This is a genomic window from Candidatus Poribacteria bacterium (assembly GCA_026706025.1).
Classification (GTDB): domain Bacteria; phylum Poribacteria; class WGA-4E; order WGA-4E; family WGA-3G; genus WGA-3G.
Map to the genome: position 1 here is coordinate 1 of JAPOZO010000072.1, position 115,343 is coordinate 115,343.

Annotated in this window: 105 protein-coding genes (1 of these 105 running past the window's edge); 55 read left to right on the forward strand and 50 right to left on the reverse strand. The window is 46.6% G+C overall.

Annotation, left to right across the window (positions count from 1 at the left end; all coding sequences use genetic code 11):
* From OXH00_17945 to OXH00_17960, 4 genes are all read left to right on the forward strand, one after another.
* The coding region (locus tag OXH00_17945) for a hypothetical protein (protein ID MCY3742900.1) at positions 1-2,082 on the forward strand (2,082 nt) is incomplete at its 5' end.
* Between the two features lie 102 nt (positions 2,083-2,184).
* Positions 2,185-2,433 carry a hypothetical protein gene (locus OXH00_17950; GenBank protein MCY3742901.1) on the forward strand — a complete coding sequence of 83 codons (249 nt, stop codon included), beginning with the start codon at positions 2,185-2,187 and terminating at the stop codon, positions 2,431-2,433.
* Between the two features lie 85 nt (positions 2,434-2,518).
* A complete protein-coding gene (locus OXH00_17955) occupies positions 2,519-2,752 on the forward strand; it encodes a hypothetical protein (protein MCY3742902.1) in 234 nt (77 codons plus the stop codon).
* Positions 2,736-3,137 (forward strand): type II toxin-antitoxin system VapC family toxin, encoded by a 402-nt coding sequence (locus OXH00_17960; protein ID MCY3742903.1) that lies wholly within the window; start codon positions 2,736-2,738, stop codon positions 3,135-3,137. The genes OXH00_17955 and OXH00_17960 overlap by 17 nt, the downstream gene beginning before the upstream one ends.
* Positions 3,138-3,140: 3 nt before the next feature.
* On the opposite strand, the gene OXH00_17965 is transcribed toward OXH00_17960, so the two are convergent.
* The 8 genes from OXH00_17965 to OXH00_18000 form a co-directional block, all read right to left on the reverse strand.
* Positions 3,141-4,499, reverse strand: a complete 1,359-nt coding sequence (locus OXH00_17965; GenBank protein MCY3742904.1) for a dihydrolipoamide acetyltransferase family protein — start codon at positions 4,497-4,499, stop codon at positions 3,141-3,143.
* A gap of 149 nt (positions 4,500-4,648) precedes the next feature.
* Positions 4,649-4,945: a hypothetical protein gene (locus tag OXH00_17970; GenBank protein MCY3742905.1), complete on the reverse strand. Its 297-nt coding sequence runs from the start codon at positions 4,943-4,945 to the stop codon at positions 4,649-4,651.
* A 50-nt stretch (positions 4,946-4,995) separates the two neighbouring features.
* Positions 4,996-6,036, reverse strand: coding sequence for a Gfo/Idh/MocA family oxidoreductase (locus tag OXH00_17975; protein MCY3742906.1), 1,041 nt, complete (start codon positions 6,034-6,036; stop codon positions 4,996-4,998).
* 58 nt (positions 6,037-6,094) lie between these two features.
* Positions 6,095-6,616, reverse strand: coding sequence for a gamma carbonic anhydrase family protein (locus OXH00_17980; GenBank protein MCY3742907.1), 522 nt, complete (start codon positions 6,614-6,616; stop codon positions 6,095-6,097).
* Positions 6,617-6,706: 90 nt separating this feature from the next.
* Positions 6,707-8,344: a hypothetical protein gene (locus OXH00_17985; GenBank protein ID MCY3742908.1), complete on the reverse strand. Its 1,638-nt coding sequence runs from the start codon at positions 8,342-8,344 to the stop codon at positions 6,707-6,709.
* Between the two features lie 80 nt (positions 8,345-8,424).
* Entirely contained in the window at positions 8,425-9,177 is a 753-nt protein-coding gene (locus OXH00_17990) for an ABC transporter ATP-binding protein (GenBank protein MCY3742909.1), read from the reverse strand.
* Positions 9,174-9,842 carry a PspA/IM30 family protein gene (locus tag OXH00_17995; GenBank protein ID MCY3742910.1) on the reverse strand — a complete coding sequence of 223 codons (669 nt, stop codon included), beginning with the start codon at positions 9,840-9,842 and terminating at the stop codon, positions 9,174-9,176. Before OXH00_17995 ends, OXH00_17990 begins: the two co-directional genes overlap by 4 nt.
* Before the next feature lie 174 nt (positions 9,843-10,016).
* A complete protein-coding gene (locus tag OXH00_18000; GenBank protein MCY3742911.1) occupies positions 10,017-10,898 on the reverse strand; it encodes a site-specific DNA-methyltransferase in 882 nt (293 codons plus the stop codon).
* A 255-nt stretch (positions 10,899-11,153) separates the two neighbouring features.
* On the opposite strand from OXH00_18000, the gene OXH00_18005 reads away from it, so the two are divergent.
* The 6 genes from OXH00_18005 to lpxI all read left to right on the forward strand — a co-directional run bounded on the left by OXH00_18005 (position 11,154) and on the right by lpxI (position 17,962).
* On the forward strand, positions 11,154-12,935 hold the full coding sequence (locus OXH00_18005) for an AarF/ABC1/UbiB kinase family protein (protein MCY3742912.1): 1,782 nt from the start codon (positions 11,154-11,156) through the stop codon (positions 12,933-12,935).
* Positions 12,936-12,939: 4 nt separating this feature from the next.
* Positions 12,940-13,458 carry a Holliday junction resolvase RuvX gene (gene ruvX / locus OXH00_18010; GenBank protein MCY3742913.1) on the forward strand — a complete coding sequence of 173 codons (519 nt, stop codon included), beginning with the start codon at positions 12,940-12,942 and terminating at the stop codon, positions 13,456-13,458.
* A gap of 61 nt (positions 13,459-13,519) precedes the next feature.
* The gene (gene mltG, locus OXH00_18015; GenBank protein MCY3742914.1) at positions 13,520-14,545 is read left to right on the forward strand and encodes an endolytic transglycosylase MltG; all 1,026 of its coding nucleotides are present in this window, start codon (positions 13,520-13,522) and stop codon (positions 14,543-14,545) included.
* 129 nt (positions 14,546-14,674) lie between these two features.
* Entirely contained in the window at positions 14,675-15,961 is a 1,287-nt protein-coding gene (lpxC, locus tag OXH00_18020; protein MCY3742915.1) for a UDP-3-O-acyl-N-acetylglucosamine deacetylase, read from the forward strand.
* Positions 15,962-16,016: 55 nt separating this feature from the next.
* Positions 16,017-16,841 (forward strand): acyl-ACP--UDP-N-acetylglucosamine O-acyltransferase, encoded by an 825-nt coding sequence (gene lpxA, locus OXH00_18025; GenBank protein MCY3742916.1) that lies wholly within the window; start codon positions 16,017-16,019, stop codon positions 16,839-16,841.
* A 317-nt stretch (positions 16,842-17,158) separates the two neighbouring features.
* Complete coding sequence (gene lpxI / locus OXH00_18030) at positions 17,159-17,962, forward strand: UDP-2,3-diacylglucosamine diphosphatase LpxI (protein MCY3742917.1); 804 nt, start codon at positions 17,159-17,161, stop codon at positions 17,960-17,962.
* 189 nt (positions 17,963-18,151) lie between these two features.
* Here lpxI and OXH00_18035 read toward each other — a convergent pair whose 3' ends face one another.
* A complete protein-coding gene (locus OXH00_18035) occupies positions 18,152-18,382 on the reverse strand; it encodes a SelT/SelW/SelH family (seleno)protein (protein MCY3742918.1) in 231 nt (76 codons plus the stop codon).
* Positions 18,383-18,638: 256 nt separating this feature from the next.
* Between OXH00_18035 and OXH00_18040 the strand changes: the two genes are divergently transcribed.
* Together OXH00_18040 and OXH00_18045 are read left to right on the forward strand one after the other, a co-directional pair.
* Positions 18,639-19,442 (forward strand): energy transducer TonB, encoded by an 804-nt coding sequence (locus OXH00_18040; protein MCY3742919.1) that lies wholly within the window; start codon positions 18,639-18,641, stop codon positions 19,440-19,442.
* A gap of 338 nt (positions 19,443-19,780) precedes the next feature.
* Entirely contained in the window at positions 19,781-20,533 is a 753-nt protein-coding gene (locus OXH00_18045; GenBank protein ID MCY3742920.1) for an SDR family NAD(P)-dependent oxidoreductase, read from the forward strand.
* 474 nt (positions 20,534-21,007) lie between these two features.
* Here the strand turns inward: OXH00_18045 and OXH00_18050 are convergent, their stop codons facing one another.
* From OXH00_18050 to OXH00_18150, 21 genes are all read right to left on the reverse strand, one after another.
* Entirely contained in the window at positions 21,008-21,724 is a 717-nt protein-coding gene (locus OXH00_18050) for a sugar transferase (protein MCY3742921.1), read from the reverse strand.
* Positions 21,725-21,824: 100 nt separating this feature from the next.
* Positions 21,825-22,943, reverse strand: a complete 1,119-nt coding sequence (locus tag OXH00_18055) for a glycosyltransferase (protein ID MCY3742922.1) — start codon at positions 22,941-22,943, stop codon at positions 21,825-21,827.
* A gap of 219 nt (positions 22,944-23,162) precedes the next feature.
* On the reverse strand, positions 23,163-24,839 hold the full coding sequence (locus OXH00_18060; protein ID MCY3742923.1) for a hypothetical protein: 1,677 nt from the start codon (positions 24,837-24,839) through the stop codon (positions 23,163-23,165).
* A 26-nt stretch (positions 24,840-24,865) separates the two neighbouring features.
* The gene (locus OXH00_18065) at positions 24,866-25,327 is read right to left on the reverse strand and encodes a hypothetical protein (GenBank protein MCY3742924.1); all 462 of its coding nucleotides are present in this window, start codon (positions 25,325-25,327) and stop codon (positions 24,866-24,868) included.
* A gap of 149 nt (positions 25,328-25,476) precedes the next feature.
* The gene (locus tag OXH00_18070; protein ID MCY3742925.1) at positions 25,477-26,478 is read right to left on the reverse strand and encodes a sulfotransferase; all 1,002 of its coding nucleotides are present in this window, start codon (positions 26,476-26,478) and stop codon (positions 25,477-25,479) included.
* A 117-nt stretch (positions 26,479-26,595) separates the two neighbouring features.
* Positions 26,596-27,591 carry a sulfotransferase gene (locus OXH00_18075; protein ID MCY3742926.1) on the reverse strand — a complete coding sequence of 332 codons (996 nt, stop codon included), beginning with the start codon at positions 27,589-27,591 and terminating at the stop codon, positions 26,596-26,598.
* Positions 27,592-27,670: 79 nt separating this feature from the next.
* The gene (locus OXH00_18080) at positions 27,671-29,416 is read right to left on the reverse strand and encodes a hypothetical protein (protein ID MCY3742927.1); all 1,746 of its coding nucleotides are present in this window, start codon (positions 29,414-29,416) and stop codon (positions 27,671-27,673) included.
* Positions 29,413-30,792 (reverse strand): hypothetical protein, encoded by a 1,380-nt coding sequence (locus tag OXH00_18085; GenBank protein ID MCY3742928.1) that lies wholly within the window; start codon positions 30,790-30,792, stop codon positions 29,413-29,415. Before OXH00_18085 ends, OXH00_18080 begins: the two co-directional genes overlap by 4 nt.
* Positions 30,793-31,025: 233 nt before the next feature.
* On the reverse strand, positions 31,026-31,952 hold the full coding sequence (locus tag OXH00_18090) for a sulfotransferase domain-containing protein (GenBank protein MCY3742929.1): 927 nt from the start codon (positions 31,950-31,952) through the stop codon (positions 31,026-31,028).
* On the reverse strand, positions 31,925-32,866 hold the full coding sequence (locus OXH00_18095; GenBank protein ID MCY3742930.1) for a sulfotransferase: 942 nt from the start codon (positions 32,864-32,866) through the stop codon (positions 31,925-31,927). The genes OXH00_18090 and OXH00_18095 overlap by 28 nt, the downstream gene beginning before the upstream one ends.
* Before the next feature lie 143 nt (positions 32,867-33,009).
* The gene (locus OXH00_18100) at positions 33,010-34,323 is read right to left on the reverse strand and encodes an MATE family efflux transporter (protein MCY3742931.1); all 1,314 of its coding nucleotides are present in this window, start codon (positions 34,321-34,323) and stop codon (positions 33,010-33,012) included.
* A 29-nt stretch (positions 34,324-34,352) separates the two neighbouring features.
* Complete coding sequence (locus OXH00_18105; GenBank protein MCY3742932.1) at positions 34,353-35,348, reverse strand: NAD-dependent epimerase/dehydratase family protein; 996 nt, start codon at positions 35,346-35,348, stop codon at positions 34,353-34,355.
* A 162-nt stretch (positions 35,349-35,510) separates the two neighbouring features.
* Positions 35,511-38,126 carry an FG-GAP-like repeat-containing protein gene (locus OXH00_18110; protein ID MCY3742933.1) on the reverse strand — a complete coding sequence of 872 codons (2,616 nt, stop codon included), beginning with the start codon at positions 38,124-38,126 and terminating at the stop codon, positions 35,511-35,513.
* A gap of 221 nt (positions 38,127-38,347) precedes the next feature.
* Complete coding sequence (locus tag OXH00_18115) at positions 38,348-40,804, reverse strand: leucine-rich repeat domain-containing protein (protein MCY3742934.1); 2,457 nt, start codon at positions 40,802-40,804, stop codon at positions 38,348-38,350.
* A gap of 213 nt (positions 40,805-41,017) precedes the next feature.
* The gene (locus OXH00_18120; GenBank protein MCY3742935.1) at positions 41,018-41,689 is read right to left on the reverse strand and encodes a lamin tail domain-containing protein; all 672 of its coding nucleotides are present in this window, start codon (positions 41,687-41,689) and stop codon (positions 41,018-41,020) included.
* A gap of 262 nt (positions 41,690-41,951) precedes the next feature.
* Positions 41,952-43,154 (reverse strand): glycosyltransferase family 4 protein, encoded by a 1,203-nt coding sequence (locus OXH00_18125; protein ID MCY3742936.1) that lies wholly within the window; start codon positions 43,152-43,154, stop codon positions 41,952-41,954.
* Positions 43,155-43,319: 165 nt separating this feature from the next.
* The gene (locus tag OXH00_18130) at positions 43,320-44,072 is read right to left on the reverse strand and encodes an NAD(P)-dependent oxidoreductase (GenBank protein MCY3742937.1); all 753 of its coding nucleotides are present in this window, start codon (positions 44,070-44,072) and stop codon (positions 43,320-43,322) included.
* A gap of 258 nt (positions 44,073-44,330) precedes the next feature.
* Positions 44,331-45,215, reverse strand: a complete 885-nt coding sequence (locus tag OXH00_18135; GenBank protein MCY3742938.1) for a polysaccharide deacetylase family protein — start codon at positions 45,213-45,215, stop codon at positions 44,331-44,333.
* Between the two features lie 71 nt (positions 45,216-45,286).
* Entirely contained in the window at positions 45,287-46,204 is a 918-nt protein-coding gene (locus OXH00_18140) for a hypothetical protein (GenBank protein ID MCY3742939.1), read from the reverse strand.
* A gap of 63 nt (positions 46,205-46,267) precedes the next feature.
* Positions 46,268-48,829, reverse strand: coding sequence for a polynucleotide kinase-phosphatase (locus tag OXH00_18145; GenBank protein ID MCY3742940.1), 2,562 nt, complete (start codon positions 48,827-48,829; stop codon positions 46,268-46,270).
* Between the two features lie 48 nt (positions 48,830-48,877).
* Positions 48,878-50,293 carry a 3' terminal RNA ribose 2'-O-methyltransferase Hen1 gene (locus OXH00_18150; GenBank protein ID MCY3742941.1) on the reverse strand — a complete coding sequence of 472 codons (1,416 nt, stop codon included), beginning with the start codon at positions 50,291-50,293 and terminating at the stop codon, positions 48,878-48,880.
* A 453-nt stretch (positions 50,294-50,746) separates the two neighbouring features.
* On the opposite strand from OXH00_18150, the gene OXH00_18155 reads away from it, so the two are divergent.
* The 10 genes from OXH00_18155 (at position 50,747) to OXH00_18200 (ending at position 61,565) form a co-directional block, all read left to right on the forward strand.
* Positions 50,747-52,222, forward strand: coding sequence for a hypothetical protein (locus OXH00_18155; GenBank protein ID MCY3742942.1), 1,476 nt, complete (start codon positions 50,747-50,749; stop codon positions 52,220-52,222).
* Positions 52,223-52,363: 141 nt separating this feature from the next.
* Positions 52,364-53,278 (forward strand): sugar phosphate isomerase/epimerase, encoded by a 915-nt coding sequence (locus OXH00_18160; protein ID MCY3742943.1) that lies wholly within the window; start codon positions 52,364-52,366, stop codon positions 53,276-53,278.
* A gap of 3 nt (positions 53,279-53,281) precedes the next feature.
* Positions 53,282-54,451 carry an 8-amino-7-oxononanoate synthase gene (gene bioF, locus OXH00_18165; GenBank protein ID MCY3742944.1) on the forward strand — a complete coding sequence of 390 codons (1,170 nt, stop codon included), beginning with the start codon at positions 53,282-53,284 and terminating at the stop codon, positions 54,449-54,451.
* Positions 54,452-54,615: 164 nt separating this feature from the next.
* Positions 54,616-55,029, forward strand: coding sequence for a cupin domain-containing protein (locus tag OXH00_18170; GenBank protein ID MCY3742945.1), 414 nt, complete (start codon positions 54,616-54,618; stop codon positions 55,027-55,029).
* 21 nt (positions 55,030-55,050) lie between these two features.
* Positions 55,051-56,289 (forward strand): ArgE/DapE family deacylase, encoded by a 1,239-nt coding sequence (locus OXH00_18175; GenBank protein MCY3742946.1) that lies wholly within the window; start codon positions 55,051-55,053, stop codon positions 56,287-56,289.
* 76 nt (positions 56,290-56,365) lie between these two features.
* Complete coding sequence (locus OXH00_18180) at positions 56,366-58,462, forward strand: WD40 repeat domain-containing protein (protein ID MCY3742947.1); 2,097 nt, start codon at positions 56,366-56,368, stop codon at positions 58,460-58,462.
* 146 nt (positions 58,463-58,608) lie between these two features.
* Positions 58,609-59,760: an AAA family ATPase gene (locus OXH00_18185; GenBank protein ID MCY3742948.1), complete on the forward strand. Its 1,152-nt coding sequence runs from the start codon at positions 58,609-58,611 to the stop codon at positions 59,758-59,760.
* Positions 59,757-60,368 (forward strand): hypothetical protein, encoded by a 612-nt coding sequence (locus OXH00_18190; protein ID MCY3742949.1) that lies wholly within the window; start codon positions 59,757-59,759, stop codon positions 60,366-60,368. Before OXH00_18185 ends, OXH00_18190 begins: the two co-directional genes overlap by 4 nt.
* A complete protein-coding gene (locus OXH00_18195; GenBank protein ID MCY3742950.1) occupies positions 60,365-60,670 on the forward strand; it encodes an RNHCP domain-containing protein in 306 nt (101 codons plus the stop codon). The genes OXH00_18190 and OXH00_18195 overlap by 4 nt, the downstream gene beginning before the upstream one ends.
* Complete coding sequence (locus OXH00_18200) at positions 60,663-61,565, forward strand: OmpA family protein (protein MCY3742951.1); 903 nt, start codon at positions 60,663-60,665, stop codon at positions 61,563-61,565. The genes OXH00_18195 and OXH00_18200 overlap by 8 nt, the downstream gene beginning before the upstream one ends.
* Positions 61,566-61,575: 10 nt before the next feature.
* On the opposite strand, the gene OXH00_18205 is transcribed toward OXH00_18200, so the two are convergent.
* Together OXH00_18205 and rpiA are read right to left on the reverse strand one after the other, a co-directional pair.
* Positions 61,576-62,418 (reverse strand): YjbH domain-containing protein, encoded by an 843-nt coding sequence (locus tag OXH00_18205; GenBank protein ID MCY3742952.1) that lies wholly within the window; start codon positions 62,416-62,418, stop codon positions 61,576-61,578.
* Between the two features lie 5 nt (positions 62,419-62,423).
* The gene (gene rpiA, locus OXH00_18210) at positions 62,424-63,113 is read right to left on the reverse strand and encodes a ribose-5-phosphate isomerase RpiA (GenBank protein ID MCY3742953.1); all 690 of its coding nucleotides are present in this window, start codon (positions 63,111-63,113) and stop codon (positions 62,424-62,426) included.
* Between the two features lie 286 nt (positions 63,114-63,399).
* Between rpiA and OXH00_18215 the strand changes: the two genes are divergently transcribed.
* The 16 genes from OXH00_18215 to OXH00_18290 all read left to right on the forward strand — a co-directional run bounded on the left by OXH00_18215 (position 63,400) and on the right by OXH00_18290 (position 78,692).
* Positions 63,400-64,386 carry a succinylglutamate desuccinylase/aspartoacylase family protein gene (locus OXH00_18215; protein ID MCY3742954.1) on the forward strand — a complete coding sequence of 329 codons (987 nt, stop codon included), beginning with the start codon at positions 63,400-63,402 and terminating at the stop codon, positions 64,384-64,386.
* 23 nt (positions 64,387-64,409) lie between these two features.
* A complete protein-coding gene (locus OXH00_18220) occupies positions 64,410-65,717 on the forward strand; it encodes an aminopeptidase P N-terminal domain-containing protein (protein ID MCY3742955.1) in 1,308 nt (435 codons plus the stop codon).
* Between the two features lie 101 nt (positions 65,718-65,818).
* Positions 65,819-66,100: a nucleotidyltransferase domain-containing protein gene (locus OXH00_18225; protein ID MCY3742956.1), complete on the forward strand. Its 282-nt coding sequence runs from the start codon at positions 65,819-65,821 to the stop codon at positions 66,098-66,100.
* Between the two features lie 147 nt (positions 66,101-66,247).
* Positions 66,248-66,814: a HEAT repeat domain-containing protein gene (locus OXH00_18230; GenBank protein MCY3742957.1), complete on the forward strand. Its 567-nt coding sequence runs from the start codon at positions 66,248-66,250 to the stop codon at positions 66,812-66,814.
* 22 nt (positions 66,815-66,836) lie between these two features.
* Positions 66,837-67,304 (forward strand): class I SAM-dependent methyltransferase, encoded by a 468-nt coding sequence (locus tag OXH00_18235; GenBank protein ID MCY3742958.1) that lies wholly within the window; start codon positions 66,837-66,839, stop codon positions 67,302-67,304.
* A 147-nt stretch (positions 67,305-67,451) separates the two neighbouring features.
* Positions 67,452-68,027 carry a sigma-70 family RNA polymerase sigma factor gene (locus OXH00_18240; GenBank protein MCY3742959.1) on the forward strand — a complete coding sequence of 192 codons (576 nt, stop codon included), beginning with the start codon at positions 67,452-67,454 and terminating at the stop codon, positions 68,025-68,027.
* Positions 68,024-68,743: a zf-HC2 domain-containing protein gene (locus OXH00_18245; GenBank protein MCY3742960.1), complete on the forward strand. Its 720-nt coding sequence runs from the start codon at positions 68,024-68,026 to the stop codon at positions 68,741-68,743. Before OXH00_18240 ends, OXH00_18245 begins: the two co-directional genes overlap by 4 nt.
* A 478-nt stretch (positions 68,744-69,221) precedes the next feature.
* Positions 69,222-70,262, forward strand: coding sequence for an ABC transporter ATP-binding protein (locus OXH00_18250; GenBank protein MCY3742961.1), 1,041 nt, complete (start codon positions 69,222-69,224; stop codon positions 70,260-70,262).
* A 10-nt stretch (positions 70,263-70,272) separates the two neighbouring features.
* Positions 70,273-71,370 (forward strand): dipeptide ABC transporter ATP-binding protein, encoded by a 1,098-nt coding sequence (locus OXH00_18255; protein MCY3742962.1) that lies wholly within the window; start codon positions 70,273-70,275, stop codon positions 71,368-71,370.
* Entirely contained in the window at positions 71,370-72,317 is a 948-nt protein-coding gene (locus tag OXH00_18260; GenBank protein ID MCY3742963.1) for a hypothetical protein, read from the forward strand. The genes OXH00_18255 and OXH00_18260 overlap by 1 nt, the downstream gene beginning before the upstream one ends.
* A 1-nt stretch (position 72,318) precedes the next feature.
* Complete coding sequence (locus OXH00_18265; protein MCY3742964.1) at positions 72,319-74,274, forward strand: ABC transporter substrate-binding protein; 1,956 nt, start codon at positions 72,319-72,321, stop codon at positions 74,272-74,274.
* Positions 74,275-74,417: 143 nt separating this feature from the next.
* Positions 74,418-75,404, forward strand: a complete 987-nt coding sequence (locus OXH00_18270; GenBank protein ID MCY3742965.1) for an ABC transporter permease — start codon at positions 74,418-74,420, stop codon at positions 75,402-75,404.
* 218 nt (positions 75,405-75,622) lie between these two features.
* Positions 75,623-76,717: an ABC transporter permease gene (locus OXH00_18275; protein MCY3742966.1), complete on the forward strand. Its 1,095-nt coding sequence runs from the start codon at positions 75,623-75,625 to the stop codon at positions 76,715-76,717.
* A 142-nt stretch (positions 76,718-76,859) separates the two neighbouring features.
* Positions 76,860-77,687: an SDR family NAD(P)-dependent oxidoreductase gene (locus OXH00_18280; protein MCY3742967.1), complete on the forward strand. Its 828-nt coding sequence runs from the start codon at positions 76,860-76,862 to the stop codon at positions 77,685-77,687.
* A gap of 116 nt (positions 77,688-77,803) precedes the next feature.
* Positions 77,804-78,169, forward strand: coding sequence for an STAS-like domain-containing protein (locus tag OXH00_18285; protein ID MCY3742968.1), 366 nt, complete (start codon positions 77,804-77,806; stop codon positions 78,167-78,169).
* Positions 78,162-78,692, forward strand: coding sequence for a PIN domain-containing protein (locus OXH00_18290; GenBank protein MCY3742969.1), 531 nt, complete (start codon positions 78,162-78,164; stop codon positions 78,690-78,692). The genes OXH00_18285 and OXH00_18290 overlap by 8 nt, the downstream gene beginning before the upstream one ends.
* Positions 78,693-78,772: 80 nt before the next feature.
* On the opposite strand, the gene OXH00_18295 is transcribed toward OXH00_18290, so the two are convergent.
* From OXH00_18295 to OXH00_18310, 4 genes are all read right to left on the reverse strand, one after another.
* Positions 78,773-79,693 carry an acetamidase/formamidase family protein gene (locus OXH00_18295; protein ID MCY3742970.1) on the reverse strand — a complete coding sequence of 307 codons (921 nt, stop codon included), beginning with the start codon at positions 79,691-79,693 and terminating at the stop codon, positions 78,773-78,775.
* A gap of 329 nt (positions 79,694-80,022) precedes the next feature.
* Positions 80,023-80,547: a hypothetical protein gene (locus OXH00_18300; protein MCY3742971.1), complete on the reverse strand. Its 525-nt coding sequence runs from the start codon at positions 80,545-80,547 to the stop codon at positions 80,023-80,025.
* Positions 80,548-80,659: 112 nt separating this feature from the next.
* Positions 80,660-81,097 carry a hypothetical protein gene (locus OXH00_18305; protein MCY3742972.1) on the reverse strand — a complete coding sequence of 146 codons (438 nt, stop codon included), beginning with the start codon at positions 81,095-81,097 and terminating at the stop codon, positions 80,660-80,662.
* 441 nt (positions 81,098-81,538) lie between these two features.
* Positions 81,539-83,581 (reverse strand): leucine-rich repeat protein, encoded by a 2,043-nt coding sequence (locus tag OXH00_18310; GenBank protein MCY3742973.1) that lies wholly within the window; start codon positions 83,579-83,581, stop codon positions 81,539-81,541.
* A gap of 562 nt (positions 83,582-84,143) precedes the next feature.
* Here OXH00_18310 and OXH00_18315 point away from each other — a divergent pair.
* Complete coding sequence (locus tag OXH00_18315) at positions 84,144-87,521, forward strand: hypothetical protein (GenBank protein MCY3742974.1); 3,378 nt, start codon at positions 84,144-84,146, stop codon at positions 87,519-87,521.
* 305 nt (positions 87,522-87,826) lie between these two features.
* Entirely contained in the window at positions 87,827-89,251 is a 1,425-nt protein-coding gene (locus OXH00_18320) for a trypsin-like peptidase domain-containing protein (GenBank protein MCY3742975.1), read from the forward strand.
* 8 nt (positions 89,252-89,259) lie between these two features.
* Here the strand turns inward: OXH00_18320 and OXH00_18325 are convergent, their stop codons facing one another.
* A complete protein-coding gene (locus OXH00_18325; GenBank protein ID MCY3742976.1) occupies positions 89,260-90,075 on the reverse strand; it encodes a hypothetical protein in 816 nt (271 codons plus the stop codon).
* A 232-nt stretch (positions 90,076-90,307) separates the two neighbouring features.
* Here OXH00_18325 and rsmI point away from each other — a divergent pair, with 232 nt between their 5' ends.
* The 15 genes from rsmI (at position 90,308) to OXH00_18400 (ending at position 102,418) form a co-directional block, all read left to right on the forward strand.
* Entirely contained in the window at positions 90,308-91,036 is a 729-nt protein-coding gene (rsmI, locus tag OXH00_18330; GenBank protein ID MCY3742977.1) for a 16S rRNA (cytidine(1402)-2'-O)-methyltransferase, read from the forward strand.
* A gap of 36 nt (positions 91,037-91,072) precedes the next feature.
* Positions 91,073-92,011, forward strand: a complete 939-nt coding sequence (locus OXH00_18335) for a 3-hydroxyacyl-CoA dehydrogenase family protein (protein MCY3742978.1) — start codon at positions 91,073-91,075, stop codon at positions 92,009-92,011.
* Positions 92,012-92,122: 111 nt separating this feature from the next.
* Entirely contained in the window at positions 92,123-92,758 is a 636-nt protein-coding gene (locus OXH00_18340) for a TVP38/TMEM64 family protein (protein MCY3742979.1), read from the forward strand.
* A gap of 56 nt (positions 92,759-92,814) precedes the next feature.
* Positions 92,815-93,585: a L,D-transpeptidase family protein gene (locus OXH00_18345; protein ID MCY3742980.1), complete on the forward strand. Its 771-nt coding sequence runs from the start codon at positions 92,815-92,817 to the stop codon at positions 93,583-93,585.
* A 13-nt stretch (positions 93,586-93,598) separates the two neighbouring features.
* Positions 93,599-94,573 (forward strand): Gfo/Idh/MocA family oxidoreductase, encoded by a 975-nt coding sequence (locus OXH00_18350; protein ID MCY3742981.1) that lies wholly within the window; start codon positions 93,599-93,601, stop codon positions 94,571-94,573.
* Positions 94,574-94,824: 251 nt separating this feature from the next.
* On the forward strand, positions 94,825-95,694 hold the full coding sequence (locus OXH00_18355) for an EamA family transporter (protein MCY3742982.1): 870 nt from the start codon (positions 94,825-94,827) through the stop codon (positions 95,692-95,694).
* An 85-nt stretch (positions 95,695-95,779) separates the two neighbouring features.
* Positions 95,780-96,262, forward strand: coding sequence for a hypothetical protein (locus tag OXH00_18360; GenBank protein MCY3742983.1), 483 nt, complete (start codon positions 95,780-95,782; stop codon positions 96,260-96,262).
* Positions 96,263-96,296: 34 nt separating this feature from the next.
* The gene (locus OXH00_18365) at positions 96,297-97,667 is read left to right on the forward strand and encodes a radical SAM protein (GenBank protein ID MCY3742984.1); all 1,371 of its coding nucleotides are present in this window, start codon (positions 96,297-96,299) and stop codon (positions 97,665-97,667) included.
* A gap of 57 nt (positions 97,668-97,724) precedes the next feature.
* Positions 97,725-98,450 carry a phytanoyl-CoA dioxygenase family protein gene (locus tag OXH00_18370; GenBank protein MCY3742985.1) on the forward strand — a complete coding sequence of 242 codons (726 nt, stop codon included), beginning with the start codon at positions 97,725-97,727 and terminating at the stop codon, positions 98,448-98,450.
* Positions 98,451-98,503: 53 nt separating this feature from the next.
* Positions 98,504-99,223 (forward strand): phytanoyl-CoA dioxygenase family protein, encoded by a 720-nt coding sequence (locus OXH00_18375; protein MCY3742986.1) that lies wholly within the window; start codon positions 98,504-98,506, stop codon positions 99,221-99,223.
* A 31-nt stretch (positions 99,224-99,254) separates the two neighbouring features.
* Positions 99,255-99,641, forward strand: a complete 387-nt coding sequence (locus OXH00_18380) for a hypothetical protein (GenBank protein MCY3742987.1) — start codon at positions 99,255-99,257, stop codon at positions 99,639-99,641.
* Between the two features lie 170 nt (positions 99,642-99,811).
* Positions 99,812-100,225: a PCP reductase family protein gene (locus OXH00_18385; GenBank protein MCY3742988.1), complete on the forward strand. Its 414-nt coding sequence runs from the start codon at positions 99,812-99,814 to the stop codon at positions 100,223-100,225.
* Positions 100,226-100,424: 199 nt separating this feature from the next.
* A complete protein-coding gene (locus tag OXH00_18390) occupies positions 100,425-100,814 on the forward strand; it encodes a hypothetical protein (GenBank protein MCY3742989.1) in 390 nt (129 codons plus the stop codon).
* 82 nt (positions 100,815-100,896) lie between these two features.
* Complete coding sequence (locus OXH00_18395; protein MCY3742990.1) at positions 100,897-101,331, forward strand: HEAT repeat domain-containing protein; 435 nt, start codon at positions 100,897-100,899, stop codon at positions 101,329-101,331.
* A gap of 22 nt (positions 101,332-101,353) precedes the next feature.
* Positions 101,354-102,418: a Gfo/Idh/MocA family oxidoreductase gene (locus OXH00_18400; GenBank protein ID MCY3742991.1), complete on the forward strand. Its 1,065-nt coding sequence runs from the start codon at positions 101,354-101,356 to the stop codon at positions 102,416-102,418.
* Here the strand turns inward: OXH00_18400 and OXH00_18405 are convergent, their stop codons facing one another.
* The 13 genes from OXH00_18405 to OXH00_18465 all read right to left on the reverse strand — a co-directional run.
* Positions 102,419-104,677, reverse strand: coding sequence for a hypothetical protein (locus OXH00_18405; GenBank protein MCY3742992.1), 2,259 nt, complete (start codon positions 104,675-104,677; stop codon positions 102,419-102,421). It lies immediately after the preceding gene.
* An 82-nt stretch (positions 104,678-104,759) separates the two neighbouring features.
* Positions 104,760-105,215, reverse strand: coding sequence for a M67 family metallopeptidase (locus OXH00_18410; GenBank protein ID MCY3742993.1), 456 nt, complete (start codon positions 105,213-105,215; stop codon positions 104,760-104,762).
* A gap of 216 nt (positions 105,216-105,431) precedes the next feature.
* Positions 105,432-105,719, reverse strand: a complete 288-nt coding sequence (locus tag OXH00_18415; protein ID MCY3742994.1) for a MoaD/ThiS family protein — start codon at positions 105,717-105,719, stop codon at positions 105,432-105,434.
* Positions 105,720-105,750: 31 nt separating this feature from the next.
* Positions 105,751-106,143: a hypothetical protein gene (locus OXH00_18420; protein ID MCY3742995.1), complete on the reverse strand. Its 393-nt coding sequence runs from the start codon at positions 106,141-106,143 to the stop codon at positions 105,751-105,753.
* Positions 106,144-106,285: 142 nt separating this feature from the next.
* On the reverse strand, positions 106,286-106,933 hold the full coding sequence (locus OXH00_18425) for a class I SAM-dependent methyltransferase (protein ID MCY3742996.1): 648 nt from the start codon (positions 106,931-106,933) through the stop codon (positions 106,286-106,288).
* A gap of 393 nt (positions 106,934-107,326) precedes the next feature.
* Positions 107,327-108,091 (reverse strand): phosphoadenylyl-sulfate reductase, encoded by a 765-nt coding sequence (locus OXH00_18430; GenBank protein ID MCY3742997.1) that lies wholly within the window; start codon positions 108,089-108,091, stop codon positions 107,327-107,329.
* 30 nt (positions 108,092-108,121) lie between these two features.
* Positions 108,122-109,072, reverse strand: a complete 951-nt coding sequence (gene cysK / locus OXH00_18435; GenBank protein MCY3742998.1) for a cysteine synthase A — start codon at positions 109,070-109,072, stop codon at positions 108,122-108,124.
* A gap of 193 nt (positions 109,073-109,265) precedes the next feature.
* The gene (locus tag OXH00_18440) at positions 109,266-109,502 is read right to left on the reverse strand and encodes a hypothetical protein (GenBank protein MCY3742999.1); all 237 of its coding nucleotides are present in this window, start codon (positions 109,500-109,502) and stop codon (positions 109,266-109,268) included.
* Positions 109,503-109,874 (reverse strand): type II toxin-antitoxin system RelE/ParE family toxin, encoded by a 372-nt coding sequence (locus tag OXH00_18445; GenBank protein MCY3743000.1) that lies wholly within the window; start codon positions 109,872-109,874, stop codon positions 109,503-109,505.
* Between the two features lie 503 nt (positions 109,875-110,377).
* A complete protein-coding gene (locus OXH00_18450; GenBank protein ID MCY3743001.1) occupies positions 110,378-112,957 on the reverse strand; it encodes a hypothetical protein in 2,580 nt (859 codons plus the stop codon).
* A gap of 56 nt (positions 112,958-113,013) precedes the next feature.
* The gene (locus OXH00_18455; protein MCY3743002.1) at positions 113,014-114,066 is read right to left on the reverse strand and encodes a hypothetical protein; all 1,053 of its coding nucleotides are present in this window, start codon (positions 114,064-114,066) and stop codon (positions 113,014-113,016) included.
* A gap of 3 nt (positions 114,067-114,069) precedes the next feature.
* Entirely contained in the window at positions 114,070-115,155 is a 1,086-nt protein-coding gene (locus OXH00_18460) for a hypothetical protein (protein MCY3743003.1), read from the reverse strand.
* A 4-nt stretch (positions 115,156-115,159) separates the two neighbouring features.
* Positions 115,160-115,343, reverse strand: the 3' end of a protein-coding gene (locus OXH00_18465; protein ID MCY3743004.1) for a hypothetical protein. 1,130 nt of this gene lie beyond the right edge of the window; only the last 184 of its 1,314 coding nucleotides appear in the window; its start codon lies beyond the right edge, outside the window; the stop codon is at positions 115,160-115,162.

Consider the following 115,343-nt stretch of genomic DNA (forward strand, 5'->3'; position numbering starts at 1 on the left):
GCCTATCGTCCCTTAATGGCGTTTATGGGACACACCGTCGAAAATCTGAAAGAGGAAGGCACAAACGATGAAGTTTCTGATATCCAGAAAGTTCTCAATTACCTTGCAGCACTAAGTGAGGCAGAACGCCAAAAATTCAGAACCATTTTTGGTGGTGCCATTATTGGTCACTTGGTCGTCGCACGTAATCTAGACAATAATAGCGAGTTACTTCTCTCTTATGGAGATGGCGAAAAGTGGGGAATGATCAATATTGGGGATGCTGCGAGTTTTTACAATAGTATTGAAAACGACAGCATTGAAACGCGCGTTGAGGCAATTGAAAACCCAAAACTCCATTTTGAAAATCTTGATAACGAAACCAGTCCGATAAATGTCCTGATTGGGAGCCGCAAGTTTGCGGAAGGGTGGAATTCTTACCGTCTCTCCGTAATTGATCTGATTAATTTGGGACGTTCCAAAGGAAACCTGATTATACAGATTTTTGGACGTGGTGTTCGGTTACAAGGGAAGGGTGGAGATGGAAAACGTCGATATATTGAGAAGGATCCAGACTTCCCCTACCCACTTCCGCATAAAAAAGATAAAGAAAGTGATATTCGACGATTAGAAACGCTAACCGTTTTCAGCTTACAGCGAAGCTATCTTGAACATTTTCTTAAGGAAGTTCGCGCTGGTGGTATCCCAATTTACCACACCTTTAAGATTGGAGTAAATCCAACCTTTTTTAAGGTAGATAACGGTACAACTATTCATTTTAATGAATATAACAGCAAATTGCCCATCTTTAAGCAAGCTGGTAGCAGCGATAACTCAATCAAGCGCGTGGTATTCAGCAGTGATAAATCAATTAATTATACCTATTTTGAAGATAACACTGAAAAACATGGGATTATCAACAATTGGCAAGCACTGATGTTGGATTACCGAACAGACAAAGAGAAGGAAGAACCGAATATCCACGAAGATTTGCAGAAATATAACAAGGAATATTCTTGTTATTTGAATCGAGCTAGGCTCGCTACCATCATCCGTCGCGAGGCGGCGAAAAATCATCTGCAAATCTACCATGAGAGCAATAGCGAACCCGCTATCTCAGATTTTCTGGCACTTGTTGGGGGAATTCGTTACCGGAAAGCGGATAAAGATAAAATAACGTGGGCAGATCAACTCAATCGCCAAGTTGTCATTGAAGTCATTCGTAAACTACGAAACCGCATCAATGCCCATATCAATAGCGCTAACTATGTTTATGAACCATTGAATCAGGATGATTTTATCTATGAATATACGGTAACGAAGGGATTTAAAGATCGCGATGAATACGACGAGTTTCTTGCTAAAATCAGTGAGGCAGAGAAGAAACGTGACAGATCAAAAGCAAGACGCATAGATCCAGAAATACAGATCCAGAAAGAGTTAAACCTATTTTTAGATACACATCATCGGCATATTTATATACCGCTTTTGTTAGACCCAAAGGAAAGCAGCGGCGATAAATTAAATGATGTCAAAGTCTCACCAGACCGGTTGAATGCGGGTGAACGAAAATTTGTTGAGGACATAACAAATTACATCAAGCAATTCTACAGGAAGAATAAACGGTATGAATTCTACCTAATGCGAAATGTAGGGAAAATTGGGATTTATTTAGAAAGTGACGACGGGAGTTATTATCCCGATTTTGTGTTGTGGATAGTGGATAAGGAGCAAACGGTAACCCACATCCTTTTCATAGATCCGAAAGGACAGCGCGGTATTATTGATGACGAGACACTTAGCTATCAAAATCATCCAAAGGTTAAACTGGCTCGAAAATCTGAGGATAAAACGCTTATCACTCTCGAAAAAAAATTAGAGGCTAAACAGGATCGGACATTCCATCTTAATTCATTTCTGCTGCTACGCGATAGTTCCAAATTAGGAAACAGACAATCCGATGAGTGGATTGAAAAGAATATGTTGGCATATAACATTCTTCGATTGAACTGGCACGAAAAAACAGAAAGCGGTTCTATCAGTCCTTTCAGAGATCGAAAATCATATTTAGATTTGATGTTTGAGAAAGTGGGAATTGGGTAGTTTTAACGTTGAAAATCGCCATTTTCTCGTTGTATAATAGTAGGGGTTGGGTTACCCAACCTCTATTATGTTTCTGGATTTACGCAAAAAGGAGGCAACACGATGGAAAACCCAACAACTATCCAAGAGATTGTACAGCGATTAGACAAACTCACCCCCTGGCAACAGAAACAGATTTTGAATTCCGTCCTCTCTTTTTTAGGCGAACCGATAAGAGGTACACCGGGAAAGGAATTGCTTAAATTTGTAGGTACAATCTCGAAGGAAGACTTGGAAATTATGAAGCAGACGATTGAGGAAGGCTGCGGAATGGCATCCTTATCGCAAGGACAGCATATCAAAAAGCGTTGATTTCTCATACGACCTGTGATAAAATCTTTTTAAGAGATCAGTAGGTACAAAAACGCCATCCCTTAATCAAAAAGGAGGCAACACAATGGAAAACCCAACGACTATTCAAGAGATTGTGCAGCGATTGGAAAACCTTTCACCAGGACAACAGAGACAGGTTTTAGATTTTACGTTAGAGTTGTCCGGTGAATCTCCAAAAGGTATACCCCTTCAGGAACTGCTCGAATTTGCAGCAGGTCTATTCCCCCCTGAGGACTTGGAAGAAATAAAACAAGCGATTGAGGAGGACTGTGGACAGGTCGATGAATCAGAATGGTAAATATCTGTTGGACACCAACATTCTTATTGCTATGTTGGCCGATGATATGATAATCCACACTCCAGACGAAATGCAAAATGCTCCTAAAGTGTCTTTGCCTTCGCCAGCAATTGGTGAGCTCTACTACGGTGCCCGGAAATCAAATAGACCTATAGAAAATCTCACAAAAGTCAACCGGCTTACGCAGCGATTTCCACTCATCTCTTGTGATTTGGAAACAGCACAGTGGTACGGAATCATCAAAGAACGGCTGCGAAGGAAAGGTAGACCCATCCCGAATAATGATATTTGGATTGCAGCAATTGCTTTGCAATATGATTTGATTCTCGTCACACGAGACGCACACTTTGATGAAGTCGAATCTCTACAGACAGAACGTTGGTAGATCCTACACCAACAACAAATACGGGTCTTGAATATAACCGGAAACCGTTTGCAGGAACTGCGCTGCAGGCGCGCCGTCTATAACCCGGTGATCGAACGTCAGACTTAGTGCCAGCATACTCCGAACAACAATCTCATCTTCATGAACAACCGGCTTCTTCAGAATCCGTCCCACCCCAAGAATCGCACTCTCCGGCGGATTGATGATCGGTGTGAACGCATCAATCCCAAAGTTTCCGAGATTCGTAATCGTAAAAGTCCCGCCTTGAAGTTCTCCGGGTGTCAACTGATTACCCCGTGCCCGTTCAGCGAAATCTTTTACTTGCGTTGAAAGCTCCGATAACCGCGCTTTGTCAGCATCTCGGACGACCGGGACTACCAACCCATCCTCCAGTGCGACTGCCACCCCAATGTTAATTTCTGATAATAGGTGTATCCCTTCATCCGTGAGTGTTGCATTGAGTCGTGGATGTTCCCGCAAAGCATTTGCCACAACCTTTACAAGCAAATCGGTGTAGGTAATACTTACCTCCCTTGCCTGTAGTTTATCGTTGAGCATCCCGCGTAATTCAACAAATGCCGTTGCATCGGCTTCGGTATGAAGCGTGACGCTGGCATTCGTCTGAACACTCAAGGTCATCCGTTCTGCGATAATTCCACGGATGCCGTCCATAGCGATGACTTCTGCTGCCTGTTGAAGTGCCGGAGCCTCTGCAGCAGAGATTTCTGGTGCTGTGCTTGCAGCTTGTAACACATCGTCCCGAACGATTCTGCCATCGGGGCCGGAACCCGCAATTGAACTGAGATCAACACCATGCTCCTTCGCTAATCGCCGTGCAAGCGGAGATGCTTTTAGGCGCGCCGTTTCGGTTGGCATCGGTCCCCTTAAGTCGATATACCGCTGAACATCGCCCTCAAGGATCCGTCCGCCAGGGCCAGAGGCAGTGACTTCGGTCAAGTTGATAGCGAGTTTCTCAGCGAGTTGGCGTGCTGCTGGGGAGGCTTTTGGTGCAACAGTGGTCGGTGATGGTGTTGGCTTCGGCTGTACGGGTTGTGCCGGCTCTTCTGGTTCCGGTTCTTGCTGTGCCACCGCGGTATCTGCCGCGACGCGTGGGACTTCCTCACCGGGTGCCCCGATAACAGCGAGCAGCGCGTTGACGGGAACATTGGTGCCTTCTTCAGCAAGGATATGGGCAATAACACCATCGGTAGGCGATTCCTGTTCATGGACAACCTTATCAGTCTCAATCTCCAATAAAGGTTGCCCCTCCGTGACAGTATCGCCCTCCTTAACAAGCCATTTCCCGATTTTCCCCTTGGTCATCGTCTGATCCATCTGAAGCATCTTCAATTCAACTGCCATATTTTTAAGTTTCCTTGCGGTTAAGTTTCGTTGTTTGGTGAATTAACGGTTTTCGCTATTGAGTCGCCCTCCATTCCATTACGGGCTTGGTTTTGGACTAAGAGGAAACCACTTTCGGACATCGAACAGGAGAGGCTGTCCCTCCCGACTCATGACTGTGCCTCAATCAATTCAATTAAGAGTTCAACATTCGCATCCTTTTCCAAGACGAGTGCGAATTTGTGGTATTCGTCACCTTTGAAAATCGCTTGAACAAAAGGGCTAAAGGCAATCAAAAATTGACTGCCCAAAAAGTTTAGGGGTTTGCAGGTCTCCAGAACGATAATTGCTGGCGCGGTCAGACCGCGCCGCACAATCCACGTTGCTGCCTTCTCAAGCAAAGCGTGCTGTTCCGATTCTGGAATGTCTTCAAGGACGGTTGGTATTTCGCTGTTTGGATTGAGCATAGCTAACACCTACTCAATATGCAACCTTCGCGAGGGCAGACTCATCAATCTTAGTGGTCTAAGTCGCTGAGGTAATCGGCAATCTGCTTCGGCTGTCCATCAAGGGTCGTCTCCATCGCGGCGATGACAAGCACAAAACTTTTGATATTGTCTTCAATCCGCGTATCAGAAGGTTCACCCCCATCAAGCCAATTCAGGAACTCATCAAACAGATGCTGATGTGCGTGATAAGGGATCGCTGGTGCCTCATAGACTTCCGTTTCACCACTGACACGATGGATAGTCATCTGGTTTCCGCCTGCGATTTCGACGGCACCTTCTTCAAATTCGGCGCGATAGTGTTCGGAATTCCAACAATTGATGATGCCTGCGGAGGAACTGTTGCCCTCATAAGAGGTGTGGACCCCGTTATCCATCCGCATCATATAGAAGCCGCTTGAATAATGTTTAAAACTTGACCATTCGGGGTTCCAGCCAAATCCGATCAAAGTATCACAATCGCCGCCAGAAAGAAATCGAAGCATATCCAGATGATGAACAGAACCTTCAAAAAGGAGTCCGAAATCCATATCGTGCCGCCATGCTTTTCCCCACGAGAGGTAGCGACGGTAATCGCACGCGTATCTGCCTACAATATGTTGGAGTCGTCCCAATCTGCCTTCATCACGAATGCGAATCAATTCTTGCTTATTATCGGCATAGCGATAGTTTTGGATAATAGCACACGGTAACCCCGTTTTTTGCGCGGTACGTACCATCGCTTTTGCTGCATCTAAAGTGTCCGCGATCGGTTTTTCGCAGATAACGGGCATCCCGTTTTCCATAGCGGCAATCGCTGCCGGACTGTGAAATTGGGGTGGGGTCGCCACACCGCAAAAATCTGCCTTGACCTCTGCACATGCCTCGTTAAAGTCTGTGAAGAGTTGTGAGGTGCTGAGTCCTAACGCCTCGCCTTGTGCTGCGAGAACGTCTGTATTCACGTCTGCTAATCCAATGATTTCAATCCGATCGCTGAAATTACTGGTGAAGTTGTGGATCCAGCCACCGGCCATACCACTGCCGCCAATCATCAAACATGTTCGTTTTGCCATAATCTTCCTTTTTATTCGTTACCGTAAAATAAAAACCGCTATTACTGATAAAATGTACCTATTGAGATGTCAAAGTAGATTTTTGCATTAATTTGCCACGCAGGATGTAATCGTCCTTACCGTGCCGGACGCGTTCAAGTTCAGCCTCGGTCGCCTCACGTCGAACTTTCGCGGGGACGCCCATTGCGACAGTCCCGGCTGGAATCTCCTGTCCCTCACGGACAAGTGTGCCAGCGGCGACAATTGCACGCTCGCCAATTACCGAACCCGTCAAAAGAATCGCACCCATCCCAATCAGTGCTTCGTTGCCAATCGTACAACTGTGGAGGATGGCACCGTGACCAATCGTAACGTCATCGCCGATAACGCACGGAATCTCTTTATCCATGTGTATTACCGTACCATCTTGAACATTGGTGCGACACCCGATGTGGATCGGTTCTAAATCTCCGCGGAGTACGCTGTTAAACCAGATGCTTGATTCTTCACCAATTGTTACATCACCAATAAGCATCGCCCCTGGAGCGACGAAGGCTGACGGATCCACATTTGGTGTTATACCCTCGTATTCTATCAACATTTTCTCTCTCTTTCCTATGCGTTACAAATAGGCGAGGTTGCTATGGGAAACACCCAAGCAAAAACACCTTGCCAGCAAGTAGTACGGGCCTCATTGCTGTGCGACCAATAACTTGCGAAGGTTCCCGATACCCCACTTATAAGACACCACGAATATGCTCGCGAGGCTGACTATCAAGCCTGCAAATAGTACAATGCTCTTTGTATACCACGCGATCACCGGCGCGATTACAAGTCCAATATTAACAATAAGCACTACGGTGAAAGTAACAACCCGCAGGAGCGGCTTCGGTTGATGTGTGAGTTCCGCCATCCACGGCAGTGTCCCAATCGCCGTATTCAATACACACCCCGCAGGGAGCGTTATAACAGGTGTTAGCAATATCGGCATCCAAACGTCTCTCGGCATTTGGAGTAGATAAATAATAACCAAAGACCAGAATTCAGCATACACCAATGCACAGAGAAGTGTGGTTAGGAATTTGCTTGTAAACACCAAATCCGGTGTGACAGGCGCAGATTTCAGCATCCACCATGTCTTCGCTTCATCCCGCAGCCCATTGCAACTGATGCCAAAGGTAATAAGAATGCTGTAAAGTACGACCTGTACGGTAAGAATCTCAGCAGCGTTTGCATCCGCTCCCTCCCCACGTGCGAATAATACGCCGATATGAATAGCTAAAAAAAGCGTGAGCATGACAGTCGCAATTAGCCGTCCGCTATGCCTGACAAAAATCAGAAAATCTTTTAACATCATAGTTCTGATTTTGCCGCGCCCGATTGCTATGGCAATACCTTTGAGGCGTGATGCTTTAGAATCACCATTGCTCCGTATCGGTTTGCGCTTGGCTTTCAATTGGCGAATATTTTCCCAACCGCGCTGATAAATCAGTTGCGCGACGAGAGTTACCACACCTACAGAAACGAGACATCCACCGATACCGCCCAATGCCCACCTCAAGCGGAGCCCTATTGTGGATTCAGTTGTCCAGGTTAACAGGAATTCCCCAATCCATTCGTGTGGATACCATTTAGCGGCTGCACCTGCTGTCTCCGAGGATACCCAATCCAGCAAAAGTTGTTTCACCGGCACCAAATCCGATGTAGTAAACAGAGTCAACGATAACAGAAACCCCACGCCCACACCGATTGCTGTACCGAGCACCTTGAGTGTAGCAAGGAGCCACCCCGATGAAAAGAAACGGGCAATCAACATGACGCTGATGGTAACATAACTCGCAATTATTACGAGAAGACACAAGCACGTCGGAAATAGTGCCACATAAAAATGCCACGGCAATCCAAATACCAGACCGAATACTACCCACGGCGGTCCCAAAAAACAGAGCATACTCAGGAGGCGAGTCATCGTCAAGTGAACAAATTTATATCCGAAAATTGCCACCGGATGCATCGGCATAGCGTGTAAGAGTGCCGTGTTCGGTGCCTCATACAGGCTTTTCAGGGAACTCTCCATCAACTCCTTGGCAACAACAATCATTCCAAACGCCATGAACCCGTTAATAACGCCCAACAGAAGCGCGGGCTTCGCCTCAGTGGACCGCAAATGGCTGAAAAGGGAGTTACCTAACACCGACAAGGCGACGATGAAGATGAAATAACCGATGCCTTTTAAAACGCCTTTCCGCCATGTCTCTCCACCACGTTTAAGACTATTCCCCCAGCCCTGCCAATCCGCTTTCAGTAAAATTTTAATACTTCTTAACATTTTTATGAGTCTTCAGCCATCAGTTATCGGTCGTCAGTTAAGAGGTTATTTGGTTAATCAAGTGCCTCTTTTACTGACAACTATTCCGCCGTTAGATCAAGAAAAATATCCTCTAATGTTTCTGTCTGCTGATTGACATCGGCGGACTGCGCTCGGAGGTCTCGCTTCTTTTGCTGTAATTCCGAGAGCGTTCCAACAGCAATAAGCCGCCCTTTACTGATAATACCAACCCGGTCGCAGATCCGTTCGGCAATTTCAAGGATATGCGTTGTCATAAAGACGGTACAACCCTGTTCACAGCGTTCGCGCAAAATTTCCCTGACGGTGCGCGCGCTTCTCGGATCCAGACCACTGGTAGGTTCATCAAGAAATAGGATTTTCGGATGATGCACGAGGAGCGAGATCAGCAGAATCTTCTTCTGCATGCCGTAGGAATACCCTTTAATCTGATCATTAGCGGCATCGGCGAGTTCAAGCTGCTCAAGTAGGATTGCCATCTCATTCTCGGCTTGCCGCGGTGGCACCTCATACAAATCGGCAATCATACGGACAAACTGCCTACCCGTTAGTGCCTCATAAAGCTGCGGCGTATCCGGCATCAGTCCGAGAATCGCTTTTGCCTGTAGACTCTGCTCCTGAATATCGTACCCGCCAAGCGTTGCGGTACCGGATGTCGGATGGAGTAAGCCTGTGAGCATATTGATTGTCGTCGTTTTCCCTGCACCATTGGGCCCGAGAAATCCAAAAATCTCACCGGCATCTACCTGCAATGTTAGTGCATCAACGGCACACAACTTGCCGAAATATTTCGTCAACTCCAAGAGGTTAATCATTTTCGATCACTGCCCAAGACATCCTCTTTGAGGTCTGCGATTGCTTGGTCCAGATTGAAGTTGTCTCCCGTCATTTCCGTTTCGGTAGTCGTCTGGCAACTCTTGTCCTCCCACATTTTTGCTTCGGCTTCTGTCGTTTTTAATCTCTGCTCCGCCTGTTTGAAGACTTTGGACACATCGTTCCCAATTTCATCAAACAGTAACTTATAGAGCTTCGCACGCGTATCTGCCTGTTTCTGGCGTTGGCAGAGGGTTTCAGCACGTTTCACTGCGTCTTGGAACTGGTGATAAAATTCATGAAGGGCAGTCTTGAGACGGACAACAACTGCTTCTTGAGCATCAATCTGGCGTTTATAATCGTCTGCAAGGCACTGATATTGTTGTTTATGTTGCCGTGCTTCGCTTGCGCGTCCGTGGTCTTCCTTCTGCAAAGCGGCGTCTGCTCGTTTGCCCCATGTTTCCGCGGTATCAATAGCATCTTGATAGGCGCGTTTGAGTCTCTGCTCCTCTGCGATCGCTGTAGCGATGAGATCTTTTGCCGCAGCGACCCGTTTTTTCATATCAAGGATAACTTTATCAATAAGGGACTCGCTACCGTCTGCTGCTTCCATAAATTGGGTTATCCCCTCTCGAATCTGTTCCGAAATTTCCTTAAGTCCTTTCACTATTCATGCCTCCCTACACCTATCACATTCGTTTTTCGATAAATATCAAGCGACCCCTCTTACGATCAACTACAATCTGGTATCCATACTTATTAGAAACATCTATTTTGAAAAAGGATAGCCAAAAGTAGTTTCTTAACGCGCCGACACGGCATGAGCGACCAACAAATTCGTCTATTCTATTGCATGCGTGCTGAGCGCCTCGTAATCAGCGTTAACGAGTTCAATCCCGTAAGCCTCTAACCTATTCATGATACACCTAATTGCGGGGATATTATTATCAATTAAAATTGAGGATCGATCATGTAGCGCAGCGGCTTCGCCGAATGTACCACTACCAGCAAAAAAGTCTAAAAGCGTGCTATCTGGTGATGAATGTACCTTAACGATGCGATTAAGAACCCCGAGCGGTTTTTGTGTCGGATACCCAGTTTTTTCATTCCCACTGGTACTGACGATGGTATGCCACCAGACATCGGTTGGTGTTTTACCGCGTGCTGCCTTTTCTTTCCCGACCAAACCGGGTGCCATATATGGAATCCTATCCATCTCTTCAAAATTGAAGGTATAGTGCTTAGGATTTTTAGCGTACCATAAGATATTGTCGTGTTTAGGTGACCACCACGATTTTGCGCGCCCTCCGTAATCGTAAGCCCAGATAATCTCATTCATAAATGACGCGCGCCCGAAGATTCCATCAAGCATTACCTTACAGTAATGCACCTCCCTATAATCAATATGTAGAAAAAAACTGCCGTGTGGATGCAGTACCCGATACGCCTCTTCAAAACGAAGACGTAAAAACTGCAAGTAAGCATCTGAACTCTCAAATCTATCGGTATAGCGCGTGGTTTTGCCTTTGCGGGTCCGGTATGCTTTGCCTTGAAACCCGACGCGATCGCCTTGGGTATCCTGTTTGACCTCAATCTCTGTGCGTTGCTGGTGTTTTCCTGTATTAAACGGCGGATCAATATAGATCAAGTTGACCTTTTCATCAGGAATATACTCCTGAAGAATCGCAAGGTTATCGCCATAATAGAGACGATGGTTAATCATTTAATTCCCTGTTTTGGCTATGATAGCGCGTGTGCGATGACCCTTTGCTGAAAAGTAAAAGAGCGATCTATGCAAGTTTCCGCCACCGCTTGCCACCTTTCTTCTATTTTTTATACTCAAATTATAGCATACTTAAGACCAATTTATCAACCCACTATCGGAATTTTTGCCTTCGCGAGATTTTCCTTGACTCCACACAACTTTTCGTGTAAAATTTAAAGTGGAATCGGGAAACCTATAGAGAGACGAAACCTCATGCGCATTCTGAACCTGAACCGTAAACTTAAAAGCGCGAAACGCTTACCTGAGATTGTTAGTGTCTTCGCAAGACACGGCTTTGGACATATTATCTCTCAAATCTTTGAGCGAGGTCGGACGACTCGTTTTAGGTTCAAAAAGGTGCTGGTACCAAAGGTGAGGGACGACGCGCATCCTCAGAAAAAACCGAAATGGTGGCACCTCGGAAGAAAGAAAAAAGGTTCAGATCACAGCCCTTCGGCGACACTGCTATCCGTTCCAGAACGGTTAAGGCTCGCGTTTGAAGAGTTGGGACCCACATTTATTAAATTAGGACAGGTCCTTAGTACACGGGTGGACATCCTCTCTGAACTCGTTGGGCAAGAGGAGGCATTAACATGGATTACCGAATTTCAGAAACTGCAGCAACACGCCCAACCGTTTGATTTCTCAGAGGTTCGCACCACCATCGAAACAGAATTCAAACGACCGCTTGAGGAGGTTTTCGGGACATACGAACAGCATCCGTTTGCGGCGGCTTCAATTGCCCAGGTGCACGCGGCAACATTAAAAACAGGCGAACCGGTAGTTGTTAAAGTCCAACGTCCGCGCGTCGCAACGATTATTCAGACCGACCTCAACCTCTTGATGGAGTTAGCAGAACGGCTTGAGAATCGGGACCCGGAGATGCATCTCTTCAAACCGACTGAACTTGTTCGTGAATTTTCGCGTTCTGTCCGGAAAGAAATCGATTTTACAATCGAAGCGGCAAATACTGATGCTTTCTATTATAGGTTTTCGGAGTCACCGAAAGTGAAGATCCCGAAAGTTTATTGGGAATTCACGAACCGTCGTGTCTTGACGTTGGAACGCATTGACGGTGTACCGATTGACGCGATTGTCCAATTAGACGAGATGGGATTTAACCGCGTGGAACTCGCTGAAGTGCTTGTGGAACTATTCTACACACAAGTACTGAGCGATGGATTTTTCCACGCGGATCCGCATCCGGGGAACGTTTTCGTCTTAGAAGATGGCAAGATCGGCTTAGTAGACTTTGGCATGGTGGGTAGGATAAGCGACGATATGTTACGGCACATCTGCAATTGGCTCAGTGCTGTGTTAACCAAAGATGCAGATGCTGTCGTCAGGAGTTACATTCGGATGGGGATCCTTGGTGATGAGACAGACATAGCGGCATTGAAGTTGGAAATGAACGATTTTTTACAACGTTACTTCAATATGCCGCCGAGTCGGCTCCGCCTCGGTGAACTGATCCACGAAGTCTTTAATGCATCACTACGTCATCAAATTCATACACCGCCAGCATTCTTAATGCTCGGCAAAACGGTAGCGACAATGGAATCGGTTGTGATGAAACTGAACCCAGATTTTGATATTTTGAAATTCAGCCAACCGTATATCACACAATTCATTGTCCAAAATGTTGGAACCAAACGCTGGGAACGGCAGCTCGCGGATTCCGTGGAAGATTTCACGGAACTGGCACGTGATATGCCACTCCAATTACGTCGTATCCTACAAAAATTACAACGCGGCTCTCTCAAATTTGAGTTAGAGCATCTGAGTCTTGAAGCAGTAATTAAGGCATTTGACCGTGTTATCAACCGAATTGCCTTTAGCGTGATCATCGCCTCCCTAATTGTTGGTTCATCAATTATCCTACAAGGTGTGGGGCTTTGGGAATGGAAGTTCTTTCTCGGTATTATGGGTTACTTAACTGCAACGTTCTTCGGATTCGGATTGGTAATCTCTATCTTACGTTCAGGTCGCTTCTAATTCAATGTCCAACAGCCAATTAGCCAACTATAACTATCAACAGGCGATGGAAAACAAAAAGGGAACCGTTATGGCAGTTTTACTCGGATTAGATATTGGCGATATACGCATTGGCGTTGCCCTCAGCGATGAACTCGGTGTTGCAGCACATCCGCTGTGTACGCTGACCCGGAAAAATCGGAAGGTCGATCTGATTGCTATCTCAGACCTTATTTCCATCCACAAGGTAGAACGTGTTATTATCGGATTACCTCTCTCACTCGATGGTTCGATGGGTCCACAAGCGGAAAAAGTTCAGAAGTTTGCGCAACGTTTAGAGGGTGTCATCAACATCCCGATTGAATTTCAGGATGAACGCTTTACAACTGCTGAGGCTGAAGAGATTTTGCGAGAACTTAACAAAGACACAAAAGAACAGAAAGAACTCATTGACGAGGTCGCAGCAGTGATCATTCTCACTGACTATCTGAACCAGGATCGTGAGACTGCATCTACAGCATCCATTAATGATACTAATGCTTGATTTTCCGTCAGAACGTGAAATATTATAACTTGAGTTCTTTCAACAATTACGATTAAAACGCATGGGGTCAAGAAAAAAAAAGCGAATAATTAAGATAAGCATATTGACATTCTGCGGTCTCGGCACGCTCTGTCTCATCTGCGTATCAATTGCGGTATTCCTAATGTCACCTCCCACCTCTTCGGAAGAGATTGTTAACTTTGAGGTGCCCATTGGAAGTAGTTCGCGATCAATTGCAAAGCGACTCCTCGAACAAAAGTTAATTCGGAATGAATATGCGTTTCGTATAATCGTCCGACATAGGGGAACCGGTAGACGTTTACGCGCAGGCACTTATGCGTTGCGACGAAATATGGCGTTGTGGCACATCGTTGATGAATTTGAAAAAGGACAGGTTACGCTCGTTAGTTTGACAGTTCCAGAGGGTTTAACGACATCTGCCATCGCCCAACTTTGGGAAACAACAGGTTTCGGCACAGCTGCGGCATTTCTGGAAGCCACCGAATCGCCTGGTCTGTTGAAACAGTATGGACTCGAAGATAAGACCGTAGAGGGTTACCTTTTCCCGAATACGTACAAATTCGCGAAAGGGACAACGGTTGAAAAGGCTGTTGGGATGATGCTCAACGAATTCCAACAGCGGTGGACCGAAACATTTGATGAAGAGGCACAAAACTTAGGGCTTACACAGCACGAAATCGTGACGCTTGCTTCCGTGATCGAAAAGGAAGCGCAATCTAAATCGGAACGCCCTCGGATCGCGAGTGTCTTCCATAATCGACTTAAACGAAAATGGCGGCTTCAGGCGGATCCAACAGTGCTGTACGCTTTAGGAAATCCAAAACGACTCTTAACGAGAGCAGATTTGAGTGTTGACTCGCCTTATAATACATATAAACATAGGGGGTTACCACCGGGCCCTATTGCCAATCCGGGCATTGATTCACTGAAGGCGGCACTCCGCCCCGAAAAAACAGACTATTTTTATTTCGTGGCAATAGGCGAAGGAAAACACCACTTCTCAAAGACACTTTCAGAACATAACAGGATGATACGAAAAATTCGGCGTGCCTCTCGTGAACGTTAGGCATGCTTTACAATAAACCGAAGGGATAGTTGTCACGGTTAATAGCTATCAGCAATCAGCAGTCAGAAAGAGAAATCTGATGTGCATTAAAAAATTTTAGGATAGCGGATAGCCGATAACGCATAAAAAATGGAAAAGGCAGACTCACAGCAAACAATTCAAAACGAGATAACAATTACAGGAAAAGGGTTAATGTTAGGGAAACCCGTGACATTAACCTTGAAACCGGCACCCGTGGATTCCGGTATCGTCTTTCGGCGTGTAGATATAGTAGACACGCCCGAAGTGAAGGTATGTCAGGAAAACTGGGCAGACATTTTGCCACGATGCACCAGCTTACGCAAGGGTGATACAACAGTTAGTAGCGTCGAACACGTTCTTTCTGCTTTAGGGGGACTCGGTGTTGACAACGCGATAGTGGAACTGGATGCCCCAGAACCGCCGGGTCTTGATGGGAGTGCGGTGCCGTATGTCGAAAATATTCAAACAGTAGGGCTTACCTCGCAAGAGGCACCCCGAAATTTTATTGAGGTCCCAGAACCGTTTTCACTTTCCTCAGGAGATAGACAACTCGTTTTATTGCCTGCTGATGCGTTAGAGGTGACATTCGTTTACGCCCACCCCCAAACGACCCCGCAAATAGCAACATTCAAAATAACGCCAGAATTGTATGCCCGTGATATAGCACCCGCGCGAAGCTTCTGTTTTGAGGATGAAATCGAAGCACTGCAGGCACTCGGCATCGGGAAAGGCGCGAGTTATGATAATGTCCTTGTTATTAACGCAGCAGGTGAACCCAGTACACCACTCCGTTTTGACGATGAGTTCGTCCGACATAAAATCTTAGACCTGATTGGGGATCTTTATCTCGCTGGACACCTCCCAAAGGCACATGTTATCGCTATGCGGACTGGACATACATTCCATGCTGAATTCGTGAAAGCCCTCGCTGAGGCAGGACACCTTCAACAGCGACCCGCTCAAGAACCTATTGAGGTAATGGAAATCTATGAAGTGTTACCGCACCGGCATCCGATGTGTATGGTTGATAGAGTCATTGAATATGAGAGTAAAAAACGGGCAGTTGGCATTAAGAACGTGACCTACAACGAGCCGATTTTTGAGGGACATTTCCCGACGCAGCCTGTGATGCCCGGTGTGCTACAGATTGAAGCACTGGCACAACTCGCAGCATGGCTCGTACTTCGAGACATCGGTAAAGAGGGTGAACTCGGTTACTTTCGTTCAATCAGTAAGGCGACATTCCGGCGTGCTGTCATCCCTGGCGATCAACTTCGACTGGAAATAGAAGTTGCACAATTGCGGAGCAGGCTTGCACGCATTGAAGGTCGTGTTTATGTAGGAGACGAACTTGCCACTGAGGCTGAATTATCAATCGTACTGGCATCTGTCTGAGTTGCGATCCTCCAATATTAACTGGCAAGATTTTCAGGATTAGAGAGGAACATCTATGCTAGAAACTAATATTCATCCTACGGCTATTATCTCTCCAAAAGCGACATTGGAAGAGGGGGTTAAGGTTGGCCCCTATAGCCTTATCAGTGAAGACGTTCATATTGGGCGTGGAACCGTGATAGGTCCGCATGTTCAGATTGAGAAATGGACAACGATTGGTGAAGAATGCGAGATTTTCTTCGGTGCCACCATCGGTAACCAATCTAAAGACTTGAAATACGATGGTTGGCGGAGTTATGTGAAAATCGGTAATCGCAATATTTTACGCGAGTACGTCTCTATCTCCAGGTCAACATTTGAAGAGGGTTCAACTATCGTTGGTGACAACAACCTGCTGATGAATTGGGTTAATCTCGCACATGACACCATCGTCGGTAATAGAACGATCATGGCAAATTTTGTTTCGCTTGCGGGGCATGTTGTGATTGAAGATGATGTTCGATTGGGTGCGCACGCCGCGCTGCACCAATATGTACGTGTCGGCAAGATGGCAATGGCAGGCGGGTTCTCAAAGATTGTACAGGATATTCCACCGTTCATGCTGTCTGCCGGTCAACCGTCGCGCGTGCGGAGCCTCAACCGTATCGGTATTCGAACATCACGGATTAACCCGTTGTCCCAGTTGACCCCCGAAACGCTGGCAGAGTTAAAGAAAGCATTCCGCATCTTGTTCCGCTCCGGTCTACCGCTGAAACATGCCGTCGCCAGAGTCAAAGCAGAACTCGAAGCGACTCCAGAAGTTGAATACCTGCTTGAATTTATTGAAACCTCCAAACGTGGCATCGGATTTAGCCAACCTAATCGTATCCTGAATGGTTAAGTATCGGGTTTCTGATGAAAACATCGGAAACGTAAGCCCGTAATGAAGCAGATCGCTTATGGGGTTTTTGCTGGGGGTATTTGCTTGGGGTCTTTGATAGGGCGTTTCTGCGGATTTCTTCAAGTACGCCGCAAAATGGAGGGGTGTTTTTGCAATGTAATACAAGGAACGGATTTAGTCTAACCCCAGACTAAATCCAGTCTATTCCCAGACTAAATCCGGTATTTCTGCGTATTGCTTGGGGGTTTCTTCAACCTTACACAGAAGCCTGTCAAACCCTCAAATAACATGACTTAACCGCAAGGTAATACAAAAATATGGAAAAATTGGGGATTATTGCAGGGGCAGGTGAGCTGCCGGTGCTATTGGTTCGTGCCGCTGTCGCCCATGATCGGAAGCCTGTTATCATCCAAATTACAAAATCTGATGCACAGCGCTTTGCCGGAATTACACCCGAAATCCACACTTATGGTGTCGGACAAATTCAAAAGATTGCCCGAACACTTCTCAACTCAGGTGTAAAAGAGGTTGTGATCATCGGTAAGGTCGAAAAAAATATCCTGCTTCGCCCATTTCAAATTGATACGACTACGATCAAAATTTTAGTTCAGAACCGACGTGAAAAACCCGCCGCAATTGTCAACGCAGCCCTCAATTACCTTGAATCCGTTGGACTCACGATTCTCCCTCAAGACCGCTACCTTCACGATCTGCTCCCACAACCCGGCGTTTTAACAACACGACAACCTACCGCAAGCCAACAAGCCGATATTGAACTCGGTATCACCACAGCACGTCAAATCGCGAATATGGATATTGGGCAAACTGTTGTCGTTAAAAATCAGATCGTACTTGCTATTGAAGCGATTGAAGGTACAGATGCGACTATTAAAAGGGGCGGCAATTTGGGAAGGAAGGGTGTGGTTGTCGCGAAAGCATCTGCCGAGAATCATGATTTCCGTATCGATGTTCCGACAGTTGGCATGCAAACATTAGCGATGTTGCATCAAGTTAAAGCGGGTGTACTTGCAGTAGAAGCACGCCGAACGTTCGTTATGGATACCGAAACGCTTGTTCAGCAAGCAGATCAATGGAAGATTGCAATCGTCGCGGTGGATTAATTTTTAACCGTGGCGTTTCTGCTCGGTTTTGTCCGCTCCCGAGTAACGGGTGGAGACTCCTGTCCAAAAAGGTGTTTGCATTCTAATTTTATTTTCTTTCTCGGTAGTCTTCGCTGCAAGTTAGGAATTAAAAAAAGAGGCGGAGGCAACACAATAGCAGCCTCCGCCCTTCCAAAGATGAGATTCAAACTATGCCGCGTCTATTGCAGTTGCTACCTGCTCGGTTGTTGGAAACTGTCCAGTTTCTAACTTCGAGTAGAGTAGCGTGCCGTTTAATGAGACTTCAAAAGCCCCACCACTGCCTGGAATTAGATCAACTTTCGCAACTTCTGCACCATACTTTTCTTTTAAGGCATCTGCCAAACTGGCTGCCCGTGGTTTGTAGTTTCAAGAGGTGCAGTATTCAATTCTCACTTCCATGGGGTATTCCTCCTCATTGAAATTTTGCCTGAATCCGACCATTCCATTTTAAAATTTTACCATTAATATTGGGAAATTGCAAGTTTTTTCGCGCGCTTTAAATATTTCGTCATTTCGTCCAAAAGATTGGCACGAATCTTGCTACTATATTTAGTATAGATACTCGTTTTGCCTATAGAAATAGCGTCAAAGTATACGTCCCCGCTGTGTTAGGCACTGATTACCGATGTGAAGTTCGCAAGCAGGTGTTTAAATTATGAACAACGCCATCCAATTTATGAACAAGTCTATAGTTTTATCTATCTGCCTTCACCTGATGGGTGTAGGAATTGCTTCGCTGTCCATTGTTGGAACACCGGACAAGTATGGCGATGCGATCATTGCAGAGTTTGTCTCGTTCCCGAAGGCTCAAAAAACTTTGCACACGCCACGTCGGCTCAAGACCCCAGAACTAATGCAATCAGATATGCTGCGGTCACAGCCTCCGCGTATTGAGTCACCTATAGAGGTTGCTCACATCCGGGAAAATGAACTGCAATTCGTTGTTGATACACTCCCAGTTTCCGCTGTTCACCAAACGGCTCCGGTAGAAGTTGGGATAGAAGATGAGCACCTACTCCAGTACCGTTCACCTCCGCGTCTGGCAGCAGCCAATGTTTCACAACCGACACGCTTTACACCGAAACGGATGCAGCGCCCAGAGTGGACATCCATATCACTTGCTATTGCAAGCACCCAAACTGCAGAACTTCCAATGGTCTCTGTGCTTCCAAACGAACCAACACAAAATGCCAAATTCTTCCGCAAAGTTGATCCGATATATCCTGAATCTGCCCGTCTTTCGCACAAACAAGGTCTCGTTGTCCTCGAAGCAACAATAGGCATAGACGGCGTAGCGAGAGATATCAAAGTTGTCAAAGTCGTTGAAGTTAGCGGCTTAGGGTGTGAAGAAGCGGCAGTTGCGGCACTCAAAGCGTCCCAATTCGTGCCAGCGAAACAGGGCAAAGTCGTTGTCAGCCAACGCCTCCGTATTCCTTATCGTTTCCAGTTTAAAAACTAAACAATTCCACGTATAACATAATTCCGATACTGGTGCTTGCTGTTAGCGTCAACACAAAAAAGGCTTGCGCTATCACGGCATTCCACGTATAATCTTTCCTACCAAACGCATAGGGTTGTCCAGACCCAGAGATTGCTTTTGCCGTTATAGTAAAATCCGAAAATATGTTTACACTTATAGCATAGGAAACTGTTGGTTTCCTGTGCCTCTGTGAAACACACATTCACAAGTTCATATAACGAGGAAAGTGCATAAGTAATTACGGGATCTACTATAAATGAATAGATTGTCGTGATTCGGAACTCTTTTATAGCGGAACAAGGAGGGAAATAAACAATATGGATGTTCAACTGAATAATAAAGTAGCCGTGATTACTGGTGGATCTACGGGGATTGGTGCAGCAACAGCGATTGAATATGCGAAAGCAGGCGCGAAAGTTGTCTTCGGTGATATTAATGAGGAAGATGCTGAAAAAACGCTTAGCACAATCATTGAAAATGGCGGGACTGCGAAGTTCCAACGCACGGATGTCACAGCAGAAACTGAGGTGGCGGATTTGATGGCAACGGCTGATATGGCATTCGGTGGGATTGACACGTTAGTAACTTCAGCAGGTGTCCTGCGCGGACCGAGCGTTCGCATTGATAACTTTGAAGCGGCGACTTTTGACTCAGTTATCGACGTGAACCTCAAAGGTACTTTTTTCGCGCTAAAACACGCTGTGCCGATAATGGGACGAGAGAACGGCGGTGTCATTCTGTGTATTGCATCAGGAGCAGGTGTTCGTGGTGGGAGTTCTTCGGTTGCTTACGCTTCCAGTAAGGGTGGGGTCAATGGACTTGTAATGACGGTAGAAAACCAAGTTGGGGGAATGGGCATTCGCATGCACACTATTTGCCCTGGGGGATTAGCAACACCCCTTAAATTAGGACAAATTGCGGAATCAGCGAAGCGTGATGGGCAAGATCCAGATGCGGCTGTGGCAAATGCCCGCAATTCACTCGGGGACCCAGCTGGTGTCGCTCGAGTACTTACCTTCCTTGCCTCTGATGCCAGTTCCTACACACGTGGACAGATCTTCACAAGGTGATTTTTAACTATCGGGTTTTCGCTCCGATTTTTCCGTTGTCAAAATCGGGTTTTCGATGAACTTGAACAACACCGGTAGAGATTAGGGGTTCTAAGAATTTTCATCAATGGACCCTAAGATGAAAAGATGTAATCGAAGTTCAGCCACAGACTTTTTGAATAACGATAGAAAAAAATAGGGAAAACCGCAGAAAAGAGTGCCCAGACACCTAAATTGACAAAGAAAGGGATAGCAGTGAAGGTTTCAAGGAGGAAATAACTCGGAAAAGCAATGAGGACGGTCGCCCCATAGTTGAGGTACATTGCACCAATAAAATAGCCGGATTCCCGTTCAAACTTTAAATCACAGGTTGGGCAATGGGTAAACATTTTGAAATAGGTTTGAAACAGAGCCCCGTTCTCACACCGCGGGCATTTGAGCCGAAAACCGCGTCGCAGGATCCTACTGAGGACTCCAAGGGTTAACTTCATTGCGTTAGTAGGTGTTACTATCCCAAAAAACCTTGAAGGTGCGGAGGAGTATCTTGAAATCGTTCCAGAAAGATAGATTTTCAATGTACTCAAGATCAACAGAAATGCCATCTCGGATTGTGCCTCGTCGGTGAGGACTGAGCTGCCAGAGTCCGGTCATTCCCGGACGAACGAGGTGGCGTTGATTTTCCCACGGTTCATAATGTTTAGCGAGGAAAGGCATCTCTGGTCGCGGGCCTACGAGGCTCATTTCACCCTTCAGGACATTAAAAAGCTGCGGTAACTCGTCTAAACTCGTTTTACGGAGCCATTTGCCGATCGGTGTAATGCGTTCATCATCCATCGCATCCGGTTTCTCTGAATAGGACGGTGTATCAACATGGAGGCTCCGAAACTTGTGCATGATAAACAGTTCGTTGTTTAATCCAATCCGCTTGTGAGAGAAAAAGACAGAACCGGATGAGGTGAGTTTAATAAGAATGGCAATCAATCCCATCAGCGGGGCAAAAATAATGATAAGGAAAAATGCAGCGATCGCATCAAACAAATGTTTGCCACGCTTTGCGTAGAAAGAGGAGAGTCGTTCCACTAGAGTCCCTATTTTTAGTATTTTTGGCGAAGCTTGCAAGCTAAAACTTGCCGTTAAACTTTCATCGCGATGCTGGTTCGTTTCGTCCGCATCTTTTCCTATCTGGTCGATGCTTCTTGATAGGAATGGCAAGGTTAATTCCTCTGATTGCAGTTTAATCTCAGACGTAGATTTACACGACTATGTGTTGTTTTGACGAAATTCTCAGAGCGTTTATAATTAATAAACGTTGTTAACTCTGCTGGAGTTTCTCAAAAACATCAAGATATTGCTGTGCGATATTTTCCCAGTTGAATCGGTTTCGGATCTGTTCTGTGGCGCGTCGCCGGAAATTTTCAACCTGTTCCGGATGCTGTTCCAACATCTGAATTTTCTCTGTGAGCGAGGCGACGTTTTTGTCAAAGAGTACGCCGTAACGCCCACCGTCCAAAACCTCATCGTTGAAGGGCGTATTCAATGCCAGAATGCAGTTGGAAAACCCTAATGCCTTCAGAATGGAAGGGTTAATACCGCCAAACTGATGCCCATGAATATAGGCAAAACAGTGATGATGAAGTTCTTTAATGTGTTCAGAACTATCAATATGCCCGAGGAATTTGACATTTTCGTTAGCAATATTTTTTAATTTTGTCAAAAATTCGTTTTCGAGTTTGTTACCTTTGTAATCAGCCCCACCTGCTATAGCAAGTTGTTTTTCGCTGTTCGCGGCAACGAACGCCTCCAAAATGAGATCAGCATTGTTATCCGGCACAAGCCTGCTGGCAATGAGATAATAATTCCGGGGTTCAAGCCCATAAGCTTCCAGAACTTCTGGATGCTCCGAAGGCTCAATGTTTGCACCGTAAGCGATATAGGTCGTTTCTGCGCCCAATTCCTCAAGGTAGAGCCGTTTCATTTCAGACGCATCGGTAATGACAAGTGGAAACGCTGCCGTTGCCATCTTTGCCGCCCATTTGAAGTAAACTGCCCCGATGCCTTTCCATTTTGGACGGAGCCATTCCATCCCATCAACATTGATAACAGCGGCTTTACCTGCGATGCGGAAGAACCATCCAAAAGGTCCGTTACCAGCATTCCATGTCAGGATGACATCAGACGGGGTAACAGAGGCGTGTAGGGTTGCGAGCAAACTGTGGCTGAGGGTACTAAACATTTTATGCTCTATGCTGGGTAAGTAAACGAGTTTGATGCCTTTCCATTCTGCAGGTCTCTCTTTGAAAAGTGCTTTCCGACAGTAGACAATGACTTCATGCCCAGCCTCCACCCAGCGCGGGGCGAGTTCCCCCATGATCGTTTCCAATCCACTATAAGTGGCGGGAAGCCCGCGTATGCCCAATACCCGAATTCTCATCCTTTTTTCTTACCTCGTCCCAATACACGTTGCAAATCAAAGGGTCCTGTATATATTATACCCATTTTAGGCGCGAAAGTCCAATTTCTTTTGACGACGGGACACCTCAAAGCAACGTTATACCACCTTTGATGATAAGAAGGATATAAATCTTCACTTTTTATTAAAACATCGTTTTATCGGCTTTGATGACCGAAAGGAGCCAAACCTACGTTATTTTTACCAAGGAATTCGGGAGAGGAATTTGGCTTCGATTTCATTGGCATTTTCGTGTACATCTAAACGATTCCCTAAGTTTCGCCGCCATACACGAGTCCACTCCGCATAGATTGAATAACGTCCAATAACAACCCAGTTAGCCCCGACTGAGAGACGATGCTCACTTTGTGTAATCCCAGATAAAGGGGTCCATACGTCATCTTTTGGCGCGTCAGGCGGATGTTCCTTATCAATATTGCCCGTTCCGTGACGCTCCAATTCATACCCGAAAACCGTTTCAAGTTTATCTGTCCACCGGCGACGTAATTCCAGCCACAAGTTATCAGCATCGGAACCGATCTGATGCCCAATAGGTGTAGTAAAGTGTTTGTAGACGTTCACGGGGTTTACATGTGTATATGCATATTGGTTGATAAAGGCGTACTCAGCATGGAAATCGGTATCTGGGATGCCAAAAGGATCCGTTAGGTATATGCCGCCTAAGATGCCGAACTTGGTATCCCAATGCTTAAAATTAGCGGCAGGATTCCCATCGTCAACCATCAGTTCGCCATAAATTTCAAAATTGTCTATAGGGCGAAGACGCATATCAACACTCATAAGAACGTTGTCCCCACTGCCAGGGACGCGCCCATCTGCCCGCGAAATTGGTTGCTCGTTAATCAAGTAAATATTGACCGGATTCAGATAACCCGGTTCAAAACGATCCCCATAAACGACGACTTCGGAAAGCCCAAAGCCGAATCTATTCCAGAAATACCCCTCTACCCTATGCCCTGAAATATACTTATCATTGATGTCCTCCGCCATATCCTCTAATACGCCGGTAAATGCGGTGAAGGTGACAGGATCGTAGGTGGCTTGCAATTTGATCATGTCCATCGCCAACGGGTTTTTGGAGATTAACAGGCTGTCATGATAGCCAGGTCCCCACTGAAGCGTCTCTTGTCCGAGCTGCAACTCAAGCCACGGCAAGTCGAACTTCATATAACCGTTAATAGCAGTCCGATTTTTGAGGTTGCCTTCCAGTTGTCTAATTTTCGTCTCGTCAGGGAAAAAATCTTCAAAGATTTCACCGTACACGAACCGATGCGCTATATCAGTGGTAAAGGCAAACGTTTCCCCCACCTGTCCATAAAGGTGCGGATAGATAGTGGTAACGAACATGTTGCCTTCAACAGGCTGCTCCCTCGATATATTATCAACAAGGTGTGTAATAGTACGTTGAGAGGCTCTTAGATCGAAGGAGAAACGATAGTCTTCACCTGCCATTGTCATCAGGTGCAATCGCCCGTTAGACTGGCTTTGGATTGTAGCCGTACCACCGTTTGCGGTAGCAATTTTCGGAAACTCGCGAACTTCACGGTAAAACGTTAACAAGGCGTTTAACCGTGCTTGATCAATAGCACTCAATTCGATTTCGCCGTTTTTCTGCTTCCGATGTACTTCGAGCAGATAGGATACCACCTGTTTTCGGGTAAGCGGTAGGGAACCACGCCGTATACCGGGTAAAACTCGCTTATTAAGTAAACGATGCACAAAGCGATAGGTTTCACGATTAAAATCAGAAAGATCTGGGTTAAGGGGAACGTTAATCAGTGAAGAGGCTTCTGTTAGCGCGGAAGCTAATAGCAACATTGCAAGATAGGTAATTAACAGGTTCCGTAAAACTATCATATATTTTGGTCCAACCTAAATGATTCCTATGGAAATACTATAGTCACTTTTTGATCTTTCACAGATTCCCTGAATAGCAGAAGGAGTTCTTCCTCATTCTTTTCAGGGAATTCAAACGATAGACGAAGATATTCAATGATTATCTCGTCAAAGGCTCCGATGTACTGAAAGTAAAACATTTCAAGTGTGCCCGCTTTCAGTTTTTCAACAAAGGTATCTTGGAGGTTTTCAAACCCTTCCAACAACTCAGCATTTTCAAGGTTTTCTTGGCGATATATATCCACCAAACCAACCCAAAGTCCCTTTCTAAAACCAAGTTCTTCTCTAAAGATGTCCTCAGAGACAGTGAATACAGTAGAAAAATCACCTGTTTCTTCACCTTTTTGATGTGCTTCTGCGCGTCTTTCATTGACTTTTTCCATTGCCACTTGTGCTTTTTCTAATGAGCTCTGCGGAGGGGTGATAATTTCCATGATTGGTTGTTCCATCCCTCGGTCACACCCGGTAAGCAAGACAGATGCGCAAAGTATCAACACAATCAATAGCGTCAGTGATCTCATCTTAACTCCTTTTCAAATAAACTGTGAATTTATATAGTTATTCTATTTTGACAGTCCACTCATGTTAAAAAGTGCACCTAACTATCATACCTTAATTTTCCCATTGTGTCATGGAAAATAGGGGCAATTTTCGGATGAACATCAAACGGTTTTCTGGCGGGTACCGGATGCAAGGTCTGCCTTGCATACTCACTGAATTTACCGTCTACTGACAGTTCGCAAAAGTCGCATAATTCCGTGAGGGTCTTGTCTGGGTTTAATGTTAAATCTTCAAAACGAACGAGATGGATACAATCAGACGAGGCTTGCATTAAATGTAACCCCTCTTGCATAGTGAGTATCCATTCCACGGCTGCCCTATCAAGATGTCGCTCAAAATGCTTAATCTCATCGGCACTCTCAGCGAAAAGTGAGTCTGTTTTAACGAGTTGTTCGACTAAGAGTTGCCACTTTCGATCATTTACGCCCCACCAGTCATGTTTTTCGCTATTGACTTCGCCACCGAGCCGCTTCGACCAGTTTGCAATTGAATGGCAGGTATCCCAACCGTTTCGCACGAGAAAGATAAAACGCGCATCGGGAAATAGGGCGCGTACGAAATCTACCCTGAAGATAAGCTCCGGGTATTTATCAACGAGGCGTCTTGAACGAGTTGCTGTCAAATAAGCACCGAACATCTGAGCGGCGCGTTGATGCATTCCGTCCGTTGCGTCATCGGCGGTGAGACGATACTGTGCTTCGTTTCGGCTGTAGTTTCCGATGATGTCTTCATGTGGGTGAATGAGGTGCCATATCGCTTTCGGTTCATTGAGGTAACCGACTTCTTTGTGCATGGAAAACACGATGCCGAGTATTGTGGTGCCGCTGCGTCCGGTACCTAAGATAAAGATCGGTTTTTTAATCGGTCTATATTTTCGGTTATTCGTGGAAACCGTTTTTAAAAGAGAAAAGACAAGTGGATTGATCCAGCGCCCTTTTGTGGTTACAGGGCGACCTTCAAAAAGGGCATAACTAATGAAGCGGGTTAGTGCTTTCATTGGACGCGTTTTGATATAATTCGGATTAATTTGGGCAATCATAGCAAATAGTTTTCAGTTATCAGTTGTCAGTTAAAGAGTGTCCAGTAGCCAGTTAACAGTTAACAGTAAAAGAGAGTTCTGGTAACTGTTAACTAATCCTCTGACGACTGACAAGCCTTACAGCCTTCTTTGTAGGGTTTCACGGATGTTTTTCATCCGGTCCAGATTAAAGAAAAATGCTCCCGCTAATTTCATGGGAAACGTGAGTAGGTGAAGTCCTAAACTCGCGATATTAGGTCTTATTGACACAGGTGTATAGTTATGTTTCCTCATTAGGACCGCAGTTATCGTCTGGTTGAGGTAAATTTCAGCGGAACTGAGTTCACCCTTTTGCCAACTGTGTGCTCGATGCGGATTGATACCGAGTTGCTGAGGTTGATCCTCGGCGACGGAAGAGCCGACTTGCGGCACTCGGAGCATCTCATCGGTGTAAGTAATACCTACAAAATCACAGATGGACTTGACTGTCGTTTCAGGGTGCATGAGAAGTTCCTCAAAGTAGATAGAAATAACCCGGTCATGCTGTAGAAACCGATCCGCTGCGTTAACAGCAGTCCGCCAGATGTGGCTGATGGTTATCGGATGATAGTTCATCCAATCACGAAGCATTTCTTTTATAGGCAGATCACTTCCACCAAGGAATCGGCGTTTCCACTTCCTTTTCTGGGATAGTAGTACGTCGCGCGGGTCTCGAATCATGTTAATAATCCGTGCGTTTGGGTAAAGCTCAAGGATATCCGCAATGTAAAAGACATTACGCGGCGTTTGGTCACAAGGTATAGTTTTATTGTTTTCAGCTGCTTCATGGTAGAGAAAGGTTTCAAAGAGAGATGCCGATGTATCTGGATATGTAGTTAAACGCTCAAGAAACGCTTGTGCCTCGTCTAAGAATCGACGCGAGCTTCCATGTGTACGATACCCCTCGCGTTGAATACAGTGCAACTCGGAAGCAAGTTCCTCTGCGTTTTTCTCATCCAATTCCGATGAAAATGGTGGCGCGCATAATTGACCAAAAAAGTGGAGTTCACCGAGGGTGTAAACAGTTGGGTGTCTCCCCAATATACGTCCCATCATGGTTGTGCCACTGCGACTATTCCCTACAACAAATATCATTTGTATCAGTTTTCAGTTTCCAGTTTCCAGTTAAGAAAGAAGGTTTACTGTTACGCTTGCGTCTTTAACTGGTTACTGGCTACTGGTTACTTCTCCACCTCTTTATCTTCAGGATTCCGAAACTGTTTTTAGGTACAGTGAATTCTGTTGCCTTTCCAGCCCATTCTTGGATACGGACTTCGATTTCACCGGATCCCTCCATCTCGGCATTGCCTCCATTCGTGGCACTAAGCCTCTCATTGGCAACATAACGATAGGTAACGCTGCCTTTATAGTGTTTGCCATCAATGAAAAGTTGTGGTGTGTGCTGTTCGCTTGCGCGATTACTGATGAGAATAACAAGGTGCTCTGCCGCTTTTCCGCCGATCACTTGTGCCTGAATACCGGGCATCTGTTTCCCCTGATATTCCATAGCTCCCATCAGCAGAGATAGGCTTTTGACTGATAGCGTGAACTGTGTGTCGGCGGACGAGAATGCTTCACCGATAAGCTGAAAAGCTGGATAGACAGCACGGCGGATTGTGTCTCCGAAATCCGATTCTGGTTCACCCCCATATTTCCAAAAGGTGCCGGATTTCGGAGGTGTTATCGGCGAAAACACAGGGAATCCTTTGCCGGGACCAGCAATAACATGAAAGTTCGCTTGTGTAATATTAGGCATCGTTAACATTTTTAGAAAAAAGTCGCCGACGTACATTGCATGGAGTTGGGTATTCGCAACACGGTTGGCAGGATTAGCAATGTTCCACTCAGTTATCCACATCTCTTTATCTGGAAACAATTTTTCATAGTACGCAAGTGCCTCCGGGACAGCAAAGTGAATCCACCCCATCAGGTAACCTCGCATCTCCTCGATCTCTTTTTTTCGGACAGCCTTGTACGCGTAGACATGAACAGTGTAGGCATCATAAAAACTGGTATCCTCTGCGAGTCCCTTATCCCATTCCCGTTGCTGTGTTTTTACCAACCAACCCTCTTTGTGGAATCCGATCGGCGTAGCACAAACAGATATTTTTATTTTCGGGTTAACGGCTTTCATCGCTGCGGCATGTTTCTTGGCTTCCGCTATGTAGGCTGCCACGGTAGGATATTTGTTAAGATAGTGCGGTAGATAGTACTCGTTGCCGAGTTCCCAATGTTTAACTTCGTATCCCTTGTCTTTGGCATAATTGACCCACGCAGCACTCTCTTCTGGACTACCTGTCCATAAATTTACAACGACGACAGGCGTTATATTTAGTGTGTTACACAATTGCATAAAATCGTCGAAAAGAATTTTACCGTTCCGCCGTCTTTGGAGTTTGACGTAATTTCCTTTATTGCGTTGATTCAGTCTCGCATTCAGAGTCGATGCCATTTCACTCTCAAAAAAGCCGCCCGGTTCCCAGTGATAGAAATTTCCGACTGTACCGCCGGGAAACCGCAAGGTCTTTGGGGCAAGCACTTTGGTTAATTCAACGAAATCGGGATCAAGATAGCCGTAATCACCACTGATCATGTTTGAGTTGAAGCCGTAAAGCGCGTGGCGAAGTGGCCGTGCGTTGCGTGTATCCACTTCTAAACGTAGTATATCAGGCAACGGCTTTTCCTTTTCACATCCGACACTCAGAAACACCATTATCAAGACCAGTAACCAGTGGCCAGTAGCCAGTAGCCAGTTAAAGAAGTCTGTAAAGTGTGCGAAAGTGTTTTTGCTTGGGTGTTTCCCCAGTAAAGTTGCTAACTTCAAAACTTTAGGCACTTTAGCACACTTCGCAACTTTCTTACTGGAAACTGGAAACTGGAAACTGGAAACTTCTAATAGCATACGGATAAAAAACTTCATAGTGTTATCTTCAAAGGCCTATAGGTTGGCAGTGCCCGATCACTGGCGAACATCAGACCTGCGCAGAGCCAGAAGTAAAAACCGTAGCCCCGGTATTCAAGGGTTCGATTAAAAAAAAGCAGGAATACGGTAACAGCAACGAGGCAGAGCATGATGATTGCGATCCGCTGTGTTACGCGCGAAGCAGGCGGCCCGCGCTCTATAACAGATGATGTACTGATGGATCTCTTGTAAAGGTTGAGCGCGGCGCGAAAGAGTTGGTAAAATATTAAGGCGAAGAAACCGAGACCCAATAGCCCATAGAAACAGAGGATCGCAACCCAATATACATCCTTGAAGCCGCTTTTACTGAGTATTTTCAGAAGGAACGATCGTTTACTCATATTGAGTCCCTCAATCGTAGAATTCTGGTCTGCACCATAGCCCAAGATAGGTTTGTTTACGAGGACTGTTGGGACATTCCCAATTAACGACCCAAGTCGCTGTTTTTGTGCGATACGGACATAGGAACCTGAAAATACACCTGTTACGTTGCCGACGAGTCCGACCCTTGCTTTGCGCGGGTTTATGTATTCAAGGCCAAACGGGTTTACGACTGCCAACAAAAGACCGAAGACTAACACGGTCGCGCATGCTAATTGGAGCGTCTTTTTCCATCCATAATGGAAATAATACCACGCGCCACCAGCAAGTAGCGCGGAGAAAGTAGCAGCGCGCGAATACGAACGCGCAATAAAGAAAAATAGCAGTGCTGCACCGAGTAGATTTAGATACTCCAATTGTCGGACACGAGATAGATAGACAATGAGAACAAGAATCATGAAGATACCGTAAATCACGGTGTCGCCTAAAGTCCCGTAGATACTCCCAATTTCTCTGCCGATCTCAAGCAATCTGTATTCTTTCGTAAACCCAGCGATACCGAGCGTTGACTCACGCGGCAGGAAGAAATCAAACGCTGCAGGCCCCCCTACCCACTGAATGAGACCCGTCGCGAGTTGGAAGATGCCGACACCGAGGATTATGCGTAAAAACGTTGTAATCTTTCCTTCTGACAGGGAAGAGTTTGCGACGAGATAGAAGAGCACAATATATCGTGCAAATGGTCGGATATTATAAATACTGCCCATCAAGGGAGACCTGTTTACCAATATTGAGAGCAGAACAACGGTATAAAACCCGATAATTGGCAAATCAATCGCTGTTTTGACGAAAGGGATACCTTTATGGAGCTTATGAATGACAAGCTTTCCAAAAGCGATATAGATGAGTAATTCTCCGAAGAACCTTAAATAGGAGTAGACAATATCGCTCACCGGTAGAAACTTCAGTACAAACTCTTCAAAAGCAACGTACCCTGTCAAAAAGTAAATCATTATTTTTTAAAATACCTTGCGGATAAGTTTCATTAGTTTTCTGTCTTGATAGTTCTCGCTTTCGAGTTGAAGAAACACCCAAGCAAATAAACCCTCCATTTTGCGGCGTACTTGAAGAAATACCCAAGTAAAAACCCCATAAGCGATCTGCTTCATTACGAGACCTGGTTTCTGATGTGGACCAAAACCCGATTTAGTTCTCACTGCGAAGCAGGACAAATCGGCGCGGAGGTTTAATCCTTAAAACACCAAGAGGAGAGGTCTCTGTTTAATAACTCGGCTAATTGCTCGTTAAAGGGTTGAAAATACGCCATCTGGCGTTCTCGTGTTTCTGGATTGAGCGGCGGAATTGAATTCACGTCCTTCTGGAATTTGTCGTTCCAATCCAGAATCGTTTTTCTTAACTTGTAGGCAGTAGCATCTGGCAGGAGTTTCCGAATCGCTCTTCTCAGCGGATTGTGGGACGCAAGAAACTGCGTAAATAGATAATTAAATCGTTCGGAACGCGGCATAGCGGCTTGGTTATGCCTTTCACCAATGACGGGTTTAAAATCGGTGCGGACACCGATACATGTAAAAAGCTGTTGACAAACAGCCTGCGCGTTTTCCTTCAAATCGTCAGTTAATATGCAGTGTACATTCTTCAAACCGAATTGCGTTATCAAATTTTTGACATGTGGATAATAGATACCGTTGTACTGGTAGGCACACTGTCGCCATTTAAACCAGTCTTCGTTCAGGCGATCTTCCTCAGCAGCCAGTGCCTTTTCATAAGTTTTGATATTCTCCCAACCTCTTCGCCGAGCCCACCAATAGGCGGAATAGGCACGTGCGACAGGTTCCCGCAGCAGGACGACGAGATGTATCTCAGGATTGTGTTTATAAATCCGTTGCATGACTTCCGGGGAATGCATCACCATCACATTTTTAGCGAGGAGTCGTTTATCCGCGACCTCGGCATGGCCATGTTCTCCAGCAAAGTATTTTGCACACGCCCATTGATACCCACGACTGTACTCACGGTCTTGGAGGAAAAAGGTCATCTCCGGCTGTGCGTGCGTGTGGATATCCGGGTGCTGTGCTAAGTAACGAAGGAGAGAGGAGGTCCCAGCTTTCTGTGCACCAACAATCATCAATTGGATTTTTGTAGAGGTTTCCATGGTAAGGGGCTTCCAATCAATTCGGCAAGGGCATCAATATCACGCTGATAATAATCAACTAAGCGATGTTGTGTTTCTTTTGACAACTGAATTTCCTTATCAGGTTGCGTGTTCAAACGGAGATAGATCGGTTCAATTGTCTGTCTGATCATACGCAATGGATTATGAATGATCGGTTTGTCATGAGTCCACCGTCGCAGTCGGAATCGGAAGTCTCTATATTTCCGATGCAATTCGGAATTTCGCATCTTTTCGGTGCGATTTGTTACTTTAAAAGTGTAGTCCGCATAAAAATCGGCATCTATACCGGCGAAGTTGCATAAACTCGCCATGACACTCACGGGTTCCGCTGCGAGCTCCTCATAAAAGAGAATGCGGATGCGCGCTGGACCGAATTGGTTAAAGTAGCGTTTCAAATAGGTAGTATAACATCCCTGCTGGAGTGTTTGCAAATGCTGTGCTTCACCTCGTCCGTTGCGTTTCAAGCCTGTAAATAATAACTCAACATACGCATCAAAACTCACGGTTTGTGGCAATTTGCCAATCTGCTTTGCGAACCGATACCATGAAGTTAACCTTGAAATGGGTTCACGTAGACTGAAGACTAATTTAGCGTATGGCAGAAACTCAGCGATTCTCTCACATGCCTTTTCACAATATAGGTAGTCCGGGGTCGATTCCATCCGTAATTGCGTTTCATCGCAGTTAGGAAACAGAGCAGCATATTCTTCGACATCACCGCTATATCGATATTTTGAGGGGAGCGGATAATCGCTGCTGAGGAAGAATCGAGTCTCCTTATAAGTAGCAGCGCAAATAGCCGGGTGGTCAGTCAGATAGGCGAATAGCGATGTTGTCGCGGCTTTCGTAGTACCACCTACAATAAGATAATTGAAATCTCCAACATTTTTCATAAGAGTTATCGGTTGTCGGTTGTCGGTTGTCGGTTAAGACCTTGTAGCGGGAACTTTTTTGATAAGGACCCCAAGATAACTCTTTAACCGAAAACTGAAAACCGAAAGATTTTTTCGCAGAAAAAATCGCACTGAAAACCATTCTAAAACCAAGAGACCCGCGTTCTCCTAAGGAGGTACGTCAGGTTTCCGACAGCAAGAAGTGCGGTGATTGATATGGACAACGCGACACCGAGAATCCACCACGTTTCGATTAAGCCGTAAGCGATCAAAAAATTAAGAGCAGCCATCGTTACCATATTTGCGAAAACGAGTCGGTAAGCCTTTTGTGCGTAGAGTCCAGCATTTAATACAGGTATCAGACACGAAAACACCATACCAGTACTGAGCCAAAAGAGGAGCTGCCCTATGAGTTCAATTGACGCGTTATCAAAGTCGCCACGCCCATACAACAACCAACTAATTTTTCCGTGGAATATCAGCATGAACAGGGTTACCGGAAACGCGATGATTATAGCGACTCGCGTATTTCGGCTGACAGTTTGTCCTAATTTCTCCTTATCGTTTACCGCGCCGTCGGCTGCCATATCGGGCAAGCCTGTTGTAGCGATACTGATACCGATGAGTGTCTGTAACGCCGAGAAAATTTGAAAGGCAGATTTATAGAGTGTAACAACGCCCTGCCCAAGGTGCGAGACGAGATATATTTCAACTAACAAGCGGTTGGTAACTTGTCGGACTGCGAAACCAAGTGTCGGTAAAGTGACGGTATTTTTCAAGGAACGTAGCGTATCGAGAGAAATACCTGTAACCTCATACCGGTGTCCGATTCGATACGCTCCGATGCATAACCAACCAAAGTATGTGATAAAGCCACCACTATAAGCGAGTGCAACCCAATTTTCAAGGTTTTGTGTGTTCCATAGCAGTAAAAACACAAGTGCTGTAATACCAGCCGGTATTGCGTTTCGGAGTGCCACGGTTTTAAAATGCTGTTGACTGTTCAAGAACGCCCCGAGGACTGTGCTACCACATCCAAATATAATCAGTGGGGCACATAACCGCAATAGTGTCGTCCCTTTTTGAGCATTGATAGTTGACTTCCTTAATAATCCACCTGCTATCCATGGTGCGAGCAGTTCAATTAGAACAAAAACCCCGAAGCCAACACAGATCAAAAAAAACAGGAGGCTATTCGTGAAGCGTCTGTATTCTGTGCGAGTCATCTCCTTTTCGCGTGTAACGAAGAGTGGCACAAGGCTAAATTTAGCACCTTCTCGGACAATCGTATCAACGACCAACACAATCGTCAATGCGGCAGTAAGTTCATCAGCTGTAACGGTAAAACCGAACCGCCTTGGAATCAAGATAGCCCGGACAAGGAGGCTCAACCCCATTCCAGCAAAGGTAATCACCATGACCGAAAAAGTCTTGTGCTGTAGGAGTTTTTTGACCATAGCGGTTTTTGAGTTCCGGCTGGACGCACTTATTTCCAACCTTCGGGCAGATTTTTGCGAATCTCAATGTCACTAAACTGGGTAGCGGGACGTGGCCCAACCGATTTAGCCCACGCTGCCATGCGATGGAGTCCGTCGTCTAATGCGACCTGCGATGCTGTTCCGAAAACCTGCTGGAACCTCTCATGGGAACAATAGGCGTGTTTAACCTCTTCTCTCGCATGCACGTTGATAACACGCACTTCCTTATCCATTGCTGTCATCACTAAATCCGCTAACTCGTTCACCGAGACGTGTTTATCCGAACCGACGTTAAAAATTTGACTCGACGCTCCGGGGACATCTACAGCGCGAGCGATGTGTGGGGCGACATCTGCGATATGTGTGAAAGCACGCGTCTGTTCGCCGTCTCCAAAAATACGGAGCGGTTCATCCTGCATAATGTTGTTCATGAAGATACCGATAACGTTTCGGTACTTATCGCTGATATTCTGGAGTTCACCATAGACGTTGTGCGGACGAAAAATAGTGTAATCCAAGCCGAAAAGCCGTTTGGAGACAGCGAGTTCCTGCTCTACGGCGTACTTGGCAATACCATAAGAATCTTCTGGCATAGGGGTAAGCCCTTCATGCATAGGGAGTTGGTTCTCCCCGTAAACAGCGATAGAAGAAGTAAACACAAATCGTTTGACATTGTGGTTCACTGCGGCATTAATAAGATTTACACTCCCAATAAGGTTATTTTGGTAGTTAAATCGCTTGATGAAGTGGCTGAGTCCCTCTGCTGCATAAGCGGCAAGATGATAGATATAGTCGAATTGGTATTGCTCACAGAGTTTATTTATCAGCGAAACATCAAGGATGCTTCCTTCAACGAAGGTTGCGGTGGGGTTGAGATTTTCTCGGAAACCTCCGCTGAGGTCGTCAAGTGCGACGACATCTGTATCGCCATCGCGAAGAAGTTCATCGACTACGTGTGCGCCCATAAAGCCCGCACCGCCTGTAACTAATGCTTTTTTTTTCATGTTTTTAATTTTAAGCCAAGCGTGAAATGACACCAATGGTAATTTCAGAGTTTGCTTAAGGTCCGCAACTCTCCGTTGTCAGCTTGCTGCTGGCCCTGTACGTTGTTCTCTTTCTCTCACTTCATGATTTATAGCACGGGAAGAAAAAGAGAAAGAAAATCTCTATTTCGTGACTACGAGTCGTTTTGTTTGCGTGAATGTTGGCGTTGTCAATTCATAGAAATAAACGCCGCTCGCGACCTGTTCACCCAATTCGTTTCTACCGTCCCAATACGCTGCCTGATCGCGGCTGAGATAATACCCCGACGCTTGATGTCCAGAGAAAACTGTTCGCACAACCTGTCCTGACGCGTTATAGATACGTATCGTGACTTCAGCATCTCTTGCGAGTTGGTACGGAATCCAGGTTTCAGGATTAAACGGATTCGGATAGTTGGCATAGAGTTTTGTCTCCAAGGGACCATTAACAGGCATCAACAATTGTTTTAAAAAACGTTTTACCAATGCTATTTGTGTAGTGTTCCCTGGAACTTCTTCAATTTTTTGGTAAAAAGAATGGAGGTGGGCGATAGCGGCATCGGACAATGCGGTGATATCATTTGATATAGCAGTGGGCATCGGAGTAGTTTGATGTTTCCGAACCGGTGCTGCAGCGATATTTTGATTCTCTTCAATAACCTTAATAATCGCAACGAGATCCTCGATATTTATCTCTCCATCTTTGTTGGTATCAACTCGCCGGTCTGTAGGTGGTTTTTCGCCGAAATGTACTACGGTAATAAGGAGGTCAAGTATATCCACCTGGCCATCCTGATTGACATCGCCAGTATGAAACATTTGCTTACCCTGTTCAACAACGTGCAATACTTGATTGATGGGGACATCCGTTAATTTCTGTACGATACCACTGGGCCAGTTTATGACTAATTCACTCACCCTTTCATTCTGTGCCAATCCGAAATGGATGCGTTTCTGATCCTGCTGCGCTGTATGGATACCTCCACCATTTTCGCGGAGTTGGGTTTTCCCATCAGGTGTCGTTGCGAATAACCTTGCGCCGATCCCATCCCGATTTGAAACGGTTCCTTCCAGATCAATTTGGAGCCAATTATTGCCAACGCCCATATTTCGGAAAAGTTGATCAGGTCCCCTGCTCAAAGGGTAAGGGCCTCTGCCGTTGGTGACAAAAAAGTCAAGATAACCATCTCTGTCGTAGTCAGCCATCGTCACGCTTTTTCCTCGCCCTTGTGTGCTTCCATTTGCGCCGCCTGCGTCAGCGCGTTGGATAAAATCACCATTTCCTCGGTTTTCATAAAGGTGATTAGGAAGGTTCTCAGCACTTGTTGAACGCACAAGATAGAGATCAATATCCATATCGTTATCAAAGTCACCTGCTGCGACAGAACATCCGTCTTCAAAGGTATTAAAAGTCCCCGCGGCTCCAGAACTCTGGAACATATTTCCGCGGTTAATCACCAGCCGAGACGACGGCTGCGGCTGCAGATCCGTCAATGAAAAGTTAATAGTTTCTAATTCTGATATAGGTTGTGTCGCTTCTACCATGGTTACTGAAGCGGGAAGTTTGTAGATGAGCGTCCATTTTTTTGTATCCGGCTGATACCCCACATAAATCCCATATTTTGGAAATGTAGCGCGAGGCTTCAACCCTATGACCCTCGGATCATCAGGAGAGAGTGTGACTTCAAAAATTGCCGATCGTCGGGTCGGTATTACAGCTTGAAACTCACCGCCATCAAACGCTGTTACCGGGTGTCCATCGGCACCGATTACAACTAAAGGTAACCGCGGTCCCCATTCTGAGTACACTTGAAAAGAGACATCCCCTTCCGTTTTGAAACTAACCCCTTTTTCTGTTGGATTGTTTCGCATGTTTAATTCTAATTTCCAAGGATCTATCTGCGTTGCGTGAGACTGGTAAACCACGCGGGCGACAAAGAAATCGGGGAGCAGATCTCCGTTAAAATCTGCAATTGCAGCATCTTGTACAGGGTAACTAAAAGGAATTTTAAGTATCCCAACTAAATTTTCAAGGAGACTTACAGATGTATCATATATTACGAGCGGATACTTCTGATTACTAATGATGATTTCCATATCTCCATCTGTAGTTATATCAGAATATTGTGCTAACTTACCACTCGGTTGCAGGAACCCAGCAGCGGCGGTGATATTTTCAAAACCATTCATCGTTTGTGCGAACAGAGCAGATGGGGCTAAGTTACCAGTCTTATCCCGCCCAGCATCACCCATGAGAAGAAGATCCAGCCGACCATCACGGTTTAAATCCAACCAGAGAGGGGTCCTACCTCGCAAATATGGATAATCCAAACCGAAGTCGGCAGCACGTTCTACCAATAGACCGTTCTCATTTATATAAAAATGGTTATAGTGGTTCCGGTGTAAATTGCCTGACCCGCCCCCAGCACCGGATAACACAATCATATCTTGGTCACCATCGTTATCAAAATCTGCCCATGCCGAACCGTGTGTATCCGCCTCGGGATTTGCATCCCATACCTCGTCAATAACGTCTGTGAAGGTGCCATCACCATTATTCCGATAAAGGCTTGGTTTGTGGCGGTGATTATTAGCCCACAAATCAAGGTACCCATCACCGTCAAAATCACCCCAAGCATTCCCCCAACTTTCACCAACACGGTTAATACCCACTTGCTGCGACACATCCTCAAATCGAATTTCACTTGATGCTGTGCACAGCGGGCAAAAAATGAGCAGTAACGTTATTAAAATTCTCATTTTTCTCCTTACGGTGTAGTCCGTTAAAAGTTTCCTTATTAGAATTAAAAACGCTGGTATTTAACACCAAACCACTCAGTTCCTACAGTTAAGACTCCTAATCTCGGTTTTTTGATTGGAAATATGTCTATTACTGGATTTACTAAAGAAGCCCAATTGAGAAATTGAGGGAACACGAGAAATGGAAAACCGAAAAGCAATTGGCTTTGCCTGATTTGATACTATTTTTCAATAATCATTTTGCCAGTAGCCACGAAATCATTTGCGGTGAGTGTATAGAAATAGATACCGCTTGCCACAGACTCGCCGAATTCATTCCGGCCATCCCAATATGCTGCGCGAAACTTGTTGTGATATATTCCTACAGGCAACTGCCCCAACTCCAATGTTCTTACAAGTTTTCCATCCGTAGAATGAATTGAAATGCTAACCTCAGCGGGCTTTGCCAACTGATAGGGTATCCATGTCTCCGGGTTGAATGGATTTGGATAGTTTGCCAGTAGTGCTGTCACTTTCGGCGATTCTTCAATAAGAGTGAGAGATGCCAAGATCTGTTCCAAGACTGCAATACCTTTTTGTGTGCCCGGGTCCTGTTTAAGCTGCCTTGCAAGAGCAATCCACTTAGGAAGATTCTCTATAGTGAGACTGGATATCTCGCTTGGATTGTTCCTGAGCATGGGAGCGGCCGCGTCGGTATCTATTTCTGCAGCAACTTCGACTAAATCTTTCACATCAACAACACCATCGCCGTTAACATCTGGATAGACACCCAATCGGGCGGCATCTGCAAAATCAGGATTGTCAAAGTGAACTGCCACTAAGATAAGGTCTATCAGATCCACAGTACCATTCCGGTTCACATCTGCTGTCTTGACAAACGTCTCCATTTGATTACTATCATCATATTCCGTCAGATTCCCTATCAATCCAGCAATTGGAGAGAAATTCGATATCTGGTTGTCCCTAAGATTTAGTATCACTAAGTTTGTTAAATCTTTGAGAGCGGATATATCCGATATCTGGTTGTCATGCAGATCTAATTCTGTCAGTTTTACCATATCTTTGAGTGGTGACACATCCGATATCTGGTTGCCATCAAGATCAAGTATCGTCAGTTCCGTCATACCTTCGAGTGGCGACACATCCGATATCTGGTTGCCATCAAGATCAAGTATCGTCAGTTTTACCATATCTCTGAGTGGCGACACATCCGATATTTCATTGTCGTTAAGATCCAATTCTGTTAGATTTACCATATTTTTCAGTGGCGACACATTGGATATCTGATTGTCTCCAAGATCTAACACTCTCAATAGTCTCAAATTCTTAAGTGCGGATATGTTCGATAACCCGTTGTCATCAAGATCCAGCAATGTTAGTCCCACCATATCTTTGAGTGGCGACACATCTGATATCTGGTTGTGGTCCATATCCAGTTGCCTCAGTCTCGTCAAACCTGCGAGTGGCGACACATCTGATATCTGGTTGTCATCAAGTTGAAGCCCGGAGAGTCTCGTCAAACCTGCGAGTGGCGACACATCCGATATCTGGTTGCCATCAAGTTGAAGTCCTATGAGTCTCGTCAAACCTGCGAGTGGCGACACATCTGATATCTGGTTATCATCAATATCCAGTTGCCTCAGTCTCGTCAAACCTGCGAGTGGCGACACATCTGATATCTGGTTGTCATCAAGTTGAAGCCCGGAGAGTCTCGTCAAACCTGCGAGTGGCGACACATCCGATATCTGGTTGCCATCAAGTTGAAGTCCTATGAGTCTCGTCAAACCTGCGAGTGGCGACACATCTGATATCTGGTTATCATCAATATCCAGTTGCCTCAGTCTCGTCAAACCTGCGAGTGGCGACACATCTGATATCTGGTTGTCGGAAGCATCCAGAAGTGTTAGTCCTACCATATCTTTGATCGGAGAGATATCTGATATCCAGTTGTGGTCAAAATCTAAGTATTCGAGTTTTGTTAAAACTTTGAGTGGCGACAAATCAGATATTCGGTTAGTTTCAATATCCAATCCTGTCAAGTTTATCAAATTACTGAGTGGCGATACATTAAATACACGGTTGTGTTCAAGAGATAAGTAGGTAAGGTTTGTGAGGACACCGAGTGGCGAAACATCAAATACCCGGTTCCCCCATAGAGAAAGGTGTGTAAGGTTTGTCAAATTACTGAGTGGAGAAACATCGGATATTTTAGAGTTTTGGTGAAGATCTAACACTATGAGTTTTGTCAATGTTTTGAGTGGCGACACATCTGATATTTGGTTATGAGCAAGATGCAGCTCTTTCAAGTTGACAGCAAATTCAAGTCCGGTTAGATCTTGAATGTCGGTCCCGAATCTATCATCTGGACATCTCTGTGGTACTGGCAACCATCTTGGGATTCCGGTCGGTTTTAAAAAGTGACACCTGCTGGCTTGAAGCACTTCCAAACTTTCCATATCAGCCCGAGTAATGTCCGCCCCAGTCTCTTTATCAAGTGCCAATTCAAGGGCGGCGCGGAGATTCGGATCCGGAATATGTACAACTTGTGCGATTACCATTTGGTAGGGTGTGAAAAAGAGAGCGCATGCGATGAGAGTTAGGACGACAATATGGGCAATCCCCGCGGTCCAGTTTAAAAGCGGTGTGCGCATTGATACGGTATATGTGAAAAACTCCAAATTTATACTCCTCATCAGCAATCTTAGAAAATCAATTTTATATTTCAGTTGACATACTCCCCCCGCTCCGCGCAGGCGGAAGGATCCCCCTGCGCGGAGCGGATTGTGGTATCAACAAAGGGCACTTGCGATTGCAGGTCTTACACCCTCTACTCCAAAGGATAAACTTTAATATTTAGGTTCACTGAAGCAACTTAGGTGATTATTCGGGTTCTACTTTGCCATATTTGCTGCGCCAGGGGTCGCCTGTACAACTTGGAAATCACCGGTGCCATCTGGCAAGCGTCCGAAGGATGCGTCTGTCTCTTGCTCTCCAAACGTAACGCTATCCAGTACTCGATTGCCATGCGCGTCTGTCCCGACAAGGATGACCGTCTCACCACTTTTAGACAGTTTGAAGTTGGCATGCAGTCCTTCAGTCGCATTTTCGTCATCATGATCTTCATCTAACCACACAATCAAATACCCATTTGCTGTGATCTCGGTATTTTCCGGAAATTCCCACTTGGTAAGATTGTCCTCTTTGTCAGAAAGATACATTCCAGTGAGCAGCACAGCACTATCGGTGAGGTTATACAACTCAAGCCAATCGTCATAATCTCCCTGTGGATCAGCGATAATATTGTCATTGTCTGCCATCAGTTCGTTAATAACGACAGAAGATCCTACCATAGTTGGGTCAGTCATATCTGGCATATCCACCACATCACTGGGTTCTGTCGTGTCAGTGGGTTCTGCTGTGTCAGCGGGTTCTGCTGTGTCAGCGGGTTCTGCGGTATCCGCCTCTGGCATGACCGGGCTTACTATTTGTTGTGCCCGCTCACAAGACATAAAGGCAATGCAACTCATCAAAACAGCAACGAGAAATATTTGAAATTTTAACATAGTTAATGTCCTTTATTTTAAATTGTAAATCAAAAAGTTAATGAAAGGTTTAATCTCTGTTCTATGACCCTAAAGCGACAGGTTTGTGCACTTTAGGATACATTCTTCAGTATACAACCTTGCTAAGAAATTATAGCATATTTGGTCTCAATTTTCAAAAAAAATCATGCTTATCCGCGATTTTTAAACGCGTCCTACAAACAGTTTACCGAATTGAAGCACAGAAGCAGCGTTTAGCAACATCTGATTTAGGAGAGAGTCTCTACAAAAATTGTTGATAGACATTCATAATCTTTTCATAATGAATCTCTGGATTAAACTCGGTTTCCACCTTGCGGCGGCCTGCGCGCCCCATCCCTATAGCTTCGGTTTTATGTTCAAACATCCATAACAAGCGTTCCCGCAGCGCGTCTCGTTCGCCCGCTGGAAAGAGCAATCCATCAACGTCGTCTTCGATGAGTTCAGGGATTCCACCGATATCGGCACCGATCGCTGGTCTGCCGTAGGCATAAGATTCTAAAATAGACATCGGACAGTTCTCATACAACTCGGATGGCAAGATCATACAAATGCTATTCTGAATTAGTTCCCGAAGTTCATCGCCCTGCTTAAAACCGAGAAGATGGATATGCTCACACCCATTCTGTTCAAGCATACGCTGGATTTCAGGCACCGCCTCACCATCTCCGACAATATAGAGGGGTACGTGCTTGAGTGGCAGCGCAGCTTCTATCAACGTAAAAATACCTTTTGCCCGATACAACCGCCCAAAATAGAGAAGATAGTCCCCGATTTTGGAACTCGGCGTGATGTCGGAGACATCAACAAAGTTGTGTATGGTTGATATTTTATTTCCAGGGATACCATACTGTATCATCTTTTCCCGGTTGAAGTGGCATACCGAAATAAAATGGTCAAACTTATCATGTGAACCGAGTATCCGAGAAACATAAGATTCGGTAACGTTCAAAGCAGTGCGTGTGAATGAACCCCTATTGCAGCGTTTCGGTAGCGCGCGCCAGAAGTGTTTACCTTCACAGGCTTCACAAATTTCTTCGTTTGAGATATGACTATGAACTGGGCAGGTCAATTTAAAGTCGTGTAACGTCTGAACGAGTGGGATGCCAACTTCTTTAAGTTCGCCTAAAATTGAGGCAGTTAATTTACCGTAGTAGATATGGAAATGCGCGAGGTCAATCTCTGTGTCCTTTAGCAATCGTCGAATTGATTTAACGGCATCTTGGGAATATAAAAAGCGTAGCAAGTCCGCTATCCGTGGTTGCTCAAAATTTGCACCGTGTGGAAAATAACGTTCCCATTCGGAGGGTTCGTTCTCAGCACTCGCCGTCGTGAAGGGGATGATTCGGTGTCCGTGCTTTTGCAACAATTCGGCAAGCACAAAAAAGTAGCGGTCAGAGCCGCCGCGAATATAGTGGTTTTGGGAGACGTTCAGAATAGTGTGCATTCTGCTACAATTGGCGAGGCTGTTTGGGTTTCCAGCGCGCCCAAGGTATATCTACATTTCGTGTCGCGAAGCGGGTTGTATTTTGTGTCATGCGCTCTGTATTGGTGGCTAAAGCAAAGTAGAAGATTACAACTGGGGTCTGATGTATTGATTTTCATTCTCCACCTAAGTGCCAACAAACTGAGAAAACACATCTCGAATTGGTTTAAAGCCGGGGATCATAAATTCTGAACGTGCTTGCAGTTCAAGGGGTGGGTGGTTTTCCCCTAAAACATCTGCAGCTGTTGTCTCCGTATAGAATTCGCCATCGGTTAACTTTGCGAGTTCTTTCACTTCAACGGCTTTCCCCGTTCCAACATCATAGGTGCCTGTAATATTTGAATCTTCAACATAGTGGACAGCCCGAACAATATCCTCTACGTGGATATAGTCTCGTCGGAATGGATAGAATACATAGCGGAGTGTCCGCCGCATGAGTTTTTCAGGTACAGAATGGTTTTCAGGCGGCCGATTTTCCTCAGCACCGTAGACATTGTAGAGCCTTAAAATGCAATACTTTTCATTGTTGGCTCGGATGTAATCTTCAGCAACTCGCTTGGACCATCCATATAATGATTTCGGGGAGATTGCCGTGCAAGACGATATAAAAATGAGAGAGGCGTTTTCTTGACGCGCCATATCAGCAATTTGTTTTGTCGCTTCGTAATTCCATTTAAAGATATCAGGGTCTTGATAAAGCGAATCGGCTATTGCACCGCAATGAATAATTGTTGCTGCTTGTTCTATTGAATTTCGTATTTCAGAGAACAGTGTCTCCCAACGCTGAAAACATCTGTTTTCATCAAGCGTTTTTGCCGAAGGATATGCTTGATGCAAGTGTCCGCCAATGTAACCTCTGGCACCTGTTAAGAAAACCATCTAAATCACCTCCCAATAACATAGGTATAAGTTTTGCGTAAAATAGCGATGCGGGTGCGATAAACCTTCAGAAACCGTGGAAAAACCCGCAGGCAACATGCCAATATTGTAACACATCCAACAGAAATTGTCAAGCGACAAGTTGTCGCGGGAGCAGGCTACAACACACTGATACTCAGCACATCACACCCTCTGAATGTGTGCATTTTAATCCGAGACAAGCACCCTTAACACTGGTATAACCGTATCGGTCAACCTTTACTTTGAAAATAAAGAACTCACCCATTGATTAAGGCGTTGCGGGATTGTTGTGAGTTGCGCCCGGAAAAGCGCGCGCCGAGCATCATCGGCAATCGGAATAGTCTTCAGTTGATAGGGTGCAGTCTCAAGTGTATTCCAGCCTATAACCGTTGTGCGCGCTGATCGGAATCCACCCGCTTTCACCATCTTAATTTCGCGTTCGGTATAATCACCGTTGGGGTAACTGAAATGAGAACATTCAACCCCCAAAAGTTTTTCTAAATCCACCTTGCTCCCAATAATTTCTTGCCTACACTCCGTTTCGGTGCAATGCGGCAGAATCGGATGGAACTGCGTATGCGGTTGAAAGTCAACGTCCGCCATCATCTCCTTCATTTCCACGATATTCAGTGCCTGCCTGTCTGGATAAACATTTTCAGGTTCAAAGTCAGCCGTCCGTTTCAGGTATGCCAACCGTTCTGCATTCGGCAGCCGCTTGAGTTTTTCTCTTTCCGCTTTAGAGTGTTCATCTATTCTGAACCAAAAATGCCGATGCGTATTGATAATCCGAGTGCAGACAAAGAGCGTCGGACGAATACGATGCTGCTTGAAAAGGGGTAAGAGTTCAATATTACCGGCGTGACCATCGTCGATTGTAATTACAACACTTTTTTCGGGTACTCGTGAGAAATCCTTCTGGTAGATAGCAGAGACCAAGGTATCCAGTGATATGATCGTGTAATGGCGTGAAAGATAAGCGAGATGTTTCGCGAAGACTGTCGGCTTTGTATCGTGATACATGAGGATAGCGACCCGGTTCCGGCAGAGGAATTCCCGAATGAGAATGTGTATGCCTGATAAACAGATGAGGGTTGCCACCATATTTTTTAGAAAATCACGCATCTATTAGATTCTCCTGTAGCACATAGAATCCAACAGCATTAGCCCGCTCTGAAAGTGCGTTTTCAAGCTTATTATTTCCCCAATTCAGCGAGGAGTGTTGAATATGGAAACCCAGCATCAACAATTCGGACATCCGTAAACGGTTCATAATGAACCGTGCCTATCTGCTTATTGATTAACCCTGGATCGCCACCATCTATAATAACAGTCGCTATTTCGGTTGGATCTGAATGTCCCCACCAATTGTTGATGACTACGAGGTCAAACTTTACATTCAAGCGAAGCGCGAAGATATTCGCATTTAGATTGTTATGTTGAATGGTAGACTGGACATTTTCACAGAAAATACCGGTTTCATTCTTAGCAATATTGTTCTTTTCAATACGAGGGAGCGTTTGCCGCCCAATCGTGCTAATTCCGATGCTATTGTCGACAATATCGTTGTACCGGACGCGTGCATCGCTACCATCTAAAGCGATAGCGGTTTCATTGAACCGAAGCGTGCATTCTGCTACCGTCGGTGATGTCGTTTTGACATCCAAGGCGACTGTGGCATATTCTATAACTGTGCCTCTAATAAAACTCTCCAAATCGTGCGTATGGTCGAAGAAGATACCGTTCCAATCACCAGGTGCAGGTCCGATATTGTCAGATGTAAGATACACGAGTTGGGTTACCTGCGCTTGTGCTAAAGGTGCACCAATTTTTAGGATCCCTTTTACAGTGACGAGAGCGTTTCGTCCAAATTTAACAGTGGTACCGGGTGGAATGTTGAGGGTCATACTCCGTGGAATTTCCAACGTCCCATTTACAATGTAAGTCTTCTCAGGTTCCCACGTTTCATCTCCGGTCAGTCGATAGTTTTCAAGTACAACTTCGGAGTTGTTTTCCGGTGTAGTAGGATTGGAAGTTTCTTGCCTTGTACAACTCGGGCATACTGCTAAACCGAGGCAAAAAATTAACAGGTAGTATAGTGATCGCTTTTTCATTTCCAATGAAATTCCTATTTTCTAAGGTTCGTTGTAATCTTCAAAGATTTTCATCAAAAAACTTCAGAGTCTTGGATCGACTGCTTCACTTTCGAGTGCCAGAATCCCGAAAACGCATTCATGAACATGGGACAACGGTTCACTGTGAATGAAACGCTCAAGTGCCTCAACGCCCAACGCAAACTCTCGAAGCGCGAGGGAACGTTTGTGAGAGAGTCCGCGCGATCGGAGACGTTCTAAGTTTTGCGGTAAGGTATATTCCGGTCCATAGATGATCCGCAGGTATTCACGACCTCGGCACTTCACAGCGGGTTGGACTAAGCCTCGCTTGCCTTGAACGATAAAATCCAGAGGCTTGATGACTGTGCCTTCACCGCCTTGCTCGGTGAGTTCTTCCCATCGATGGATCGCTTTAGTTTGGCTTGTGTCGTCAGTTACATCAACCGTCCCGTAGGAAGTTGTGAACAACAGATTCCCTTCAGAATTTTCACAGAGCTTGCGAAGCGTTTCCATGTGCCAGAGATGGTTTTTATCGAAATATACCGTCCCTTCTGTAGCGAGTAAATGGAACGGTGCTAACTTCAGGTCCGCAATAGATTGGACATGCCAACAGTACTGCTGATAAGCCTTGACGTATCCGGTCACTGCTTCTGCGCGTTGACGATAGTCATCTAATATAGGGCTTACGTCAATACCCTGTTCGGCAGCGGTTTCCAAGGCGGTAAGGGCTTCCTCCAAAGCAACACGCGCCGATGCGCCTACCGGGGCATATTGTTGCCGTAACAATTCTTGGGCTTTAACCGACCACGGCATGAGTTCACAGTCGAGACAGATCCAATCTGTGTTTAGGGTCTCCCAATAATCGGCTTTGTCAATTGCCGCCTTCACCCGTTTCAACAGTTCGGTTTCAATTGTAGTATCGTCAAAGAAGCGTCTGCCGGTCCGTGTGTAACAGATGCCAAGCGTGTCGTCCGCGACACCAAATCGTCTTTTTGCGGTTTCAGGATCTCGACAAACGATAACGACAGCACGCGACCCCATGTGTTTTTCTTCCCAGACGACATTGGATACACCCTGTTTGCGATAATAAGTGAACGCTTCCGCTGGATACTCAAGCAAACCGGGGCTGTTAGTTGTTTCGGTCGGAGACATTGTCGGTGGAAGGTAGATAAGCCATTTCGGATCTACAGCGAAACGGCTGATTGTCTCAAGTGCGGTGATCGTATTCTCTTCACGGATTGTCACGTTGTGATGTAACCGCGTGCTGATAATGCGTTTTCCGAGTACATCATCAATGTTTAGGATATCGTCGGACGCGTGTGTTTTGGTAGATCGTTGGCTCTCATCCGCAAGAAATGGCTTCGCCGGTTGATAATACGTTTGGTGTGCCGGGACAGATACGAGTTCTCTTTCAGGGTACTGTAGTGCCGTGAGTTTGCCGCCGAAAACACATCCGGTATCAATGTTGATTGTGCGGTTTACCCATTGCGGTTCTGGGATTGGGGTGTGCCCATAAACAACAGTTGCAGCACCGCGATACTCGTCAGCCCAATTGAGCCGAATCGGTAAGCCAAATTCATCGGTTTCTCCTGTGGTTTCGCCGTAGAGTGCGAATTCCCGGACGCGCCCGGATGCCCTACCTTGTAATTCTGTCTTCATTCCAGCATGCGCAACGACCAGTTTTCCATTATCAAGGACGTAGTGGCTCACCAAACTATCTAAGAATTCTGCGATTTGTGTCTTGAATTCGGCTGGTTCTTTCTCCAATTGCGCGAGCGATTCTGCTAACCCGTGTGTCGGTTTTACATTTTTGCCGCGAAGTGCACGCACCAGTTTTACATCATGATTCCCCGGCACACAGATCGCTGCGTCAGCCTTTTGCATCTGCATGACTAAGCGTAAGACTTCTGGGACCTTTGGACCTCGGTCAACAAAATCCCCGACGAAGACGGCTTTCCTGCCCTGTGGTGGCGCAACGACGGTGTTACCATCGGACTGTGTTGAGATAGTATAACCGAGTTCTTTAAGCAATTCAACCAGTTCATCGAAACAACCGTGAATATCACCAATGATGTCAAAGGGTCCCTGCTCGTCTGTGCGGTTCACCCATAAGGGTTGGCGTTCGACCTGGACGGCTTCAACGGCTTCCGGTGTGGACATCATATAGAGGAAGTTCCGAAAACCTTCGCGCTTAAGATTGCGCAGTGAACGGCGGAGTTGCTGATGCTGCTGGCGGATAACATGCGGTTTAAAATTGCGGTCGGGACGTGCATCGTTTCTTTCCTGACAGAGTTTCGTGGGCATGTTAAACACAATAGCAACAATTAAACAGTGGTATTCGCGCGCCAATGCGACCAAAGGCTTCCGTGCTTCAGCTTGGACGTTGGTTGCATCAATGACCGTCAATTTCCCAGCAGCGAGCCGTTTTGCAGCAATGAAATGCAGCACTTCAAATGCGTCGTTCGTTGCCGTCTGATCGGTCTCATCGTCCGAAACAAGCCCTCGGCAGAAATCCGATGAAAGGATTTCGGTCGGCTTAAAATGCTTATGTGCAAAGGTAGATTTGCCTGAACCGGAGGGTCCAATGAGGAGGATCAGTGAAGGTTCAGGAACCCTAATAAGCATTCTCAGTACCCTCACTCTTTATTTTTCCCGCCATAAACATCTGTTTTTTCATGTTATATGTTCTCCAGAACCTTCGCGGTTAAAGACCGCCATCTGGGTCGGGGCACCAACGTCTTCAGCCTCCGGTCCGATCGGGTGAAACACAACGGTATACCCGAAGCGTTTGGCGACATCTGCTGCCCAAGACTGAAATTCGTCACGTGTCCACTCGAAACGATGGTCTTTATGCCGAAAATTCCCACCCTGTAGATTCTCAAATTTCACGTTGTATTCTATGTTCGGTGTCGTCAACACAACCGTCCGTGGACAGGCAAACTCGAACAGGACTCGCTCAAAAGCCGCGAGTTGTGGTAAATCTAAGTGTTCAATTACTTCTACCACCGCGGCGGCATCGTATCCAGTTAAGCGTTTATCTCGATACCCAAGCGACCCTTGGAACAAGCGAAGCCGTGCTTTCTGTTTCTCCGGCAACCTGTCGTAATGGAGGCGTTCTTGTGCGATCTTCAGGGCGCGATGTGAAACATCCATTCCAACGATCTCTTCAAACTGCTTTTCAGCTAACAATTTACGGAGTAACTTTCCTTCGCCGCACCCTAAATCAAGAACGCGTTTCGCGCCGGACTGCCTGAGGCTCTCAGTCACCGTAGCCAAGCGAATTTCATTCAGCCCGATCCGTTCTTCAACTTGTGCCTCTCCTACTTGAACCGTCTCGTCAGTCGCTTGTGCCTCTTCCTCGCGCAATTGGGCGAGTGCCTCACGCGTCAGGTGTCGTTGATGCTTTAAGTAGCGACGGGCAATAGATTCTTGTTCTGGATGCTCAGCGAGCCAATCGTTACCATGCTTTAAGAGTTTTTCGATCTCTGCATCACCCACCCAGTAGTGCTTCTCGTCGTCAAGTACAGGCATCAAAACGTAGAGGTGCGTGAGGAGTTCGCTCACGCGACAGGTGTTTTCGAGTGTTACTGTGAAATAACGGCTCTGTCCCCAATCTGGGAAGTGTGGGTCTAACCCGTGTCGTTCTGCTGTTACTGTATAACCCAGTGGCTCAAAAAGTCGTCGCAGCAATTTCTCTCCGCCGCGACACGGTAAGATGGATAATTGTGCCGTTAGAGGGATCTCGGTCTCCGCAAGTTGTGGACGCTCTTTGCATTTGCCGGACAACGCGCTGCCAAACACCCGCGCGATTGCGACACTCAAGAACGACGAAGCAACGTATGGACGGTCACTAACGTATTGTGCCAATGCGAAATTTTCTGCGAATTGCCCGTGAGGACGGCGGACAAGTGCAACCGAATCAATATCAAGCAGTAGTGCTGCTGTGCATTTTTCAGTGCGTGCTTCTGGATAGAAGACGTGTGCTTGCCCAAAAGTAAGTTCAAAAGATTGCAGCCGCGCAGGGTGTTTATGCAACAGATAACCGAGGTCTGTCGCAGGAGAATATGTGGTTGATATTGTCAATAGCATAGCACTTTTCGATTAAGGTTTATCGGCTTTATTTGATCTTTGCTGGGATATTTTCTCCACTGTCTTGAAAGATACCAAAAACAGATTTTTTATCCCGAAAAGTTACCAAATGGTAACTTTCTTCGTTTTTGGCAATTTTCTGATTTTCGCCGTGAACCCAGTCACTGTATGGGTTTTTTGGCAATTTCTGTATCATTTCTCGCTGCGAAAAAAGTTACCAAGGCAAATGTAATATTTCGGTTGCTACGGATCTTATGCAAGATATTTTCCAACTTATTTTTAGTATAGTATAATTATACTATGTTTTCGCGCGATTGTCAAGTTTTTTTGGTGTCATAGCGTAGCAAAATTTGTTTTAATCTCCTAAAAGCAGTATAATAGAATCAACTTCTCTTGTCAAAGACTTTGCCCCGTAGAAATGTAATTGGCGTTACGCTCGGAGGACCGCCTGAAATGGCAGATTTTGATTCTCTTTCATATACACCGGCATATCCAGGGCCGAATGATGATGTGCTTGAGGCACAGGCACGCGTTTGCACAGGGCCGCATCAGACACGTCCGTTGGGTGTGAACCCGTCGGATTTCCCACAACCGGCACCCATTCTCGAAACAATTTTAAAATCCATAACGGGTGAACTCCCAGCATCGGATGCTGCATCAGCGGCACAGATGGGTGCGTTTTTCGCGGCGATGACGCTCCGCGCCTATTTCCCTAAACCGACGCAGTGGAGTCCAGCAGAAGCAGCGGCGTTTCGTAAATACCACTCGGTATTGACAGAACAACTGCCACCGGAAATTCAATACCTCATGAACCCTGAACAGGGTTATGTCCCCGCGAACGCGACGGAGGTAGTTGTCGTGAACGCCTTGGAAAAGATTTTACGGGCAAAACATTTAAGTTACGCCGAAACGCGTGAGATGTGCGAAGCGATCCTCAGCGACGCTGTCAACCCCGCGTTCAAAGGTGCCGCACTTATCGGGCAACGGATGAACCGTGAAACTTACGAAGAGGTCAGAGGTTATCTTGATGCCTTTTTCGGGCCGGAAGCAGTTGAGCCAATTGATGTCGCGGCACTCACACATTTTGGGCAGCCTTACGATGGCGCGACGCGCTATTTTCGTCCGACACTTTTTGTAGCAGCGGTGCGCGCTGCACTCGGTGAAGCATCACTTCTTCATAGTGTGGACGCAATGCCGCCGAAAAACGGTGTGACAGAGGAGACAATCTTGAAGACTCTCGGTGCGAACACACAACTCTCGCTTACGCAGACGGCTTCACTGATTACAGACGCATCGGTGGGATTTGGGTATATTAGTCAGCGTGAGTATTGTCGCGATGCTTACGATTTGCGTGAATTGCGGGTGCATATCAAGAAACGTCCGCCTTGGGCAGCGACGGAAAAGGCACAGCAGTTCTTTTCGGCACGGGAGTCGAATTATATGGTGCTTGGTTACTACCACATCGGTTATGAGAAACCGCTCCTGCAATTGGCGTGGGAACGTGGTTTTGATGCGGCTGTTGCTATCAAGGGTGAAGAAGGCACAAGTCATTATGCGCTTCGTCTCGGCAAACCGTCTACAAGCGACAGGATGGCGGTCAACTATTCGCAAGGCTTTCGGCGTGTGGATGATGCGCGCGAAGACTTCGCGATGGATATAGACCCAGCGGTTTATGGAATTGAGTATATACGGAGTCCGCGTCCAGAGGTAGCGAGTGCAGAAGCGTTTACGGAATTAGGCGTGGCGGCTCTATCGGGTGAAAAAGGACATATCTACGATAGGATTCTACTGAATACGGCGATGGTAGATTATCTATTGGGGATTTGCCCTGAACCTGCGGAGGCATTTGCACGGACGCGGGCGGTGATGGACAGTGGGCGCGCGTTGGAGCATTTGCGAGCGTATGTTAGAGAGAGCCATCGGGTATAGCATTTTGTCAGCATCAACAGCACGTCTCATAAATAGTTTGCGCGTATTGGAAGAAACCCCCTAAATCCCCCTTATCAGGGGGACTTTAAGACAGAATGCGTAAGTGCTAATAAACTGTTTAAAACGAAACAGAGGTTGTTTATGAAACTGGGATTTGTGAGCGCGATTTTGCCGGAACAGTCGTTGACAGAAGTCGTCCAATTCGCGGCTGATACCGGCTTTGATTGCGTCGAATTGATGTGCTGGCCCAAAGGGAAAGCGGAACGGCGTTACGCCGGTGTTACACACGTTGATGTAGCGGATCTTTCAGATGTGGAAGCAGATGAAATCCTACAATGCGTCTCGGATGCCGGGATAACAATCAGCGGCTTAGGCTACTACCCGAATCCACTAACACCTGATGAAACCGAAGCGTCTATCTACAGTGAACACCTTAAGAAACTGATTCTGGCAGCAGAACGTCTGTCAATAGACATCGTGAACACGTTCATCGGCAGAGATCAGACACGCACGATAGATGAGAATTGGCACCGCTTTAAGCAGGTATGGGCACCACTCATTCACTTTGCTGCCGACCACGGCATCCGCATTGGGATTGAGAATTGCCCAATGTTTTTCACTGAGGACGAATGGCCCGCTGGTCAAAACCTCGCCTACTGCCCCGCCGTTTGGGAACGGATGTTTACGGAGATCCCATCCCCGAATTTCGGACTCAACTTCGACCCGTCCCACTTTATATGGCTCCAGATGGACTATCTGAAACCGCTTGTTACCTTCGCCGATCGAATCTTCCACGTGCATGCAAAGGATGTACGGTTAGACAGAGCAAAGCTTGATGAAGTCGGTATCCTCGCAACGCCTTTGTCTTATCATACACCGAAACTGCCCGGACTTGGCGATGTCGATTGGGGCAGCTTTTTCTCCGTCTTGAGTGATACTAACTACCAAGGCGCGGTCTGTGTTGAAGTAGAGGATCGGGCTTATGAAGAGACGTTAGAAATGCGACAACGCGCTTTGCGGCAGAGCCATCTTTTCCTGAGACAGTTCATGGGGTGAGAGATGGATAGCCACGATTGGTTGGATACAGAATGCGCGGCACTGGAACAAGCAGGTTTACGCCGTCACCTCCGCACTGTCATGAGCGCGCCCACAGGCACAATCCATCTTGATGGACGCGAGGTCGTGCTGCTCGGTTCAAACAATTATCTGGGGTTAAGCACACACCCGCAGGTGATCGCTGCTGCTGTTGAGGCGACGCAAATTTTCGGCACAGGGGCAAGTGGATCGCGTCTCATCTCCGGGAACAGCAAACTCTACACAACGTTAGAAACCAACCTCGCCAAAACGAAGCACACCGAAGCCGCGCTTGTCTTCAGTTCAGGGTACGCTGCCAATACGAGCATTATTCCGGTGCTTGCGGATGAAGGCGACCTCATCTTGAGCGACGCACTTAACCACGCCAGTATCATTGACGGGTGTAGACTCAGCCGTGCCACTAAGAAGGTTTATCGGCACTGCGATATGGAGCATCTCAAGACGTTGTTATCGGAATCGACCGCGTTCCGGCGGCGACTCATCGTGACGGATGGTGTTTTCAGTATGGATGGCGATATTGCACCGCTACGGGATATTTACGAAGTCGCTACACACTACAATGCGATGTTACTGGTAGATGATGCTCATGGATTCGGCGTGTTAGGAAAAGACGGGAGCGGTACCGTTACGCATTTTGGATTGGAAGGGACAGATATTATCCAGATGGGGACACTCAGCAAGGCAGTCGGTGCCCTTGGCGGGTATATAGCGGGGAGTCGCTCGCTGATTGAATTGCTCATTAACAAGGCGCGCGGTTTCATCTTCACGACAGGATTACCACCTGCGATCTTGGCAGCGGCGAATGCTGCACTTGATGTCATGTGTTCTTCGCCTGAATTACGGCAACGTTTATCCTCGCATGCAAGATGTCTTAAAACTGCATTGACTAATTTGGGGTACACCCTATTGCCGAGTGAAACACAGATTCTTCCGGTAGTGTTAGGAAACCCTCAACAGGCAACAAGCGTTGCGGATGCATTACTCGCCGAGGGAGTGTTCGCGCCAGCGATCCGTCCACCCGCGGTGCCACCGAACACAAGCCGCTTAAGGCTTACCGTCATGGCAACACACACCGAAGCAGAGATACAACAGGCAATTGCTGGGTTTGCAACGGTTTTTCCCAAGACTCGTTAGCAGTTTGCAATCCTGATTCAGGCAATTAACACCCCACCGAAACGCTTTACCCTCATAAGACCTCGTCGCCGATAATTGAAAACCAAACCGCCCTTTATTTCTTGATTTTTTTCCCACCTCGTGGTATACTGCGTCAAATCTTAGCGAAAGGTAACGGATTAAAAATGAGCGAGAAAGCACATGTAATTGATTTTGGAAAACAGAACCCAATTGACCGAGGCACTGGCGTGAAAACCGTACCGTTAACGGGTAAATGGATCGATTCCACTTCGCTTACGAATGGTGTGACGATGTTTGAACCCGGCGCAGCGATCGCACGCCACTACCATAACTGTGATGAATCTGTCACGATTCTTGAAGGCGAAGCTTCCTGTGAGGTTGATGGCGAAGTCTTTACAATGAAAGCCTACGACACGACATTCGTTCCCGCTGGCATCCCACACCGGTTTTGGAACGAAAGCAATGCCCCCATGAAAATTTTGTGGACTTACGCCTCTGTCAGCGTGACCCGTACCTTCACGGAAACGGGTGAAACAGTGGGACACTTGTCCGCTGGGGATCAAGCAGTCGTTACTTGACAGCGACTGAGGAGATCTAAAATGTCCGTACAAGCCTACATCAAGGACAATCAAGCCGCACTTTGTGCGTTGCTGCAGGAACTCGTCAGGATTCCTACTGTCAATCCGCCGGGCGAGAATTATGCCGAGATTGTTGGGCTGCTTGCGGCGAAATGCAAGGCACTGGGCATGCGAACCCGGATTGCCGAAGTCCCAAAACGGCGTGCTGGACAGGTTATCCCCAATGCCGATAGCCATCCACGGTTAAATCTCATCGCGCGTTGGGACGTAGGGGCAGAGAAGACGGTACATTTCAACGCACACTACGATGTGGTTCCCGTCGCAGGGGAGTGGCGTTTCGGCGATCCGTTTAGCGGTGAGATTGATGGCGAGTGGCTTTATGGGCGCGGTGCCGACGATATGAAGGACGCCATCGCTGCACTCCTGTTTGCAATTGAGGCTGTCCAAGAAACCGACACGGAACCGAAGTTCAACGTTGAATGCTCGTTCACCTGCGACGAAGAAACCGGTGGGGAGTTGGGGGCAGGGTATATCGTCGAGAAAGGCTTGGTTAATGCGGACTATGCTGTTAACTGTGAGGGTGGTGCGGAGATGAACATCGGCAACGGGCATAACGGCGTACTCTGGTTAGAAATTGAAGTTAAGGGCAAAGCGGCGCACGGGGCACAGCCAGATAAGGGAATAAACGCCTTTGAGAAGGCTGCCGAACTCGTAACGGCACTCCAACGGGTTAAACGGAATTTGAAATCACCAGAGCGCGCATTTAAGCTTCCTGACGGTAGCGACCGCTATCCCACATTGAACATCGGTGGAACCTTTCTCGGAACCGACGGCGACAAAATCAACACTGTTCCAGCAAGCGTCACGTTCTCAATTGACCGACGAATTACCCCGAATGAAGAACTTGAATTTGCCGAACTCGAATTGCGGGAAGCGATTTCTGGCGCATGCCAATACTACCCCGATTTAGAGGCGGAAGCACGGGCAATCTTGCGCATCGAACCCTGTTTGACGGATACTGCTTCGCCGATAGCACAGGCGTTCGCCGACGCAGTGCGTATCGTCCGTTTCAATCAACCGAAATTTAAAGGCACTACCGGATTTACAGACTTGCACTATTTCGTCAATACAGGGTTGCCGGGAATCGGCTACGGACCGAGCGGGGAGGGTGGACATGCCATCAATGAGCGCGTACATATTCCCGATCTCGTGCGGACTTCCGCTATCTACGCAACCTTCATGACACGCGCAGAACTTTAAAATACACTAAAATACACTGTAGCGCGAGGTCTCCGTGCCTCAGCGCATTTAATAAAAAATAAAAGAGGTTAATATAATGCAAAACCGAAGACCTGCCCCGTTCAATGTTGTGCCAGGGGACACTATAGGAACAACATGGGCATTGCCGGAAGGCGCAATCGCCCGATTTGGAAAAGGGGAAGTAAATCACGGTAATGTTAAAGTATCTCCTGATAGCACATATTTTGCTGTCGGGACTGGCATGGGACTCTGGTGGTATGATGTACCCTCAATGTCCCCGGTCTCATTGTGGGAAACGAACAGAGGAATGGTTAATTCCATCGATTTTTCCGATGATGGCAAATGGATTATCATTACTTCAGATGGCATCATTAAAATACTGGATGTTCAAAGCAGAGAATGCGTCACGCAGATAGAAGGACACAATGCTGATGCAAGACTTGCCTGCTCCTCAAACGGTAAATGGATTGCTATTGCTGCTTCAAATGGCGTTGTTAAAGTATTGGATGTTCATAGCGGCGCGTGCATTGCAGAGATGGATCGAGGGGCGCACGAAGTCCAACTCAATGATATTTCCGAACTCAAATTTTCGCCGGATGGTGAATGCCTCGCTGCTCGGGCAGACAACCCTAAAGTTTCGCGCGACGGACGGGTTCTGAATCCGGACAGAGAAGGTCATCAAACTTACGTATGGCATCCAGAGACAGGTGAGGCAATTGTCAAGTTTGCGGGTAGAAATTTTGCCTTTTCTCCTGACAGTCGCCTGCTGGCAGGTGCGGCTGCTGATGAGACTTTGGATGATACCGATCGCGTTGATCGCTGTGTTTCAGTATGGGATGTAACAACCGGTGAACGCATCTCTCATTTCTCAGGACATAGCGATGGGGTGGATGTTGTAACTTTTTCGCCGTGTGGCGAATTTCTTTTGTCAAGCAGTAGAGATAATAGCCTGCGCGTGTGGGATATTGCCAACGGTGTGCAAACGGAGGTTTATAACGAGTTTGGAAGAGCCTGGAAGCAACCGTTCTATTCACCGGAAGGCACGCTATTCACTGCTGTGTTCGGCGGCAGCGGCGCAACCCAGACCATTGAAATATGGAACGTTGAACCTCGTGAAAAACTACAAGTGCTTGAATTTTCGGTAGGGAGCATTGGTGCGGAATGGTTTTTTAAATGTCCACAACTGGCTATCGCTTATGCCCTATCTAATAAACGATCAGATGGCAAGACGCAAACATTCCCGACACTTGATGAGCCTAATTTTCCCTGGCCCGACCCGAAAGTCGTATGGCTGGACAATCAAACCCTCGCGAGTAAGCGGCTTGGGAGGGGTATCGCTGGGGTCGGTATCGCATTATGGGACGTTGAAAGTAAACGGATACAAGAGACGTTAGTTGAAGATAAATTTATCCATTCTTTTACTGTCTTACCTTGTGGAGACGTTTTAGGAACCGACCTCAAGAGAGTCCCCAAGGTCTGGAATACCAGCAAACCCGACAAACCTATTGCTGAATTCACAGCATCTACGAAACCTCCAGATTGGGCGCGGCACGAAGTGTTTGCTCCCACGGGCAATCAGATCGCAACGGGGAGCAGAGAAGGCACACTCTATGTATGGAGTTTCCAGCACCCAGAGGAACCAACATTGCTTACCGGACATACCGGGCACATCCGGGCATTAGCATTTTCACCAGATGGGAGACAACTGGCAAGTGGGTCAGATGACGAGACTGCCCGTCTGTGGGATGTTAAATCAGGTGAAGAAATTGCCACACTGCCTCTGGACGCACCTCACACAATTATGGGAATCGCGTTCTCACCGTGTGGTAAGATAATTGCTGGCGGAATGGACAACGAAATCCGCTTCTGGTGTGCTGAGCAATTAACAACGTTACGCACAATCCGGCAACCTGAAAACAATCACCGAACGTATGCCCTTGCCTTTTCGCCTTGTGGAAAATATCTCGCCTCCGGCACTTGGTGGCAGAAAGGGATGGAGAAGATGGCAATCCGATTATGGGAAGTTGCCACCGGTGAGAATATTCATACCTTCTGGGGACATACATCAGACGTACAATCCTTGGCATTTTCACCCAATGGCACGCTACTGGCAAGTGGCGGTTTTGATGGCACAATCCTGCTGTGGGATGTCAAATCCTTTATAGACGTTTAAATAAAGTTTCATTAGGCGTTATTTTCTTGTTATCCTACCTGTCTAAGGATAGACAGACCGTCCGCTTTGGTTTGATTCCGTGCCTTGGGTATGTTATCATTTTCATATCGCATTTACAGAAAATCTATTTGGGGAAACTTACTGTTATGATTATCAATCGGCTTATCGCAAAGAACTGGCGGAATTTTCAAGGAATTAATGTTCCGCTTAGAGAGCGGCAGTTTATCGTCGGTCCGAATGCTTCTGGCAAATCCAATCTGCTGGACATCTTTCGCTTTCTCCGCGATATCGCCAAAGCCGAAGGTGGCGGACTTCAAAAAGCAATCAGTGACCGAGGTGGTGTCTCCAAAATTCGGTGCCTGTCCGCGACACAGGATGTAGAGGTTTCCATTGAAATTCATATCGCCGACACGCCAGATGCTCCTGCAACATGGCGATATGGTGTAGGATTTCGCCAGGAACCGCGTGGGCTTCGCCAGACCTATCTCACATACGAACGCGTCTGGAGAGAGGGGGAACTCCTCCTTAATAGACCCGATGCGGAGGACAACGAGGATCCAGATCGTCTTACGCAGACCGCGCTTGAACAGATCGCTGCGAATGCGAAGTTTCGAGAGATTGGAGGATTTCTTCGGAATGTCACCTATCTCCATCTGGTACCGCAACTCATTCGTTTCGCTGATTCGATACAAGGTAAAATTATTGAAGACGACCCTTTTGGTCAGGCTTTCCTTGAAAGAGTCGCGAGTGTGCATCCGAGCACCCGCCGCGCTCGTCTCAAAAGGATTGAACGTACCCTCAAAATCGCTGTCCCGCAGTTTGAAAAATTAGAATTTATTCGCGACAAAATAGGACGACCGCATTTACGAGCGCGTTATTCCCACTGGTACCCAACCGAGGAAGGGCATTGCGAAGACCAATTTTCGGACGGAGTGCTTCGGCTGATTGGACTCCTATGGTCTCTGCTTGAAACCGACTCAATAATATTATTAGAAGAACCAGAACTCTCCTTAAACATGGGCATTGTTTCTAAACTCGCGCCTTCTATTTCTCGCCTACAAAGAAACCGAGGATCTCAAGTATTGGTTAGTACACAAAGTGATACATTCCTTATAGAACCTGGTATTGATGGTAGGGAGGTGCTTTTACTAACACCTACAAAGGAAGGGACACTGGTCAGGGTTTCGTCCCATACAGATGATGTCCGCATTCTCCTTGAAAATGGGTTTACTGTAGGCGAAGTTGTACTCCCGCAAACCCACCCAAAGCATATTGGAGGGTTGGTTTTACCAGAATGAGCATAACCAACATAATCCTGGCAGTTGAGGATGAACTTAGTGAATCAATTTCAACGCAAATTCTTGGGCATTTTGACATTGAAATCTGGTACACAATTCGAGGTAAGGGAAATGTTTCTCTTCGACAAAAAGCACCCGAACTCAATAGATCCGCTAATGGGGCATCCATTTTTTTGTTGACAGATTTAGACTCGCCCAAGGAGTGTCCACCAGGACTTATCCGCTCATGGATCAGAGGTGCTCTTAATCCCAGTTTTCTCTTTCGTGTGGCAGTTATGGAGGTTGAATCTTGGGTGATGGCGGATCGGATGGGATTTGCGGACTTTCTATCTGTCCCCTCGCATCGAATCCCATCGCCGACAGACAACATCTTGAATCCCAAAGAGTTTCTTTTAGCACTTGCCCGGAGAAGTAAAAAGAAGGCTGTCCGTGAAGCATTGGTGCCGGCACAAGGCGCAACACTCAGCGTAGGCAATCAATATAACACACTTTTGAGTGAATTCGTCCAAGAGCACTGGAATTTAGAACGCGCCGCCTCGGTGTCGCCAAGTCTAAAACGAACATTAGACCGACTCGCACAAGGCAAGAATATGAGTACTGACCAGTGAACAAAAAATTTCAACGCCACATTGAAGATTTCACCTGCGCCCAGTGTGGCACCTCCGTCAAAGGAGACGGCTACACCAACCACTGTCCAGAATGTCTCTGGAGCCAGCATGTTGACGTGAATCCCGGCGACCGGTCCGCGTCCTGTCGTGGGTTGATGAAACCGGTAGCGTTTACTGTAAAGCACGGCAATTACATCCTGACACATCGCTGTACGACTTGCGGCATAAAGAAAAACAACAAGACCTCAAAAAATGATAACTTTGAAGCCATCCTTAGTCTACAAGGAGAATTAAATGTCTAAAAAAGGAATTCTCGCAGTTATAGCTATTGGTATTGCTGCTGTTGCTGCCATCGTTCTGGCGGTACTACTCCATTTAGTTTCGAGTAATTTTGAACAGACGCAAGCTGAATTGGCTACGACCAAAGCCACATTGCAAGAAACTGAAACCGCCAAAACCGATCTGGAAAAGAAGTTAGCTGAAACGCAAGCCACGCTGGAGAAAACGCGTTCAGAATTGAGTCAAACGCAAGAGATATTACAAAATGCAAGCGAAGCCGCTCGGAAAATCGCAGCGGAACGGAACGCGCTCCAGCAGGACAAAAGCGCGCTTGAAAGTGAAAAAGAGAGTCTCCGCACAAAACTCACTGAGATTGAATCTGAATTACAGAGGATTCGGGAGCAATCGCAACGTTCAATTACCGCTATCCAAGATCGGTTTAAAGATACAGTGGGTGCTGTGTTGGATGAGGCAGGACGGTTGACACTTGATGTTAAAGGAAAAATTCTGTTTGAAACAGGCAGTGCGATTCTGAGTGCCGAAGGAAAAGAACTTCTGGACGCGATTGCGGAAGAAGTGTTGCTAAACGTAGACTATTCAAATTACGCGATTCGGATTGAGGGACATACAGATAATACACCTATCGGCGGCTCAGCACTGCGGAATTGGAATCTTTCCACCGAACGCGCAATCGCAGCAGTGAAGTACTTGCAAGAACACGCCAACGTTAGTGCAGAACGTTTGGCTGCAACTGGATATGCCTTCTATCAACCCATAGATACCGCCGAAACGCCGGAGGCGAAAGCCAAAAATCGGAGGATCGAAATTATACTCGTGCCACCGCAAGATTTTTTGTCCGAACTCCTAACATCGCTCCAAAATGTAATGGCATCTATTGAGATGAAGGCATCGCAGTAGCGTTACCCATCTACTTCTTTTTTGCCCTCGCGCGTTTTGCTTCCACCGCAAGTTCTGTCGCGCGTGTGATGAGTCGTCTCGTTTCATCAATCTGCTCAAGTATCTGCGCATTCGTCCACGAAACAGAGGCGAGGTAACGCAACTCGTCTGGGTTGTTCAAGGTTTCAGCACCGAGTGCAACCTGAAGTCCGCTCGATGCTAAGTATCGCACACCTAAGTTCATACCCGCACCATCGAATTCCAAACTTGTCGTAATGTCGCCCCTCGCGAAAGCCGGTCGGAACGCCTTGCTCAGTCCAACAAACACGCCTATAGGTTGTTCTTCAGACGCAAACCGCTGCGTGCCAATTCCGATGTGCCCAGAAAATCGATGTATCCGCGGCAAGTTAAAAGTTTTACTGACAGCAAGAAAAGCGGAAGGCGTTTCACCAACTTCTGCTTCCGAATCCGATGCGAAAATCTTGTTGCCGAGCCTCTCTACACCGATTGCCACACTCGGAATTACCCCTGCCTCTGGCTCTTCTAAGAGTTGGAACTTCAAACTCGCGGTCCGATCAGAAGAGGATTCTGAACCGTGTTCTTCCCATAACTGTGTCAGTCCGATTTCAACTCGGTCAAACAACCCAAAGTTGAGACGAATCGCAACGGCATCACCAAGGCTTGTCGTAGAACGGTCCATCATCCGTTGCTGGAAACCGAGATACGTACCTGCCTCGAACACGCCGTGTTTCAGGACCCGACCCGTTGGAATATCCACCAACCCACTCCCCGTAAACACTTCACTCCTAACGGGGTTAGAGACCGTGAGGGAGGCAAATACAAGTAAGAAAAGCACGATCGTGTGTCGAAGCATTGATGCTACTCCATATACTCGATAGCAGAAGACGTGCCGATGATGATTTTGTCAGCACGATTCACAAAAATCCCGTTCTCTACCACACCCGGAATGTTGTTTAGCTGCATCTCTACCTCTTCGGGTGCGGGGATACCATCAAAGTGGCAGTCGAGGATATAGTTGCCGTTGTCGGTGATGAGTGGCGATGCGTCTCCGCCTTGTGAGGTGTTCTGTCGTAATGTTGATTCCCCACAAATCCGATTAACAGCGGTTTGGGTGGCTTCCCATCCGAACCGTACGATTTCCACAGGGAGTGGGAATGTCGTGCCGAGGACACGTGATAGCTTGCTTTCGTCAACGACAATTAATATCTCTTTAGAAGCGTTAGCGATGATCTTCTCTCTAACGAGCGCGGCACCACCACCTTTAATCAGATTAAGATGGGCATCTACCTCATCGGCACCGTCAATAGTTAGGTCAATGGTAGAGTGTGTCGCGAGCGTTGTCAGCGGTATCTTTTGTGCTGACGCGATTTTCTCAGTGCCCTCGGAGGTAGGGATGCCAATAATATCAAGTCCTTCACTCACCATCGCGCCGAGTTTCAAGAGCGCGTAATAGACGGTGGACCCTGTCCCCAACCCTACAATCATACCGGATCGGACGCTCTCTGTCGCTTTTTCTGCAGCAATTTTTTTCAGGTTTTCAGTGTTCATGATGCATATAAGTTTACCAGAAGATCGCCTTGAAATCAAGTTTTTAATAGTTATCGGTTATCAGTTTGCCTCGCAGTGCGAGTTAAGAGATTTCCGATCCTCCAATGTCTCTTTGTAACCGTCGTTATCTATAATGGATAACGACCATGACAAGCAGATTTTAGAGAATCAAAAACCAGACTGATAACTGACAACTGATAACTGACGACTATTCTTCTGATAACTGACAGCTATCCCTCTCATAAAACATTTGATTCTTTTTACCCGTTGTGCTAAAATACCCATCATGAGGAATAATATACGCCATAGCAGCTTGGTGGTTGGGCAACTGGTAGCCGAACCTGCAACTCGGACGGAAGGTCATCTCAAAGTTGGCACGATGCCTGACGGAACGGCTGTCCGACTGCCTGTTGTACTCATCAACGGGAGGTCCCTAGGCAAAACACTCTATATCCAAGCAATTAGCGACGGAGATGAACTCAACGGTATCGCTGTTGTTCACAACATTCTCCAAACGGTCGCGCCAGAGCAGTTGCACGGCAAGATTATCGCCGTGCCGCTTGTCAATTTTCACGCGTTCCATGCCAAACAGGCACTCAGCCCTGTGGACAGTCGCAAAATGAATCGCTGTTTCCCGGGCAGACGGGACGGCACGTCAAGTGAACGGATCGCTTATAACCTCTTTCAACACGCTGTTCAGCAAGCGGACTACTGCCTCGATCTGCACCAAGGCGGCGTACATCCAATGATAGATGAGGTTCGCGTCCGCGTTGGCGAAAAACATACACTTCACAATGCCTGCCTTGAACTTGCACGCGTTTTCGGTATCGGACACATTCTCGATCAGAAGGGTCCGAAGGGGCAACTTGCACAAGCAGCACCAGAGATTGGTATCCCAACGATTGATCCAGAATTGGGTGGGACTCATGGATGGGACGCAATAAGCATCAAAAAAGGCGTGCGCGGCGTGCGCAATGTATTACAATACTATGATTTTATTGCTGGAACGCCGGAGATTCCTGACCAGCAAATCGTTGTCAAAAAATTCGCGCCGCTCATCAGCAACGAAGGCGGTTTTGTCTATTATAGAGCGGAATTGTATGAACACCTTACAGCATCTCAGCCGGTTGCTGATATCTGCGATGTCTTTGGCAATGTCCGAGAATCCATATTTTCACCAGTTGACGGTATTTTCTGGGCAAAACCTATCTACCCGATGGTTGCGAGTGGCGGTATTGTCGGCAAAATCGGCACACCTATTGGGTATCTCTAAAATATTCATAAGGAGGACACGGCTTGCACAAACAGAATCGTAAAGCCTTTATTGAAAAAATGGGAAGTGGGGGTGTCGCTATCTTCGCCAGCGCACCGCCTGCAAGATGGAACCACGACACCGAATATCTTTATCGCCCAGATCCGAATTTTTATTACCTGACGGGGTTTGAAGAACCGGAGTCAATTTGTGTTATTGCCCCCGAGCATTCAAAATACCAATATATCTTGTTTGTTCGTCCGAAAGATAAACAGGCAGAAATTTGGAACGGTAAGCGCGTCGGCGTTAAAGATGCCCGTAAACACTACGGCGCAGATAAAGTCTATCCGATAGAAAAGTTCAGTGAAAAAATTGGAAAATATCTACAGGATGCCAAAAGGCTTTACTATACCCTCGGCTCCAATGAGGATGTTGATACCGAAATTCTGAGCCTTTTCACGCGGTCTGTCAGGTCACGCGTTCGTTCAGGAAAAGGGTTTGATACGCTTGTTGACCCAAGCCCTATTCTTAGCGAACTGCGACTCATCAAAAATGAGCCGGAACTGCAGCGCATCCAGAAGGCAACAGAGATTACAGTGGCGGGTCATGTCGCAGCAATGAAAGCAGTTCGACCGGGGATGTATGAATATGATTTAGAAGCCCTCGTTGAATCCACGTTCCGCATGAACGGTGCTGGCGGTCCCGCTTTTCCGACTATCGTGGCGAGTGGTGGCAACGCGACGACGCTCCACTACACAACAAATGACCGCCAAATTGAAGACGAAACACTCGTACTTATTGACGCAGGTGCGGAGTACGGTCGGTACGCTGGAGATGTGACCCGGACCTTCCCGGCAAACGGCACTTTCACCGAGGCACAGAGAGAAATCTATCAGCTTGTCCTTGAGGCACACTATGCAATTATTGACGGTATCCGTCCGGGTGTTTCCATTGACGAACCACACCAAAAGTCAATTGAGTTGTTAACAGAAAGTATGCTCAGTCTTGGGCTTCTAAAAGGGAAAGCGGAAAAATTGATAGAAAAAGATAAATACAGGCAGTTTTACATGTACCGGATTGGACACATGCTCGGCTTAGATGTACACGATGTCAACTGTGTCCGCGAAGCGAACGGCGATTTCAAGACCTTCCAGCCCGGGATGGTGATGACAATTGAACCCGGACTCTATGTCGCCGAAGGTACCAAAGGTGTTCCACCGAAGTACTTAGGCATCGGTATCCGCATAGAGGACGACATCCTCGTCACAGAATCCGGCAACGAAAACCTAACCAGCGGTGTCCCGAAAGAAATTGATGAAATCGAGGCACTCGTCCAAAGCACAAAGTGGTAACCGGATGCCGTCCGCCGTTCACCGCGCATAAGACAAAGTAGTAGTCACACGCCGTGGGTTCTCCGTCCATCCAATGAATTCTCAACGCAAGGAGTCTTAATATGATCGGAAACTTAAGACAAACAATGGTAGAGCTGAAAGACGTAATCCGCCAGAAATACAAAGCCGAGATTACGGGCATCTTCGGATCGCATGTTCGGAGTGATTTCCACGCAGACAGTGATCTGGATCTCTTGGTAGATTTTGATGACGGTGCCGATCTGATGGATCATGTCAATCTCCAACGATTTTTAGAGGATAGATTGGAGTGCAAGGTTGATGTAGTATCACGACCTTCATGCAAAGAAGAAAAGAACTTCATACCTCTGTTTTCGACAACGTGATTAGCCTATGAAACTGGAGTTTTCTCATGGTTGAGAAGATTAAAAAGATAAAGGCTTGCGGAGGTAGCTCTGTGTATTTTTACATTTGTTGATTAACTGGAAAAGACCGAAAAATTTGTGTTACACTATCTAAAATCGGAGGAACAGATGCCGAAACATGGAATTCCGAAACAAAAAAAAATGAGAGGCATGAACAAGCATCAGAAGAAAGTGCATCGTCGCGGTGAAGATCGCTTGCGTGGCAACGAAGTTGAATATTATCTTGAACTTGCCCACTCTTCCAACGCCGATGATCGCGTCGAGGCGATGGACAATCTCTGTCCGTGTCATGTCCGGAAGAGCATTGACAAAGTTTGGGTGGCACTCTACAAAGGCATGGTTGATCCAGACCTACGCGTCCGCAAAGCGGCATGGCACACGCTTGATGATGGCGGAAACCCGAACGATCCGAGACTCCAACCGCTCCTCGAAAAAATCGCTAAAGAGGAAACCGATCCCAAGTTACGCCAGCGTGCGCTTGACCTCATCGCTGCTACCCGAAAAGTTGAAGAGCAAAAAGAGATGCTGTTAGGACAGAAAGCGCATACTTTCTCTGGACGCTGTGATTGGTGCGGAGACTCAAATGTTCCAGTCAGTTATGATTACGAAACAGAGTTTGAAACGAACGGCACCAAACGTTTTGCCTTGGTCTGTGAGGCGTGTGAAGCCGCGTAGCGTGCCTATATCAAAGATTTTTATGGCAACCCACAATCAATTATTTGAAGGACATACCGATTTCATCGCGACCCGCGGCGTTAGAGAATATCGCGAGACGATTCCAGTCTGGGTAAACGCAAACGATGTTGTATTGGAAATCGGCTGCGAGTGGGGTACAACAACAACCTTGATCGCACCCCACTGTAAAAAAGTTATTGGCACGGACATCAGTTCCAAATGTATTGAACGCGCGCGGGAAAGGCATCCCGCACTCGATTTTGCGGTACTTGACGGCTTCGATGTTAGAGCAGCACTCGATCTCGGTGAACCGTTCAGCAAAATTTACATCGATATGTCTGGAATGTCCGGCTACAATTCGCTGCTCGACACGATTGCGCTGCTGACATCTTATGCGACAGTCCTTCGTCCGCAGGCAATCATTGTTAAAAGTAGTTCACTAAAACGTTTCGCGGGACATTGCCACGCGTGGCGTTCGCCGAAGAATTAGTCATAAGAAAAAATAAAGAAAAATTAGTTTGGATGCAACAAATAAATAAGATCCCGTTTTATAAAGGCGTTTGCACTTTAAAAAAAGTGAAGGGAAGTTGATGTCAATGCAACAAACTAAACAACAACTTGATAAAGCGAGTTTGATATGATTCCTGATGATGTGTACGTACACCAAACGGTAGAAGGTGATGTCGAGGCATTCAACGAGCTCGTCAATCGGCACCATTCAAAGATTTATGGACTTGCTTACCGGATGCTCGGCAATCCCGATGATGCCGCTGATGCGACACAAGAAACATTTTTAGAGGCGTACAAGTCCGTTAAAACGTTCCAATTTCAGTCCCAATTCGGCACTTGGTTATATCGTATCGGCATCAATACATGCCAGCAGTATATCCGTAAATCGCAATCGAATGAGCGCAAGCTTACCGCTTATACCAGAGAGGCGGAAATCCATGGTCCCGCTTCTGAGAATGACTCACCTGAACGCGTGGCGATTAAAACTGAGCAGAATGAGGTCGTTCAAGATGCCATCGGTCAGTTACCGCCAAAGCAGCGCGAGGTCGTCACGCTCTATTACATGCAACACATGAAGTATCGGGAAATTGCGGAGATATTGAAATGTTCAGAAGGCACAGTTGCCTCTCGGTTGAACCAAGCATTGAAAAATCTCAAGCGGAAGCTGAGCAAATACTATCTTCAAGGAGGGGTATCACAATGAATTGCGAACAGACTCTTAAGAATTTGCCTCACTTCGTCATAGAAGAAAGTCCAGAGGCAATAGATCGAGTTTCTACAGGAACGTCGCGGCGTGCGGTTTTGGAGCATCTTCGGAGCTGCCCAGAATGTCAGATGGCGTATGAAGCACTATGGCATACTGCGAGTGTATTGGAGAGCGCAGATGAACCTGTTACCCCACCAGAATTGGCGGTTAATATTCAGGAGCGCGTACGCGAATTCCATCAACGGAGACAATTGGCATTTTTTGCGAATCCACTATCATGGTGCCTTGATCGGTTGAAGTTGGATATCTCTCCGAGGGTTGTTAACGCTACCGCACTAATTTTCTTTCTTATCCTTTCCGGTTTTGCCGCGAAATTTGCGTTCTTTACAAACCCATCCGAACCAGAATCTGGCTTGATAGCGATGAAAAAGACGATGCTCCAGAACATTAGAATCTCCACATCTCCGTGGGCGGTGCTTAAAGATACCGAGACACACACCGAAGAAGGACAGATGTCGGAGCAGGCGGTAATTGCTGTCCAAAATGAGCGTAATCACTTCTTTAACCCAGCGCGAGTTTCATCGAAGGTATGGCACACGGACACCGTAGACGCTAATAGACAAATAGGTGAAGCCAGTGTTGCTAATTATTTGCAAGGCACGGTGAGCGAAAAGTTAACCGTGTTTTGGAATCACATTAAAACAGAGTTGTAGCCTTTTGATTGAGGTTAAGCACAATCAAAGCGCATTTGCTAAAACTCGAAAATTAGATTGGACAACACATACCTTTCACCAAGATGTTTATCCATGAATCACATCCGTACCATGTGCTTTGTTTAACCACAGTAGACTAATTTATTTTTCATCTATTGGAGGCGCGGTTTCTAACCGCGCTCTTCTTTTTTTAAACACTTGCCAAGTAAATTTAGAGAAAACAGTCAGGGTCATTCAATTGTATTTCTCGCAGGCAAAAATACTAAATATACGTTATGTTTTTTAAAAAATCGCTGAAATTTTCGCTGGATTTCGCTGGATTTCGCTGGATCTCACACCGGATTCTGGAAAAAGGATGTCCAATCCAATAATTTCTTAAAATTGAATGGCCCTGGAGAAAACAGTTGACACACAACCCTTTTTTCTGTAAAATAGGCTAAATTTTGTAGGAGTGATCTCCAGCGCGCGACAATTAAAAATGGCTGTATCACAAGAAACATCTTATCAAGAACCGCTTCTGGAAATTTCTGGCTTAAAGACAGTTTTCCCAACAGATGATGGCATCGTCAACGCCGTGAACGATGTCAGTTTCTCTATTGCACGTGGACAGACCGTAGGCGTTGTCGGTGAAAGCGGTTGTGGAAAAAGTATCACCGGGCTCTCACTCCTCCAACTCGTGCCATCGCCGGGCAGAATTGAAGCCGGTGAGATTCTTTTTCATCGAAATGGCGATGCTAATCCGTTGGATATCGCACAGGTACCACCGAAAAGCGAGTTGATACGCGAAATCCGAGGCAACGAAATCGCCATTATTTTCCAAGAACCGATGACATCGCTTAATCCGGTTTATACCGTTGGCGACCAGATCGCCGAAGCGGTTGCCCTACACGAACAGGTAGACAAAAAAACTGCCCGCGAACGTGCCATTGAGATGCTTGTACGCGTCGGTATCCCTGCCCCCGCGCAACGCGTCGATGAATACCCACACCAACTCTCAGGCGGCATGCGCCAACGCGTCATGATCGCAATGGCACTCTGTTGTTCACCCGCGCTGCTCATCGCAGATGAACCGACAACCGCGCTTGATGTGACGATCCAAGCACAAGTACTCGGCCTCATGCAAGAACTTCAAGCGGAAATGGGGATGGCAATTATGCTGATCACGCACGACCTTGGCGTTATCGCTGATCTCGCTGATGAAGTCGTTGTTATGTACGCAGGGCGCGTCGTTGAAAGCGGGAGTGTTGATGACATCTTCTATAATCCGCTGCATCCGTATACACAAGGACTCCTCAAATCTATCCCTGTTCTCGGTAGGACAGTGCAGAAGGCGTTACCCTCTATACCGGGGACAGTGCCACATCCGTTGGCACTGCCGACAGGGTGTTCATTTCAACCACGGTGTCCTGAACGGATGCCAGAATGTGAGCAGATGCCCGAACTTGAGATACTCAATAGAAATGGAGACAATAGCAGACAGGCTGTGCGATGCTGGCTTCACACAGACCTACAAGGATAAGAAATGTACAATGACGAATTTAAGACCAGACATATCCCGAGTCGCGTCAGAATTACCCGAACACCATCGTGAAACGAAGTGGAACGATGCCCAGGTGCCCATAGTTAAAAATACGAAATTGCTTCAGGTCAACGACCTCCGAAAATACTTCCCTATCCAGAAAGGGATCCTCCAACGCACCGTCGGCTATGTAAAAGCGGTAGACGGGATCAGTTTTGACGTGAACCGCGGTGAAACGCTTGGGCTCGTCGGCGAGAGTGGCTGCGGAAAGACGACTGCTGGACGCTGCCTGCTCCGACTCATACCACCGACAAGTGGCAGCTTCATTTTCGGTGAGGAACAGGTAGATCTGGCGAAATTGACACACCGCGAGATGCAACCTTTTCGGAAACGCATCCAGATGATCTTCCAAGACCCGCACGCATCACTCAACCCGCGGATGACGGTCGCGGATATCGTCGGGGAGCCGATGCGTGTCAACCGCACCGAGAAAGGGACAGCACTTCAAGACCGGATTGTGGCATTACTTGAATCCGTCGGCTTGCGATCACAGGATATGCGCCGCTACCCACACGCCTTTAGCGGTGGGCAGCGTCAACGTATCGGCATTGCGCGTGCGTTAGCACTCCAACCTGAACTCATTGTCGCAGATGAGCCCGTCTCGGCATTAGATGTCTCGGTGCAAGCGCAGATTCTCAACTTGTTGGCAGAACTCCGCGAAGAATTCAATCTCTCTTATATCTTTATCGCACACGATCTGAGCGTTGTTGAACACATCAGCGACCGTGTCGCGGTCATGTATCTCGGCAAAATCGTCGAGATTAGCGATGCTGAAACGCTCTATGAATCGCCGAAGCACCCCTACACAGAAGCGTTAATATCCGCGGTGCCGCTCCCGGATCCGAATGCGCAGCGTGAACGTGAGCATATTCGCCTTGAGGGGGATGTACCTGATCCTTCGCAACCGCCGACTGGATGCTATTTTCACCCGCGATGTCGCTACGCAACCGATCTATGCAAACAGGAAACACCAGAACTCCGAGAGGTTACACCGGGTGTTCAGGTGGCTTGCCACCATAGCGATACGTTGGAGTTACAGGGAGTTTAATGATGTCAACGGAAAAAATATCCCCAGATGAACTCGCGGCATGCAGAAAACGATTGGAAGCGGTGTGGAAGAACCGAGTAATGGATGAAGGGCTGCTCCACGAGGCGTGGCATACCGCGCATGAGGTGGCGATGCTGCTTTATGACGAGTTCAACGCAAGCCAAGTCTTCGTCTTCGGATCACTTACAGAACCGATGTGGTTCACAAAGGGATCGGATATTGATATCGCTGTGTCAGGACTCTCTGACGATACCTACGATAAAGCGTACGGCAAGGTTATATATTTCGATGCTCCGTTCAAAATAGACTTCATCAATTTTGATAGGTTGAAGGGGCTTTTCCGAGAACGTGTAAAACACCAAGCGATTCCCATCGAAAAAGGGACGCGTCCTATATTGTGGCAGACACTTTACAAACACCTTCAACGACAAGTTTTCCCGACAGAGGACGGAGACATTTACGAAATGAACCGAAAGAGACTCACACAACGCATCAACGATGAATTTGATAAAATAGAAGGAACGCTTGAAAGAATCCATAGGGGATTGGAAAAGATTGAAGAGGTTCCCATTGATGTCACAGAATTTATTGAAAATACAATCGCTACGGATCTTGCCGATGTCTATAGGGGTATAGAGAACATATTTCTGCGGATTGCCCGTGAGGTGGATATGCACGTACCAACCGGGAGTCAATGGCATAAAAATCTACTCGCACAAATGGCAGAAAAACGACCAGAACGCCGTCCAGTGATTTCCGAAAATACACGCAGCGAACTGGAAGAACTTTTGGAATTCCGTCACAAGGTGAACAACATCTACGGCAAAGAATTAAAATATGAAAAGACCATACCGCATGCAAAATCAATTGACATACTCTTTGCAAAGGTATCTCAAGACCTAAATACGTTCACTGACTCCCTTGAAAAGCGTGAAGAGGACGCTTAAAATGCAAAAGCCAACAAAAATCCATCAGACTACAACTTTGCTTTTTATTAAAGCACTGTTTATCTTGCTAATTTTCATCATCGGATGTTCGGGAAACCCGTTAGAAGATGTTTCCGGTTTCCCGCTTGGAATTGAGGCGAAAGAGGCACCGATGTGGGCAAAACGGGTCGCTGAGGGCAAACTCCCACCGCTGTCAGAACGGCTGCCAGAAAATCCGCTTGTCGCTAAAACGGATTTCGACGGATATGAACGCCCGGGGCCTTATGGCGGGACGTGGCACCGGTTCCATACGCATCCAGATTTAGGGACGTGGAAGATGACGGCAGGATATGCACCGCTCATTCGTTGGAAATTTGATGCCTCTGGTTTGGAACCCGGTCTTGCAGAGTCGTGGGAGTTTAATGAAGATGGGAGTATGCTGACGTTGCATCTACGTAAAGGGGTCAAATGGTCGGATGGGCATCCTTATACTTCAGCCTCGTTCGCTTACTATTATGAACTCTGCCTTGATGAACGACACAAGTACGGCGCGCCTGTCTGGTGTAAGGTCAACGGTATCCCGATGGAAGTTGAGACGCCCGATGATCATACAATTGTGATGAAATTCGCTGGTCCCAACTGGCTCGTACCGCTTTGGTTGGCGACCGGTTTTTGGTGGTGCAATCAATACAACATCCCAGCACACTACATGCAGCAGTTCCATCCGGACAGCAACTCAGCGTATACCGATTTCATCCGATTCGAGAAAGAAAATATCCCACATCAAAACCCAGCGCGTCCGACGTTGTGGCCCTGGCGGGTGACAAAATACGAAAAGGGTGGCTTTCGTGTTGAACTTGAACGCAACCCGTATTACTATGTCGTCGATACACTCGGCAGACAACTCCCTTACATCGACAAAATCAAGACGAGTTTAGTCCCCGAACCACAAGTGCGCGTGCTTAAAATCCTCGCGGGCGAGATTGACTGCCAATACCGCGGGATGGAACTCCGCGATCTTGCCCTCTATCTGAAAGGACAAGAGAAGGGTGGCTATAAGGTCCGGCGGTGGAAAAGCACGGCTGGCGCGCAACCTGCTATCCTGATTAACTGGACAGCACCTGATCCTGTGTTAAGAAAACTCATCCGCGATCAAAGGTTCCGCAAGGCACTCGCTTATGGTATTGACCGCGTGAAATGTAACGAAATCGCATGGCGTGGATTGTTGGAACCCCAGGCAGCAACAGTTAGCCAAGAGGGATGGCATTTTGCTGATGAAGACGGGCAGACGCTCTTTGAGGAATGGAAACGCGCCGATGCAGACTTTGATATCGCTGCCGGAAACCGTCTCCTTGATGAGATGGGACTCACAGAACGTGATAAAGACGGTTATAGACTACGTCCAGATGGCAAACGGATTGAGATGCTCATGGACGTGCCGAGTTCCAATCTCAACAGCCAAGAGAATGACATCGGACTGATTATTCAAGAGGGTTGGGAACAACTCGGCTTGGAGACCTTGCTCTACACGCCACCCGGTGCCGAATTGAGTCTGCGTCGGACGCTCGGTAAATTCACAATCAGCATGCACGGTGAAGCAGAGATGGATCTCTTTACTTATCCCGACTGGGTGTTTCCCACGCTCGCGAAGTACTGGCACCCGAAGGTCGGGAAATGGTATGAAACAGGCGGCGAAAAGGGGGAACCTCCCACAGGGCCGCTAAAGAAACTGCTTGACTTATACGATGCAATTAAACGCGAACCTGACGAGAAACAGCGGCACCAATACGTTCGGGATGCTGTTAGGATTCACATTGACGAGGGACCCTTTCACCTCGGTTCCGCAGCACGTTCGCCGTCGCTCTTGGTCGTCTCGAACCATTTCCACAACGTGCCAAACGATGGCATTTTAGGGCCGTGGGCAATTGTTACACCAGCGACCCATTATCCCGAACAGTGTTGGATATCTAAGGAATAGCCGTCAGCCATCAGCCGTCAGGGCGGTTTTTTCTACAAAAAACCTTTCAGCGGTCAGAGAAGAGATGTTCGATTTGTCTAAAACCCTCTTAACTGACTGCTGACAGCCGACTGCTGATAGCCAATAAAACAGGAGACACACCCATAGTTACCTATATCATTCGTCGATGTTTCATCGCTGTTCCGACACTTTTGGCGATTTCTATCATCTCTTTCATTATTATCCAACTCCCGCAAGGCGATTATCTCGACCGTGAAATCCAACGGTTAGAGGAGGAGTTCGGCGATAGCAGTTCTCTCGCACAAGTCGAGGAATTGCGGGAACGTTATGGGCTGAACGCGCCGTTGTGGAAGCGTTACCTTATCTGGATAAGTGGTTTTGTGCGCGGTAATTTCGGTGAGTCGTTTGAGTATAAACGCGAAGTCGATGAACTGATATGGGATCGGATCGCCTTTACGCTCCTTATTTCCGTCGGATCGCTCATCTTTACCTACGTTGTCGCTATCCCCCTCGGTATCTATTCCGCAACACATCAATATAAATGGTCAGATAACTTTCTAACCTTCCTGAGTTTTGTCGGGATGTCGATACCGGCGTTTCTCTTGGCACTCTCGTTGATGGTGTTTGCGTTTGACATCTTCGGTGTCCCCCTATTTGGGTTATTCTCGGCTTACTATGAAGGCGCGCCCTGGACATGGGGCAAACTGGGCGACCTTTTCAAACATCTCTGGATTCCAGTGATTGTCGTTGGTATTAACGGAACCGCGAGTTTGATGCGTATCATGCGCGGCAACCTGCTTGATGTGTTAGGGCAGCCGTTTGTTCAAACTGCACGCGCAAAGGGGTTGAAAGAAATCGTCGTGGTTGGGAAACATGCCGTGCGGATAGCGATTAATCCGCTTATCAGTATTTTAGGGATGAGTCTACCGGGTATCCTCTCCGGTTCAGCGATTGTCTCAATTGTGTTGGGATTGCCGACGGTCGGACCGATTCTCTTACGCAGTCTACTGAATGAGGATATCTACCTTGCTGGCACGCTGATTATGATGCTGAGCCTTCTTCTGGTTATCGGTAACCTGCTTGCTGATATAGCCTTGGCTTGGGTAGATCCGAGGATTCGCTATGAATAATTTTTTCGATTACCTTGCGGTTCGGTTAGGTGGATTTGACACTTGAAGTCCCACTCCGTTTATCTGCCTTCCACTTCGTTTCAGGCTACGGTCACTCACTATTTTTCATCAGAAACCCGATTTTTTGACCATCAACTCGACTCCGAACATAATATAGAAAGGCACGAGTTGATGATCAAATCGGAAAAATCGGAGTAGAAACCCAATATTTTAAAAATATGAAACTTACAATCGAGACAGCAGAAGAGATTGAGGACGCAGGCGACCCTTGGACAGATGGAGGGCAGCTGAGTTACCGTCAACTGATATGGCGGCGGTTCCGCAAGAATCGGATGGGTGTCATCGCGGGTGCCCTTTTGCTGATTTTTTATATCCTTGCTATCGGTGCTGACTTCTTCGCGCCCTATCACTACAACGAAATCAACATGCGCCTGCGGCACGTCCCACCGCAACGTCTCCATTTCTCATTCTCATACGGCTTCTATGTCTACGGCTTGAAATCCGTGCGCAACCCAGAAAGCCTTGAGTTAGAATTCACTAAAGATATAACGCGATGGTATCCCGTTAAATTCTTTTTCAAAGATGCCGACGGCAGGCGACATCTCTTCAGTTCCGAGGGACCCATGTTCCTATTAGGCACCGACCGGATGGGGCGCGATCTACTTTCACGGATCATGTACGGAGCGCGCGTGTCGATGACACTCGGCTTGGTCGGTGTCTTTTTGAGCATCGTTCTCGGTTCTATCCTCGGCACTGTATCCGGATACTGGGGCGGATGGGTCGATAATCTGATCCAACGTATTATTGAGGTACTCTCAGCATTCCCTGACATCCCACTGTGGATGGCACTCGGTGCCGCACTTCCACCGGGTTGGTCGAGTATCCAAATCTATTTCGGGATTACGATTATTCTGTCGATTATCCGTTGGGGCGGATTGGCACGGCAGGTACGTGGAAAGGTCTTGGCGTATCGGGAGAGTGATTTTGTTATGGCAGCACGTGCCGCAGGCGCAGGACATTGGCATATCATCACAAAGCACCTACTACCGGGATGCTATAGTCATATCATCGTTATCGCGACGCTCGCCATTCCCGGCATGATCTTAGGGGAGACCGCGCTCAGTTTCTTAGGCTTGGGCATCCGTCCCCCGATGACGAGTTGGGGTGTGCTGTTAGAAGAGGCACAACGCGTGACCGTTTTGCTTCACTATCCATGGCTCATTTTCCCAGCCGTGCCGGTGCTCGTCGTTGTCATCGCGTTTAACTTCTTAGGAGATGCCCTCCGCGATGCCGCAGATCCATACTCAGATTAAAAGGCCCCCCAGGCCCGGTAGGTGCGATTTCCTAATCGCACCGGATTTTAGGCACAAACCTTACCCAGGCCCGGTAGGTGCGATTTCCTAATCGCACCGGATTTTAGGCACAAACCTTAGTTGATACCTATGGAGAAACAACATGTCAACAAACACAGACCTCGGATTTTTTGCAACAGATGTTTCGTTCACAGACAAGTCCGCAATCGTGACAGGTTCCAGCCGCGGCATCGGACGCGCAATCGCTATTGAATTAGCGCGTCAAGGTGCTGATGTGCTTATCAATTACAACCAAAACCGTGATGCCGCTGAATCCGTGCAGCAAGAGGTAGAGGCACTCGGCAGAAAAGCAGTTATTATTCAAGCCGACATCAGCGACCTCGATTCACACGAGAGGTTGCTTAACACCGCACACGAGGCTTTCGGGAAGGTGGACGTCCTCATCAACAATGCCGGTATCACCCGTATCGCTGATATTCTTCAGGAGACACCCGAACAGTTTGATCTGATTGTCAACACCAACCTCAAGGCGACGCACTTCCTCACACAACGCGTCGCAAACTATATGGTAGCGGACGAGATTCGCGGGTGTATCATCTATACGCTCTCGATTTCTGATACAGTGGCATCCGACAATCGCACCGCCTATTGTATCTCAAAAGCAGGGTTGGAGATGAGTATGCGCGCCTACGCTGGACGCTTAGCAGTACACGGTATTAAAGTGAACGGCATCGCTGCGGGTGTGATTGATACAGACCTCTCGCGCGTCCGTATTCCCGATTATGAGGAGGCCGCGGAGAAGGGGTATATCTTTATGGTCCGCGCCGGCGCGCCTGAAGATGTCGCGCACGCCACCATCTCTGCGATGAAACTTTACGATACGGGGGTCGTTCTCCCCGCTGCAGGTGGTGTGATGACACCGCTATTGAATCTCAGGTCTATGGCGGAATTGGATATGAATAAATCTTAAAGTGGTTGTTAGAACGTCCGTTAGTCTTTCTTTAAATTCCGGGGATTTTTGTGGTACAATAGTGAGTAGGAGTGTTGAGAGTATAGAAGCAGAAAAACATTTTTAAGGAAATAACTATGTCAGAAGATATTAGAATATCCATGTTTGAAGTCGTAGGCAGCCCTTTCTGTGTTGCCTCCGACGATGGGGAGAAGATTCATAAGCACCTTGACGCTGCACTGAGGGCGAATCAAGAGGTTGTACTCTCGTTTCATAATGTTACGGCACTAACTGGGGCTTTCTTAAGTGCCGCGATCGGTCAGTTATATGGCACATTTAGTGAAGAAAAAATACAATCTCTATTGAAGGTAGAGGATGCAAAGTCAGACGACCTTAGATTGTTGAGGAGTGCTGTTAACAATGCCAAGTTGTACTTCAAAAACCCGGAACGATTCAACCAAGCGATACGAGAAGTAATGGGCGATGAGGTTGGTGATGTATAAAGCAATGGAGGTGCGCCATCACAACTTCACCTCTAAAGACAAATTGTTTCTGGATGCCAATATTTGGTTGTATCTGTTCAGTCCACGGGAACCCAGAGACCGTTGGAAACAAATCTACTCCGAGGTTTTTGAACGTATCTTGAAAGCGAACAGTCGAATTTATGTTGATGTTCTTGTCGTTTCAGAATTCATCAACGCTTATGCTCGGATGAAATGGCGAGCTGTCGCCCCGCATATCAAATCGTTCAAAGATTTTCGCAACAGCACAGGTTTTAAACCTGTTGCTGAAGATATTACTGCAGGTGTTAGGGAAATTATAAGCCACTGCTCACGCATCGAGAGTGGCTTTGTAACACTGCAAATGGATGGCTTGCTTACTGACTATGCCGCGGGCAATTCTGACTTCAACGATCAGGTCATAACGGCTCTCTGCAAAAACAACGGACTCACCTTAATAACAAACGACAGCGATTTCAAAACTCAGGATATCCCCATCCTTACTGCGAATTCCAATCTCCTTTAGTTGGCGGCAGAACAACAAAGGATAATCTCAATTGTTCCGCTAAATGCAGCGCAATTTTCCTTAACATCACATCAAACGCGTCACATAATCCCAATATCGCGTAATATTGACTTTTTGATTTTGCAGACCATCGTATACGCAGGGTCGAAGACGTTACCCATATCATATTCTACGGCTTGCCCCAATAGAATGTGGGCTGCGCGTTTCTCCAAACCGAGTTCACCCAACCACCGAAGAAGTTCTGTCGTTGCGTGTTGTACCGCCTGATCCAAGGGGCGGGCATTGCCCGCTGTCAGAATGTAATCACTGTTTTCGGCACGGGGCCAGTTGATGCTTTTGCCTTTAAGGACTTCAACAGTAAACTGCACGTCAAAAGAGATTTCGATGCCGGTACCGACGATTTCACCGTCACCCTGTACGGCATGTCCATCGCCAAGATGAAAAAGCGCGCCAGGGACAAAGACAGGCAAGTAGACGGTGACACCCTCCTTAAAACCGCGATAGTCCATGTTTCCGCCGTGTGTAGAGGAGGTCGCTGTCGAGATCGCTTGCCCACGCGGTGGTGCAACACCGAAACATCCGACCATCGGCTCAAGTGGTAGCGTGAGTTTACCCAATTGCGTCTCTGGGGTCATCAACGTCGCTGTCCACTTCTCCACATCCACATGCCACTCAGCGAGACCGCCTTCTGGCATCTCGGACGCTACGTAGTGCGGATCAAGAACATTCGGAGCGACGACCATAGCCGTCCTCCCGATTTTTCGGTTTGGAAGGATCCGGTCAAAATGGATTGATAATGTATCACCGGGTTCCGCCGATTCAATATAAAAAGGACCTGTTTGTGGATTGCCTCTCTCGGTGACCTGTGTATCTGTGGCATCGTATCCGGCGTTATCCACCGTTGTTGTGAAAACGGTGTCTCCGCTCTCAATATGTAGCACCGGTTCATGCGCGCCGATTGCTGTGTAGTAGACAGTCGGTTCAAAGTGATGTGTCGCCATATCTGAAATTCCTTTCCTATTCTTCAAGATGACTGGAGTAGTTTTCCAAGCAATATATCACGTTTGAGAGGCACTGTCAAGGTAGGAGTATCAGTTTTGGTTTTCTGTCCGTTTTAGAGAAAGTATTGAAACCAAAAGGTTCCTCCTACCAGTTTTTAGGGCGAACCGTGGGTTGTTCAAATTGACTTGGCAGAACCGGAGCAGTTTCTGTAAAAATAACCGAAGTTGCTACCTATGTAAAAAGTTGCTTGATGACGGTTAGCGATACATTTGTCAGTCCGAATGCCGTTGAATTGGGTTGTCCTCCGATCGCCATAGTTTGCTAATTGTTAATTTTCGGAAACCCCATAGAGTATTAAGCACCCTGCAACCGTTCCGAATGCCAGACCGCCAGCTGCCGATCTTGACTGAAGCGATCGCATTTGGCTTTGGTATGTATCCGTGTAAGCCTGAATGTATTCAGGTGATTTTCCGAGCAACCTTTCAGGCGACGGGTGTCTCGGGCTGAAGCGCATCACAAGGTGTGACGTTAGGCAACCGGCAGCTAAACCGATAACGGCACCACCAAACTGTGCGTCATTCGGATCGATAGGCGAGAGAGAATAGCCAGCATAGATGCCGTAGTCTGGCGAGAGCTCAGGGGCTATCAGTGAACCGACAGCGTATCCAGCGATACATGCCATAGGTCCAAGTGCCCCGATCATAAACCATGTTGATTTATCAAAATTCGCCTCTGCATCGGCTTCCGCATCGGTTTTCGCCTGATATTCCACACTTACCACTTGCGGAAAACAGTTCAATGCGATATTCAAAAACAAGACACCTGTCATAAACAGAGCGATTTTGCGAGTCATAAAGGTCACTTCCTTTCGTTTTTATCTCTCATCGCATATACCAAGAAACAACTGCTTTGGCAATGTTGTTAATTCCAAACTGTGTATCAATAACGTTGACATTCAAGAAACCTTAAAACCCTCCGAGGCGAGTATCGCCAAAGAGTCTGAAATAGAGTCTGCCTGCGATTTCCTCCCCAGAAGAGAGTGCCTCAACAATCACGTACCCAGCGATAGTCGTGCTGCCGATACAACCTATCAATGCAGAACGGTTGCGCAATGTCTTTGTTTTTCGGCGATATTCTGCAGAATAGCGAATTACATATTCAGATGATTTTCCGATCAGTCGTTGTGCGGGTATTTCAACCCCCGCATTGATAGCAACTATATAGCCTGTTGGCCCAAAACAGCATCCATAGAAAAACCATCGGGTTTTATTTATATCCGCCGCAGCGTCTTTTCTGGCATCCGCAACAGCCTTCGCAGAAATATCAGTTTCTGTTGAAAAAGCAGGCATAACAGAATAAGTGAATAACAGGATAATCAAAACAGGGGCAATACATTTTTTCATTTTAACACCTCACGTGAAAAGTTTTTAATCTGGCATTTTTTTAGATGAAAAAAAGACAACAACCACGGTGGATGTCAACGCGACAGGGTGTCGCGTCTGAGAATCACATCCAAAGGGTTGCTATGTTTCCATTGCCTTCAAATGGGAAAGCACCTCTGAACTTCCTGATGATGTGACTATCCAGGTTCTTACCCAATTTTGCCAACCTCTCAATACTCAGTTTCTTTCGCTACAGGTTCGGGAGAAACTGCCTGCTGTTTTAGGACCTTGCGGAGGCACTTCATTCGCTCTCCACAATATCCGCAAGATTTCTTTCCTGATTTTGTTTCTGCGGAAGATTTTGTTAATTATAACCCAAGTTGCCACTTGCGTAACTAACGCGATCGGTTGGTAGACCAGCGAAAAAACTGTAAGGAGCCAAAGCGTCTGTGAAGCGGACTCTTACTTCTGCAGTTTCAAATCTCCCCACTTCGTAATCATTTTACCACTTGAGGATACAAATCCTCTCATACGTACGGTTGCTAACTGCTTGCGAACACCGGCATGAGAAACATCCTCTATCCGATAATAGTAAACGATATTCGGCTTGGCAGTAGTGTCTGTCCATGTATAGGTGTGCCGTTCACTCGTTGTGCCTGCACCTTGAATGAGTGTGGGATTGACAACCTTAAATGTGCCATCTATGTTTTCGCTGCGGTAAATATAGAATCCTGCGTTGTCAACCTCTGATTGGGTTGTCCATTTGACGACAACGCCTGCAGGTGTTAATTCTGCCCGGAAACTCGACAACGTTACAGGCAGCGGTTCGCCCCCTTCTTTAAGATAGATTTTCATATCTGGATTCTTTCCGAGAAGCGTAAGGAGACGCGCATGGTTCTTAATCGGATTGCCTTCAAGATGCAATCTTCGCAGATTTACCAATCCAACGAGTGGGGATATATCTCGAATGGCATTCTGCTGTAGCCATAACTCTCTCAATCGTGTTAATCCCGAAAGAGGACTCACGTCACTAATTTGATTCACTTCAAGAAATAACCACCCTAACTGCGTCAATCTAGCAAGCGGTCGGATATCACGGATTTGATTATCATTCAGTGCTAATCTCAATAATTGTGTTAGTCCTGTCAGTGGACTGATGTTACTGATTTGATTCTGCCCTATAACTAACTCTTTTAACTGCGTCAGTCCTGTTAGTGGACTAATGTCTCGAATTTGATTACTATTGAGACCCAAAGACGCTAACTGTGTCATCCTTGTCAGTGAACTAACGTTTCTGATTTGATTATCACTCAGATTTAACTCCACTAACTGCGTCAATCCTGCAAGTGGAGATATATCACTGATTTGATTACCCTGGAGATGTAACAGTTCTAAAGGCATCAACCCGGCGAGTGAACTCACATCTCGAATCTGATTATCAGCAAGTGCTAAAAACCTCAACTGAGTTAACCCCGCGAGTGGACTCACGTTTTGAATTTGATTGTCAGCAAGTACTAAATTCTGCAATTGAGTTAATCCTGCGACTGGGCTCACGTCGGTGATTTGATTCCTCCAGAACTCTAAGTATTCTAACTGCGTCAACTCAGAAAGCGGATTGAGATTACTGATCTGATTATTATTGAGCAGTAACCGCTCTAATTGCGTTGCATGTTCCAATCCAGTGAGGTCTGTTATCTGGCGACCGTTAGCAGTTAGTGATATTAATCTTCGCATCCTCTGTTCAGTCATAGGTACGTTTGGTCCTAAGTTCAACGCCTCTCGGACAGCTGCAGCCAAATTTGGATCGGGTATCAGGTTTGTGCCGTCCGGTGCAGTGATCTCAACATCCACCTCAACGAGTTTTGTAAGACTCGCTAGTGGTGAGGTATCCGTAATCGGATTCTCCGCAAGGTATAACTGCGTTAGATTTGTCAATCCTGCAAGCGGGGACACATCACGGATTCGATTCGTCCTGAGATTTAGAATCACTAATTGTGTCAATCCTGCGAGTGGGGATACATCGCTGATTTGATTTTGGATGAGATATAACTCCACTAACTGCGTCAATCCGGAAAGCGGACTTACATCACTGATTTGATTCGCCCTAAGATTTAACCATTCTAATTGCGTCAATCTTGCGAGTGGAGATATATCGCTGATTTGATTGTCGCCAATCCATAAAAACTTTAACTGTGTCAGTTCAGCGAGTGGACTGATGTCGCTGATTTGATTGTTAGGGAGAATTAACTGTTCTATATTCGTGGCATATTCCAACCCAGTGATGTTCTTTATCTGACGTTCTCTGGCATCAAAACCCAAAATTAATTCCATATGTTGTCTGGTGATAGGTTCGTTAGGTCCTAATACATTATTTGCTTCAAAAAGATCCCGCAATACTGCTTCCAAATTAGCATCTGGTATATTTACAACCTGTGCAGATGCAATGTGCGGGACCAAACAACTGAGTGCAAGAAAAATAACGAGTAATCTGAAATACTTTTTCACGGTTTTACCTCCGTTTAAGGTGAATTAATCTATTTTGTTTGAAAACATGAAACGTCCGTCTACTGAAAACCAAGCAGTCTCCCCTAAGAAGGGTTCATAAATCGTTTGTGCCGAAAACAGGCGGCTGCAGCATCTCCTGTCCGACACTTTGTTACAATAGTGTATCCACCCGCAGCGATAAGAAAAGTTTACTTTCTTATCAACATCTTCCGCGTAGGCAGCCAGTAACGCGTTTGACACCCTAACATCGGAATAATATTATTATTAAACCTATATTTTATCAATATAATTTAATAAAATATAGGTTTAAATATATCAAAAACACAATTTTTTCACAACTAATTTCATAAAAAGCGGATTTTCAATGTGGAATACAATCAGATATTGCGGGTGTAGCAACATTTTTTGAGCACTCGGTTCTTTCGCTTTGAATCGTACGAAAAGTTTGATTAAGAGGAGGCTTTGTGCTATTATGCAGTAGTGTTGAAGATGCTTGCATTGGATTTTAGTCTTCCGAAGTCCATTTACTGTAACCCAAGTTACTACTTATAAGATTTTAAATATGCCGACAGACCTCTTTAACGATCTCATTCAACGCTGCCACCAACGTCACCAAAAGCCGCTCCGGCAGCAAAAGACAGTGGCAACCCCCACGATGTTGAGTGCGGCTCATCCGCACCAATACACGGTTTACTGCGCCCACAAATGCCCTGTGTTGCTTGATGATTTGGAACAGGCGGACATCTCCCTTATGCCGATAGGGCAAACACCTGCGCACGATAGCGGTCCAAAGCATTTGATGCCTAATCGATTTTTGAAACGCCAAGGGATGAGAAACTGGAGAGCCAACCGATGGGACGCGTCATGGGGACTCCAGATTTATACCGGTATCCCTTCCGAACGCGACGGCGCACGGTGGCATGACCTCGATTTTAAATACGAAGCGATTTCCGCTGTCCCAGACGACATCCTTGCCTATATTGAAGTGCTTGTGAACGCTGTCGAGAACCCACTGTTGACACTGTCAAGGTCGGGCGGGCTGCGCTTTTCCTGCAGAGTGCAGGAGTATCTTCATCCAAATACCGAGGAAGAAAGACTGTATGTCTATAAACACACGCCGACACCTGAAAATCCGGACTATCGAGACGTATACCTTGAAATCCTTGGAGAAAAGGGATACAGTCGCTGGGATGCACGCTACGAAATCTTGCTCGGAAATCTGTTAGACCCACCCATGATTTCCAAAGAGGTCCTTTTTGCCCCTCTCGACGCGCTCCGCGCAAAACTTCACGAACCCCTTCCCCAAAAAACTGAGCAGGACGAAACTTTTATCGACATACCATCACCTTTCGGTTCACGCGACCTCGACCTCGCAAAAGAAGCACTTGCAAAACGCGGTTTCTCTTATATCCGACAAGCGGACGGTTTTCATCACTGGATACGTTACGGCGGTGATGCTAACAATACAGACGCACTACTCTGGGAGAACGAGGGAACCGTATGGCTCCGCACATCTATACTGGATGCTGAGCTGCCGATGGAAGCAACACCTATCACAGAGATCTGGAGTGATACCGGTATTGTGCCACCGACACTCGCTCCTGCGCTGCCTGTCTCTGACAAGATGATCGCTGTGAGGGAAGGAAAACTCAGCCCCTTGGCGATAAGACGTTCCCGTCCAGTCCTGCGAAAACCGGAAACCTCTGAAGAAACCACCATTCGGACAGGGGACATTCTTGATGGAACCGCGCGTATCCTTGGACTCAATGTTGAAGCAGAGGGAAGCGGCTACGCTGATACACAATCCCATCTTCTTAACAGTGGTGCAACCTGCTTAAACGCGCCGAGCGTCGAGTTAGCAGATGAAGCAGAACAACGCCTTCAAGAACAAGGTGTCCGCTCTGTTGCTCGTTGGAAACCTCGGATGCACCTCTGGAAGCAGGTAAAAGAGATACCCGTCGATGCACGTATGGCAAATCCGTTTCAACACGGAAATGTCTGTGAGGATCCAGAGCGATGCGATGCCCTTGAGGAAAAAGGTGGAGATCCGAGCGAAAGCATCTGCCCGCAGTGCCCGGTTTACGAGGCGTGTCAGGCGCGTGGCTACTTATCCCAACCTGCCTCACTACAACGCGCCAAAACACAGATAGTGGAGTCCTCTCGACTATTTTTCGATCCACGACACGCTAAATTGGTGGACGCGTTACTGCAGCCAGTCAATAGAAGAGAAAATAGGCTTTGTATCATCAATGGTGTGACGGATGTGCACCCTCTGTTTCTAAGATGTGGATTATCAAGAAAGGTGTTAGAAGAGTGGATCGCTAACTGGCGGGGGAGTGCCTTAGGGAACTTCGCCAAGACATTACTGAATGCTTTAGAAATCAGAGGTAAGACCCACGGCGATGCGGTCAAACGGGTCCGGGCAGCACTGCAGACGTTTGAATGGCAGAAAGAAGAAGTTATCCAGCAGATGACACAAGTCAATGTGCGCGGCAAGGTAGCGGAGAAAGGCAAGATTGATTCTGAAACTGGACAAGTGTTGGCGCGTTTTACCATTGAGTTTGAAGGCGGGACTTCTGCTTATATTCCCTTAAACAGTGATGTTGAAGATACACTCACGGCACAAGGGCTGCCTGTTTTTCCACTCTGTTCCTTCAAACGCAACGAAGACATGAAAATCCCAATGCCGATGGCAGAGGCGATTCAATTAGGTATCTTGAATCCGGAGACCGTCCAAAGTATTCAGGCATTCCCGACCGTCTATCCAGATCCAACATGGACGTTTTGGCATCAACTCAAGCGGTTCTTTGCGCGTTACACACGCGATGCTGATGCACCAATTCGGTGGGATCACAAGGTACTGACGCTCACAATTCCCCCAATACTGCATTCGAGCGTTAGACGACTTGTATTAGTATCGGAAACACTCTCCGAGCAACATCTTCGCAGGACATTCCCACCTGACGAAGTCGAAGTTAAGCCTATTCAACCGACACCATGGCGACCGGAAAACCGAGTCTTTCAGATTCGGACAGGTCGTTACCAACCCGAGACGATTTTAGACTACGGCGATAACGGGGAAGTTGTTGGTGCTTCTAAAATGGGGCAACGCTTTTTTGCTGGTATCCGAGCAGAAATTGAAAGAAAACCCGACGTTAAGCATGCAATTATCGCAAATAATATGATTCTAAAAGTGTTGGTGAGGATCGTAGAAAACGAGAATATCTGTTTCATAAACTATTCCAGAAAAATAATACAGGGAAACACAAATCTCGAAGATGCCGAAGTCATCTGGATGGTCGGCCTGCCAACACCACCCATAGACGCTACTTGGAGGTGTTCGCAGGCTCTGTTTGGAAACGATGAGAAACCGCTCTGTTATGATAGAGTCATGCAACCCTATCACTACAAAGACGAACGGATCCAGAACGTTTACGAAACAGCTGCACGCCGAATCATCACAGAGGTTGTCGGACTTATTCAATTGGATTCCCAGACAGGCAAAAATGTCATGTTGCTCACTGGGTTGGAACTGCCGAATATCACCGATAGACCTGAAACCCTTCTTTTTGACTGGGAAGACTTTGAGATCGCCGGTGGGCTGGACAAACTTCCTGAGATAATAGCCACACGTCAACACTTTGAAGTTGAGAGAGCCAACCTAACTGCGGAATCCGGTAGAGACAAAGTGCAGCATATTCTCGGATGCACCCACATTCATGCCAACCGTGTACTGAGAAAACTCAGCGGTACGGAACGCATCACCTTCCGACAACAAATTCTCACGCTCTTGGCTTCCAGTGGTGAGAAAAAGGCATCTGAAATGATCGCGGTTATTGACGGTAACCCAACAGCAATACGCCACACCCTCATGAAACTTGTTAACACCGGTGAGATTGTGAGGGTTCGGCGCGGTGTGTATACACTCAAAACAGATTAACTGCTCTCCGAAGAGGCCGCATCCGTCATCAAAGCCTTCATTTCAGAGAACACTCTCAAGACATATCAACGGGCATTCTGGAACTTAGAGAGGTAATTAGCAAGTCGAACGCTATCCGATGCCCTGTTAGCAAACTACATCATTGTTTATTCAGAAGTGGGTGCTACAACGGACCTGTATTGTCTGATAACTGATTGCTGATAGCCAATAGAAACTCCGGCAAAGTTCCAAAAAACATTTGACAATCGGAAACCTCTATGCTAAACTCTTAAAAAAATAACATATCCAAACGAAAAGGATACATCATGAAACAAATCTTTAAACGCACAAGCGGTGCAGTCTTAGCGGTTATCGCGCTCTTTACTTTGCTTGCAAACGCCAATGCCGAACACGATTGGACAGAACAGATTGCCGCCTACAAACCGATGGTAGTGAACGTCGAAACCTCCTCGGAGGTCGTCTTTGAAACGGAAGTGAAAGGCACAAATTTTGCTACCGGTTTTGTTGTTGACGCGGAACACGGCATCATTGCCACGAACCGCCATGTCACCGGCAGCAGCCCTTCTTACGTTAAAATTAACTTCCACGATGGTAGTTTTACCGAAGCAAAGATTCTTTACTATGATCCGACGCACGACTTCGGGTTTTATCAGATTGATCCTGCCGCGGTTGATTTTGAGCTGCAAGCCGTTGAACTCGGCGAATGGGATGCACTCTCCCTTGGTGATGAACTCCTGCTTATCGGTAACAACGAGAAAGAAGAATATACGATCAAATTCGGCAGAATTACGAACCTCAACGTTAACAAGGGTGACCGGCACTCCAGCTACATTCACACTACGTTTGACCGGACAGGTGGCTCAAGCGGAAGTCCGGTGTGGAATACCGCTGGTCAAGTGATAGCGATTCACGCTCGCGGCACAGATACCTCCAGTTTTGAACTGCCGATCGATTACCTCCACGATGCGCTTGAGTTGATTCGGAACAAAGTGTCGATCCAACGCGGCGAAATCGGCGTAGATCTGGAACTCGTCTCTATCGGCGAAGCCATCAAACACTTTAATTTTCCCGAGGCTTTGCGGAAAGAGATTGGTCCCTCCAAAGCCGGGACACCCAAGGTTATCCAAATTGAATCCATTGTACCGAGGACAACGGGTGAAGCCGACCTCCGTGCGTCCGATATTATCTATCGTATCAATAACGAACCCATCAAGGACGACCTCTATACTTTCGATGCGATATTGAATCAGAATGTTGGGAAAAGCGTCAATTTGGACATCTATCGGAACGGTGAAAACCTGAGTATTGATGTCCCTGTAGAGGACTTGGAGGCGAAGAAGGTGACTCGCTTTGTCAGATTCGGTGGTGCAATTTTACACGATATTACACCACAACTCCGCCGTATCCTCTTCCTTGAGGCTGACGGTGTCTATTTACCACACGCTGAGCGGGGTAGTAGTTTCTCGCGTGTCGGTGTCCAAGAACGGAATGGCAACTCTAAGATAGTCATCCTCGATATAAACGGAAAACAGATCCGCAATCTTGATGACTTCATTGAAGCGTGTAAAACGATTACGGATGGACAGCACACCTATGTTGTTGTCCGTGATTTTAATCTATTTGACAGTTCGCCAACACCGAAAAGTTTAACGGTCAACCTCAAATTTGGTCCGTTGCAACAGTTTGAATGGAATCCAGAGGAATTGGACTGGAAAGAAATCATGGAATAGCCATTTGACTACTGAAGGTTGATGGCTAACCCAATGAAATCCGATGCCGCAGGTTTCTCGAAAATTCGGGCATAGTTGATGTGTATGCCTTTCCAGGCAATCCCGATTCCGGCTGTCCATGCCCCGTTTGAAAAGCCGAGTCGGATAGGCACAATAGGGAACCGATCCCACTCGGCACCGATGTACACCTCTGGCGTTGTTCGGTCAGTTGGGAATGCGACATCCACGGAGAATTGGTATGTGTCGTAGCGATAGGCGGTGCCGAGTGTTAGCCATTGAATACCATAGCCTTCAAGGTTTTGCGCGAGACACCCGAATTTGAGGTGCGGACGCGGTTTGAAAAGCAATCCGATGTCGTAGTTTGTCTGATACCCAAAGAATTGGTAGACATCGGAGGGGTGTCTTCGCTTAAACTTGAGACTCAATCCTGCGGCGAGATATGGACCGAATTGACGCGCGATGCCGTAGTAGTTGAAATCGGGAACGCCACTATCAACACCGATGGCAATTTTGTTGCCCCAGAAAAGACTGTAACCGCGGTAACTATAGCCGACACCTTTTGGATCGAACCGATAATCTTCTCGGTTGTAAAATTTATTGACCCCGAAAAGTTTCACACCTTGCCACTGGATGAGTCCGGCAGGGTTCCAAAAACCGGCAGTGGCATCGTCAGCGATAGCGGTGAAGGCGTTTCCCATCCCTAATGCACGCGCACCGACGTAGAGCGGACGCGCCGATTCAAACGGTTTTTCGTCAAAGGCAGCCTGCAAAGATACCGGTGCTACCAACCATAGGAGACATAGGATAACATAGGTAGTTTTCATTGCCGTAATTTAGCACGAAATGCCCAATATAGCAAGAGAATGGTAGTCAGTTATCAGAATTTGAACTGTGATTGATGAGATTCATGGGATTGACAGGATAAATCTACGCAACACCTAAATTGCTTTCTCATAACAAATACCCTCTTATCCTATTAATGAAAAAAATCACACAAATCACAGTTCAAACAACTAAGTACTGACAACTGATAACCGATGACCGATAACTCAAAAAATGCAAAATACGCCATCTGGCACGCTTTACCTTGTTAGCACACCGATCGGAAATTTAGAGGATATTACCCTGCGTGCCCTCCGCATCCTCAAAGAGGTAGACCTGATCGCTGCTGAAGACACACGTCAAACACGCCGTCTCTTAACGCACTATAACATTCATACCCCTCTCACAAGCTACTTTGAAGGCAACCAGCAAGTAAAGTGCGACAAACTGATTGAGCGCATGAAAACAGGTGAGACGATTGCCCTCGTTTCAGATGCAGGCACGCCTATCATTTCAGACCCAGGGTATCCACTCCTACGTGGCTGTATCACCTCAGAAATCCCTATTGTTCCGATTCCAGGGGTATCAGCAGTTATCACAGCAGCATCCGTTTCTGGGCTCCCGCTGCATAACTTTACCTTTGAAGGCTTCCTGTCGCCAAAATCCGCAAAAAGAAAGCGGCAATTAAGTGTACTCACTGATGAAGAGAGAACGTTAATCTTTTTTGAATCTCCGCACCGTTTCTGTCGCTTCCTTGAAGATGTCTTCGAGGTGATGGGTGAACGCGACCTTGTCGTTACACGCGAGTTGACGAAAAAGTTTGAAGAGATATTCCGGGGGAATGTCAGTGAGGCATTGGAGAAATTTCGAGAGACCGAGCCGCGCGGAGAGTTTACGATCGTTATTGCTGGGAAACGGCCCCCCAGGCCCGGTAGGTGCGGTTTGGAACCGCACCGGGCTTGAAAAAGAAAATTCTTATTGCTGGGAGAAGGAGAAAAGATGACAGTTGATGGAATAGAACAGATCGCCGTTATCGGGGCAGGACTCATGGGACACGGCATTGCACAGGAATTCGCATGCGCGGGCTACCGAGTCCTGATGCACGATGTTGCCAACGAACACCTCGAAACGGCACGCACTCAGATTGAGAACAACCTCGGTGTGCTTGCTGAAAATGGGGTTATCGCCAAAGAGAATATCGCGCCGACGTTACAACGGATTAAGACTACCACCGAATTGTCTGCCATCGCCGAAAACGCCGATTTTGTTGTCGAAGCCGTCACCGAGAATTTGGCATTAAAACAGCAGATATTTGAGGAATTAGATACAACCTGTCCGTCCCATACAATTTTGGCGAGCAATACGACCGCATTGATGCCCAGCCAGATTGGTGTGAAGGCAAAACGCAAGGGTAAAATCCTCAATACTCACTATTTTAATCCGCCTTACCTTATTCCATTGGTCGAACTCATTCGCAGCCCTGATACCTCTGATGAAACGGTTGCAGTGACGTTTGATCTCTTGACGGCTATCGGGAAAACGCCTGCGATTATTGAAAAAGAGGCACTCGGTTTCGTCGGGCCGAGATTGCAAGCTGCCCTCATTCGGGAAGCATTCGCAATCGTAGAACAGGGCATCGCCAGTGCAGAGACTGTCGATCTTGTCGTCCGGAATAGCTTTGGACGAAGGCTTAGCGTCGCTGGTCCCTTTCAAGTCTTTGAACTTGCTGGATGGGACCTTGTGCTTGCCGCCTTTGAAGAACTTTATAAAGACCTCAACAGTTCGGCTGACATCAATCCGCTCCTCCGGCAAATGGTGGAATCCGGTAAACTCGGTGTAAAGTCTAAGGAAGGTTTCTACAGTTGGACAGATGACAAAATACAGGAACTTCGAGACCGGATGAATCGCGCATTAATACAGCAAGCAAAAGATATATAAAGTAGTAGGCAGACTCCGTTCTGCCGTTCGCACATGCAGGCTAAGATATTAAACAAACTCCGTTCTATCGTCCAGACCAAGCGTCACATTATATTACTATTTGTGATACTCATGGGTTTAATCCTGCTGGGAGTCTACCATAAACGGGTTTGGGCATATCTCCTTGAACTCACTGCTGCTTTTCAGAGTATTGAAACGGCACGTGCGTACATCGCCCGTTATGGTGCGCTCGCGCCCGTGGTATCAGCGATACTCATGATCTTTCAGAGTGTGATTGCGCCGTTGCCAGCGTTCCTGATTACCTTTGCAAACGGCACACTTTTTGGGTTCTGGTGGGGTTCGCTCCTGTCCTGGAGCAGTTCAATGGTCGGCGCAGCATTCTGTTTCTATATCGCCCGCTACCTCGGTATCCAACGCGTGACACGGCTCATTAGCCAACCGGTAGTGGACAAAACGAATGATTTCTTTGAAAAATATGGGACTTATGCTATCCTTATTGCTCGCTTGGTGCCGCTCATCTCTTTTGATGTCGTTAGTTATTTTGCAGGGGCGACTCGGATGCGGTTTCTCGGTTTTTGGATTGCGACTGGCATTGGTCAACTGCCAGCCACCTTGGTTTATTCTTATCTTGGAGATAGAATCTCTGCACACATCAAACTGATATTGTGGAGTTTCTGTATTTTAATTTCGTTATCAATTATAATATGGCTCGTGAAGACTCGAACCCGTAGCAGGGAAACCTTGTAAGCCCGATTTATTAAAACAGGCATCGGGGTTAGAAATCCTTCACACAATATGAAGTTATGAAACTACACATTGTCCTTTCCCTCACTTTTACGATGCTCTGCGCTTGCCAGCTAACGAACCCACAAAATTTCGCGGACAAACAGCGAAGATACCCGCGCGTCCGGGCAGCCTTTGAAGAAAAAGACGGTACACTTCGCAGCCTGTTTGCAGACCAGGATATCCCCTATCCACCACAGAAACTCTTTATCCGAGTCTTCAAACAAGAAAAGATTTTGGAAGTCTGGGCATTTTCAACATTCGATGCCGTTTTCAAACTCGTGAAACATTATCCGATCTGCCGCACGTCAGGAAATTTGGGACCCAAAAGACGTGAGGGCGACTTGCAAATTCCGGAGGGTTTCTATTATATCGATAGATTTAATCCCAAAAGCAACTTTCATCTATCGCTTGGGGTTAATTATCCGAACCAGGCAGATAAGATCTTGGGCAAAAAAGGCAACTTAGGGGGCGATATATTCATACACGGCGGCTGCGCAACAATCGGCTGTGTTCCAATCACTGATGAATATATTAAGGAAGTCTATTGGTTGGCGGTGCAGGCGAAATCAAACGGATACTCAAAAATCCTTGTGCACATTTTTCCAACAAAATTGGACGATCATACAATGACGCGCTTAAAAAACACTTTTCCAAATAACAACACCCTGATAAACTTTTGGAAAAATCTGAAAATCGGATATAATTGGTTTGAACAGTACCAGAAATTGCCGATGATCTCAATAAATCGGGACGGCACATATCAGTTCTCAGATTCTTCAGAAGAATAAGAGGAGATTCAAAATGGTTCGTATAGGTGTAGTTGGAGTCGGTGGCATGGGAAACGGCCATTGCAACGCGCTTCCTAACGTTGAAAATTGTGAATTTGTAGGCGTGGCGGATCTTCGCTTGGAAGCGGCGGAAGCCGTTGCTGAGCGGCATAATATCCGCGCCTTCCAAGACTATCAAGAATTATTTGCTGTTGTGGACGCTATCGTCGTAGCGACACCACCTGTTGCACATACACAGGTCGTCGTCGATGCAGCGGAGGCGGGCGTGCATGCTTTCTGCGAAAAACCGCTCTCCTTGACGCTCGCTGACGCAGACGCGATGATCGAGGCATCGGACAAGGCGGGGACGCATCTGATGGTTGGGCAGGTGCTACGCTTCTATCCTGTCCATGAACTCGGTCGGCAGATGGTGGACAATGGCGACATCGGAGACATCACCTACATCGAAACCGATTACTCGGGTCCCTATAATGCGCCGCGTAACCGTCCCGAAAGTTGGTACGGTACCGTCGGTGGACTCTTGGAAAACGGCATCCACAAATCCGACCTGATTAACTGGTTCGGTGGCACTGCGCTGACCGTCGCCGCTGAGGTGGGGAGTTTCTCCGGACACGACGATTGGGAGGATTACACGATCTCTCTCATCCGTTACGATTCGGGCGCGGTAGGCATTTTACGGTGGGGCGGCTTCCTCGGTGCACGCGGCACCAACGATACGATTATTGACGGAACCGAGGGGTCACTCCGTTTAAATATGTCAGCCGATCTCGCCTATCTCAAAAAGCGTGGCGGCGATTGGGAGGAAATCGTTCCAAATCGCGAGGGACCGCACGGTGTCGTCGGGGAATTGACGCATTTTGTTGACTGCGTCCGAGAAGATAGAACCCCCATGATTGACGGTAGAGGCGGAAAACACGCCGTAGAGGTCGTTTTGGCGACTTATGAATCGGCGAAAGAGAAAACCAAAGTCGCACTGCCGATGGCATAATGGCTATCGGCTATCAAAAGAATAGTAGTCAGTTATCAGTACGGTTTTCTCTCACTGCGAGGCATGAAAAACCTTTCGGTTTTAACAGTTGTCAGTTGTCAGTACGATTTTTTCTGCGAAAAAATCTGTCAGTCGTCAGTAAAGAGACCTTTTGCATTGTCCCAACCCTCTTTTAACTGAAAACTGATAACCGATAACTGATAACTATTTCCTCTGACAACTGATAACTGACAACTGACAACTATTTTAAAATGCTCTTCCTTGTTCTCAATATTGTCCTGCTGTCTGGATTTGGACTCTTTCTCAAGCATGCCAAAAACAACCAACAACGCCTAAACCCAATCGGTTTTGTCAACTACCTCAGCGCGTTCTTTATCAGCGTCTGGGTACTTTCACAGGAGCAAGACTTTGAATTCTCAAAACTGACCTTCGCGTTAGGTATATCAAATGGTGTGACGTATGCGCTCGGATTTGAATTGTTCACTATCGGTATCCAGCTCAGTGGGATTGTCGTCACGGCTGCACTCGTCAGATTGTCGATCGTACTACCAATTCTGGTAGCGATGATATTCTGGCAAGAGATTCCGAACCTATGGCAAACGATAGGGCTTCTTTTAACCTTCGTGGCGATTCCACTTCTCAGTCAGCGGGAGAAAGAGCCGACCTATGCATTCACTCCTGACAAGCCGGAAGTGCCTCAAGGTTTGGGGTTCGCTATTGCTATTACGATCTTGCTGGTCACCGGTATCTCACGACTCACCATGAAAGCGTTTAACGAGATGTGTCCTATTGATGAAAAGTCGCTCTATATGAGTCTGCTTTTCGGTGTTGCTACGGTCATTTACTTCGGGATATGCCTTTATCAGAGGATATGGCCCAATTGGTGGGAAGTCTTCTATGGTGTGCTGATAGGTATTTGTAATGTCGGTGGGAGTTGGGCACTGCTCATCGCACTCGACCATGTGAGTGCCTTGATCGCCTTTCCGATGTCAAGCTCCGGCGGTGTGTTGTTCACGATGTTCGTCGGTATGGTGTTCCTCCATGAACGGCTGAGTCGGACCTCTCTCATCGGTGCCTCGGTTGCAACCATTGCATTAATCTTTGTCAATTTGAAACCATGATTCGCAACACGTATCAGTAGAGACAAATTTGACTTTGGGCGCGAAATGTGGTATCATTTATGAAAAATCGGGATTCTTAAGAAAAATGCGGGAGAGCGTAGAACTTGTCATCCGGAGCGTCCACCTGATCGCAGCAATCATCTGGTTCGGAGGCGTACTCTTTTCTACTTTCATCGCAATGCCAATCTTGCAGCGGAACTTGTCATCGGAAGACTTGTTAGCCGTTCACAACCGTTTTCGGACTTGGATACGATTGATGATTCACGTCCTTCTGACAACGGGCGCGATGGTATTCTTTATCATTGCATGGAATAATGGATTTTTTGCGCAGCAGAATGGTAGCGATTTCAAAACCTACATGTTAACTTTCGTCGCAAAACTTGCGGCGTTTGGACTCATGGCACTCTTTTGGGGGCTATATAGCTCCCTCTATCGGCGGCACCTTGAGGTTGCTCCACCGGACAGCAAAGCGCATCACAACCAGAGTCCTTATATCAATGTCTGGAGAGACTTGACGCTGATTGCAGGTTTAATCGTTTTCGCGCTCGCGGTGCTGGTGAAAAACTGACTTCAAAACATTATACCTTCTCGCTATTAAAAATATGACAGACACAAAAGTTCAGGCAGTCTCATGGAATATCACCCGATTGTGTAACCTGAAATGTACACACTGCTATCTCCCGGCAGGCTTCGTAGACACAAACGAGTTAGGGAACGGAAACTTTCAACTATCTGATATTCAAGGTTCCACGGAATACTCACGGGATGCAGAATTAAGCCAATCCCAATGTTTTCGTGTCATCGACGAGATCGCTGAAATCAATCCGCACATCCTCCTCATTCTCACTGGTGGGGAACCGTTATTACGCCCGGATATCTTGGAGATATCGAAGTATGCCTCCGATACCGGGTTTCTTGTTGTCATGGGCACAAACGGTGTCCTGCTCAACGACGGAGTGGTCGAGAAGATGCAACAGCACGGTGTTACCGGTGCAGGCGTGAGTCTCGACGCTATCCAACCTTCAGACCACGACAAGTTTCGGGGCATGGAGGGCGCGTGGAAAGCGACAATGAATGGTGTTGAGGCACTCAAACGCGCACAAATGGATTTTCTCGTTCAGACCTCCGTAACGCAGTGGAATTACGATGAAATTCCAAAAATCGTGGAATTCGCCTATCAGCTCGGTGCGAAGGTGCTAAATCTCTATTTTCTCGTCCGAACGGGAAGAGGCAAGACGGTGATGGACCTTACGCCTGCACAATATGAAAAAATGCTTGAGACGATGTTCGAGTTGCAAGCAGCCTATTCAGGCAAGATGCTCATCGCTGCGAAATGCGCTCCGCACTACAAGCGTGTTATCTATGGGCAACAGTCCGACTCCGCCTTCCTTCAAGGGTATCCGAGCGGTACATGTCCGTGCGGTATTTACTACTGTCGTATCACGCCTGAGGGTGAACTGACACCCTGTCCATATCTACCTGTTAGCGTTGGAAACCTCAAAGACGAAAGTTTCGTTAAACTCTGGAACGAATCAAAAACTTTTCAGGACTTACGGAACCGGAACCTGCTTGAAGGGAAGTGCGGTGCGTGTGAATTCAAAGAGGTGTGTGGGGGTTGTAGGGCACGCGCCTATGCCACGACCGGTAACTACCTCGCCGAAGATGCGTCCTGCGAATATCAACCGGGGTCATCGTCTGTTAGTGTGGATAGAGAGCAACACAGCACGTCGCCTGTTCAAATTGAGAACAAGATCGCTTTTGCCACGGAAACCGATTACGAATTGCAGTGGACGGAGGCAGCAGAAAAAAGGTTAAAACGCGTGCCGTCATTTGCGCGCGGGATGGTCATCAAAAGCGTTGAGAAATACGCACGTGAACACGGTTATCGGGAGGTTACCCCCGAACTCATGCAAGCCGTCAAGAAACGGTTTGACGAAACCGGTATCCCATCTTTCAGGCCCAAAAAACGCTAATGCAAAGTAGTAGGCACGCTCCGTCGTGCCGTAGCAACAACGGTAGAGGAAACCGAGATGCTTACAGCAGATCAGATTGCCTTCTTTCAGGAACATGGATATCTTATCCTTGAAAATTTTATTGATTCGGAGATAATTGACGGATGGAGAGAGCAGGTCTGGCAGCACTTTGATTCCAGCTTTGAAACACCGGAGACCTGGCCCAACGATTATGAAATTCCCGGATTCAGTTTCTCACCGGTCTTTGGACACCTGCTCGCGATGCAAGAGATTACCGAGCAGCTCGGTGGCGGTCAATTTTTTACGGGGGGCGGCGGTTCACCGATTATCAAATGGCCCAACCCTGAAGAAGCGTGGGAAATGCCCAAAGATGGACACATTGACGCGTATGGTGCCGTTGCTGGCTGGAGTCCTTTTATGTTCGGTGCAACAACCTATCTTTATGATGCCAAACCCAAGGGCGGCGCGTTCGTTTTTTGGCCCGGAAGCCACCACTCAACGCACAAGTACTTCCTCCAATATCCTGAGCAAATTGACGGTAGTTTCTACGATATTGAAGACTGGGGATGGCATGTGCTTTCGGATTTATCCCCAGAGGGACCCCGTGAGTTTATTGGTGCTGCCGGTGATGTTGTGTTGTGGCACGCGTTTCTCTGCCACACCGGTTCAGCGAATGTGACAGATGTCCCTCGTTTCGGTCTCTTTACACGGTATGCCCATGAAAAACGGGACGAGATTAAATACGAAATTCCAGAGAACCTCTGGAAATATTGGGCAATTTAAGAAATGGTTGTCAGTTCTCAACTATTAGCCCTTTAATGATAGAGGAAACCCAGATGCTTACATCAGAACAGATCGCATTTTTTCAAGAACATGGATACCTTATCCTTGAAAATTTTATTGATTCGGAGATAATTGATGGATGGCGGGGACAGATCTGGAAACATTTCGATTCCAGTCTTGAAACGCCGAAGACCTGGCCCAACGACTATGTCGTCCAAAACTTCAGTTTTTCACCACTGTTCGGGCAACTGCCCGCGATGCAAGAGATTACCGAGCAGCTGGGTGAAGGTCAATTTACCGGTGGTGGCGGTTCACCACTTGTCAAATGGCCCAATCCTGAAGAAGAATGGGCAATACCGGGTAGTGGACACATCGACGCCTACGGTCCCGGTGGTTGGAGCCCTTTTATGCTCGGCGCGACAACCTACCTCTATGATGTCGAACCCGGTGGTGGTGCGTTCGTCTTTTGGCCCGGAAGCCACCACTCAACGCATAAATACTTCCTTCAATATCCTGAGCAAATTGATGGCAGCTTCTACGATATCGAGGATTGGGGGTGGCATGTGCTTTCGGATTTATCGCCGGAAGGCCCTCGCGAATTTACGGGTGCCGCGGGCGACGTTGTACTGTGGCACGCGTTTTTGTGCCATACCGGATCGGCGAATATAAGAGACGTTCCACGTTTTGGTATCTTTGCGCGCTACTCACATCAAAAGCGGGAGGAGATTAAATACGAAATTCCAGAAAACCTTTGGAAGTACTGGGCAATTTAGGAAATGGCTGTCGGAGACCGTTAGTCTTTGAGTGATGACAATCATGATAAAAAATCTGTTTCTCTTAATCGTTGTTTTTGCCGCTTTTAGTGGGTGCGGCGAACCTACTGAAGAGTTATGCTCGAAGGAAGTTGGAGATGTTGTTACGATTACGCTGTTAGAAACAGTAACAGTAGAAAGATCTGATTCTATACCCTTCCGCGATAATGTCACCTGTGATGGTATTCAGTACACAACGATTTTTAGAGTTGCCTTTCCGGCTGATGTATCTATAACAAAGTATCGCAAATTTGATAAAAGTTCGGGGTATACACGCGTTCTATATTCATTTCCAGCGGGTGTTGTTCTGAAGGTTGTCGTCACAGAAAAATTGAGTGATAATAGTTATAAAGCCCGTGTATTGGAAATTTTCTCATAATTCTTCTCAAGGAAAGCGCGATGTCGGATTATATGGGGTCATAATGGATACTCCTAAAAAAAAATTACGGCATGTAAGTCGAGACAACGCGTCGTCTGGATATACGGAAAGGGATATTTCTGTAAAACCTTCTTCACCGAACCGTAAGGAAAGTTAAAAAAGGAGAAAGAATGAACGAACAAAATAATGCAAACGAACGGCTTACAGATGTAGAAGAACGCCTGACACGCGTCGAAAACCTGCTCGTTAGCATCAACGAGAAATTAGATCAGCCTTCCGCTGTTAATGCGGCAGATATCGAGCAGACGGAAGCGTTCAAGCAGTGGGTGACCAATTACGTCTCAATGCGGTTACAGCAACTCGTACCGGAAACATGTGACCATCCCGATGCAGCCGTACTTCAGGACGGTCCCTACCTTGACAACACCACAGTGCCATGTACGGAGGAAGTTGAGCATCGGGTTAAACGGATACCGATCCCGTTTGTCCGCGAGATGGTCGTCCAGCGTGTCGCTGAAAATGCGCGGGAGGCGGGGATCGAACGTGTAGATATTGAGTTTTTCGAGAAAGCCGCTACATTTTGACAATGTAAAGCCACAGAGGAGTTCCCTCTGCCTAATTTTGATTGGAAGGACTTCTTAAAGGCACCGATATAATAGTTGTCAGTTATCAGTTAAGAGGACATATAGTATATTTACCAATGTTTTCATTTATAAGCGAAGTAACTGACAACTGAAAGGTTTTTCGGAGAAAAACCGTACTGACAACTGGTAACTATTCGCTATGGACTGGGTTTTCAACACCTTCTCGGAATATCTTGAGAATGACTTCAAAAAGCGGATCGGCAACCCGAATCCTACCGTTGCTGATCTTTGGGAAGCCTTTCAAGTACTCTTTCCTGCCACTTCAGCGCAGCTCCTCGTGCAGGAACCGGTGGGCAATACAGTGCGATTTAAAGCACTTGCGTTCTATCATGCAGACGAAATGGGTCCGTTGATTGAAACCCCCTTGAAGTATCTCAGACAAAATTTCGGAGGCGGTAAATTCAAAATCAACTTCTATCACGGCATGCAGTTCATCGCGACGATTAATTTCAAGCCAGAGGGTCCTGAAATTTGGCGCGATCTACCGGAAATGGAAGGAAATCCAGCAATTGACGAAGTCGCGACTTAAAGTAGTAGACACGCTTCATGTACCGTAGCCTAAAGCAGGAGGCACACTCTGTGTGCCGTAACCAAGGACAATGGACAAAATCATGCGTCAACAACAGGAATTTGAGGAATGCCCCTCGTGCGAAAATACAAATCTCCGACGGTTGGATGGAAATTCATGGTTCTGCTTGGATTGTGACTGGGATAACCTCAGCGTTATTCCGAAAGGCAATGATGAACTCCTCACCTCCCTTCGGCACGGAGATGTCCATTCGCGGCGGATCGCCGCACAAGCGTTGATTAATATGGGTGATGCCGATCGGCATCTCGCCACGAAGATGGATTCAAACGCGCTACTCGAAGCGTTAGATGACGAAGATGCCGATGTGCGTTACTTCGTCGCTGTCGCTCTCGGTAAACTGGAAGCCAGTCTCAGCCTCGGCAAACTCAAGCAGCTCGCCCGAGACGATGCGTCTGCACTCGTTCGCGAAGGTGCCAAATCGGCGGTTGAACAAATCGAATCACGCCAGTTGTCTTAGTGGCTAAAGGAAATAGAAAAATATGGAAAAAATTCGACTCGGTTATATCGGCTGTGGATTCATGGCTCAGAAGGTCCATATCCCGAATTTTGTGAGCATCCCGGAATGTGAACTCATCGGCCTTGCGGAAGTACGTTCCGAACTCGGAAAAACAGTCCAAAATCGTTTCGGTATCCCGCAACTTTATAGCGATCACGGTGAACTCGCACAAAACGCCGATATTGAAGCGGTGGCAGTCTCCGCTGACTTCGCATTACAAGGCGAAATCGCAAAAGACTTACTCTTGGCTGGTAAACACGTCTTCATGGAGAAACCGATGGCTGTCTCCACCGAACAGGCTGAGGCTATCGTGGCGGCATCGCAGAAGTCTGGTAAAAAGTTGATGGTCGGCTACATGAAACGCTACGATGCTGGAAATGAGATCGTCAAGGCGAAAATAGCACAATTCCGAGAGACCGACGAACTCGGACGTCTGACTTATGCCAGAAATCACGGCTTCGGTGGGGATTGGGTCTGCAATCTTGATACCCACATGGACGGAACCGACGAACCCAAACCGAGCGCGCCCGTCAAAACCCCAGAATGGATACCAGAGCAGTATCGTGGTTCCTATTTGGGATACCTCCAGCAGTATACACACAATATCAATCTGATGCGTTGGTTCCTTGATGCAGGTGACAAAGTTACTGTCAAAGTCGTTGATTTAGATGCGAACGGATATTCCGGTGTTGTCATCTTCGATATGGATGGCATCCGTGTAACATTGGAAACAGGACACGTTTCGCACTATCGTTGGGATGAGCATAGTCAAATCTATTTTCAGAATGGATGGATTCACACGTGGGCACCGCCGTTGCTTTTAAAGAATACACCCGCAGAGGTTGAAATCTATCGCGCTGGCGAAGAACAGGAAATTACACGTCCGATACCGAGACCGAGTTGGACATGGGCATATCACAGGGAGGCAGAATACTTCATCGCGAATGTCCGTAACGATGAACCCTTCCGTTCTTCAGCCGAAGATACGCTTACTGATGTCAGACTTTTTGAGGACATCTACCGGATCTTCATTGAGCAGCAAAAATAGTTATTTCCGCATCAATATCTCTGTGTCATTGATGTCTATCGCGAGTTCGTAGTTTTCTTGTAGATATGCTGCAATCAAGGGATGTCGCTCCTCAACAGGAATACCGTCAACAGCATCAAACCAACCTCCAGTTTTAAAGATCACCAAACGCGTTTCGTCTCGTTCAAGAGCCTCAATAACTTCTTGCTGCATTGCAGGTGTTGATGCGTACGAGACCTGATGGAATCGGGAGACGCCGGGTCGATTCGCAAAGAAATAGTAGGCACCCTGACTCGTAAAGTCGAAAATCTTTTCGTTCTCTGCCGTGTTTTCCTTAATATAAGCGACGACCTTTTGAATCTGTTCAACCTGATCGTCCGGGATATCTACTGCACCAGCACGCACTAACGCCTGCGATACAGTGTTTTGCTTGAACGGATTCTGACGCAACCGTTGCCATTTCTCATTGAAACCCGCCAACGGATGATGCGCCTCACCAACATACCAACAGAATATAACTGTCGGAATGAGTACCCATGCTGCCTTCAACGCGGTATGCCAAGGTCTTTCACCTCTTAGAGACGATAAGCCAACACGGCACATTCCGATAATACCACCTTCTAACGGAATTAAACAGAGCAGCCATAAGAAAGTGGCACCATAAATCAGGTGTCCACCGTCTGAACGCCCCAACGCTGTCCGAAAAAAGGCAATACCGCCGAGGAGTAAGAGAAGGAGTTTCATCGTGTTGGCTGAATGCGTACCAGATAGCCCTCGGTATGTCAGGTAAGCCGCGATCATCAAAAAGATGCAGATCGGTAGATACCATGGAAACCCTTCACTGAAGATAAAGGCGTGCCAACCTTCCGACGACAATAGCGTAAGTGTTTTTGATAGGGACGGGAAAGCGAGTCCCCACGTTGCAAGTTGATAGCGACACTGGATATAAGAATTCCAAATTACATCGTCCAAAGCACCGTGGGAGAAAAAATAGATGCCTACCGAGAGAAAACCAAGTAACACCCCACAACCATAACTGATTAAGGGTATCAGATATTCTCTCCTATTTCTTTCCGATTGGCTTTGCCCGCTTCCACGCTCTGTTCTAAAACCGCCTTGTAACACATATATAACCAGAAACAATCCGATAGCACCCAGCGTGTAAAGCCCAATTTCAGTGCTATACCAGAATGCCAAACTTGTGGAAAGTCCTGCAAGGAGCAATTTCCATACAAACGTAGGGACCTTGTTCGTGTGAGTCCCTCGGAAGTGCGTAAGGGAATTCGCTACGAAGGCGAAACTAATTAAGCCGAGACTATGCCGTGGGGATACCCAGAATCCGGTTCCAGAAGCGATAAGTACACAAATGAAGGCAGCCAAAAATCTGCTTCGGAACACTTGTAAACCGAGCACGTAGAGCGCAACATAGCCGAGTGGACCCAACAGATCTTCCATTAAACGCACACCGAATAAGGTCGGTTCAAAGAGTTGGCCGCCAACCCATGCTAAATAAGCGTTTTGGAAAAGTCCGTGCTGGATATAGATATCCCGGAACGGCACGCCGCCGCGTAGCATTTCATTGAGAGGCGCGAGCCGCTCACCTTCGTGGAATAGATCTATGTTGCCGTGGATACTCCCGGAGTAGGTAAGCAGATAGATAAAAATTGGAAGGATAATGTATTCAAGTCCGCCACGCCAAATCTTTGTGGTTCTATAGCTTGCAGAAGCAGAAACGCCTTCCTTTTCGCTGGCGAGATTTGTATCATCGGAAACATCTGAATTCCACAACGTAGGGAAGTACCGCTTATACAGTAGCACCAATTTGAGCAGAATAGATAAACTGACCGGCAAGAGTAAACCTATTAGCGTGCGTTGCCCGATGTAATAGACTTGTAACCAACAGAGCCATAACGGTATTGATGCCAATGCGTTCGCTTTAAGCACGCGCGCAATCGGTTGTGCAGTTAATTTGGCACACCAACGCGAATAGACCCACCACCCGAACCAATACAGGCATATTGCTATGGGGATACCGAGCAGTGCCAGCAGATAGAAAAAGTATTCCTGTTGTTTCGGGTACGCGTTAACACTGAGCCAACCGACGACACTGGCGTTTGAGTGGTATTCAAAAGTGATATATTTTTGGAGGGTTATCCCTAAGGCGATTGCGAGGGAAGCGGCGGAAAAAGTGAGGAGCCCAATGCAGGGCTTGAGGGCAGGGGTTTTGACAACGCGCATGTCCGGCATAAATTGCTGAAGGTAGACTCGCCAGCGATGCATGGTTCTTGCCTCAATACAAGCACAAACTCACTGTGCTTTTTAATGGCATCATTTGAAGATTGGAGAAAATCAACCGATGGTGTTAAGTTTCCCCAAGCGGTCCCTCAACCTCAATAAAATCTCGCGCCGTTGCGTCCCACACGAAAGCCTTCACGGCGCGTATCTCAGTGCCGTAAACGGAGATCACCAGATAAGTGGTACCCGGATAGGTGGGTTCATCCCACATCGTCGCATCTGCTTTGTCTTTCTCCGAAAAATACGCTTCGTGATTCGGGTGTGAATGGTAGAACGCCTTAATCTGCTGTGTTTCAGATGCTTTGGTAACCTTGAATAAGTCATCAGGATGTATTACGTACGCCGTACGCGCATCACGCGGATATCTGTCAGGATCTTCCTGATGCAATTCGTTTTGTATATTTCGACATTTCCAGACAAATTCCTGCGTTCCATCACTCAAAATGGCACCGCAGCATTCATCGGGAAACTCCGATTTGGCGTGGTCACAAATTTGGCTGAGAGTTTCTGGTTTTACAAGCATCAGTTTTTGTTAGTTACCAGTTATCAGTTTTCAGTTACAAGAGGCTTTTGATAGTCCAAAGGTCTCTTTCTTTAACCATCAACTCGACTCCGTTATAAATGTTAAGGCACGAGTTGATGGTTAAAACTGAAAGATTTTTCATGCCTCGCAGTGAGAGAAAATCGTATTCTCACTGCGAAGCAAACTGACAACTATTCCTCTGACAGCCGACAGCCATTAAGACAGATCGCTTCCGCCAGCAATTGCCGGAATAATCGAGATTTCGGCACCGTCTGCAACAACGGTCTCTTTTCCGTCAAGGAAGCGGATGTCTTCATCATTAAGATAAATATTTACAAACCGACGGATATTTCCGCCTTCATCACAGAGACGTTCTTTCATCCCTGGATAGTTTGTTTCAAGATTTTCAATAATGCCTTCAATATTGGCACCTTCTGTCTCAACTTCCGCCATGTTTTGCGTTAAGCGTCTCAGCGGGGTTGGAATACGGACTATTACAGCCATGGAATAAATTTTCTCCTTTTTTATAGTTATACTAAAAAATAAATTGAAACAGCAAAAACGCAACAGTGATGATGCTGTAGGCTACAAAATAGAAATTTATCATTTTCGCACTAGCGTTTGCTGATTTTGGATTCGATAATTCAGCGGATTTTTCGGGCGGGGGAACTTCTCCGCGCTTATCTTCTAACATCAGGGTCTGGTTCTTGAGAACAACAAGTAATTTATCCCTTTCTTCTTTTAGGTCTTGCTTGTCCTTACGCAAGTCCCCAATTTGTTCCTTCAAATTGGCGTTCTCTACCTGTAAAATCGCTATTGTCTCAAGACTATCATTTTGTCTCGGCGAGTCTCCCTGAGAATTATCACTGAGATTATCGGAGTTTCTTAGATGCCCGTAAAATCGCTCTAACTCAGCGGGGTCTACCACCTTACGCCCTCGTTCGTCTTTGTCCCATGAGAACTTGTTTTCTTGAACGTGCCGATACAAGGTGGACTTTGATACTGGAACTAATTTTACAGCTTCTGAAATCAGTATTTTTGCGCGGTTTACCGTCCGCTGGAGTGATTAGTTATGTTTTGTGTATCTTTTTTGTTACAATAAAATAACTAGATGCTCCTTTATATATCTTTTCAGTTTCTATAGTTTGAAAATTCCCTTTTGCCATTAAATCGTCTAATTCGGGGCTTCTAAGTCTTCTTATAGGAATTGGAATTATTCCAGTTTTAGTCAATAGCCGAACAAGTTGAATCTGCACACTAACTAAAAATGACATCTCCTCCTGTAGGCAAGGTGTTACAGAAATAAATAATCCTTTAGGCTTTAGCAATTCATATATTCTCTGCATAATCTTATGCACATCTCCTATAGTATGTAACATATTGAAAGCCAGAATCACATCAAACGATTCTTTTTTATATCTTTTATCAAATATATCCGTTTGCACGAAATTTACATTCTCAACTGCACTCATAGCTGCTTTCTTTTTGGCAAGTTCAATCATTTTGGATGATGTATCAAGAGCATGAATCTCTTTCACCTGATTGGCAAGTTCACAGGCTGTTGTGCCTGTCCCACATCCATAATCCAAAACAATATCGCTAATATTGAGATATTCTTTAGTATTCTCTCTACTCTTTTTATGAATATATTCAAAACGCTCCTCTGTCTTGTCATAGTTTTTTGAAGCTTTATCCCAGAACCCTTCCGATTTATTCATTTTTTACTCCATATATTAATACCTACTAAAGTTTGGACAATTTTTTAGTGGAATACACATATCGCCCCGCTGGGGCTTATATCCTGGGGGTAGGTCGTTTCTATAGACATATCGTCCCGCTGGGGCTGCTCGTTGGTACATCTAAGTTTATTTTTCTTCGAGTTAGGTTTATGTAAGGAACTTTCAGAAAAATTAGAAACGCTGTAAAAACAGGTCATGCTCCTGATAGAAATTGTCCAAACTATAATATAGTTATAAGTTATCAGTTCGGTTTTTCTGCGAAAACCCTTTTGGTTAACAGTTAAAGAGGTTTTCTGTGGAAACTTTCACAGGGAACGAAACTGTTCCAAGGATCCTCTTAACTTATAACTTATAACTTATAACCGATAACCATTAAATCGAATAGTGTAATCCACACTCTTTCGCGTTTTCATCTGCGTCAGCGTTTTCTAATGCAGGGGTCGCGTTTTGCCAGCGCCACCGTCCCGCGCGATTCGGTTCTCCTGGTTTTATGGGTGTCGTGCAGATGACACATCCGATTGATTCATAATAGTGACCTTGGTTGTCTGCTTCAAGCAACGGATTCACAGGGATTTCGTTTTCACGGACAAACTGCCATACGTCATCGGCACTCCACTGAATCAGTGGACTCACCTTCAGCACTGGATGTGTCGTGGATGATATGATTTCTGCCTTTCGGTGTTGTTTTCTTGCATCGGACTGATCGTGCCGTATACCGGTTATCCAGACATCTAAAGTTTCCAACAGTCGTTGCATCGGGCGGACCTTCCGGATGTTACAACAGTGTTCTTGTTTCGACTTACTGTCAAAAAACAGGTATTCGCCGTGTTGTGCGACCATCTCTTGAACTTCTTGTGGGTCGGGTTGAACCTGTTCGATTTGGATACCATAACGCGATTCTACCTTCTCGAAGAAGTCATAAGTTTCTGGGAAGAGACGCAGGGTGTCGAGCGTGCAGACACGGAACGGCAACCCGTTTTCAGCAGCCATGTGAATCATCACCATCCCCGAAAGTTGTCCACTTGTGACAATTGCGGCGCGCGCTTTGAACCGTTTAAAGAGAGAGAAAAGAATTTCTTGGGGACTCTCCGTCAACAGAACTTCTTGGCAGAGAGCCTGATCTACTGGATAGTTCAATTTTTTGATGCTGTTCCCTTAGTTAAAAACCTACGGAAGCGTATCCATGATGTCTGATTCGATTTCAAAATAACGACTTAAACTGAAATAGCGTTCCCCGGTGTCGGGGAGAATGGTAACAACTGTTTTATCGGGTCCCTGCGCCTTTGCGACCTGTAACGCGGCATAGACATTTGCACCGGACGACATCCCGACCAACAATCCCTCGGCTGTTGAAATTGACTTCATCATTTCGTAAGCCTCTTTTTCGGAGACTGTGATGACTTCGTCAATGACATCTACATTGAGCACTTCAGGAATCATCCCTGCGCCGAGTCCATCAATCCGGGTAGGCCCCGGTTTCCCACCGGAAAGCACTGCCGAAACACGCGGCTCCACAGCAACCACTTTCACATTCGGGCACGCTGTCTTCAGGACTTCTCCAACCCCTGTCAGTGTGCCGCCTGTGCCGACCCCTATAACGCAAAAATCGATGTCAGTACCGATTGCCTTGAGAATTTCGACTGCTGTCGTACGGCGATGAATTTCGGGGTTTGCGGGGTTTGTGAACTGGTTCGGCATATAGTGCCGCGGGTTCTGTCGGACGATTCTCTCCGCCTCCCAGATCGCACTTGCCATACCGCCGTGCTCCGGGGTCAGCACAATTTTTGCACCGAAGGCAGAGAGGAGTTCATATTTTTCGCGGCTCACATTTTCTGGCATCGTCAAAGTGACAGGATAGCCTCTCGCGATCCCGACAATAGAAAGCCCCAAACCCGTATTACCAGCGGTAGGTTCAACGATGGTATCCCCTTTTCTGAGGATGCCGCGTTCTTCAGCATCAACGACCATCGCATAACTAATCCGATCCTTGATACTGCCGCCCGGATTGTAAGCCTCCAATTTTGCGAAGATCGTCGCATCGTCCTTACCGGGCAAGGCATTCAGGCGAATCGTCGGCGTATTCCCGATGAGGTCTGTCAGATTTTTAGCGATTTTCATTTTCGTTCTGCTTGTGTACTTCAGACAATTGCCACGTTAAAGTATACCATAAACACTGCGAAAAGTCAAATTTTTGACCTGAAATCGACTGCTGTCTGTGCGCCTTGACTCAAAAAACGGACTGGTAGTGTCTACCAGTCCGCCGCTATTTCCAACTATTTAAGTGAGATAAGCTATAGCAATTTCCATTATTTTATTCCCGATGTAGCCCTAATTGTGAAAACAAGTGATTAACACCACGGCGGAGTCGATGAAAAAAACCATTACGCTGTTGAGGTGGATCGCCTGGGGACTTATTAGTATCTTCTGGCACAACCGATACCTCAGCGCGTAAAGTCTTCCACTGCTTTTTCGCACGTGCCGAAACTTCCTCAGATATCCCCTTCTCTTTAAGATAATCCTCAAAATTACTACCGCGATACTTATTCATTTAGTCAGCCCTCCCTTTCCATAGTCTATTTCGTCTTCGTGCTATACGTAAATCTTTTCGCGGTGTGCGTTGAGACTTTTTGACAAAACCGTGCAAGAGAATTATTTCACCGGCTTCAACAGTAAACAAAACTCGCGCGATACGCTTTCCGCCGCTGATGCGGCTGCGAATTTCCCACAGACCTTCTTCGCCTTGCAGTTTTTTTCCGAGGCTCGTTCCCAATACCGAGGACCAATTTTCCGCTACAACTGTTATATCAGTGTCAATTATCATTTCATCCCTTTCTCCAAGACCTTCCAACCAGTCTCGGACAGGATCATTCCCTCGGTCTGTGCGGAAAAAGACAACGCGAAGTTCTGATTTTGTATTCATAAAAAAATAATGCGTTGTTGTCTACCCAAGAAAATTGTACCACAAATTGGAGGACTATGCCAAGAGAAATTCTGAAACCCGCTGGAATAGGTCGTTTTCATCACGATATAGTGATCGGTTCAAGTCAGCACTACCGACGTTGCAACAAACGCCTTATTCCAACAATCTCTCGGCAATCTTCGCGTCAATTTTCTTCTTTTGCATCTTGCAAACCGGCTTTCGCCGCGAGGTTTCGGTGGAAATACTTCTTTGTTGCTTCAAGCGAGAAGGGACTTGTTTCAAACTCACGTTAGTATTCACGCTGTTCTTTGAAAGCTCGGTGCAGGAAATACACAGTAGAAATGCCAAGACCGATGAGAAGAAAAAGAATAACAATCACAGTGCCGAGGCGACTCTTTGACTTAGTGTTGGCTTGGGTTTCGGATTTGGTGCTTCAGGACACCAAAGTCTAAACCATTTCCAAAATTTGCATCAAATTTTTATATGAGCCACAATGTTTTACACTAACGTCTAAAACCGAGAAAACGTCCCTGGATTTCCTTTTCAAAGATCCCCTTGGGAAATTGTGGATCATTGAGTCGAATAATAAGCGTATCCCGAACTGTTGTTTTCCCCAGTAAACTTAATGTTTTCCTCAATTTTATAAGCCTCTCAATAGATTCACCAGGGCGGAGTGTGCGCTGCTGCGAAGTCAGATGTGATGAGAGGTAAAACCGCAGATTTTTAAAACGCACCTCAAATATCCGCAACTCAGTTTCACCGACATTGGTAACCACTAACGGTATACCACCAGATGGTAGATTGGTGCGCTGTATCTGAGTGTTAACATCAATCCTTGCTTGACCTCCGATAAAATCTACCGCAAATTGAATTGGAAGTGACATACCAGATTTTTTGTCCTGAAGGTGTAAACTCTCAGAAACGCGTCCAATATCTTTGGCAGCCTGCGGATTAAGCACAAGTTCACAGCGTTCAGATATATTTGCTTCAGCACTATCGTCGACCTTCAATAATCCTGTCTGTTTTAACGTATCGGGTATTTCTACGCTACACACAACGTTGCCTTTACCATCACTACGTTTTATCGTAATACCAGCATACTGTGGATCATCAAACATAAACACTTTGGGAAAATAGAGTGCCGGTGGGTCTGAAACAAGGTGGACCATATCATATTTAGCATTGAAGCGATACACGCGACGGTTCGCGAGATAGCAGTCCGTAACCAGGGACGCACGGATCTGTTTACGATAGGCATTAGAAGGTTTTTCACTCAACACTTGAACAAGCGGTGCAGCTGTCATCGGTTCAAATGCTGTTTCGTTTTGAACACGCAGATCTCCTTCTACAAAACGTAAGACAGTAGACGGCTGCACTTGCCCCTTCAGTTCGCCTTTACCAACGATGTCCAGCGTAAGCGGAATACGCTCTACTTTGCCTTGTTCAATTTGCGGAAAAACCAATTCCTCATCTCGGAGAATTGGAACAGCCCCATTTGTCACCCCGATAGCATAAATAGGAGCAAGAAACGACCTTATAGGTTTCCTTTCAGATTCCAGCCGTATCCATCCCAAATTGAGCCCCGGTAAGAGGCATTCGGGTTGGATTATTGCAGTTACTTCTCGTTTTTTTCTTGCAGGAAGCACAAGCGTCTCAGGTTTAATACGCATCCAGTCAGTCAGAGATTGAAGTTTAAGCCCTATCTTCTGTTTAGACCTGTTTTGCAGTGTTACCTTTTGTTCAATACTATTGATCTGTATTTTGGATGCAACTCCGTGCTGACAGCAGACTATCTCGTATAACCGCGCAGGGTCAAGCCGCATTTCCCCATCAATTTCGGCACGATAAAGGTACATTCCTTCAGAAACGCTCAGTGTAATACCGAAGCCGTCATCTCTTTTTTCAAAAAACAGTGTACGCGGTGTCCATTGATTAAAATCACCCATGAGATAACCGATCCGCTCCTCACCTGTCAATGGAAATTGAAAATCTAAATCCTCAAAAATCATCACGGATTGATACGGTTCCTCTGTTGATGCGACAGTGATCGGCAAAGGTGTTTCTTGCTTATCGAAAACTTCAACATAGTGGATATCCGGCTGTTCTTTGTCTAACACCAACGCCGTTTCTTTGGCAATTTTATACCAGGCCCACACTGATATTTTTTTATCCGCCACACCAAGTTCCGAAACATTACGCCCCGGTTTCAGTTTTTCAATGTTTACAGAAATAGGTAAATCTGTCGTATCATATCCGTTAGTTTGGATTTGAGTCGGTGCAACTAACCGACCCGAATCCGATGTTGAAATTTGCGTTGATGACTTGTGTCGGTTAACATTCGGAACTGGAATGGTTTGTTGGAAATATTTTAGTGTAATCCCAGTCTTTTCTTGTCGCGGCATTACGACCCCTGGTTTCTGCAAATCTAATTCATAAGACAATTCACCTTTTGATGTGATTATCTTTGCATCAAAAGCGGATTCGTCTTTTTGTCTAATCTCAAGATGGGTTGGTGGGTAAAGTATAAAATCTCCGACAAGTAGAAATTCGGCTGTCGGTGCCACCGCATCTTCACGACTATCAGCAATTGAGACTTTATAGACAGTTATTTCACCAAAGTTGATATATTCGGGAAGTATCAAATGTGTAGATTGATTGTCTGGGGGATGAACACCTAATAATATCTTGCTAAACGTTTTTCGTTTTGAATTGGAAATGACGTTCAGTTCTGCTGTATTCACGGATGAAGGATTCGGTAGTGCTTTTAGTAAAAGTTCCAGTTCAAGCTCTACTGGTTCCGATGTCGGTGTAAGTGTAGCCCGTTTCGATCCTTGTGCCCTCTTTATCCACTCTCCATATACACGAGGAATACTAATTCGTTCTACATCTAACTTGCCACCGCCAACATTTGATACCATCACCTTTACAGATTGGTTCGGATTATCAAACGTATCTAAATAGATGTTCGCATCAGTATAAAGGTACGGTTCATTAATCGGGGTAACTTTGAATGGAGGTTCTTCCGATTCCGGTGCCATGGGTAGGTATAGCAAACTATGAATGTTTTTTAGATGATTAATCATAAACCTATGCCTCAAGGCGTGCAGGTTCCCTATTGCTCTACGCAACTTACAAATAACTACCAATCTAACGGACTTTTTGATTCCTGTGTATCATCATATTGTGTATTATCATCGTGCCAATCGTCATCATCGTCCGCGAAGACGAAACGGTAAACTACATACGCAATCGGTATTCCCAAACCAATGAGAATAAAGAGCGTTGCAATTACCATACCCACTGCACTATTTGTCTTTGAGGCATCCTTCTTATTAGGTTTAGGCTTTTCAGGTTCAGGTTTCGGTTTCACGGGTTCAGGCTTTGGTTGGATAGGTGGTGTTTCCAGTGTAGGCTCCGGTATAACGGGTGTTGGTTCTGTCTCTGGTGTGGGTGTCGTTACCTTGTCAGGTTTCGGTGCGGGTCCCACTTTAGAAGGGCTTAACGGGACAATTGCCTCTACAGTTTTTCCGACAGACGCAGGGAGTGCGCCAACAGTCCAACCCGTCCCAGTCGTTTCACAATAGAAGTACTTTATGCCGTTGTAGGTCAACGATGATCCTGTGAAGTCTCCACTGACACCAATCGCAATGTGTCCAGGCGTAAAAATCAGGGCAGTCTCTTCTCCTAATCCGCGCAGAATAGCCCCCACCAAGATCGTTGTATCTTCGCAGTCGCCGCCCCCTTCAATCAACGTTTCAACGGCATATCGTCTAAATTCATCATAACCTGTCGTTACATCATCAAGGGTATATGGTAAGGATTGGACAAAACTTAAGACGAAATCAACGTGATCCTGCCGTTTCCAGTTGCGATTTTGCTTGAAGATGCGTTGAAACTCACGCGTCAGATTGCCGATCGTTGTTCTACCCTCTTCGACCAATTTGGGAATATCGTAGCGTTCTTTGCCGGAGTATGAATTATACTTTTCCAGATCAATTGTCATCAGGACAGTGTAGGGTTTACCCTTAAAGTTCCACACATACCGCCGCCCGATTGTCTGGCGAGTATTGGGAGGGCGTTGTTGTGCTATACCCTCTACAATCCTGACAAAACTGAGGGCATCATTTGCAATAGCATCTGCATTGATAAGCAGTCCAGTGACAAGCAGAACGATAAGGAGTCTGATGGACATGTTCTATTCTCCGCGTATTACTACCGGCTTCTGTATGATTTCACCATCTGCTACACGCCTAAGACCTGGTAAAATAACCTCAACAACAGTTCCACATTCTCCATTGGTTTGCCGTGAGCCTTGAATGTCATGTACACGGGCATCCGCTTGCGTTTTGCCTATCTCAATCGGGACGACTTCATAACCAACGAGTTGTAGGCACTGCTCTAATTGTTCAGGCAGTTGGTCAGATGCAGTAAACCTTGCTACACCGTTGAATAGTCTATCTTTGATAAATTGCGATATGAATTGGTCGTATTCTTCTGAGTTTTCTTGTTCACACTCGGTAATGGTTTTCAATTTTTCTTTGAAGGCTTGCTCTGAATACCGCAACGTTTGAACGAGATCCCGATTTGCTGCGTAGGATTGTTCTAATTCAGTTATCCAATCCCGTATAGTATGTTCTATCTGGTTTACAATTATCGGTTCTTCTTCAGTTAACGTGATATTTTCATTTTCAACAAATTCGATCAGTTTGTCATCTTGGGTAACTTCCTCTAATCCAATCTCATGTTCCGTTTTATCCAGATAAGTCGTCTCTGTTTCTTGCCGAATATCGGTTGAAATTTGTATTTGTGTGTTGTCTGTTTCCTTTTCAGGTTCTGTTTCCTTGGGTATAGTAATCTTCGGGTGGTATTCTGTTTCTTGTTTTGCAACTGGCGATTTGATTTCAACCTGTGGGGACTTAGTAATCACTTCTTTTTCTGTTTCATTTAGTAATTCCTTTAAATCCAAATCAGAAGTTGAACTCTGTTTTCTACCGTCAAGGCGACAATAGAATTCTATCCATTTCATAAATCCTTCAGGCAATTTCAAGGTATGCGTCTCGCCACTAAATAGCTGAACACACTCCATTAAAACCGTGCCACTGTTACTGGCTTTCCGACAGTGAATAAAAATCCGTTCTTGGTTATCCCCACAGTTTTCCAATATGAGAATTACTTGATCACTGTCTGACTGGAGTGAAATATTAATATCTCCGATTTTACCCGAGTGTGATGAAGTGTCTCTATTGTCAATAGCACCAAGTTTTATCATTTCCTGTCTCATGCAGTTACTCTCCACGAATCACTACCGGTTTCTGTATGATTTCACCGTTATCTATTCGCTGCAATCCGGGTAAAATGACCTCAACAACAGTTCCAGGCTCGTCATTGGTCTGCTGTGAACTTTGAATCTCATGTATACGGGCATCCGCTTGCGTTTTGCCTATCTCTATAGGAACAACTTCGTAGCCC

Coding starts and splice junctions, on each gene's coding strand:
- OXH00_17950 (MCY3742901.1), top strand. CDS start 2,185: ATGGAAAACCCAACAACTATCCAAGAGATTGTACAGCGATTAGACAAA.
- OXH00_17955 (MCY3742902.1), top strand. CDS start 2,519: ATGGAAAACCCAACGACTATTCAAGAGATTGTGCAGCGATTGGAAAAC.
- OXH00_17960 (MCY3742903.1), top strand. CDS start 2,736: ATGAATCAGAATGGTAAATATCTGTTGGACACCAACATTCTTATTGCT.
- OXH00_17965 (MCY3742904.1), bottom strand. CDS start 4,499: ATGGCAGTTGAATTGAAGATGCTTCAGATGGATCAGACGATGACCAAG.
- OXH00_17970 (MCY3742905.1), bottom strand. CDS start 4,945: ATGCTCAATCCAAACAGCGAAATACCAACCGTCCTTGAAGACATTCCA.
- OXH00_17975 (MCY3742906.1), bottom strand. CDS start 6,036: ATGGCAAAACGAACATGTTTGATGATTGGCGGCAGTGGTATGGCCGGT.
- OXH00_17980 (MCY3742907.1), bottom strand. CDS start 6,616: ATGTTGATAGAATACGAGGGTATAACACCAAATGTGGATCCGTCAGCC.
- OXH00_17985 (MCY3742908.1), bottom strand. CDS start 8,344: ATGTTAAGAAGTATTAAAATTTTACTGAAAGCGGATTGGCAGGGCTGG.
- OXH00_17990 (MCY3742909.1), bottom strand. CDS start 9,177: ATGATTAACCTCTTGGAGTTGACGAAATATTTCGGCAAGTTGTGTGCC.
- OXH00_18000 (MCY3742911.1), bottom strand. CDS start 10,898: ATGATTAACCATCGTCTCTATTATGGCGATAACCTTGCGATTCTTCAG.
- OXH00_18005 (MCY3742912.1), top strand. CDS start 11,154: ATGCGCATTCTGAACCTGAACCGTAAACTTAAAAGCGCGAAACGCTTA.
- ruvX (MCY3742913.1), top strand. CDS start 12,940: ATGTCCAACAGCCAATTAGCCAACTATAACTATCAACAGGCGATGGAA.
- mltG (MCY3742914.1), top strand. CDS start 13,520: ATGGGGTCAAGAAAAAAAAAGCGAATAATTAAGATAAGCATATTGACA.
- lpxC (MCY3742915.1), top strand. CDS start 14,675: ATGGAAAAGGCAGACTCACAGCAAACAATTCAAAACGAGATAACAATT.
- lpxA (MCY3742916.1), top strand. CDS start 16,017: ATGCTAGAAACTAATATTCATCCTACGGCTATTATCTCTCCAAAAGCG.
- lpxI (MCY3742917.1), top strand. CDS start 17,159: ATGGAAAAATTGGGGATTATTGCAGGGGCAGGTGAGCTGCCGGTGCTA.
- OXH00_18040 (MCY3742919.1), top strand. CDS start 18,639: ATGAACAACGCCATCCAATTTATGAACAAGTCTATAGTTTTATCTATC.
- OXH00_18045 (MCY3742920.1), top strand. CDS start 19,781: ATGGATGTTCAACTGAATAATAAAGTAGCCGTGATTACTGGTGGATCT.
- OXH00_18055 (MCY3742922.1), bottom strand. CDS start 22,943: ATGAGAATTCGGGTATTGGGCATACGCGGGCTTCCCGCCACTTATAGT.
- OXH00_18060 (MCY3742923.1), bottom strand. CDS start 24,839: ATGATAGTTTTACGGAACCTGTTAATTACCTATCTTGCAATGTTGCTA.
- OXH00_18065 (MCY3742924.1), bottom strand. CDS start 25,327: ATGGAACAACCAATCATGGAAATTATCACCCCTCCGCAGAGCTCATTA.
- OXH00_18070 (MCY3742925.1), bottom strand. CDS start 26,478: ATGATTGCCCAAATTAATCCGAATTATATCAAAACGCGTCCAATGAAA.
- OXH00_18075 (MCY3742926.1), bottom strand. CDS start 27,591: ATGATATTTGTTGTAGGGAATAGTCGCAGTGGCACAACCATGATGGGA.
- OXH00_18080 (MCY3742927.1), bottom strand. CDS start 29,416: ATGAAGTTTTTTATCCGTATGCTATTAGAAGTTTCCAGTTTCCAGTTT.
- OXH00_18085 (MCY3742928.1), bottom strand. CDS start 30,792: ATGATTTACTTTTTGACAGGGTACGTTGCTTTTGAAGAGTTTGTACTG.
- OXH00_18090 (MCY3742929.1), bottom strand. CDS start 31,952: ATGGAAACCTCTACAAAAATCCAATTGATGATTGTTGGTGCACAGAAA.
- OXH00_18095 (MCY3742930.1), bottom strand. CDS start 32,866: ATGAAAAATGTTGGAGATTTCAATTATCTTATTGTAGGTGGTACTACG.
- OXH00_18100 (MCY3742931.1), bottom strand. CDS start 34,323: ATGGTCAAAAAACTCCTACAGCACAAGACTTTTTCGGTCATGGTGATT.
- OXH00_18105 (MCY3742932.1), bottom strand. CDS start 35,348: ATGAAAAAAAAAGCATTAGTTACAGGCGGTGCGGGCTTTATGGGCGCA.
- OXH00_18110 (MCY3742933.1), bottom strand. CDS start 38,126: ATGAGAATTTTAATAACGTTACTGCTCATTTTTTGCCCGCTGTGCACA.
- OXH00_18120 (MCY3742935.1), bottom strand. CDS start 41,689: ATGTTAAAATTTCAAATATTTCTCGTTGCTGTTTTGATGAGTTGCATT.
- OXH00_18125 (MCY3742936.1), bottom strand. CDS start 43,154: ATGCACACTATTCTGAACGTCTCCCAAAACCACTATATTCGCGGCGGC.
- OXH00_18130 (MCY3742937.1), bottom strand. CDS start 44,072: ATGGTTTTCTTAACAGGTGCCAGAGGTTACATTGGCGGACACTTGCAT.
- OXH00_18135 (MCY3742938.1), bottom strand. CDS start 45,215: ATGCGTGATTTTCTAAAAAATATGGTGGCAACCCTCATCTGTTTATCA.
- OXH00_18140 (MCY3742939.1), bottom strand. CDS start 46,204: ATGAAAAAGCGATCACTATACTACCTGTTAATTTTTTGCCTCGGTTTA.
- OXH00_18145 (MCY3742940.1), bottom strand. CDS start 48,829: ATGCTTATTAGGGTTCCTGAACCTTCACTGATCCTCCTCATTGGACCC.
- OXH00_18150 (MCY3742941.1), bottom strand. CDS start 50,293: ATGCTATTGACAATATCAACCACATATTCTCCTGCGACAGACCTCGGT.
- OXH00_18155 (MCY3742942.1), top strand. CDS start 50,747: ATGGCAGATTTTGATTCTCTTTCATATACACCGGCATATCCAGGGCCG.
- OXH00_18160 (MCY3742943.1), top strand. CDS start 52,364: ATGAAACTGGGATTTGTGAGCGCGATTTTGCCGGAACAGTCGTTGACA.
- bioF (MCY3742944.1), top strand. CDS start 53,282: ATGGATAGCCACGATTGGTTGGATACAGAATGCGCGGCACTGGAACAA.
- OXH00_18170 (MCY3742945.1), top strand. CDS start 54,616: ATGAGCGAGAAAGCACATGTAATTGATTTTGGAAAACAGAACCCAATT.
- OXH00_18175 (MCY3742946.1), top strand. CDS start 55,051: ATGTCCGTACAAGCCTACATCAAGGACAATCAAGCCGCACTTTGTGCG.
- OXH00_18180 (MCY3742947.1), top strand. CDS start 56,366: ATGCAAAACCGAAGACCTGCCCCGTTCAATGTTGTGCCAGGGGACACT.
- OXH00_18185 (MCY3742948.1), top strand. CDS start 58,609: ATGATTATCAATCGGCTTATCGCAAAGAACTGGCGGAATTTTCAAGGA.
- OXH00_18190 (MCY3742949.1), top strand. CDS start 59,757: ATGAGCATAACCAACATAATCCTGGCAGTTGAGGATGAACTTAGTGAA.
- OXH00_18200 (MCY3742951.1), top strand. CDS start 60,663: ATGTCTAAAAAAGGAATTCTCGCAGTTATAGCTATTGGTATTGCTGCT.
- OXH00_18205 (MCY3742952.1), bottom strand. CDS start 62,418: ATGCTTCGACACACGATCGTGCTTTTCTTACTTGTATTTGCCTCCCTC.
- rpiA (MCY3742953.1), bottom strand. CDS start 63,113: ATGAACACTGAAAACCTGAAAAAAATTGCTGCAGAAAAAGCGACAGAG.
- OXH00_18215 (MCY3742954.1), top strand. CDS start 63,400: ATGAGGAATAATATACGCCATAGCAGCTTGGTGGTTGGGCAACTGGTA.
- OXH00_18225 (MCY3742956.1), top strand. CDS start 65,819: ATGATCGGAAACTTAAGACAAACAATGGTAGAGCTGAAAGACGTAATC.
- OXH00_18230 (MCY3742957.1), top strand. CDS start 66,248: ATGCCGAAACATGGAATTCCGAAACAAAAAAAAATGAGAGGCATGAAC.
- OXH00_18235 (MCY3742958.1), top strand. CDS start 66,837: ATGGCAACCCACAATCAATTATTTGAAGGACATACCGATTTCATCGCG.
- OXH00_18240 (MCY3742959.1), top strand. CDS start 67,452: ATGATTCCTGATGATGTGTACGTACACCAAACGGTAGAAGGTGATGTC.
- OXH00_18245 (MCY3742960.1), top strand. CDS start 68,024: ATGAATTGCGAACAGACTCTTAAGAATTTGCCTCACTTCGTCATAGAA.
- OXH00_18250 (MCY3742961.1), top strand. CDS start 69,222: ATGGCTGTATCACAAGAAACATCTTATCAAGAACCGCTTCTGGAAATT.
- OXH00_18255 (MCY3742962.1), top strand. CDS start 70,273: ATGACGAATTTAAGACCAGACATATCCCGAGTCGCGTCAGAATTACCC.
- OXH00_18260 (MCY3742963.1), top strand. CDS start 71,370: ATGATGTCAACGGAAAAAATATCCCCAGATGAACTCGCGGCATGCAGA.
- OXH00_18265 (MCY3742964.1), top strand. CDS start 72,319: ATGCAAAAGCCAACAAAAATCCATCAGACTACAACTTTGCTTTTTATT.
- OXH00_18275 (MCY3742966.1), top strand. CDS start 75,623: ATGAAACTTACAATCGAGACAGCAGAAGAGATTGAGGACGCAGGCGAC.
- OXH00_18280 (MCY3742967.1), top strand. CDS start 76,860: ATGTCAACAAACACAGACCTCGGATTTTTTGCAACAGATGTTTCGTTC.
- OXH00_18285 (MCY3742968.1), top strand. CDS start 77,804: ATGTCAGAAGATATTAGAATATCCATGTTTGAAGTCGTAGGCAGCCCT.
- OXH00_18290 (MCY3742969.1), top strand. CDS start 78,162: ATGTATAAAGCAATGGAGGTGCGCCATCACAACTTCACCTCTAAAGAC.
- OXH00_18295 (MCY3742970.1), bottom strand. CDS start 79,693: ATGGCGACACATCACTTTGAACCGACTGTCTACTACACAGCAATCGGC.
- OXH00_18300 (MCY3742971.1), bottom strand. CDS start 80,547: ATGACTCGCAAAATCGCTCTGTTTATGACAGGTGTCTTGTTTTTGAAT.
- OXH00_18305 (MCY3742972.1), bottom strand. CDS start 81,097: ATGAAAAAATGTATTGCCCCTGTTTTGATTATCCTGTTATTCACTTAT.
- OXH00_18315 (MCY3742974.1), top strand. CDS start 84,144: ATGCCGACAGACCTCTTTAACGATCTCATTCAACGCTGCCACCAACGT.
- OXH00_18320 (MCY3742975.1), top strand. CDS start 87,827: ATGAAACAAATCTTTAAACGCACAAGCGGTGCAGTCTTAGCGGTTATC.
- OXH00_18325 (MCY3742976.1), bottom strand. CDS start 90,075: ATGAAAACTACCTATGTTATCCTATGTCTCCTATGGTTGGTAGCACCG.
- rsmI (MCY3742977.1), top strand. CDS start 90,308: ATGCAAAATACGCCATCTGGCACGCTTTACCTTGTTAGCACACCGATC.
- OXH00_18335 (MCY3742978.1), top strand. CDS start 91,073: ATGACAGTTGATGGAATAGAACAGATCGCCGTTATCGGGGCAGGACTC.
- OXH00_18340 (MCY3742979.1), top strand. CDS start 92,123: ATGGGTTTAATCCTGCTGGGAGTCTACCATAAACGGGTTTGGGCATAT.
- OXH00_18345 (MCY3742980.1), top strand. CDS start 92,815: ATGAAACTACACATTGTCCTTTCCCTCACTTTTACGATGCTCTGCGCT.
- OXH00_18350 (MCY3742981.1), top strand. CDS start 93,599: ATGGTTCGTATAGGTGTAGTTGGAGTCGGTGGCATGGGAAACGGCCAT.
- OXH00_18355 (MCY3742982.1), top strand. CDS start 94,825: ATGCTCTTCCTTGTTCTCAATATTGTCCTGCTGTCTGGATTTGGACTC.
- OXH00_18360 (MCY3742983.1), top strand. CDS start 95,780: ATGCGGGAGAGCGTAGAACTTGTCATCCGGAGCGTCCACCTGATCGCA.
- OXH00_18365 (MCY3742984.1), top strand. CDS start 96,297: ATGACAGACACAAAAGTTCAGGCAGTCTCATGGAATATCACCCGATTG.
- OXH00_18370 (MCY3742985.1), top strand. CDS start 97,725: ATGCTTACAGCAGATCAGATTGCCTTCTTTCAGGAACATGGATATCTT.
- OXH00_18375 (MCY3742986.1), top strand. CDS start 98,504: ATGCTTACATCAGAACAGATCGCATTTTTTCAAGAACATGGATACCTT.
- OXH00_18385 (MCY3742988.1), top strand. CDS start 99,812: ATGAACGAACAAAATAATGCAAACGAACGGCTTACAGATGTAGAAGAA.
- OXH00_18390 (MCY3742989.1), top strand. CDS start 100,425: ATGGACTGGGTTTTCAACACCTTCTCGGAATATCTTGAGAATGACTTC.
- OXH00_18395 (MCY3742990.1), top strand. CDS start 100,897: ATGCGTCAACAACAGGAATTTGAGGAATGCCCCTCGTGCGAAAATACA.
- OXH00_18400 (MCY3742991.1), top strand. CDS start 101,354: ATGGAAAAAATTCGACTCGGTTATATCGGCTGTGGATTCATGGCTCAG.
- OXH00_18405 (MCY3742992.1), bottom strand. CDS start 104,677: ATGCATCGCTGGCGAGTCTACCTTCAGCAATTTATGCCGGACATGCGC.
- OXH00_18410 (MCY3742993.1), bottom strand. CDS start 105,215: ATGCTTGTAAAACCAGAAACTCTCAGCCAAATTTGTGACCACGCCAAA.
- OXH00_18415 (MCY3742994.1), bottom strand. CDS start 105,719: ATGGCTGTAATAGTCCGTATTCCAACCCCGCTGAGACGCTTAACGCAA.
- OXH00_18425 (MCY3742996.1), bottom strand. CDS start 106,933: ATGAATAAATCGGAAGGGTTCTGGGATAAAGCTTCAAAAAACTATGAC.
- cysK (MCY3742998.1), bottom strand. CDS start 109,072: ATGAAAATCGCTAAAAATCTGACAGACCTCATCGGGAATACGCCGACG.
- OXH00_18440 (MCY3742999.1), bottom strand. CDS start 109,502: ATGAATAAGTATCGCGGTAGTAATTTTGAGGATTATCTTAAAGAGAAG.
- OXH00_18445 (MCY3743000.1), bottom strand. CDS start 109,874: ATGAATACAAAATCAGAACTTCGCGTTGTCTTTTTCCGCACAGACCGA.
- OXH00_18450 (MCY3743001.1), bottom strand. CDS start 112,957: ATGATTAATCATCTAAAAAACATTCATAGTTTGCTATACCTACCCATG.
- OXH00_18455 (MCY3743002.1), bottom strand. CDS start 114,066: ATGTCCATCAGACTCCTTATCGTTCTGCTTGTCACTGGACTGCTTATC.
- OXH00_18460 (MCY3743003.1), bottom strand. CDS start 115,155: ATGAGACAGGAAATGATAAAACTTGGTGCTATTGACAATAGAGACACT.